General features: G+C 60.7%; 110 protein-coding genes and 3 tRNA genes (1 of these 113 cut by a window edge). 47 read left to right on the forward strand and 66 right to left on the reverse strand.

The genetic code is table 11. The features are described from left to right. Window positions 1–9: 9 nt before the first annotated feature. The 4 genes from AC1D0N_RS21730 to AC1D0N_RS21745 form a co-directional block, all read right to left on the reverse strand. The gene (locus AC1D0N_RS21730) at window positions 10–939 is read right to left on the reverse strand and encodes a glycosyltransferase family 8 protein (protein WP_477247494.1); all 930 of its coding nucleotides are present in this window, start codon (window positions 937–939) and stop codon (window positions 10–12) included. An 82-nt stretch (window positions 940–1,021) separates the two neighbouring features. Beyond that, window positions 1,022–2,002, reverse strand: coding sequence for a glycosyltransferase family 2 protein (locus AC1D0N_RS21735; protein ID WP_477247496.1), 981 nt, complete (start codon window positions 2,000–2,002; stop codon window positions 1,022–1,024). A gap of 3 nt (window positions 2,003–2,005) precedes the next feature. Continuing rightward, window positions 2,006–3,433: a polysaccharide pyruvyl transferase family protein gene (locus AC1D0N_RS21740; RefSeq protein WP_477247497.1), complete on the reverse strand. Its 1,428-nt coding sequence runs from the start codon at window positions 3,431–3,433 to the stop codon at window positions 2,006–2,008. A 287-nt stretch (window positions 3,434–3,720) separates the two neighbouring features. Continuing rightward, window positions 3,721–4,998: a glycosyltransferase family 4 protein gene (locus tag AC1D0N_RS21745; protein WP_477247499.1), complete on the reverse strand. Its 1,278-nt coding sequence runs from the start codon at window positions 4,996–4,998 to the stop codon at window positions 3,721–3,723. A 195-nt stretch (window positions 4,999–5,193) separates the two neighbouring features. Here AC1D0N_RS21745 and AC1D0N_RS21750 point away from each other — a divergent pair, with 195 nt between their 5' ends. Then, window positions 5,194–6,324: a glycosyltransferase family 4 protein gene (locus AC1D0N_RS21750; protein ID WP_477247501.1), complete on the forward strand. Its 1,131-nt coding sequence runs from the start codon at window positions 5,194–5,196 to the stop codon at window positions 6,322–6,324. Here the strand turns inward: AC1D0N_RS21750 and AC1D0N_RS21755 are convergent. Next, complete coding sequence (locus AC1D0N_RS21755) at window positions 6,317–7,549, reverse strand: glycosyltransferase (RefSeq protein WP_477247503.1); 1,233 nt, start codon at window positions 7,547–7,549, stop codon at window positions 6,317–6,319. The two genes, AC1D0N_RS21750 and AC1D0N_RS21755, sit on opposite strands and share 8 nt — an antisense overlap. 245 nt (window positions 7,550–7,794) lie before the next feature. Between AC1D0N_RS21755 and AC1D0N_RS21760 the strand changes: the two genes are divergently transcribed. The 3 genes from AC1D0N_RS21760 to AC1D0N_RS21770 all read left to right on the forward strand — a co-directional run bounded on the left by AC1D0N_RS21760 (window position 7,795) and on the right by AC1D0N_RS21770 (window position 10,461). Next, window positions 7,795–8,667: a glycosyltransferase family 2 protein gene (locus AC1D0N_RS21760; protein ID WP_477247703.1), complete on the forward strand. Its 873-nt coding sequence runs from the start codon at window positions 7,795–7,797 to the stop codon at window positions 8,665–8,667. A gap of 28 nt (window positions 8,668–8,695) precedes the next feature. After that, a complete protein-coding gene (locus tag AC1D0N_RS21765) occupies window positions 8,696–9,988 on the forward strand; it encodes a polysaccharide biosynthesis/export family protein (RefSeq protein ID WP_477247505.1) in 1,293 nt (430 codons plus the stop codon). A 230-nt stretch (window positions 9,989–10,218) separates the two neighbouring features. Further along, window positions 10,219–10,461, forward strand: coding sequence for a hypothetical protein (locus tag AC1D0N_RS21770; RefSeq protein ID WP_477247507.1), 243 nt, complete (start codon window positions 10,219–10,221; stop codon window positions 10,459–10,461). A 116-nt stretch (window positions 10,462–10,577) separates the two neighbouring features. Here the strand turns inward: AC1D0N_RS21770 and AC1D0N_RS21775 are convergent, their stop codons facing one another. From AC1D0N_RS21775 to AC1D0N_RS21785, 3 genes are all read right to left on the reverse strand, one after another. Next, entirely contained in the window at window positions 10,578–11,165 is a 588-nt protein-coding gene (locus AC1D0N_RS21775) for a sugar transferase (RefSeq protein WP_477247509.1), read from the reverse strand. A 386-nt stretch (window positions 11,166–11,551) separates the two neighbouring features. After that, window positions 11,552–13,390 (reverse strand): GumC family protein, encoded by a 1,839-nt coding sequence (locus AC1D0N_RS21780; RefSeq protein WP_477247511.1) that lies wholly within the window; start codon window positions 13,388–13,390, stop codon window positions 11,552–11,554. Between the two features lie 175 nt (window positions 13,391–13,565). Next, complete coding sequence (locus tag AC1D0N_RS21785) at window positions 13,566–13,901, reverse strand: hypothetical protein (protein WP_477247513.1); 336 nt, start codon at window positions 13,899–13,901, stop codon at window positions 13,566–13,568. A 225-nt stretch (window positions 13,902–14,126) separates the two neighbouring features. On the opposite strand from AC1D0N_RS21785, the gene AC1D0N_RS21790 reads away from it, so the two are divergent. From AC1D0N_RS21790 to AC1D0N_RS21835, 10 genes are all read left to right on the forward strand, one after another. After that, window positions 14,127–15,641 carry a phosphomannomutase/phosphoglucomutase gene (locus tag AC1D0N_RS21790; RefSeq protein ID WP_477247705.1) on the forward strand — a complete coding sequence of 505 codons (1,515 nt, stop codon included), beginning with the start codon at window positions 14,127–14,129 and terminating at the stop codon, window positions 15,639–15,641. Between the two features lie 13 nt (window positions 15,642–15,654). Then, complete coding sequence (locus tag AC1D0N_RS21795; protein WP_477247515.1) at window positions 15,655–17,955, forward strand: AGE family epimerase/isomerase; 2,301 nt, start codon at window positions 15,655–15,657, stop codon at window positions 17,953–17,955. 265 nt (window positions 17,956–18,220) lie between these two features. Further along, complete coding sequence (locus tag AC1D0N_RS21800) at window positions 18,221–18,502, forward strand: hypothetical protein (protein WP_477247516.1); 282 nt, start codon at window positions 18,221–18,223, stop codon at window positions 18,500–18,502. A 254-nt stretch (window positions 18,503–18,756) separates the two neighbouring features. Continuing rightward, complete coding sequence (locus tag AC1D0N_RS21805; RefSeq protein WP_477247518.1) at window positions 18,757–19,401, forward strand: Crp/Fnr family transcriptional regulator; 645 nt, start codon at window positions 18,757–18,759, stop codon at window positions 19,399–19,401. A 284-nt stretch (window positions 19,402–19,685) separates the two neighbouring features. Next, entirely contained in the window at window positions 19,686–20,570 is an 885-nt protein-coding gene (locus AC1D0N_RS21810) for a cytochrome c oxidase subunit II (RefSeq protein WP_477247520.1), read from the forward strand. A 21-nt stretch (window positions 20,571–20,591) separates the two neighbouring features. Continuing rightward, on the forward strand, window positions 20,592–22,355 hold the full coding sequence (gene ctaD / locus AC1D0N_RS21815) for a cytochrome c oxidase subunit I (protein WP_477247522.1): 1,764 nt from the start codon (window positions 20,592–20,594) through the stop codon (window positions 22,353–22,355). Continuing rightward, complete coding sequence (locus AC1D0N_RS21820) at window positions 22,352–23,056, forward strand: cytochrome c oxidase subunit 3 (protein ID WP_477247524.1); 705 nt, start codon at window positions 22,352–22,354, stop codon at window positions 23,054–23,056. Before ctaD ends, AC1D0N_RS21820 begins: the two co-directional genes overlap by 4 nt. 13 nt (window positions 23,057–23,069) lie before the next feature. After that, entirely contained in the window at window positions 23,070–23,792 is a 723-nt protein-coding gene (locus tag AC1D0N_RS21825) for a heme-copper oxidase subunit III family protein (RefSeq protein ID WP_477247526.1), read from the forward strand. A gap of 9 nt (window positions 23,793–23,801) precedes the next feature. Next, complete coding sequence (locus tag AC1D0N_RS21830; protein WP_477247528.1) at window positions 23,802–24,200, forward strand: cytochrome C oxidase subunit IV family protein; 399 nt, start codon at window positions 23,802–23,804, stop codon at window positions 24,198–24,200. A 171-nt stretch (window positions 24,201–24,371) separates the two neighbouring features. Continuing rightward, on the forward strand, window positions 24,372–24,845 hold the full coding sequence (locus AC1D0N_RS21835) for an aminoacyl-tRNA deacylase (RefSeq protein WP_477247530.1): 474 nt from the start codon (window positions 24,372–24,374) through the stop codon (window positions 24,843–24,845). A 53-nt stretch (window positions 24,846–24,898) separates the two neighbouring features. Here AC1D0N_RS21835 and AC1D0N_RS21840 read toward each other — a convergent pair whose 3' ends face one another. The 4 genes from AC1D0N_RS21840 to AC1D0N_RS21855 all read right to left on the reverse strand — a co-directional run bounded on the left by AC1D0N_RS21840 (window position 24,899) and on the right by AC1D0N_RS21855 (window position 28,452). Beyond that, window positions 24,899–25,717 carry a DUF2189 domain-containing protein gene (locus tag AC1D0N_RS21840; RefSeq protein ID WP_477247531.1) on the reverse strand — a complete coding sequence of 273 codons (819 nt, stop codon included), beginning with the start codon at window positions 25,715–25,717 and terminating at the stop codon, window positions 24,899–24,901. A gap of 149 nt (window positions 25,718–25,866) precedes the next feature. Beyond that, on the reverse strand, window positions 25,867–26,805 hold the full coding sequence (locus AC1D0N_RS21845; RefSeq protein WP_477247533.1) for a heme o synthase: 939 nt from the start codon (window positions 26,803–26,805) through the stop codon (window positions 25,867–25,869). 52 nt (window positions 26,806–26,857) lie between these two features. After that, a complete protein-coding gene (locus tag AC1D0N_RS21850; protein WP_477247535.1) occupies window positions 26,858–27,238 on the reverse strand; it encodes a c-type cytochrome in 381 nt (126 codons plus the stop codon). A 161-nt stretch (window positions 27,239–27,399) separates the two neighbouring features. Next, complete coding sequence (locus AC1D0N_RS21855) at window positions 27,400–28,452, reverse strand: LysR family transcriptional regulator (protein ID WP_477247536.1); 1,053 nt, start codon at window positions 28,450–28,452, stop codon at window positions 27,400–27,402. A gap of 38 nt (window positions 28,453–28,490) precedes the next feature. Here AC1D0N_RS21855 and AC1D0N_RS21860 point away from each other — a divergent pair, with 38 nt between their 5' ends. After that, complete coding sequence (locus tag AC1D0N_RS21860; RefSeq protein WP_477247538.1) at window positions 28,491–29,417, forward strand: DMT family transporter; 927 nt, start codon at window positions 28,491–28,493, stop codon at window positions 29,415–29,417. Between the two features lie 78 nt (window positions 29,418–29,495). Here AC1D0N_RS21860 and tig read toward each other — a convergent pair whose 3' ends face one another. Beyond that, window positions 29,496–30,968, reverse strand: coding sequence for a trigger factor (tig, locus tag AC1D0N_RS21865; RefSeq protein ID WP_477247540.1), 1,473 nt, complete (start codon window positions 30,966–30,968; stop codon window positions 29,496–29,498). A 340-nt stretch (window positions 30,969–31,308) separates the two neighbouring features. Between tig and AC1D0N_RS21870 the strand changes: the two genes are divergently transcribed. Continuing rightward, window positions 31,309–31,391: transfer RNA gene (locus AC1D0N_RS21870), tRNA-Leu, on the forward strand. A gap of 222 nt (window positions 31,392–31,613) precedes the next feature. Here AC1D0N_RS21870 and AC1D0N_RS21875 read toward each other — a convergent pair. Both AC1D0N_RS21875 and AC1D0N_RS21880 read right to left on the reverse strand, forming a co-directional pair. Beyond that, the gene (locus AC1D0N_RS21875; RefSeq protein WP_477247542.1) at window positions 31,614–32,198 is read right to left on the reverse strand and encodes a GDYXXLXY domain-containing protein; all 585 of its coding nucleotides are present in this window, start codon (window positions 32,196–32,198) and stop codon (window positions 31,614–31,616) included. Next, window positions 32,195–33,307: a DUF2157 domain-containing protein gene (locus AC1D0N_RS21880; RefSeq protein ID WP_477247544.1), complete on the reverse strand. Its 1,113-nt coding sequence runs from the start codon at window positions 33,305–33,307 to the stop codon at window positions 32,195–32,197. Before AC1D0N_RS21880 ends, AC1D0N_RS21875 begins: the two co-directional genes overlap by 4 nt. A gap of 237 nt (window positions 33,308–33,544) precedes the next feature. Here AC1D0N_RS21880 and AC1D0N_RS21885 point away from each other — a divergent pair, with 237 nt between their 5' ends. The 3 genes from AC1D0N_RS21885 to trmFO all read left to right on the forward strand — a co-directional run bounded on the left by AC1D0N_RS21885 (window position 33,545) and on the right by trmFO (window position 35,698). Then, window positions 33,545–33,685, forward strand: coding sequence for a DUF1127 domain-containing protein (locus AC1D0N_RS21885; RefSeq protein ID WP_477247546.1), 141 nt, complete (start codon window positions 33,545–33,547; stop codon window positions 33,683–33,685). 46 nt (window positions 33,686–33,731) lie between these two features. Then, window positions 33,732–33,872, forward strand: coding sequence for a DUF1127 domain-containing protein (locus AC1D0N_RS21890; RefSeq protein ID WP_477247548.1), 141 nt, complete (start codon window positions 33,732–33,734; stop codon window positions 33,870–33,872). 407 nt (window positions 33,873–34,279) lie between these two features. Beyond that, window positions 34,280–35,698 carry a methylenetetrahydrofolate--tRNA-(uracil(54)-C(5))-methyltransferase (FADH(2)-oxidizing) TrmFO gene (trmFO, locus tag AC1D0N_RS21895; protein WP_477247550.1) on the forward strand — a complete coding sequence of 473 codons (1,419 nt, stop codon included), beginning with the start codon at window positions 34,280–34,282 and terminating at the stop codon, window positions 35,696–35,698. 50 nt (window positions 35,699–35,748) lie between these two features. On the opposite strand, the gene AC1D0N_RS21900 is transcribed toward trmFO, so the two are convergent. The 4 genes from AC1D0N_RS21900 to yajC are packed head-to-tail and all read right to left on the reverse strand — an operon-like array spanning window position 35,749 to window position 39,958. Continuing rightward, complete coding sequence (locus AC1D0N_RS21900; protein WP_477247552.1) at window positions 35,749–36,597, reverse strand: phytoene/squalene synthase family protein; 849 nt, start codon at window positions 36,595–36,597, stop codon at window positions 35,749–35,751. Window position 36,598: 1 nt separating this feature from the next. Further along, window positions 36,599–36,988 (reverse strand): Mth938-like domain-containing protein, encoded by a 390-nt coding sequence (locus tag AC1D0N_RS21905; RefSeq protein WP_477247554.1) that lies wholly within the window; start codon window positions 36,986–36,988, stop codon window positions 36,599–36,601. 14 nt (window positions 36,989–37,002) lie between these two features. After that, entirely contained in the window at window positions 37,003–39,555 is a 2,553-nt protein-coding gene (secDF, locus tag AC1D0N_RS21910; RefSeq protein WP_477247555.1) for a protein translocase subunit SecDF, read from the reverse strand. Between the two features lie 52 nt (window positions 39,556–39,607). Further along, window positions 39,608–39,958: a preprotein translocase subunit YajC gene (gene yajC / locus AC1D0N_RS21915; RefSeq protein ID WP_477247557.1), complete on the reverse strand. Its 351-nt coding sequence runs from the start codon at window positions 39,956–39,958 to the stop codon at window positions 39,608–39,610. A 274-nt stretch (window positions 39,959–40,232) separates the two neighbouring features. Between yajC and AC1D0N_RS21920 the strand changes: the two genes are divergently transcribed. Beyond that, entirely contained in the window at window positions 40,233–41,108 is an 876-nt protein-coding gene (locus tag AC1D0N_RS21920; RefSeq protein ID WP_477247558.1) for an ATP-binding protein, read from the forward strand. A 148-nt stretch (window positions 41,109–41,256) separates the two neighbouring features. Here AC1D0N_RS21920 and AC1D0N_RS21925 read toward each other — a convergent pair whose 3' ends face one another. From AC1D0N_RS21925 to AC1D0N_RS21985, 13 genes are all read right to left on the reverse strand, one after another. Then, on the reverse strand, window positions 41,257–42,777 hold the full coding sequence (locus AC1D0N_RS21925) for a peptidoglycan DD-metalloendopeptidase family protein (protein ID WP_477247559.1): 1,521 nt from the start codon (window positions 42,775–42,777) through the stop codon (window positions 41,257–41,259). A 116-nt stretch (window positions 42,778–42,893) separates the two neighbouring features. Continuing rightward, the gene (locus AC1D0N_RS21930) at window positions 42,894–43,547 is read right to left on the reverse strand and encodes a protein-L-isoaspartate(D-aspartate) O-methyltransferase (protein ID WP_477247561.1); all 654 of its coding nucleotides are present in this window, start codon (window positions 43,545–43,547) and stop codon (window positions 42,894–42,896) included. After that, complete coding sequence (surE, locus tag AC1D0N_RS21935) at window positions 43,544–44,302, reverse strand: 5'/3'-nucleotidase SurE (RefSeq protein WP_477247563.1); 759 nt, start codon at window positions 44,300–44,302, stop codon at window positions 43,544–43,546. Before surE ends, AC1D0N_RS21930 begins: the two co-directional genes overlap by 4 nt. Continuing rightward, window positions 44,302–45,606 carry a serine--tRNA ligase gene (gene serS, locus AC1D0N_RS21940; protein ID WP_477247565.1) on the reverse strand — a complete coding sequence of 435 codons (1,305 nt, stop codon included), beginning with the start codon at window positions 45,604–45,606 and terminating at the stop codon, window positions 44,302–44,304. Before serS ends, surE begins: the two co-directional genes overlap by 1 nt. A 196-nt stretch (window positions 45,607–45,802) precedes the next feature. Beyond that, on the reverse strand, window positions 45,803–46,675 hold the full coding sequence (tatC, locus tag AC1D0N_RS21945; protein ID WP_477247567.1) for a twin-arginine translocase subunit TatC: 873 nt from the start codon (window positions 46,673–46,675) through the stop codon (window positions 45,803–45,805). Beyond that, window positions 46,672–47,418 carry a Sec-independent protein translocase protein TatB gene (gene tatB / locus AC1D0N_RS21950; protein WP_477247569.1) on the reverse strand — a complete coding sequence of 249 codons (747 nt, stop codon included), beginning with the start codon at window positions 47,416–47,418 and terminating at the stop codon, window positions 46,672–46,674. Before tatB ends, tatC begins: the two co-directional genes overlap by 4 nt. A gap of 29 nt (window positions 47,419–47,447) precedes the next feature. Beyond that, a complete protein-coding gene (locus tag AC1D0N_RS21955; protein ID WP_013895102.1) occupies window positions 47,448–47,669 on the reverse strand; it encodes a twin-arginine translocase TatA/TatE family subunit in 222 nt (73 codons plus the stop codon). 179 nt (window positions 47,670–47,848) lie between these two features. After that, window positions 47,849–48,616 (reverse strand): SMC-Scp complex subunit ScpB, encoded by a 768-nt coding sequence (gene scpB, locus AC1D0N_RS21960; RefSeq protein WP_477247570.1) that lies wholly within the window; start codon window positions 48,614–48,616, stop codon window positions 47,849–47,851. Beyond that, the gene (locus AC1D0N_RS21965) at window positions 48,613–49,413 is read right to left on the reverse strand and encodes a segregation and condensation protein A (RefSeq protein WP_477247572.1); all 801 of its coding nucleotides are present in this window, start codon (window positions 49,411–49,413) and stop codon (window positions 48,613–48,615) included. The genes scpB and AC1D0N_RS21965 overlap by 4 nt, the downstream gene beginning before the upstream one ends. Window positions 49,414–49,476: 63 nt before the next feature. After that, window positions 49,477–50,496, reverse strand: a complete 1,020-nt coding sequence (gene nagZ, locus AC1D0N_RS21970; protein WP_477247573.1) for a beta-N-acetylhexosaminidase — start codon at window positions 50,494–50,496, stop codon at window positions 49,477–49,479. A 135-nt stretch (window positions 50,497–50,631) separates the two neighbouring features. Then, complete coding sequence (locus AC1D0N_RS21975; protein WP_477247575.1) at window positions 50,632–54,015, reverse strand: SPOR domain-containing protein; 3,384 nt, start codon at window positions 54,013–54,015, stop codon at window positions 50,632–50,634. A 103-nt stretch (window positions 54,016–54,118) separates the two neighbouring features. Next, window positions 54,119–55,876: an arginine--tRNA ligase gene (argS, locus tag AC1D0N_RS21980; protein ID WP_477247577.1), complete on the reverse strand. Its 1,758-nt coding sequence runs from the start codon at window positions 55,874–55,876 to the stop codon at window positions 54,119–54,121. A gap of 73 nt (window positions 55,877–55,949) precedes the next feature. Then, complete coding sequence (locus AC1D0N_RS21985; protein WP_477247578.1) at window positions 55,950–57,164, reverse strand: deoxyguanosinetriphosphate triphosphohydrolase; 1,215 nt, start codon at window positions 57,162–57,164, stop codon at window positions 55,950–55,952. Window positions 57,165–57,240: 76 nt separating this feature from the next. Here AC1D0N_RS21985 and erpA point away from each other — a divergent pair, with 76 nt between their 5' ends. From erpA to AC1D0N_RS22005, 4 genes are all read left to right on the forward strand, one after another. Further along, complete coding sequence (gene erpA / locus AC1D0N_RS21990; RefSeq protein ID WP_477247580.1) at window positions 57,241–57,588, forward strand: iron-sulfur cluster insertion protein ErpA; 348 nt, start codon at window positions 57,241–57,243, stop codon at window positions 57,586–57,588. 2 nt (window positions 57,589–57,590) lie between these two features. Continuing rightward, window positions 57,591–57,983 (forward strand): VOC family protein, encoded by a 393-nt coding sequence (locus tag AC1D0N_RS21995; protein ID WP_477247582.1) that lies wholly within the window; start codon window positions 57,591–57,593, stop codon window positions 57,981–57,983. A 7-nt stretch (window positions 57,984–57,990) separates the two neighbouring features. After that, a complete protein-coding gene (gene xth / locus AC1D0N_RS22000) occupies window positions 57,991–58,785 on the forward strand; it encodes an exodeoxyribonuclease III (RefSeq protein ID WP_477247584.1) in 795 nt (264 codons plus the stop codon). A 66-nt stretch (window positions 58,786–58,851) separates the two neighbouring features. Continuing rightward, entirely contained in the window at window positions 58,852–59,178 is a 327-nt protein-coding gene (locus tag AC1D0N_RS22005) for a hypothetical protein (protein ID WP_477247586.1), read from the forward strand. Window positions 59,179–59,230: 52 nt separating this feature from the next. Here AC1D0N_RS22005 and AC1D0N_RS22010 read toward each other — a convergent pair whose 3' ends face one another. The 3 genes from AC1D0N_RS22010 to AC1D0N_RS22020 all read right to left on the reverse strand — a co-directional run bounded on the left by AC1D0N_RS22010 (window position 59,231) and on the right by AC1D0N_RS22020 (window position 63,295). Further along, a complete protein-coding gene (locus AC1D0N_RS22010; protein ID WP_477247588.1) occupies window positions 59,231–60,055 on the reverse strand; it encodes a tetratricopeptide repeat protein in 825 nt (274 codons plus the stop codon). Further along, complete coding sequence (gene ilvD / locus AC1D0N_RS22015; protein ID WP_477247590.1) at window positions 60,042–61,766, reverse strand: dihydroxy-acid dehydratase; 1,725 nt, start codon at window positions 61,764–61,766, stop codon at window positions 60,042–60,044. The genes AC1D0N_RS22010 and ilvD overlap by 14 nt, the downstream gene beginning before the upstream one ends. 290 nt (window positions 61,767–62,056) lie before the next feature. Next, complete coding sequence (locus tag AC1D0N_RS22020; RefSeq protein ID WP_477247592.1) at window positions 62,057–63,295, reverse strand: OmpP1/FadL family transporter; 1,239 nt, start codon at window positions 63,293–63,295, stop codon at window positions 62,057–62,059. On the opposite strand from AC1D0N_RS22020, the gene AC1D0N_RS22025 reads away from it, so the two are divergent. After that, a complete protein-coding gene (locus tag AC1D0N_RS22025; RefSeq protein WP_477247715.1) occupies window positions 63,212–63,730 on the forward strand; it encodes a hypothetical protein in 519 nt (172 codons plus the stop codon). The two genes, AC1D0N_RS22020 and AC1D0N_RS22025, sit on opposite strands and share 84 nt — an antisense overlap. Here the strand turns inward: AC1D0N_RS22025 and AC1D0N_RS22030 are convergent. From AC1D0N_RS22030 to AC1D0N_RS22060, 7 genes are all read right to left on the reverse strand, one after another. Next, window positions 63,693–64,946 carry an OmpP1/FadL family transporter gene (locus AC1D0N_RS22030; RefSeq protein ID WP_477247594.1) on the reverse strand — a complete coding sequence of 418 codons (1,254 nt, stop codon included), beginning with the start codon at window positions 64,944–64,946 and terminating at the stop codon, window positions 63,693–63,695. The two genes, AC1D0N_RS22025 and AC1D0N_RS22030, sit on opposite strands and share 38 nt — an antisense overlap. Before the next feature lie 358 nt (window positions 64,947–65,304). Next, window positions 65,305–68,088, reverse strand: a complete 2,784-nt coding sequence (locus tag AC1D0N_RS22035) for a valine--tRNA ligase (protein ID WP_477247596.1) — start codon at window positions 68,086–68,088, stop codon at window positions 65,305–65,307. A 119-nt stretch (window positions 68,089–68,207) separates the two neighbouring features. Then, window positions 68,208–68,495, reverse strand: coding sequence for a zinc ribbon domain-containing protein (locus tag AC1D0N_RS22040; protein ID WP_477247598.1), 288 nt, complete (start codon window positions 68,493–68,495; stop codon window positions 68,208–68,210). Between the two features lie 220 nt (window positions 68,496–68,715). After that, a complete protein-coding gene (locus AC1D0N_RS22045; protein WP_477247600.1) occupies window positions 68,716–69,666 on the reverse strand; it encodes a PopZ family protein in 951 nt (316 codons plus the stop codon). A gap of 211 nt (window positions 69,667–69,877) precedes the next feature. After that, on the reverse strand, window positions 69,878–71,266 hold the full coding sequence (locus AC1D0N_RS22050; RefSeq protein ID WP_477247602.1) for a TolC family outer membrane protein: 1,389 nt from the start codon (window positions 71,264–71,266) through the stop codon (window positions 69,878–69,880). A gap of 189 nt (window positions 71,267–71,455) precedes the next feature. Next, window positions 71,456–72,130, reverse strand: a complete 675-nt coding sequence (locus tag AC1D0N_RS22055) for a protein-L-isoaspartate O-methyltransferase family protein (protein WP_477247604.1) — start codon at window positions 72,128–72,130, stop codon at window positions 71,456–71,458. A 92-nt stretch (window positions 72,131–72,222) separates the two neighbouring features. Continuing rightward, window positions 72,223–72,296 (reverse strand) — tRNA-Cys (locus AC1D0N_RS22060). A gap of 205 nt (window positions 72,297–72,501) precedes the next feature. Here AC1D0N_RS22060 and AC1D0N_RS22065 point away from each other — a divergent pair. Continuing rightward, window positions 72,502–72,708 carry a hypothetical protein gene (locus AC1D0N_RS22065; RefSeq protein ID WP_477247606.1) on the forward strand — a complete coding sequence of 69 codons (207 nt, stop codon included), beginning with the start codon at window positions 72,502–72,504 and terminating at the stop codon, window positions 72,706–72,708. Window positions 72,709–72,712: 4 nt separating this feature from the next. On the opposite strand, the gene AC1D0N_RS22070 is transcribed toward AC1D0N_RS22065, so the two are convergent. Continuing rightward, window positions 72,713–72,973: a hypothetical protein gene (locus AC1D0N_RS22070; RefSeq protein ID WP_477247608.1), complete on the reverse strand. Its 261-nt coding sequence runs from the start codon at window positions 72,971–72,973 to the stop codon at window positions 72,713–72,715. A 220-nt stretch (window positions 72,974–73,193) separates the two neighbouring features. Here AC1D0N_RS22070 and AC1D0N_RS22075 point away from each other — a divergent pair. Together AC1D0N_RS22075 and AC1D0N_RS22080 are read left to right on the forward strand one after the other, a co-directional pair. Further along, a tRNA-Asn gene (locus AC1D0N_RS22075) sits at window positions 73,194–73,268 on the forward strand. Window positions 73,269–75,583: 2,315 nt separating this feature from the next. Next, window positions 75,584–75,799 carry a Flp family type IVb pilin gene (locus tag AC1D0N_RS22080; protein WP_477247609.1) on the forward strand — a complete coding sequence of 72 codons (216 nt, stop codon included), beginning with the start codon at window positions 75,584–75,586 and terminating at the stop codon, window positions 75,797–75,799. An 8-nt stretch (window positions 75,800–75,807) separates the two neighbouring features. Here the strand turns inward: AC1D0N_RS22080 and AC1D0N_RS22085 are convergent, their stop codons facing one another. Together AC1D0N_RS22085 and AC1D0N_RS22090 are read right to left on the reverse strand one after the other, a co-directional pair. Continuing rightward, window positions 75,808–76,023, reverse strand: a complete 216-nt coding sequence (locus AC1D0N_RS22085; protein WP_477247611.1) for a hypothetical protein — start codon at window positions 76,021–76,023, stop codon at window positions 75,808–75,810. Window positions 76,024–76,095: 72 nt separating this feature from the next. Then, window positions 76,096–76,446, reverse strand: a complete 351-nt coding sequence (locus tag AC1D0N_RS22090; protein WP_477247613.1) for a hypothetical protein — start codon at window positions 76,444–76,446, stop codon at window positions 76,096–76,098. Between the two features lie 302 nt (window positions 76,447–76,748). On the opposite strand from AC1D0N_RS22090, the gene AC1D0N_RS22095 reads away from it, so the two are divergent. From AC1D0N_RS22095 to AC1D0N_RS22120, 6 genes are all read left to right on the forward strand, one after another. Continuing rightward, window positions 76,749–76,937: a hypothetical protein gene (locus AC1D0N_RS22095; protein WP_477247614.1), complete on the forward strand. Its 189-nt coding sequence runs from the start codon at window positions 76,749–76,751 to the stop codon at window positions 76,935–76,937. A gap of 10 nt (window positions 76,938–76,947) precedes the next feature. Next, complete coding sequence (locus AC1D0N_RS22100; protein WP_477247616.1) at window positions 76,948–77,220, forward strand: hypothetical protein; 273 nt, start codon at window positions 76,948–76,950, stop codon at window positions 77,218–77,220. A gap of 170 nt (window positions 77,221–77,390) precedes the next feature. Continuing rightward, window positions 77,391–77,507, forward strand: coding sequence for a hypothetical protein (locus tag AC1D0N_RS22105; protein ID WP_477247707.1), 117 nt, complete (start codon window positions 77,391–77,393; stop codon window positions 77,505–77,507). Between the two features lie 309 nt (window positions 77,508–77,816). Further along, window positions 77,817–78,032 (forward strand): Flp family type IVb pilin, encoded by a 216-nt coding sequence (locus tag AC1D0N_RS22110; RefSeq protein WP_477247618.1) that lies wholly within the window; start codon window positions 77,817–77,819, stop codon window positions 78,030–78,032. A gap of 348 nt (window positions 78,033–78,380) precedes the next feature. Next, on the forward strand, window positions 78,381–78,575 hold the full coding sequence (locus AC1D0N_RS22115; protein ID WP_477247620.1) for a hypothetical protein: 195 nt from the start codon (window positions 78,381–78,383) through the stop codon (window positions 78,573–78,575). A gap of 800 nt (window positions 78,576–79,375) precedes the next feature. Further along, on the forward strand, window positions 79,376–79,915 hold the full coding sequence (locus AC1D0N_RS22120) for a hypothetical protein (protein ID WP_477247622.1): 540 nt from the start codon (window positions 79,376–79,378) through the stop codon (window positions 79,913–79,915). A 122-nt stretch (window positions 79,916–80,037) separates the two neighbouring features. Here the strand turns inward: AC1D0N_RS22120 and AC1D0N_RS22125 are convergent, their stop codons facing one another. The 10 genes from AC1D0N_RS22125 to AC1D0N_RS22170 all read right to left on the reverse strand — a co-directional run bounded on the left by AC1D0N_RS22125 (window position 80,038) and on the right by AC1D0N_RS22170 (window position 88,260). Next, window positions 80,038–80,631: a hypothetical protein gene (locus AC1D0N_RS22125; protein WP_477247624.1), complete on the reverse strand. Its 594-nt coding sequence runs from the start codon at window positions 80,629–80,631 to the stop codon at window positions 80,038–80,040. Next, a complete protein-coding gene (locus tag AC1D0N_RS22130) occupies window positions 80,628–81,218 on the reverse strand; it encodes a L,D-transpeptidase (protein ID WP_477247626.1) in 591 nt (196 codons plus the stop codon). Before AC1D0N_RS22130 ends, AC1D0N_RS22125 begins: the two co-directional genes overlap by 4 nt. Then, a complete protein-coding gene (locus AC1D0N_RS22135) occupies window positions 81,202–82,365 on the reverse strand; it encodes a CpaE/TadZ family protein (protein ID WP_477247628.1) in 1,164 nt (387 codons plus the stop codon). The genes AC1D0N_RS22130 and AC1D0N_RS22135 overlap by 17 nt, the downstream gene beginning before the upstream one ends. Further along, window positions 82,362–83,003 carry a TadE/TadG family type IV pilus assembly protein gene (locus tag AC1D0N_RS22140; protein WP_477247709.1) on the reverse strand — a complete coding sequence of 214 codons (642 nt, stop codon included), beginning with the start codon at window positions 83,001–83,003 and terminating at the stop codon, window positions 82,362–82,364. Before AC1D0N_RS22140 ends, AC1D0N_RS22135 begins: the two co-directional genes overlap by 4 nt. Beyond that, a complete protein-coding gene (locus AC1D0N_RS22145) occupies window positions 83,003–83,530 on the reverse strand; it encodes a TadE/TadG family type IV pilus assembly protein (RefSeq protein ID WP_477247630.1) in 528 nt (175 codons plus the stop codon). Before AC1D0N_RS22145 ends, AC1D0N_RS22140 begins: the two co-directional genes overlap by 1 nt. Before the next feature lie 5 nt (window positions 83,531–83,535). Continuing rightward, on the reverse strand, window positions 83,536–85,077 hold the full coding sequence (locus AC1D0N_RS22150; RefSeq protein WP_477247632.1) for a TadE/TadG family type IV pilus assembly protein: 1,542 nt from the start codon (window positions 85,075–85,077) through the stop codon (window positions 83,536–83,538). Window positions 85,078–85,149: 72 nt separating this feature from the next. Next, a complete protein-coding gene (locus AC1D0N_RS22155; RefSeq protein ID WP_477247633.1) occupies window positions 85,150–85,431 on the reverse strand; it encodes a hypothetical protein in 282 nt (93 codons plus the stop codon). Beyond that, window positions 85,418–86,863 (reverse strand): type II and III secretion system protein family protein, encoded by a 1,446-nt coding sequence (locus AC1D0N_RS22160; RefSeq protein WP_477247635.1) that lies wholly within the window; start codon window positions 86,861–86,863, stop codon window positions 85,418–85,420. The genes AC1D0N_RS22155 and AC1D0N_RS22160 overlap by 14 nt, the downstream gene beginning before the upstream one ends. 33 nt (window positions 86,864–86,896) lie before the next feature. Continuing rightward, a complete protein-coding gene (gene cpaB, locus AC1D0N_RS22165; RefSeq protein ID WP_477247637.1) occupies window positions 86,897–87,955 on the reverse strand; it encodes a Flp pilus assembly protein CpaB in 1,059 nt (352 codons plus the stop codon). Between the two features lie 89 nt (window positions 87,956–88,044). Beyond that, window positions 88,045–88,260 carry a Flp family type IVb pilin gene (locus tag AC1D0N_RS22170; RefSeq protein WP_477247639.1) on the reverse strand — a complete coding sequence of 72 codons (216 nt, stop codon included), beginning with the start codon at window positions 88,258–88,260 and terminating at the stop codon, window positions 88,045–88,047. 515 nt (window positions 88,261–88,775) lie between these two features. Here AC1D0N_RS22170 and AC1D0N_RS22175 point away from each other — a divergent pair. The 9 genes from AC1D0N_RS22175 to AC1D0N_RS22215 all read left to right on the forward strand — a co-directional run bounded on the left by AC1D0N_RS22175 (window position 88,776) and on the right by AC1D0N_RS22215 (window position 97,895). Continuing rightward, the gene (locus tag AC1D0N_RS22175; protein WP_477247640.1) at window positions 88,776–90,167 is read left to right on the forward strand and encodes a CpaF family protein; all 1,392 of its coding nucleotides are present in this window, start codon (window positions 88,776–88,778) and stop codon (window positions 90,165–90,167) included. Then, window positions 90,167–91,138, forward strand: coding sequence for a type II secretion system F family protein (locus AC1D0N_RS22180; protein WP_477247642.1), 972 nt, complete (start codon window positions 90,167–90,169; stop codon window positions 91,136–91,138). The genes AC1D0N_RS22175 and AC1D0N_RS22180 overlap by 1 nt, the downstream gene beginning before the upstream one ends. A gap of 12 nt (window positions 91,139–91,150) precedes the next feature. After that, window positions 91,151–92,107, forward strand: a complete 957-nt coding sequence (locus tag AC1D0N_RS22185; RefSeq protein WP_477247711.1) for a type II secretion system F family protein — start codon at window positions 91,151–91,153, stop codon at window positions 92,105–92,107. 53 nt (window positions 92,108–92,160) lie between these two features. Beyond that, window positions 92,161–92,709, forward strand: coding sequence for a tetratricopeptide repeat protein (locus AC1D0N_RS22190; protein ID WP_477247644.1), 549 nt, complete (start codon window positions 92,161–92,163; stop codon window positions 92,707–92,709). 9 nt (window positions 92,710–92,718) lie between these two features. Then, a complete protein-coding gene (locus AC1D0N_RS22195) occupies window positions 92,719–93,243 on the forward strand; it encodes an A24 family peptidase (RefSeq protein ID WP_477247646.1) in 525 nt (174 codons plus the stop codon). Window positions 93,244–93,472: 229 nt separating this feature from the next. Beyond that, window positions 93,473–94,504 (forward strand): phosphatase PAP2 family protein, encoded by a 1,032-nt coding sequence (locus AC1D0N_RS22200; protein ID WP_477247647.1) that lies wholly within the window; start codon window positions 93,473–93,475, stop codon window positions 94,502–94,504. A 129-nt stretch (window positions 94,505–94,633) separates the two neighbouring features. Next, window positions 94,634–95,302: a methyltransferase family protein gene (locus AC1D0N_RS22205; RefSeq protein WP_477247649.1), complete on the forward strand. Its 669-nt coding sequence runs from the start codon at window positions 94,634–94,636 to the stop codon at window positions 95,300–95,302. A gap of 327 nt (window positions 95,303–95,629) precedes the next feature. Then, window positions 95,630–96,847: a tyrosine-type recombinase/integrase gene (locus AC1D0N_RS22210; protein ID WP_477247650.1), complete on the forward strand. Its 1,218-nt coding sequence runs from the start codon at window positions 95,630–95,632 to the stop codon at window positions 96,845–96,847. Between the two features lie 844 nt (window positions 96,848–97,691). Next, the gene (locus tag AC1D0N_RS22215) at window positions 97,692–97,895 is read left to right on the forward strand and encodes a DUF6894 family protein (RefSeq protein WP_477247713.1); all 204 of its coding nucleotides are present in this window, start codon (window positions 97,692–97,694) and stop codon (window positions 97,893–97,895) included. Between the two features lie 505 nt (window positions 97,896–98,400). Here AC1D0N_RS22215 and AC1D0N_RS22220 read toward each other — a convergent pair. From AC1D0N_RS22220 to AC1D0N_RS22235, 4 genes are all read right to left on the reverse strand, one after another. Beyond that, entirely contained in the window at window positions 98,401–98,757 is a 357-nt protein-coding gene (locus AC1D0N_RS22220; protein WP_477247652.1) for a hypothetical protein, read from the reverse strand. 261 nt (window positions 98,758–99,018) lie between these two features. After that, window positions 99,019–99,393 (reverse strand): recombinase family protein, encoded by a 375-nt coding sequence (locus tag AC1D0N_RS22225; protein WP_477247654.1) that lies wholly within the window; start codon window positions 99,391–99,393, stop codon window positions 99,019–99,021. A 46-nt stretch (window positions 99,394–99,439) separates the two neighbouring features. Continuing rightward, window positions 99,440–99,724, reverse strand: a complete 285-nt coding sequence (locus AC1D0N_RS22230) for a conjugal transfer protein TraD (RefSeq protein WP_477247656.1) — start codon at window positions 99,722–99,724, stop codon at window positions 99,440–99,442. 1 nt (window position 99,725) lies between these two features. Then, entirely contained in the window at window positions 99,726–100,064 is a 339-nt protein-coding gene (locus tag AC1D0N_RS22235; RefSeq protein WP_477247658.1) for a conjugal transfer protein TraD, read from the reverse strand. 159 nt (window positions 100,065–100,223) lie between these two features. Between AC1D0N_RS22235 and traA the strand changes: the two genes are divergently transcribed. Next, window positions 100,224–103,271, forward strand: a complete 3,048-nt coding sequence (gene traA, locus AC1D0N_RS22240; RefSeq protein ID WP_477247660.1) for a Ti-type conjugative transfer relaxase TraA — start codon at window positions 100,224–100,226, stop codon at window positions 103,269–103,271. 120 nt (window positions 103,272–103,391) lie between these two features. Further along, window positions 103,392–103,604, forward strand: a complete 213-nt coding sequence (locus AC1D0N_RS22245; protein ID WP_477247661.1) for a helix-turn-helix transcriptional regulator — start codon at window positions 103,392–103,394, stop codon at window positions 103,602–103,604. 239 nt (window positions 103,605–103,843) lie between these two features. On the opposite strand, the gene AC1D0N_RS22250 is transcribed toward AC1D0N_RS22245, so the two are convergent. Further along, on the reverse strand, window positions 103,844–104,518 hold the full coding sequence (locus AC1D0N_RS22250; RefSeq protein ID WP_477247663.1) for a hypothetical protein: 675 nt from the start codon (window positions 104,516–104,518) through the stop codon (window positions 103,844–103,846). A gap of 91 nt (window positions 104,519–104,609) precedes the next feature. Between AC1D0N_RS22250 and AC1D0N_RS22255 the strand changes: the two genes are divergently transcribed. Continuing rightward, window positions 104,610–104,924 carry a helix-turn-helix domain-containing protein gene (locus tag AC1D0N_RS22255; protein WP_477247665.1) on the forward strand — a complete coding sequence of 105 codons (315 nt, stop codon included), beginning with the start codon at window positions 104,610–104,612 and terminating at the stop codon, window positions 104,922–104,924. A 171-nt stretch (window positions 104,925–105,095) separates the two neighbouring features. On the opposite strand, the gene AC1D0N_RS22260 is transcribed toward AC1D0N_RS22255, so the two are convergent. The 5 genes from AC1D0N_RS22260 to AC1D0N_RS22280 all read right to left on the reverse strand — a co-directional run bounded on the left by AC1D0N_RS22260 (window position 105,096) and on the right by AC1D0N_RS22280 (window position 110,518). Beyond that, window positions 105,096–106,415: a tyrosine-type recombinase/integrase gene (locus AC1D0N_RS22260; RefSeq protein WP_477247667.1), complete on the reverse strand. Its 1,320-nt coding sequence runs from the start codon at window positions 106,413–106,415 to the stop codon at window positions 105,096–105,098. Between the two features lie 1,179 nt (window positions 106,416–107,594). Beyond that, window positions 107,595–108,227 (reverse strand): class I SAM-dependent methyltransferase, encoded by a 633-nt coding sequence (locus AC1D0N_RS22265; RefSeq protein ID WP_477247669.1) that lies wholly within the window; start codon window positions 108,225–108,227, stop codon window positions 107,595–107,597. Window positions 108,228–108,349: 122 nt separating this feature from the next. After that, window positions 108,350–108,949 (reverse strand): NADPH-dependent F420 reductase, encoded by a 600-nt coding sequence (locus tag AC1D0N_RS22270; protein ID WP_477247671.1) that lies wholly within the window; start codon window positions 108,947–108,949, stop codon window positions 108,350–108,352. Between the two features lie 31 nt (window positions 108,950–108,980). Next, window positions 108,981–109,733, reverse strand: coding sequence for an SDR family NAD(P)-dependent oxidoreductase (locus AC1D0N_RS22275; protein ID WP_477247673.1), 753 nt, complete (start codon window positions 109,731–109,733; stop codon window positions 108,981–108,983). 50 nt (window positions 109,734–109,783) lie between these two features. After that, a complete protein-coding gene (locus tag AC1D0N_RS22280; RefSeq protein WP_477247675.1) occupies window positions 109,784–110,518 on the reverse strand; it encodes an SDR family NAD(P)-dependent oxidoreductase in 735 nt (244 codons plus the stop codon). A gap of 268 nt (window positions 110,519–110,786) precedes the next feature. On the opposite strand from AC1D0N_RS22280, the gene AC1D0N_RS22285 reads away from it, so the two are divergent. Then, complete coding sequence (locus AC1D0N_RS22285) at window positions 110,787–111,683, forward strand: LysR family transcriptional regulator (protein WP_477247677.1); 897 nt, start codon at window positions 110,787–110,789, stop codon at window positions 111,681–111,683. Window positions 111,684–111,822: 139 nt separating this feature from the next. Here the strand turns inward: AC1D0N_RS22285 and AC1D0N_RS22290 are convergent, their stop codons facing one another. Then, window positions 111,823–112,235: the 3' portion of an inorganic diphosphatase gene (locus AC1D0N_RS22290; protein WP_477247679.1), read on the reverse strand. The gene runs 127 nt beyond the window's last position; 413 of the gene's 540 nt are visible here — the last part of the coding sequence; its start codon lies beyond the right edge, outside the window; it ends in the stop codon at window positions 111,823–111,825.

Here is a 112,235-nt window from a genome sequence, read left to right on the forward strand (position 1 = left end):
CGAAGGACCTCAAACCGCAAGGAACTGGCCAATAAGCCGCGAAATTTTGGTCCGCTCGGCTCTCCTGCGCAATCCATTGGCCCAGTAGGTCAACCCCAGATCTGCAGGGGGAATTTCCAGACCGAGGTCCTCGCAATGACGCGATATGCGGGTGAGCACCGACCGCTCGTTCCTGTCGATGCGATACGCTCTCGCCGGCAGGAACTTCTCCGGCCCAGTATAGTGGCGGATCAATGCCCGATCCCAATAGGCTGTCTGGAATGCCGACTTCTGCACATTGAATTCCAAAGGAAGCGTTTCCCATGCCCGATTGGCGGCGATGTTGAAGGCGCATTGGTCGAGATGGATACATGACCCATCCCAATAGGGACAAAAGTCCGCATGTGCCTTGACGGCGGAATCGTATCGTTCGGGAATTCCCGCCCCATTCCATCGAGAGACATTGATGGCCATCAGACCGGAGTTGAAGTAGCGACGTTCGAGGCCGTGTTTGTCGCAGTTTTCGAAGAATGCGGGATTGTCGAAACCGGTGGATATGGAGAGGTCGGGTACAGCGGCGAGAGGTTGTGTCTTCGGGGCGACAGCTGCCAGATCAAGAGGCCGCATGGCAAGCGTATCATTGTCCAGGTAGCAGACGACATCATATTCGCCCGAAACCGCGGCGATCGCCTCGGCCTTCTCATTTGCCGTGGGCGTTATATGGCCGTGGCCGGATAGGCCCCGGTCGACCGTCGACAGGGTATGGGTCGCCAGCCGATGGCCCCTCGCCTGGAGGACCCTGAGCACCGCCGGCGGGGGCTCCGAGCGGAATCCGGATTGAGCGATATGGATGTCTATTTCCCGCGAATGGCTCAGTCCCAACGACACGGCGCTGACATAAGTCAGGTCGTCGCGCCTGCCGTCAGTCAGGTAAACGACACCGATGCGCCTTTTGGTCATGGGTTATCCCTCCGCGGATGAAGGACGGCATCCGATTCGAAACAACGGCCCCGCACCGGTGGCCACCTGCTGAACGTCGTTCTCAATGCTGGCCCCAGGCCTCCGCCAGACGCGAGCGGATGTGGCTGAGAGGGTTGGGAACATGGACCAAGTAGTCGATCGGCGGAATGTAGGCTAGGCTGGGCGAGAGTTCAGCCGCAAACCTGAGGAGGTCAAGGCCAGCTGCTCTCTGGCCGCGCGCGATGTGTGACAAGCCAGACCAATATGCACGTTTTCCGAGGTTTCGATACACATTCCGCCGCAGTTGTTCCACTCCGGGCACGCCGGCTGCATCGTGCGAAAAGAAACTGTCGAAGGCGATCTTCTTTTCGACCATGTCGCGCTTGGGATCTTGCCAGAATACCGCAGATAGATTCGCGCCGTGTTCCCGCCTTATTCCATGGATCGCGTTCGTCACCGCCACTCTGCGATGCAGCGAGAGCCGTAAAAACATTTCCACGTCTTCGTTGTAGGATATCTCCGACCGGAAATGGCCGACCCGTTTGAGGTCGGAGGTTCTGATCAGCGACGCGCCGAACCCAAAAATAACCCTGCTCGGGAGCGACCGCGCCAAAGCGTACGATTCCATGGACAGAAATCGCCAATCCCCTACGGCCGAATTTTCCACCATTGGAAAGGGCTGCTCCTCCTCGTGCCATGCCAGTTCGGCTCCGCATGCGAAAGAAACATCGGGTGCTCGTTCAAGAACCGACAGGGCGCGGTGAAAACAACCATCGACGAGCAAATCGTCGGCGCAAAGAATCACAACGTACTTGGAACTGGCCCAATCTAGACCCTCGTTCCACGAAGCGTGCAACCCGAGATTTTTTTCACGCGCCACAAGCGTTATACGTTTGTCCTGCCTTGCCAGTTTTTTTGCAACATCGACGCTATCGTCTGTTGAAGCGTTATCTATGATCAAGATCCTGATATCTTCTACCTGCTGCCGCACGATGCTTTCGACAGCCTGAGGCAAGTAGCGCCCGTAGCAGTAGTTTGGAATCAGAACGTCGACCAGAGGCATTGATCAGCCCTCCAAAGTTGTTGAAAGTGGGAGAATTTCTGTTTGTCTGTCGATCCTAATTTCGGTGTCGCTTTCACGGATTCTCTCGTCGTCTATGTCTGCCTCCCCCGACTTCGCGTTAACGAGGTCAGCCAGAGACCGCACGCCGAAGACTTGCGTTCGGAAGAGATCTTCTTGGTTCATTAGTTGTCGCCTGTACCGCAGGACGCCTTCGCGAACTTGCTGCGCGCGCGCTTCCCGCTCCGCAAGGAGCAAGTCGAGCCGCGCCTCAAGCCATTCGACGCTGAACGTCTCTACGTTGGCGCAAAAGGCCGATAGGCCCATGTCTGCGGCAAGCACGTCATGCTTTTCGAGGTATCCAAGAGATATGACAGGCAGACCCACCCGCAGGGCGCAAACAACGTTGTGAAATCGGGTCGCGACGACGACGTCAGTGGTCTGCATCTGGGCCATGACGTCGTGGAGCGATGCAGACCGAGTGTAGATGACCCGGGCCAAGTCAGCTTCAGAAACCATGCCGCGGAGCCGCTCGATGATATCGACGACCGCGACCTCGTCATTGTCCTGGCCCAGGATCAGTCGAACGGCGAAGCCTCGCATCACAGTGCGTGCAACAAACTCCGCGAGCTTGGATATGTACGCGTTGTAAATTGCTTGACTTTCACCCGTGCGGCCGCGGTAGTTCATGACACCCAGGCCAACGACGGTGGTCTCTGAAACCTCACGCTCGACCGTTGGAATTGGAAGACCAAAAGCGAGGTCGGGGAAAATCCGGTCGCTGGCAACATCGACTCCGAGGGATCGGATGAAATCGCGCGAAATTCCGTCACGATACGAACGGTATGACGCGCAACGCGCTGCCCAAGCGAAGAACAGACGAGAGAGGGGGTGGTAAGCAGGCCCGGCCCCGACGCTCGCAAATGCCACGACGCAGCCGCGCAACCTCGCCATCGCTAACCATTTGAGAAAGCCGTAGGGCATTCCCAATGGTGTGTCGCTAAAATCATCGAACGCGCCGGTTCCGGCCACTACGACAGCATGAAAGCCACGAAGTTTGAGGAAGGCCCGAATTGGCCCCCATATCTTGTATGGGACACGACCGAGCATGCGGTTCGCAAGGTCGAGCCAATGCGACTGGATACCCGGCCGCGTCATTTTGATAGCCTTCAAGCCGAAGACCCTCTCGACGGTCTCTGGTCGTGTGCAAATCACGGCAAGTTCGGCCTCCGGGCAGATACGCCTCAGCGCGTCGATCATTGCCTCAAGCGAACCGTCATTGCCGAAGTTTCCGACGCCGAACTGCCCTATCAGGGCAATCCGAAGTCGCCTTGTGCTTCGCGCTACACGCGCAGGGTCGCGGCCCTTCGCCCGTCGTTGCTCTTGGACATGACGTTCAAGCACGGTTTCAACTTGCGTATTTTGGGATTGCATAGCGAACCGTTCGCTCTCGATTTCGGTGAACAGAAATCCGCACTCATTCTCGGATGAAGGTGCAGACACACCCGACGTTGAATGAATGCCAATGACCCTAGTATAGAACCCAGTACTCGTTTCCTCGCTTCAACTTATGGGCAGGACAACACACCTTTTCGGCTGAGGCCGTGCATTTGAGAGGCCTCTTATGTGTCCGGTCTATCGAAGCTTTCCGGCGACGCTTAGAAGAGAGCTCGGCAATGTCGGTCCCTTCAGAAGGCGTCCAGCGGCAGGCTGGCAGGCAGTCAATCGCGGAACTCGCCGAAATCGGCGTCGACCTGAACCATGAGTTCGAGGTATTTCCAGGCGATCCACCGCCAGGAATAACTGCTCGCCCTCGCGTGCCCCTTGGTGATCAACTGCTGCCGCAAGTCTTGGGCGAGCATCAGCAGGCGGACAGCCTCGGCCCACGACTGGACGTCGTCGGGATCGGCATAGAGAGCCGAATCCCCACAGATTTCAGGAAGGCATGGCGAGGTCGAGGCCACCACCGGGCAACCGGATGCCATCGCTTCGACGGCGGGTAGCCCAAAACCCTCGATGCGTGACGGGAACAGGAAGCACAGGGCGCCTTCGAGCGCCTTCTTGAAGTCGTCGTCCCCTATGCGGCCAAGCAGGACGATATTGCCGGGCATTTCCGGGACATAGCGCAGGACCGTGGTCTCATCGACATCGCCTGGCATCCAGAGATCGAGACCCATCTCATCGAGAAGCGGGGCCAGCTTGGCGAGAAGCTCCATGTTCTTGTATTCCTGATCCCGCCTTCCAAGGCAGAGGACGTACGGCCTGCCGCGGTCGACGGCCAGCGACGATCTCGCCGCATCCCACCTCTTCGCATGGTCGCTGCCGTTGTAGGTGACGACGATGTTTTCGTCCGGCGCGATGCCAAAATCTATCAGATGGTCGCGCGAGAGTTGCGAGACGGTGGTGATGCGGGCAGCCCGCCTGCCGAGCGCCGGCAGGATCAGGCGATGCGCCCAGCGGAAACCGAGCCCGTAGCTCGACGGCATCAGCCTGGTGTGCATATCGTGGATGCATGCGATCTGGCGCCGCAGCACGACGGGAGCGAGGTTGCAGAAGCTCAGCAATCCTCCCGGCACGTGCCAGGGCAACTGCGCCTGCACCCAGAATTGCGGCAGTCGCGGTCTGCTGAATTCAGGAACGACCCGGACGGGGATGGCATCGAGGCGGAAAGGTTCCGAAAGCGGGCGCGGCACCACGAGATCGATCTCCAGGTCGCGACCGAGCGGATGCCCTTCCGAAAGGAGGGCGTCGAGGGCCATGGTCACTTCGCGGGCGTAGCGGGCAACGCCGGTCGGCCGAAGCGTCGTGAAGTCTCCGTTTATCGTCCAGCGTCGTCTTGGCGCATCCCGGTCCGACCACGCCCAGGCGGGATGCCCGATCGCGGATTGGGCAGCGTCGGCAGGCGATCTCGCCAGTGGTTTCTCGGCGCGGTGGCCATTCAACCGCCCGGCAGGTCTTGGCGACGCCGCCGCCGCCGTGCCGAACTCGAGCTTGCCCATGTCCACCTCCCCGGTCCTTTCGGCGCCCTGGCGAGACTAGCATCCCGTGCGACACTAAGGTCCTCAGACGTTTGAGGTAGGCACACAGTCCGACCTCGCCTATCCGGATGATTCCCGGTTAACCGGATGACCCGATGGCCATGGTGACCAGGCGTCTTCGCAGCCCCACACTGACGGCCGCAAAGGGGGGCCGCCATGGCACGGCGCTGGACAATCAATGGGCGTTTTCTTTCCCAGCCGACAACAGGCGTCCAGCGCTATGCGCGCGAGGTCGTCCGCGCGCTCGACGCCTTGATAGCGGAACAGGCCCCCCTCGCCCGTGGCCTCGAAGTCGGACTGCACTGTCCCCCCGGCTCCGATAAGATCCCCCTGGCCTTCATCGAGCGCCGCGAGATCGGCCGCACGAGCGGCCATATCTGGGAGCAGACGCAACTTCCGTTGTCGCTCGACGGAGGCGGACTGCTCAGCCTCTGCAACACGGGACCGCTGCTTTCCCGAAAGCATATCGTCTGCATTCATGATGCAAACGTCTGGAATGCGCCCGAAAGCTATTCGCGTGCCTTCAGGAGCTTCTACAGAGCGTTGCTGCCATGCCTCGGCAAGACGGCGTGGCGTGTTTCGACGGTTTCGGATTACTCGCTTGGCGAACTGGTCCACCGCGGCGTCATCCCCGCGCAACGGGCTTTCGTAGCCCCGAACGGCCATGAGCACGCCACGCGATGGACGCCTGAACACTCGGTCAGGACACGAATGGCGGCCTCGCGGGAAACCATCGTCATGATCGGCAGTGCCGCACCCCACAAGAATGTGGAGCTTGTCCTGGACATGGCTGACCGCCTTGCCGAAGCCGGGCTCAGGATCGCCATTGTCGGCATGTCGGATTCGCGCGTTTTCAAGTCAGGACCAACCAGCGCAAAAGCCCAAAACATCCAGTGGCTCGGCCGCATTTCCGATGGCGAGTTGGCTGCTCTCCTCGAGGACTCACTATGCCTGGCTTTCCCCTCGCTCACGGAGGGTTTCGGCCTCCCCGCCCTCGAGGCGATGGCGGTCGGCTGCCCGGTGGTGGTTTCCAACCGGGCCAGCCTGCCTGAAGTTTGCGGGAACGCAGCGCTGTTTGCTCCTCCGGACGACCCGGAGGCATGGTTCGACCGTTTCATGCAGTTGCGCAATTCTGAGACCCTGCGGCTCCAGATGATAGGCAAGGGACGGGCGAGAGCCTCGGCATACAGTTGGAGAGCGACGGCCTTGCGCTATCTCAAGGCGATGGCGGCCGCCGACGGCGTCGACACGGAAACGAAGGTCGTCAGGGCTCGAGAGTTCACATGATCTCGTGCAGTGCCTGGACGGCCCCGAGCGACTCCAGGATGGCGCGGTCGAAGTTCTCTTCGGAAAAACGTTCTGCATTCCTGGCGCAGGCGCGGGGCGTGATGGCATGGCGGTTCTCTTCGAACCGCTCGACTGCCTCCTTGAGGTGATCGACGGTTTGAGCCTTGAACAACACCCCTGTCGGCTCGGGCGATGACCCGAGGCGCCGCACAATGTCGACCGCCCCGCCGCGGCCGAAGGCGATCAGCGGTGTTCCGCAAGCCTGCGCCTCGGCCAGCGCTATGCCAAAATCCTCGCATCCCGCAAAGACCATCGCCTTTGCGCGTGCCAAGGTGTTCACATAGTCTTGCCGGGGCAGATAGCCCGAGAAGGTGACATTCGGGCCGGCAAGTGCCCGCAGGGCGGCTGATTGCTGCCCTTCGCCAACGATGACCAGCCGCCGCGACGGCATCTCGTTGAAGGCCCGGATGACGAGGTCGGTGCGCTTGTAGGGCGCGAGGAAAGATGCCGAGACATAGTAGTCATGCTTGTCCTCGACACAGGGCAGTTCTGCAAGCGCAACCGGCGGGAAAACGACGCGCGCCTCGCGCCCGTAAATGTGCTGGATACGGGAGCGGACATAATTCGAGTTCGCCAGCATCATGTCCGGACCGTGCGCGGTTCGCGTGTCCCACGTCCTCAGGCGATGGAGCATGTACCGGTAGAGCATTCCCTTGGGGCCAAAGCCAAGGTGACCCTGCTGCAGATAGGAAAACTGCTCGTCCCAGGCGTAGCGGACCGGGCTGTGCACATAGCAAAGATGCGGTTGGTCCGGCCTGGTGATCACGCCACGCGAAAATGCTGCCGAAGACGAGATCACCGCATCGTAGCCCGTCACGTCGAACTGCTCGATCAGGAAAGGGCAGAAGAAGAAGAGGGACCGATAGAATTTCTGCACCATCGGAATCCGGTTGGCAGCGGAGGTATGGAATTCCACGTCGCGGAAATATTGCTCCTTCACCTCGGCCGGCAGGAAATCGAAAAGCGTGAAGACTTCGGCATTGGGGAACTGCTTGCAGATTTGCGCCAGAACCCGTTCACCGCCCCGGAAATTCGGGCACCAGTCGTGAACGACCGCTATCTTCGCGTATCGGTCGACGCGAAGCTCCGGCACGGCCGGCAACTCCTCGATGGGCACATCGACCTTGGCCGCGACCGTCAGATCGGAAGAACGTTCGTGGAGCATGGGTCCCCTCGCACCAGCAGACCCGGCAGTCTCCATTCCACGTCATGGTCCCGGCAAGTTGTCCGATCGGCTACAGGCTGCTCCGCACACGCGCCGGCCTAGTACTTCCGGCTGTGTATCGTGCGATGGGAATACTCCAAAAGCCGGTGCCAGGAGGTAGGCAAGCTCATTCCGTCTCCTTTTATGCAGGCTGTTTCGGCCCCCTGGTCGGTCTAGTTTCGGCGGAAACCAAAGCTGGATCGAGCATGAGACTTGCAGTGATCATTCCGACCCTTGGCCGCAGCGGACAAGTCGCGCGCTTGCTCCGGCATTTGGGTGGCCAGACGAGGCTTCCCGACGAGGTCATATTGTCGGCCCCCGACGCCACACATGTCGAACTGCCGGAACGCAGTCCTTTTCCCGTGTCACTCGTTTTCGGACCGAAAGGACTGGCTGCCCAACGCAACAAGGCCCTGGTCCCGTCCCTGGGGCGCTTCGACATCATTACGTTCTTCGACGACGATTTCGTTCCGTCCTCCGAATACCTGGAGCAGGTCGAGCAGGCTTTCGCGGGGAATGACGGATGGGCTGTGGTGATGGGCAGGGTCGTCAGGGACGGGGCAACGAATGCAGGCCTCACCTGGCAAGAAGCCGAAGCCGCCCTGCGGGAGGCCAACGACAAAACGCATTCTGGACCGTCGGTGGTCGATCATGTCGGAGCTTACGGTTGCAACATGTCCGTCCGTTCCTCGCTTGTGGGCGATTTGCGTTTCGACGAGCGCCTCGTCCTCTACGGCTGGCAGGAAGACATCGACTTTACCAGCCAACTGCGGTCCAGAGGCCGCGTGGTCTGCGTGACCTCGATCACGGGCGTCCATCTCGGCATCAAGTCGGCGCGCACCAGCGGAACGCGGCTCGGTTACTCCCAGGTTGCCAACCCGATCTACCTGATCCGGAAGGGCTCCGTTCCGGCCTCCTTCGCGCTGCCCCTGATGTTCAGGAATATTGCGGCCAACCTCGCCAAGAGCCTGTGGTCGGAGCCGTATGTCGACCGAAGAGGCAGGCTCAGGGGCAACATGCTCGCGATCCTGCATGTCGCCAAAGGGCGGATCGAACCCGAATACATCCTGAAAATCTGACGCGGTGAAGACAATGCGGAAATGGTTTGTGACGGTGGCGGCTTCATTGGCGGCGGCGACTATGTGCTCCTTGCCGACGGTGGCTGCCGAGTATCTCCTCGGACCTCAGGACAAGGTCAGGCTCAAGGTTTACGAATGGCGCGCGTCACGCGATGTGATCTTCGAATGGACGGCGCTCAACGACAGTTTCGTTGTCGGCGCCGACGGCACGCTCTTCCTTCCATTTGTCGGCCAGATCCGTGCGCAGGGCACCGCCCCCGGCGACCTCGCTCGCGCGATCGGCGACCGCCTGATGCAGCACATGGGCCTCGGCCGCCAGCCGGATGTCGCCGTCGAGGTCGTCCAGTACAGGCCGTTCTACATAGTCGGCTACGTTACGCAGCCCGGCGAGTTTCCCTACAGGCCCGGCCTGACGGTGCTGCAGGCGTTGGGCATCGCTGGCGGCCTGCGGACACACGAGGAAGACATGTCGAGGCTTGAGCGTGAAGTCATCTCGGGCCAGGGCGACGTGGGCTTGTTGGCGCTGAGCAACGTCGGTCTGCTCGCGCGCAAAGCCCGGTTGGAATCCGAACTGGCTGGCAGCGACGACATCGCGTTCCCTGCGGACCTGAAAGACAGGGCCTCCAACGAAACGGTCGCGCAGGCGATGGAGCAGGAGCGTAAGATCTTCGCCGTCCGAAAGGACGCGATGACGACGCAACTCCGTGCTCTCCACGAACTCAGGGATTTCCTGGAAAAGGAACTAGCTTCGCTCGAGGAGCAGCTGACCTTCCACGACAAGCAAATCGAACTCATCCAGAAGGAACTCGCGGGTGTTTCGACCCTTGTACAGAAAGGTCTGGCGGTTGCGCCACGGGAACTCGCTTTGGAGGGGACGGTCGCACAGATGCAGAGCGACAGGCTGGCTGCCGAGACCTCGCTTTTGCGAGTCAGGCAGGAGATTAGCAGGACCGACATCGAGATCCTCAACCTCGGCAACAACCAGGCCAGTGAAGTCGCCGGGGCCTTGCGCGAGACGCAGCTGCAGCTCAATGAGGTTACCAGCAAAGCCGACACTGCGGTGCAGTTGCTGCACGACACCGAGGTCACCGCCCCTGCACTTCTTGCCCTCAGGGAGCGCTCCCAAAGGGCCAAGCCGATCTTCAAGATCGTGAGGACGACGGACAGCGGCTCGGAAGAACTCACGGCTGAGGAAACGACGCCGATCGAGCCAGGAGATACCGTGAAGATCGAGATCCCGCCGCCGCAGTCGGGCCTGGCTGCCCTACCTGTAAGCGGCGGCATTCAGGCGGCGACGATTCCGGTTCAGGGTACCAATTGATCAAGCTTGCATGGTCCAGCAAGGGCGGCAGATCGCTGCGCTCCATTGGTATGGGTACTGGAACCGCGGCTTCTGGAAGCCGCCAAGCGGACCATCTGTGCAATACCCTTGGCAGCACTTGCCTTGCACTTTGAGGCCGCATATCAGTGAGCACACACACTAGGCCCCTTGGACCCCTGACGGAACCTTCCTGCCGCAGTGAGCCATCAGTCCTGCGGGCGCCACTGGAGATGTCGGTGCTCATGAGCATAATTGCCGTATCGGCAGCAGGCGTGCTGATGGGATTGCGGTTCAAGGTTCCCGCCCTGATAGCGGCGACTGCTGTGCTTCTCGTCGGAAGCTTTACCTGGAATGGCCTTGGCATGCCGGGCCATGTGACCGCCACCAAATTGTTGATCCTGGTATTCGTATTGGCTTGCGCCTACGTCATCGGCCTGTCCCTGTCCGTCCGCCGGAAGCGGGACGAAACCTAGAGCAGCATGATCCCGAAAAGTGGGAACCGGTTTTCGGAAAAGATCATGCTCGAACAAGAAGATGGAGCCCCATCCCGATTCCAGCGGGATGGAACAGGCTCTAGCCCTTCGGGACTTCAGGAAGCCCTGTCGAAGCGCATCACTGCGAAGATAGTCCTGAACAAGATCACGATGTCGAGCCAGACCGACCAATTCCGCACATACTGGCTGTCCAGGGCCACGCGGCTGGCATAGTCCATGCTGCTTCTTCCACTCACCTGCCAAAGCCCGGTTAGTCCCGGCCTTGTCCGAAGGTATTCCCCCAGGTGGTCGCCATAGCGGTTGAGTTCGTCCTTCACGATGGGCCTTGGGCCCACGCAACTCATGTCGCCGCGGATGATGTTGAAGAGCTGGGGGAGTTCGTCGAGGCTCGACTTGCGCAGCATCCACCCAAGGAGCGTGACGCGGGGGTCGTTCCTGATCTTGTGGGTCTCCTCCCACTCCATGCTGAGATCAGGATTGGCTTCGAGATATGCTTTCAGAACTTCTTCCGAATTGGCAACCATCGAGCGGAACTTGTAGCAATTGAACGGCTTTCCGCCGAATCCGACGCGGCTGTGCGAGAACACTGCCGGGCCTCCTGCCGTCATCCTGATCAGCAGGGCAACGACGATCATCACAGGCGCAGCCATGACAAGTGCCGTGGACGCTATGACCAGATCCATGATCCGCTTCAGGAGACCTCCCAGAGGTGGGTTCGTCGTTCCTGCCCTGATGCCAGGCGACATCTCCGTCAACACTGCCCCGGCACTGTTGTGGTCGGCCGCGGGAACAACGTGCAGGACTGCCGTTCGGCCTTCAGCCGCCACGGGCAGAGGTGGCTGAATCCAGATCGGGGTTCCCTGGTGCGACTCGAAGGCGTTCGTTGACATTGTTTCGAATGCTGTTTTGCTGTTTCGAATTGTTCTCGACACTGTTCCAAGGTCGGGGCTTGTCGGCAAGAATGGCAAAGGAGGTAGCGTGACGCTCCGGGGCTATCCCCCTAATCCCAAGGAATGATCCCCCTACACGCTTTTGCGACTTCCAAAGGAGGAGTATCCCGCTCTGTGTTTCATGTTTTGCGGTGCTTGGAGGTCATCGCGCGGACCTTGGTCAGGAGGACGCCAAGTACCGGCGTCCTGCCCGCCCGCAGCGTCCTGACAAGTTCTCGCAGGGTTTCGACATGTGTCTTGCCCCACTCGGCAACGATCACGACGCCATCCAGGACCGATCCGACGATCAGTTCGTCGGCTCCCGAGGCAAGTGTCGGCAGGTCGACGATGACGATGTCGTAGGCGGCAAGCTCGTGGGCGGCAAGGTCGCAATCGGCAAGCTCCGAGAGGAACGCCTCCATATTGCCTGGTGCCAACAGGCGCTTGGCGCCCACGACCGAACTTGGAAGCACGTCGAACGGCCGCCCCGGAGCGCGGACGATGTTGAGCCGAACAGGATCCTGGAAGGTTTTTAGGGTGCCCGGCCATCCAAGCAACCGCGTGGTCATGGTCGGTCGCCGGACGTCGGCGTCAATCACCAGCGTCTTCAGGCCGGACATCGAGTAGAGCGTGGCAAGATTGCTGGCGACGGAACTCTTCGAGCTGTCGTTGGATACAGCGGTCAACCCAAGCAGCTTGATCGGGCGGCTGGTTTCCGCAAGGCTGATTTCGGTTCGCGCGTTCCTGAGGCTGTGGCTGTATCGGGAGTGCGGATATCTTACCACTTCGTCGACGTGGCCGGATTCCCTTCTTCGGCTGGTGGGCGGCAGTTCTCCGACGCATTCGATACCCAGATTATCTCGGATGTGTCGTGGCGACCTTATGGTCCAGTCGAACGTATGCCTCGCGAACGAAAGTCCGACGCCGAGAATGAACCCGGCAACCGCCGCGAAGGCCAGCATCAGCTTCGGCCTTGGAGCGCTCGGATAGAGCGGCGCCGTCGCAGCCGTGATCACCCTTGCGTCGGCAACCGGGTAGGATTGCTGGCTTACCGAGTTGGTGTAGGCCTGCAGGAAGCTCTCATACATCTTCTGGTAGGTTTCGGCAGTCACCTCAAGCTCTTCGAGCGTCGGCACAGAGTTCGCCCCACCTTCCCCATTGGCTTCATCGCCGACGCTATAGTCGTGCCGCGACCGGAACTCCTGCGCTTTCGCCATGGCCTCGTTCATCTGGGTACGGAGCTGCGAAAGGCGCATCTCGAGCCACGCGCCGCCTTCCTTTGCGGCGTCGGCCTTGGTTTCTATCTGCTCGCGCACAAAGGCATCGGCCGTGGCGTTCGCAATCGTGGCTGCGCCCTCGGGATCAAAAGAGGTGAAGGATATGTCTATCGCGTAGGAAACGCCGACCCTGCGGATGTCGAGTCCCTCGCGGAAAATCAGCATGCTGCGCCGGGTCTTTTGGTACTCGGTCAGCGGCGCAGGCGTTTCAGGCGCGCTCAGGCCGAAACGCTCCCAAAGCGAGGTGAACCAGGCGCTTTTCCGGAGCCCGAAAGCGTCAAGCAAAACTGCTCCTATCCTCCTGAACCTCTCCAGCAAAATCGGAGCCTGCGGACGGTTGAATTTGGGGTCGTCGACGAGTTTCAGCTGGTCTAGGACCATCGCAGCGATCTTTTCCGACTGCATCACTGCGATCTGGCTTTCCACTTGGGCGGTATCCAAGGACAGATTTACTTCGCCGCCCTCCTGCAGATGTTGTGGCAATTTCGGCTCGATCAGGATCTGCGCGCTGGCGGTGAAGGTAGGGTCGGTGGTCAAATTGTAGAAGCCGGCCACCAGGAGCGCCGCGGCAAGGCAGGCGATGATGGTTCCGAGATAGCGCCGCAGAAATTCGGTTATGTCGGAGAGGCCGATGAACTCCTGGTCGATGGAAGCCTGCTGATCCGTTGTCAATGGCCATTGATTGGGGAACATGCGGTTCATTCAACGTCTCCTGCAGGCGTGCGGGGAGATCCAGCGCGTACGCCGTCCCCATGCAGGCGGTCCATGGCATTCGGCCGATGTTTTCATTGAAAGCTGAGGCCCCGCGATCCCAGACTGCCGCGAAAGACTACGCCTGCGCCGCGGAAGGTAAATGCCGCCAATTGGCGTATGGGCCCTACGCCCCATGGGAAGGAACAATGCGCAGCAGCCCTTCTCTCGTCCTGTCGACAAATGACATCTGCTGTTCCAGCGAGACCTGCCGTCCCCGGTTGAGCGCCAGGTTCCGCGCGAGCGTATCGACCCGCGCGGACATGCGTTCGGGGCCCTCGCCATTTTCCATCGCCTCCGAGGAGAAAGCCGCGCAGTCCGTCATCCTTTCCACGGACGGACGGAGTTCCGCGGATTCCCTCTCGATTTCCACCTGAATGACCGTGAGAAGCCGAGCCAGGCGACCGAACCGCCTTTCGTCGACATCCTCGCGGAACGAGAACCTGAATGCGGTCAGCGGCATCTTGCAGCCCACCCTTGTCGCCAGCGCCCGACAGGGCGCGCACCCTCCCAGAATACAAGCCCGCCATGCCTGGACGAGACATCCTTTCGGCCATCGGCAGGCATGCTCCTATTGGATGAGGGGGCACGAACCAGGGCGTTGGGGTTACTCGAATTCATGAAGGGGCCCGCGTCCGGCAGCGTGCTACGACTGTTCCCCTCAATTGCAGAGCGGAAAACCGCGACCATGAACATAGTCGGCCAAGCCACGCCAAACACATTCACCTTCGAAACCAGTGCTCTCATCAAAGCCACTGGCTTCCGGGAATACGACGCGCGCTGGTGGTTCGGGCATCCAGGCTCGGAGAAAGAACCCGAACTCAACCTGATGGGCGTGCAGGCGATCGGCATGGGGCTCGGCACCTTGATCCGCCGGATGGGCGTCGGCCCGGACATCGTCACTGGCCACGACTTCCGCAGTTATTCCATGGCCATCAAGATGGCACTGGTCTCCGGCCTGATGGCCGCCGGCGCGCGCGTCAAGGACATCGGTTTGGCACTTTCTCCCACAGCCTACTTCGCCCAGTTCGCACTCGACGTTCCGTCGGTAGCCATGGTGACGGCCTCCCACAACGAGAACGGCTGGACCGGAGTGAAGATGGGCGCGCAAAGGCCCCTGACATTCGGCCCGGAGGAGATGACAGCCTTGAAAGCGCTGGTGCTGGACGGTGATTTCGATCTCATAGGCGGGGGAAGCTATGAACTCGTGCCAGGATTTCGCGAGAGATACATCGAGGACCTGACAGCCGGAAAGAACGTCGGCCGAAAGCTGAGGGTGGTGGCTGCCTGCGGCAACGGCACCGCGGGCGCTTTTGCGCCGCAGGTGCTTGAACGCATCGGCTGCGAAGTGATCCCGCTGGACGTAGAGCTCAACCACACCTTTCCGCACTACAACCCCAATCCCGAAGACATGCAGATGTTGCACGCGATCCGGGACAAGGTTCTGGAGACGGGCGCCGATGTCGGACTCGGCTTCGACGGCGACGGCGACCGCTGCGGCGTAGTCGACAACGAGGGTAACGAGATTTTCGCGGACAAGGTCGGCGTCATGCTGGCGCGAGACATTTCCGGGCTGCATCCGAAATCCGTCTTCGTGGTGGACGTCAAGTCGACAGGACTTTTCATGACGGATCCCGTCCTCGCGCAAAACGGTGCAAGGACGGACTACTGGAAGACCGGCCACTCCTACATCAAGAGGCGCGTTGCCGAACTCAATGCCATAGCTGGTTTCGAGAAGTCGGGGCATTTCTTCTTCAACCCGCCGATCGGACGCGGCTACGACGACGGGCTGCTCACCGCAATCGCCGTCTGCCAGATGCTCGACCGCAACCTGGGCAAGACACTCGCCGACCTTTACCGCGATCTGCCGCTGACCTTCGGCACCCCAACGATGTCGCCCCACTGCCCCGACGAGGTGAAATACGGAGTGGTCGCGAAAGTTGTCGGGGAATTCACAAAAATGAAGGGCGATGGGATCGAGTTCGCCGGCCAGCCGCTGGCCAATCTCGTCACGGTGAATGGAGTGCGTGTCGTTGCCCAGGACGGCACGTGGGGTCTGGTCAGGGCCTCGTCGAACAAACCGGAAATTGTCGTCGTGGTGGAAAGCCCTGTCTCGTCGGAGCGACGTCGCGAGATGTTCGAGGCGCTCGATGCCGTGCTGCGCCACAATCCGGAGGTCGGAGTCTACAATCAGACATTCTGAGAGGAACTGGACCATGCCGGGCCGGATCGTAAGTTTTGTCATGAGCGGGGGCGTCGGCTCACGGCTGTGGCCGCTCTCGCGCGAAGACAATCCCAAGCAGTTCCATGACCTTTCGGGCGACGGCTCCATGCTCGCAAAGACGGTCCGACGCCTCAAGGCGCGGCCGGAAGGTGAAACGCCGATCTACCTGATCGCTTCCGAACGACACGCCGACCGCGTTATCGCGGACATCGGTCCGCTCGGCCTGCACGGCGGCAAACCGATTTTCGAGCCCGTCGGCCGCAATACCGCCGCCGCGGTCGCCATAGCCACCTTGCAGACGATCTCCGAGCATGGCGGCGACGCGCTTGTGCTGGTGGTTCCCTCCGACCATGAGATATCGACCGAAACGCAATTCTGGGAAACCGTCGAGGCTGGCAGGCCTGCCGCCGATTCAGGAAGCATTGTCGTGTTCGGCATCAAGCCGACACATCCCGAGACCGGGTACGGTTACATCGAGGTTTCGGCGAATGGTGGTGGAGTTGCCGCCGTTTCGCGTTTTGTCGAAAAACCCGATGCCGAGACAGCCGGCCAATATGTGTATTCCGGACGATTCTACTGGAATGCCGGCATCTTCCTGTTTCGCGCCGACACGATGCGGCAAGCATTCCTCGACCTCCGACCGGACATCTGGGAAAGCGCGGAACGGGCCTACAAGACCGCACGGGTCGACGTCTCGGGTATTTACCTGCCCCAGGGCTTTTACACGGCTGTCCCTTCAACATCGATCGACTACGCAGTCATGGAGCATGCACGCGGTATCGCGATGGTTACGGCTTCCTTCCGCTGGAACGACCTCGGATCGTGGCAATCGCTGCTCGAAGCCAGCCCGACGGACCGCGACGGTAATGTCGTAATGGGCGACGTCGTCGCCATGGATTGCGCCAGCTCCTACCTCAGAAGTCAGGGCAGGCTGCTGACCGTTATCGGAATGAAGGACGTGGCGGTGGTGGCGACACCGGACGCGGTGTTCGTCGCTCCCGTCAGCCACAGCCAGAACGTGAAGAAAGTCGTCGAACAGTTGGAGAAAAGCGGACGCCTCGAGACGAAGTTCACGGCGTCGGAAGACCGGGTCATCATCAGCGGGTCATGGCGCAAGCGCGTCGAGCACTGGCTCTTCGAGGAGACCCTGCCGCTGTGGTCCACTGCAGGTGTCGACGATGTGTATGGTGGCTTCCACGAGGCTCTCGGTTTCGACGCAAGGCCGTTGGGCAAACCCAAGCGCATGCGGACCATGGCTCGCCAGATCTACGCTTTCGCGGTGGCCAAGGAACGCGGCTGGGACGGACCTGCCGACAAGCTTATCGACCACGGCATCGACTTCATCGCGAAATACGGCCGGACCGACCGCGGCGGCTGGGTGCGCACGCTGAATGCAAACGGCAGCGTGGCCGACCCGGCGGAGGACGCTTACGACCATTCCTGCGTGCTCCTGGCGCTTGCCCATGCTCACCGGTGCGGCCATCAGGAAGCCCTGCGGCTTGCACAAGAGACATTCCAATTCATCGACGCCCATCTTGAAGACGACAGCCTGAATGGTTTCCTCGAAACCCCGGGCTGGAAGGGGGTGCGGTTCTCGAACCCGCACATGCATATGCTGGAATCCTTCCTTGCCTGGCATGGCGTCACCGGCGACCGTGCATATCTGCGTCGAGCGGCACGCGTCATCGATCTCTTCCGGTGCCATTTCTTCGACCAGGAAAGCTGGACGCTTGGGGAACATTTCGATGTCGATTGGCTGCCCTTGCCGGGTGACAAGGGACAGTGGACCGAACCGGGGCACCATTTCGAATGGGCCTCGCTCCTCGTCGATTTCGCGCGGGCGAGCGGGCAAAAGGACTTGGTAGCTTACGCAAGGAAGCTCTATTCCTCGGCGGTCGCCAGCGGATTGAACCGGGCCACGGGTCTGGCATATGCGGCCGTGTCGCGGCAAGGATTGCCCCTCGACCGGCTCTCTCGCAGCTGGCCGCAATGCGAGGCAGTCAAGGCGGCCGTCGCCCTGGACGGCATTGGTGGACCGGATCTGAAACCCGAGATTGAAGCTCGTGTCGCCCGCCTCTTCCGATGGCATATCGATCCGGCACCGCTTGGCTTGTGGGTCGACAGGATTGACGAGCGCGGAAGGTCACTGGCGACGGAGGTCCCCGCGAGCATCTTCTACCACCTGGTGACGGCATTGATGCAGTATCTGGACAAGACTGGAGGACAGGTTGAACCTTTCCCACTGCCTGCTTTGGACAAGGGCGAGACGGTTCCGAAGCAGATCTACGGCTGACCGGAACTGGGCTGCTTTTCTCGACGGCGGAACCCTGCGCCGGCTGTGATCGTGGTGATGCTCCAAGGGGGTAGGGAAGTAGTAGCTACGGCGAATTCGGTATCCCCTGCCCCTGTGTCGCGGCTGCAATCCGGGATAGTATGCTTATAAGAAATGCCTAAAAGAGAGCATCGAACGCCCCCAATCCTGGAACTCTGGTCAACTCGTCGAGGCGTCGTAATTTTGAGCCTGTGAACCTTCTTGTCCGAACGGTTGAGACGCAACTATGGCGAAAAAAAAATCGCGTGCCAGACCCAGCGGTGATCTCCTGAAACTGCTTGCTACAAGGCCGAGAGCGGTTGCGCTTGCTGCGCTGCACGTAAGTGAATCCGTGCTGCTGGAACTCGAGGCATCCCAGCTGTTGTCGGCAGCAGAGATCAGAGGATTGCTCAAGGACGCGTCAACGACGCTACGCAATGCCGCCGATCAAGTGGACAACCGCAGCTGTGCCGTTGCCAGCGAAATAGTCGAGTCCATGCGGGAAAATTTCAAGAGAAACAAAACCTGACCAGCGCCCGGAGCGATTTCGAATCGCGGCTTCGGCAAGCAAGCCGAACTTGTAAACTTCAACGAAAAGTGGCGGTCACGATACCATGCACTCGAAAGTTACCATTGACCGTATACTCATCGCATCAAATCTGATGTACATTCCATCGGAGGGGAAAGGAATTTGGGGCGGGGTTGTAAATGACGTATGCTTCACATCCCCCTTTGCGCGGAAGTGAAAATCGTCCACCGTACGTCGGACTCAACGACGACGATATGGCACTTATCAAGGCACTGGGGTTCACGCCGAAGCGATATCCAGCGGAGACGGTCATCGTCAGTCAGGGCGAGGCCAGCGATCGCGTATTCATTGTCGAGTCGGGCTGGGGTTGCATTTCTCATGAGCTCGCGGGCGGGCAGCGGCAAATTCTGGATTTTGCCCTGAGAGGCGATATCGTCCTGCCTCAGTCATACCCAGGCAGCGCTCTTGAAACGTTTGTGGCTCAAACCGACCTTTTGGTGCTGGTGGCTTCGACCAAGACATTTACCCTTGCTGCCATGAAGTCGCCCCACCTCTTCTCCCTTATTCTCGACACCCTCGTGTATCACGGAGCGGTTATCGCTCAACATCTCACCAATGTGGGACGACGCAGCGCTTTGGCGCGGACGGCGCATCTGTTCCTCGAACTGAGGGCGCGTCTGGAGCGAATCGGCTCTGTCACCCGTAACAGCTATGAATGCCCCCTCACCCAGTACGATCTCGCGGACGCTCTCGGCCTCACTCCGATCCATGTCAATCGAATGCTGCGGGAACTGCGCGAGCGCAAGTTGCTCGAATTCCGCCAAGGCCATGTTCGCGTGCTCGATCAACCGGGCCTGACGAAGTTTGCTGGATTCGAGCACGAATATATCGAAAATTGAGGCATATCGGCCTCGGCGCCCGGCGTTTCTCCAGTAGAGGAAACCGTGTGCTTTACGAATAGCGGCCATTTTTACGCACTCTCTCGCATCGCCATGTACCGGCTAACAACCTTGATGCTTGAGACCTGCCCCCATGCTCTGCCAATGTGCGGGCGAGCCGCAAAAAGCGATTTTTCGCGCCTTCCACAGCCGGCTCTAGAATTTCGATCGCAAATCACGCTATGATGCGCGTGGCATTCGCCGGGACGGCTTCGCGCCCCCTCGAATGCCGGGGAGGACGGGACATGGCCATCGTGCTTGTACTCGTTTTGATCGTCGTGGGCTCGGTGTTGTTCCACTTCATGAGCCCATGGTGGTGGACTCCGATTGCCTCCAATTGGGACTACATCGACAACACCATCATCATCACCTTCTGGATCACCGGCATCGTCTTTTCCGCTGTCGTGCTGTTCATGGCCTATTGCGTGTTCCGCTTCCGTCATCGGGAAGGCAGCCGGGCGGCCTACGAACCGGAGAACAAGCGGCTCGAATGGTGGCTGACGATCGTCACCGGAGCAGGCGTCACCGCCATGCTGGTTCCCGGCCTGTTCGTCTGGAGCCAGTTCGTCAACGTTCCCAGCGACGCAACCATGGTCGAAGTCGTCGGCCAGCAATGGCAGTGGAGTTTCCGCTTGCCTGGCAAGGACGGCAAGCTCGGCACATCCGACACGCGCGACGTCACCGCAGAAAATCCGCTGGGCGTGATCGCCAAGGATCCCAACGGCCAGGACGATGTTGTGGTCGAAGCGGCCGACCTGCATCTGCCGGTCGGCAAGCCGGTCAAGATGCTGCTGCGCTCGATCGATGTGCTGCATGATTTCTACGTACCGGAATTCCGCGCCAAGATGGACATGATCCCGGGCTCGGTCACCTATTTCTGGTTCACCCCGACCAAGACCGGAACCTTCCAGGTCCTGTGCGCCGAGCTTTGCGGGCAGGGTCATCCGATGATGCATGGCGTCGTCATGGTCGACACCGAGCAGGACTATATGGCCTGGCTCGGCCAGCAGCAGACGTTCGCGCAATTGTCGGCACCCCTGCAAACCGGCTCGACACAACCGGCGCCGGGCAACGCGACGGTGTCAGCTCTAGAAGTTGCGGCAAAACTCGAAACTGTCGGGTCCCGCTGAAAAGGGCACGGAGGTGCTCCTATGGTCGATATCACGCCTGCAGATGCCGTACCGCCCGCCGAAGTCGCGGAAATGGAACTCTACCATCCGCACAGTTGGTGGACGAAGTATGTCTTCTCGCAGGACGCCAAGGTCATCGCCATCCAGTATTCGGCAACCGCTACGGCCATCGGCCTGGTGGCGCTGGTGCTGTCCTGGCTGATGCGGCTGCAGCTCGGCTTCCCCGGCACCTTCAACTTCATCACCCCTGAAGCCTACTACCAGTTCATCACCATGCACGGCATGATCATGGTGATCTACCTGCTCACAGCACTCTTCCTCGGCGGCTTCGGCAACTACCTGATCCCGCTGATGGTCGGCGCCCGCGACATGGTCTTTCCCTATGTCAACATGCTGAGCTACTGGATCTATTTGCTCGCCGTGCTGGTTTTGGTGTCGAGCTTCTTTGCGCCCGGTGGACCGACGGGGGCCGGTTGGACGCTCTACCCGCCGCAAGCCATCATGACCGGCACACCTGGTGGCCAGGAGTGGGGCATCATCCTGATGCTCGTGTCGCTGATCCTGTTCATCATCGGCTTCACCATGGGCGGCCTGAACTATGTCGTGACCGTGCTGCAGGGCCGCACGCGCGGCATGACGCTGATGCGCCTGCCGCTGACCGTCTGGGGTATCTTCACCGCCACCGTCATGGCGCTGCTCGCCTTCCCGGCGCTGTTCGTCGCCTGCGTGATGATGCTGCTCGACCGCGCGCTCGGCACCTCCTTCTTCATGCCGGCGGTGGTCGAGATGGGCGAACAATTGCAGCACAATGGCGGCAGCCCGATCCTGTTCCAGCACCTGTTCTGGTTCTTCGGCCACCCCGAGGTCTACATCGTGGCGCTGCCGGCCTTCGGCATCGTCTCCGACCTGATCAGCACCCATGCGCGCAAGAACATTTTCGGCTACCGGATGATGGTCTGGGCCATCGTCGGCATCGGCGCGCTGAGTTTCGTGGTCTGGGCGCACCACATGTATGTCAGCGGCATGCACCCCTATTTCGGCTTCTTCTTCGCCACCACGACGTTGATCATCGCCATCCCGACCGCCATCAAGGTCTATAATTGGGTGCTGACGCTGTGGCGCGGCGACATCCATCTCACCATTCCGATGCTGTTCGCCATGGCCTTCATCGTCACCTTCGTCAATGGCGGGTTGACCGGGTTGTTTCTCGGCAATGTCGTGGTCGACGTTCCGCTGTCGGACACGATGTTCGTCGTCGCCCATTTCCACATGGTCATGGGCGTCGCCCCGATCACCGTGATTTTCGGAGCGATCTATCACTGGTACCCGAAGGTCACCGGCCGGATGCTGAACGAGACGCTGGGCCGGTTCCATTTCTGGGTTACGTTCCTCGGCGCCTATCTGATCTTCTTTCCGATGCACTATCTCGGGCTGATGGGCGTGCCGCGGCGCTACAACGAACTGACCGACATGGCGATCATGACGGAGTCGGCCCATCACCTGAACTCCTTCATCAGCATCATGGCGTTCATGGTCGGCTTTGCTCAGATCGTCTTCCTGTTCAACCTGATCTGGAGCATCCGCCACGGCCGCGATGCCGGCGGCAATCCATGGCGGGCGACCACACTCGAATGGCAGACGCCGCAGACACCGCCGGCGCATGGCAATTTCGGCAAGGACCTGCCGATCGTCTATCGCTGGGCCTATGACTACAGCGTGCCGGGCGCCAAGGAGGACTTCATCCCGCAGAACATGCCGGGCGGTCCCTCGAGGGAGCCGGCATGAGCGTCATCCTGGTCTTCCTGGCTGTGATTTTCGGCATTGCCGGGTGGTGGCTCTCCCACCAGCGGCTGATGGCAAAGCCATGGCTCGAGCAAGGCATGGCAGGCGACTATATCGCCCTCGACCGGTCGGCGCTGCCAACCGCCAAGATCGGCCTCGGCGTCTTCCTCGCCGTCGTCGGCTGCCTGTTTGCGCTGTTCACCAGCGCCTACTTCATGCGCATGGCTCTGTCGGACTGGCAGCCAATGCCATTGCCGCGCCTGCTCTGGCTCAACACCGGTGTGCTGGTCTTGAGCAGCATCGCACTGCAATGCGCCTCGGTTGCGGCGCGCAAGGGCCAACTGGACACGGTCCGGCTCGGCCTCGCCACAGCCGGGCTGACCGCCCTCGCCTTCCTGATCGGACAGCTTATGGCATGGCGGGAGCTGACCGCCGACGGCTATTGGCTGGCCTCCAATCCTGCCAACAGTTTCTTCTATCTGATCACCGGAATGCATGGCCTGCATATCGTGGGCGGACTGGTGGGCCTGAGCAGAACAACCGCGAGTGCCTGGAACGGGGCACGGCCGCAACGGCTGCGTCTCAGCGTCGAACTGTGCGCCATGTACTGGCATTTCCTGCTTTTCGTCTGGTTCGCCATCTTCGTTCTTCTGGCCGGCTGGGCCGCGACGTTCATCGACATTTGCCGACAGTTACTGACCTAGGAGGTCTGGGAGCATGGCAGAGACGACACTGACGCATATCGGCCAGACGGAGCCGCGGCCGGCGGGCTGGCAAGGCATTGCCGCCGACTGGTCCTCGGATCAGCGGGCGTTCAAGAACGTGTCCTGGGGCAAGGCCATGATGTGGATCTTCCTGCTCAGCGACACCTTCATCTTCGGCTGCTTCCTGATCTCCTACATGACCGCGCGTATCTCCACCCGCGTGCCGTGGCCAAATCCCAGCGAGGTCTTCGCGCTGCGCATTGGCGGCCAGGAAATCCCCCTGATCCTCATCGCCATCATGACCTTCGTGCTGATCTCGAGTAGTGGAACGATGGCCATGGCGGTCAATTTCGGCTACCGCCGCGACCGCCGCAAGACGGCGATCCTCATGGTTTTGACCGCAGCACTTGGCGCCACCTTTGTCGGCATGCAGGCCTTCGAATGGACCAAGCTGATCACCGAAGGGGTGCGGCCCTGGGGCAATCCATGGGGTGCCGCACAGTTCGGTTCGTGCTTCTTCATGATCACCGGCTTCCACGGCACCCATGTGACGATCGGGGTGATCTTCCTGCTCATCGTGGCGCGCAAGGTCTGGCGCGGAGACTACGACACCGAGCGGCCCGGCTTCTTCACCAGCCGCAAGGGCCGCTACGAGAATGTCGAGATCATGGGGCTCTACTGGCACTTCGTCGACCTGGTCTGGGTGTTCATTTTCGCATTTTTCTATCTTTGGTGAGAGGACGATATGGCTGAAGCAACCGCAAACGGCCTGGGGCAACACGCTCTTCACCCTGTTCATGACGCGGCAGCGACCGGCGGCGCCCATGCAGAGGTTCACCAGGAACACCCGATCAAGCTCTACATGGTGGTCTGGGCATGGCTGTTCATCCTCAGCACCTGCTCCTATCTGGTCGACTATTTCGGCCTGCACGGCTATCTCAGATGGTCGCTGATCCTGATCTTCATGATCCTCAAGGCCGGGCTGATCGTCGCCGTGTTCATGCACATGGCCTGGGAGCGGCTGGCACTAATGTACGCGATCATCCTGCCGCCGGTTTTCGTGCTGGTGTTCGTGGCACTGATGCTGTTCGAAGCGGATCACACGCTTCTCACCCGTGTGACGTTTTTCGGCGCCGGGCCCTGATACGCAAACTGGATTTGGGGCTTGGTCGACCGGGGCTGCCTGCAGTTGGGGTCGGGCCGTGCTGCCTTGAAACAAGGGGCGCCTGATCCATCTTGCTATTGTCGGAAACGATCGGAGGAGAATGATTGCCTCGTTTCCGATGCGCCGCGAACTCCAGCAGGGAGGCCGAAGATGACGATCGCAAACAGACTGAAGGACTACATCGACGGGAGAGGAATCTCCTACGACACCGTCGCCCACCATCGCACATCGACGAGCAGGCAGTCCGCTATTGCCGCGCATGTGCCCGGCAGCATGATGGCCAAATCGGTGGTCGTTCACCACGAACTCGGCTATGCGCTGGCCGTGGTCCCAAGCACGCACAGAATCGAGCTCGGTACACTGCAGGACGTGATGGACAGGCGTCTTGGGCTCGCCTCCGAAGACGAGGTGGTCTCACTCTTCGGCGATTGCGACACCGGCGCCATTCCGCCGATCGGCGCGGCCTACGATGTCCCGGTGATCCTCGACGACAGCCTCGGCGACGCCGCCGACATCTATTTCGAGGGCGGCGACCACAGGACTCTGGTGCATGTCAGCGGCAAGGATTTCCGCAACCTGACCATGGACGCACGTCACGCCCGCTTCAGCCACGCTGCCTACTGAAAAATCAACCGGCTGCACCGGAACTCTCGCCGGTGCAGCCGAGCCGGATATCGTCAACTCGTCGGCCTGACCGGCGCCGGGGATTCCACGACCTTGCGGTAGACATGCCAGGTGGCGTGACCGAGGATAGGCAACACCACCGCCAGACCCGCGAACACCGGTATCGAGCCGATGATCAGGCAGACGGCGACGATCACCCCCCAGACAGCCATCACAATCGGGTTGGCCAGGACCACGCGCACCGAGGTGTGGATGGCCTCATAGGCGCCCACGTCGCGGTCGAGCAACAGCGGGAAAGCGACGACTGTGGTGCACAACACCACGGCGGCGAAGACGAAGCCGATGGCATGACCCAGGATAATCAGCGTCCAGCCCCGGCCGGTGGCGAATATCTCATTGATGAAACCGGATATCGATGTCGGCGGCGCCGGGCCGAAGAGAGACTGGTAGAACAGCTGCGCCGTCAAAAGCCAGGCGATGAAGATCGCAAACAGCATGATCCCGACCGCCGCGATGGATGGCAGCGCCGGAGAATTCCTGATCTCGAAAGCGTGCTTCCAGGAGGCGTCGATCCCGGCTTCCCGTCTGCGGCTGATTTCATACAGGCCGATCGCCGCGAACGGACCGATCAGCGCAAAACCGGACACCAGCGGAAACAACAACGGCAACGCATTGGCGCCCGACGTCCAGGCAGCCAGCACGACCCCGACCAGCGGATAGATCAGGCAGAGAAAAACGATGTGAGACGGTTTGACCATAAAATCGTCGACGCCGCGCTTGAGCGCATCAAAAAGGTCGGAAACGCCGATTTTTCGAATTTTAGTGTGTTCCAGCGTCTCGCTGGCGCCTGCTATCACGTGAAAACTAGTCATGCCCGTTCCTCCAGATCAGGTCCGGTTAGGTCGCGGTTTCACGGTGCCGCCGTTTTGCATGACTGGCCACGCAAACCGCGACCTGCACCGTGATCAACATACTCTTTTGCATGGGGTTTGTCGCCCTTTTGTCGGAAGGGCCGGCAGGGTCATGCACCGGCTGCAACCGGCATGAAGGCGCGCATGGCGATGGTGTCGGCAAGCAGCATGGCAAAGATCGCGAACAGATAGAAAATCGAATAGGCAAACAGCGCCTTTGCCGGTTTCATGTCCTGGTCGGCAATGACCAGAACCTTCCAGGCCTGCCAGATGAAACCCGCGCCCAAGGCAGCCGAAGCAATCCCGTAGAATCCGCTGGCGAACCCAAGCGCCCAGGGCAGCACGCCAATCGGCGCCAGTACCAATGCATAGGCGAAGATCTGCCTTCGCGTCGAAGCCTGGCCGGCCACATTCGGCATCATCGGGATGCCGGCCGCGGCGTAGTCGCCGGCCTTGAACAGCGCCAGCGCCCAGAAATGCGGTGGCGTCCAGAGGAAAATGATCAGAAACAGGATGAGGCTTTCAATGCCGACGGCGCCGGTGGCCGCCGCCCAGCCGATGACAGGAGGAAGCGCGCCCGCGGCGCCACCGATGACGATGTTCTGCGGCGTCGAGCGTTTCAGCCACATCGAATAGATGACGACGTAGAAGAAGATGGTGAAGGCCAGCAGCGAAGCAGCGAGCCAACCCACCAGCAGGCCGAGCGTCATCACCGAGAATGCGGAAAGCACCAGACCGAAGCCGAGCGCCTCGCCCGGCATGACACGGCCCGACGGAATCGGCCGTTTTGAGGTGCGCGACATCAGAGCGTCGATATCGGCATCGTACCACATATTGAGCGCCCCGGCCGCGCCTGCTCCAACCGCAATGGCGCCGATGGCGATCACGGCGATGACCGGGTTCATCCCGCCCGGCGCCACCATCAGACCGACGAAAGCAGTAAAGATGGCCAGCGCCATGACCCGCGGCTTCAACAGCGCAAAGAAATCACCAGCCGTCGCTTCCGAAAGGCGGACGTCGGTATCCTTGAGGCTTTCCTTGACCGACATTTTGAGACGACCAGCAATGGAAACCGGCAGCCGAGCCGGCCGAAGAGCCAGGCTATTTCGAGAATTGCTTCAGATAGGCGATGACGTTGGCGATGTCCTCGTCCTTCTTGAGGCCGGGAAACGCCATCTTCGTGCCTTTGACCATGGCCTTGGGATCATGAAGGTAGGTCGTCAGCGTCGGTTCATCCCATTTGACCCCGGATGCGCCGGCCGCGATCATGGCCTCGGAGTATTTGAAATCCGGATGCGTGCCGGCTGTCCGGCCAATGACGCCGTGCAACGACGGACCGATCTTGTTCGTGTCCTCTTCTGCAATGTGGCAGACCTTGCATTTGGTGAAGACCTTCTCGCCCGCCGCGGCATCCTGTGCCTGCGATGAATTCGAGATAAGGCTTGCAACGGACATGACGGCTAAGAACGCGATTGCGCGCATGACATCTCCTCACTGATCGCCAATATGCCCAAGACGATCTACGCGCGCCGGCATATGGATGCACCGACATGCGCCTTGCACCACAGAACGGAATATCCGCTCCTCCCTTGTGGCCCTATAGCCCCTCACTACCACAGAATCTCGCCGGCAGATAGAAGATGTCAGCCTTGCGCCGCGATGCCCAGCCTGCCTTCCAGAAGATCGCGTCGCTGTTGCAAGGCGTCAGAGACAAATTTGGTGAAAGCATGCACGCGCGCCGTGCGGCGCAGATCATCATGCACAAGCACCCACAAGGCCGAACCAATCTCCTCGATCAATCCGCCGACCCGCACAAGTCCTGAAGCACTATCCCCGAGATAGCAGGGAAGCACGGCCACCCCCGTTCCGGCGCGAGCTGCATGAGACATCGTCACCAGGGAATCGGCGCGGAAGGCAATTTCGGCATCCGGCAGCGACGAACGCATCCACCGGGCGACGCCTGTATTGGCGAGACTGTCGTCAGGGGCGATCCAGCGCAACAGACCGAATCTGGGCTCTGATGGCAGCGTCTCAACATAAGAGGGCGCCGCGTAGGCGGCGAAGGCCACACCCGAAATGCGCCTGCCGACCAGGATTTCCTGCGGCTGCGACACCGGTCTGATCGCCACGTCCGCATCGCGTTGTGTCAGATTGGCTATGGAATTCTGCGTCGTCACCTCGATCCGGATGCCAGGATGGAGATCTCGAAACGCAGCCAGGATCGGCGGCAGCACCGACACCATCAGCGTGTCCGTGGTGGTAACCCGCAATTTTCCTTCGAACCTGAGGTCCTGCCCCGACAATTTGCGCGCCAGTTCATTGACCGTCTCAGCCATATTGCGCGCCGCGCCGAGCAATTCCTCGCCGCCGGCGGTGAGCGCGTAGCCCGTCGGCAATCTGTCGAAAAGGCGGATGCCAAGCCGCTTCTCGAACGCATTGACGCGCCTCAGCACAGTGGTGTGGTTCACACCAAGAATCCGCGCCGCTGCCGCCAGTGAAGCGCCGTCGGCGACGGCCAGCACCATGCGCAAATCTTCCCAGTCGATATGGTCGCGAGAGCTGTGCATTTCCGCAGAAAGATAGGGAAACGATTGGCAGTTGGCGAGCCAAATGCCGAATAGGCCTCTGCAAAAACGCACAACAGATGGGCAAATCGGCAGATCGATATGCGAATTCGCGCACGCCATATAGGCCATCGCAACTGTCGCGCGACCCAAAATCAAGGGCTGATAAATTGGAAATCCTCTTCATACCCCTGGCGCTAGTCGCCGGTGGCCTGCTCGCCGTGCAGGCCGGCGCCAACGCACAACTTTCAAAGGCCGTCGGCTCGCCCTTTGCCGCAACGCTACTTCAGCTCTCGGTCGGCGCCATCGTGCTGCTGCTGATCACGGTCCTCACCGGAACGATGCCCGCGCTGCTGGCCATTCGCAGGGCCGAATGGTGGCACGCGGTCGGTGGCACGGCCTCGGCTTTCTATGTCGTTTCGACCATCCTGCTCTTCCCTCGCCTCGGCGCCGTCGTGTCTGTCGGCCTGTTCATCGCCGGGCAGATGCTTGCATCGTTTGCCCTCGACACATTTGGCTGGCTCGGACTTCCTGAGGCCGGCCTGCAAGCCGGCCCCTCCCTTGGCATGCTCGTCGTGCTCGCCGGTGCGACCCTCATCGTTCTGGGACAGAAGGGGGCGGCGGACAATCTGGCGCCGTCGAAACCGGGCTGGATCGGACTGGCGCTTCTGGCCGGCGCCGTATTGCCGGTGCAAGGGGCCGTGAATGCCTTGCTGCGGCATGACCTTGGCGGCACGCCGTTCGCAGTCGGCACCATCTCATTCCTGGTGGCGACGCTGGCAATGGCCGCGGTGCTTCTGGCCGCACTTGCATGGACAAAGACTGCTCGCCCTCGCCTCGCAGGCGTTTCCTCGATGCCCTGGTGGGGCTGGCTCGGAGGGTTTGCCGGCGCGACCTATGTCACGACCGTGTTCACCGCCATCCCGGTGATCGGCGCGGCGGCAGCCGTCGGCCTCACGGTGGCCGGCCAGCAGGTCGCAAGCATTTTCGTCGACACGTTCGGCTGGTTTCACCTGCCGCAGCGGCTGGTGTCGGGCATGCGGCTCGCCGGCGTCGTTCTACTGCTAGCCGGGTGCATCATCATCAAGGCGCTCTGATCCCGGTCAGCCATCCTGCCGACTACGAGAAAGGCCGCCCCATGGGGGCGGCCTTTTTGTGATCCTGTCGTCAGGCGCTTATTCGGCGTCCTTGGCGGCCTTTTTCTTCGGCGCGGCCTTCTTCTTGGGCTCTTCCGCGTCGTCAGCCGGCTTGGCGTCAGCCTTCTTGGCAGCGGCTTTCTTCGCCGGCTTTGCCTTGGCGGTCTCGGTCTCTTCGTCGTCGGCCATCAGCTCTTCCTTGCTGACCTTGACGTCGGTGACCGAGATCTGGCCGAGCAGATGGTCGACCACCTTCTCTTCGAACATCGGCGCGCGCAGCGTGTTCAGCGCTTCCGGGTTACTGCGGTAGAACTCAAAGGCTTCCTGCTGCTGGGCGGCCGGGTAGCGGCGCACCTGCTCGAACAGGCCGCGCTGCAATTCCTCGTCCGTCACGGTGACGCCGGCCTTCTCACCGATTTCGGCGAGAACCAGGCCGAGGCGCACGCGGCGCTCGGCAAGCCGCAGATATTCGGCACGGGCCTCTTCTTCGGTCGTCTCTTCGTCGGCGAAACTGCGGCCGGCAGCTTCGAGATCGCGATTGACCTGGGTCCAGATGTTGTTGAACTCGGCATCGACGAGCTTCGACGGTGCCTCGAACGAGTAGGAGGCGTCGAGCTGGTCGAGCAGCTGGCGCTTGACCTTCTGGCGCGTCATCGAACCGAACTGGTTCTCGATCTGGGTACGCACGATTTCACGCAGGCGCTCCAGCGACTCGAGGCCGAGATTCTTGGCCGTCTCGTCATTGATCTCCAGCGCGCCGGGCTTGGACACTTCCTTGACGGTGACGTCGAAGGTGGCTTCCTTGCCGGCCAGATGCGCCGCCTGGTAGTTTTCCGGGAAGGTGACCGTCACCTGCTTCTCGTCGCCGGCCTTGGCGCCGATGAGCTGATCTTCGAAGCCGGGGATGAATTCCTTGGAGCCGAGCACCAGCGGCTGATCCGTACCGGCGCCGCCCGAGAAGGCTTCGCCATCGATCTTGCCGACATAGTCGATCGACACGCGGTCGCCTTCGGCGGCCTTGCCGGTCTTCGGCTCGTAGCTGCGCGCCGATTCGGCAACGCGCTGAACCTGCTCGTCGATCTCGGTATCCGGCACGTCGAACACCTGGCGTGTCACCTTGATGTCGGAGAAATCCTTGATCTCGATCGACGGGATGATCTCGTAATTGATGCTGAACTCGAAGTCGGCGCCGCCGGCCAGGATCTTCTCGGCTTCCTTCTCGTCCTCGGTCATGATCACTTCGGGCTGCATGGCGGCCTTTTCGCCGCGCCCGGTGATGATCGAACGTGTCGAGTCGTTGAGGATCTCGTTGACCACTTCGGCCATGAACGACTTGCCATAGACCTTGCGCAGGTGCTGCACCGGCACCTTGCCGGGACGGAAGCCGTTGATGCGGACCTTGTTGCGGGCGTCCGACAGCCGCGCCATCAGCTTGGCTTCCATGTCACCCGCCGGCACGGTGATCTTGATCTCGCGCTTGAGACCGGAGTTGAGCGTTTCGGTGACCTGCATCGTAAAACCTTTTTTTCACCAATGAGGCTGCAAAACGGCTCCTGCCGTTTACAGCCTGCCGGTATAATCTTGCCGGGAATGGCTTTTGGTACGGAACCTGGCGATTTGACCGCAAAAGCGGCTCAAATTCTCCCAAACTGCGCTCCAAAATGTGAATAAGTCTTTGTTTTTCCTACTTCTTATCACATTCAGCAGAAGCGGATCGTCGCGTCCCGTCACATTTGACACGCCTTTTGTCACAGGCGCGGCTAATTTTCAACCATCTTCGCGTTGCAGCGAACGACCGCCATTTTGGCCCTGACATTGACAGAATGATGGCTACATGGGATTGCCGGGCCACGCGGGTATGGCGGAATTGGTAGACGCACCAGATTTAGGTTCTGGCGTGAAAACGTGGGGGTTCGAGTCCCTCTACCCGCACCACCCTTCGCTCTTCGAGCTTGGGGTGGCAGTCCACCAGAAGCTCGTTGGACGAAGGAGTGTCCTTCGAAGCCTTGGCGTCGGAGGACTGGCGGCGACGCCCTACGCTTCAAACACCTGCCCAGTAAACCACTCTGCCAGCCTCGCCAGTTCAGACCCCAGCACGCGGTCAGTGCCGATTGGCGGCACAAGCGTCGAAAGCTCGGCAAACAGACATCCATTCGTCTAGTAGAGCGGTTCCTCGAACAGCGTCTGATCGCCGTCCATCAGCGCCTTGATCTGCGCGGTGCCGTCGGCCGCGATGGCGGCGCGGATGCCGAACGGCCGCACCCGCATGTCGTTCTGGATCGCCATCCCCTCGCCTTCCGGAAGATAGAAGCGCTCGATGCCATAGTCCGGCCGGATCGTCGCGCCGCTCTCGCGCAGGTCCCAGCCCTCGGCGACATGGCCGACAATATCGACCTCGTCGGGTGCGGCCGACGCCGGCGCTTGCCCGAACCAGGCGGTGGTCGGCTGCCAATAGCCCTCAGCGCCCTTTTTCAGCCTGACCACGATCGAGGTGTCGTCGGTTGAGAATTTGCCGGCCGAAATGTTGGCGATCAGCTTCACCGGTATGCCCGAAATCTCATAGCCGAGGAAAATATAGTCGCCGCGCAGGAGGTCGCGCGGGTCGATCGGCTCGACCTTCAAAAGGACTTCCTTGCCATTGCGCAGGATCGCCGCCCGTCCGGCGATGATCCAGCTCAAAAAGCCGATCTGGACGAGCGCCAGCACCAGCGCCGAGATGATGAGTTTTTTTCCTGATATCATGCGTTCGCTCCCTCAACGCGTGGCGCCTTCATGCGCTTCTCGATGCGGATGATGATCAGCGCAAGGATGCCGAGCAGAACCGCCGCCGCCAGGAAGAAGCCTGCCGTGTCGAGCATCGACTGCAGCATCACGACATAGATGATGGCCAGTTCGAAGGCGAAGCCGGCATAGGCCACCCAGCGCAGGCCCCTGCTCTCGCGGCCACCCAGCATGATGGCGGCGACAATGCCGGCGAGCGCAACGACCGAGGCAAGTGCGAAGCCGCTGCTATGGGTATCCGCCACTTCGAACTGGATCATCGCCAGACCGGTGAGAAAGCCGATCAAGGCGTTCAAGGGCAGCCGGCCGCCAAGCTGCACGATCCTGTCGACGGGTTCGGCGAAGAAGGTCGCCGCCGCGAAAAGCAGCGCCGAGGCGACCACCAGCGGAATGGCGACCTGCAGCGTATCGTAGTCCATGACAAACAGCACAAGGTAGAAGAGTACCGACAGGATGATCAAATGCCGCGCTGCCTGGCTGCGCGTCCAGTACGAGATGGCGAACAGCACCAGCGCCATGACGACGAAGAAATGCGGAAATTCCGTCTTGCGGAAATAGTCGAACCCTTTGAGGAACAGCCAGGCATCGGCAATGCCGACGGCAGCGACGGTCAGCGGGTTCGAACGTAGCGCGATTGCGGCCAGCGCCGTACCGGCGCCCCAGGTGATCAGGGCCGACGCCTCGTCGCCGGACAAATGATACATCTGGCCGATCAGCGCGATCGAGCCGCCGAACGCCGCCGCGGCCACGATCCACAGCGCCTCGCCGATCGCTGCATGGTCGCGCGTTTTCATGACAGCACCACCGACATAGCCGGCGAGAATGATGGCAAACAGCGCCAGGACGCGCGCCAGCCGGGGAATGGCTTCCCAATTGGCGGCGACGAAAATCAGGATCGCGGCGCCGAACAACAGCGCCGCCATCATCGCCAGGATCGAACCGAAGCTCAGCGACTTGCGCTCGTTTGCTTCGACGTCGCGCGCCAGCGCATCGGCCGTCGAAGCGTCGATCAGGCCGCCCTCTCGCCACCGCGCGATATCCGCCCTGACCCGTGACGAATAGCTCGCCATACCCATCTCCCCCAAGCCTGGTCTTTTTTCAACCGATCCGGCCAAACCGTTGACGCGACGGCATTTTCCGATTCGGGTTTCTTTGTGTCGAAGCCGTGAACGCGCGTTAATGTTGCATTGCACAATTTGCATTGCTGCCATGCACCAATAGCGCTTTTAAATCGTTTTTAGCCCACCTATCTTCAGGTCGTACTGAAAGACGGAATGATCCGAAAGAAAGACGAAACGAGAAATACCATGAACCTGATCCGCAACTACCGCAACTGGCGCCGCTACCGGGAAACCGTTTCCGAGCTGAGCCGCCTGAGCAACCGTGAACTGAACGACCTCGGCATCGGCCGCAGCGACATCCACTACGTCGCCCGCAAGGCGGTCTAATCCTTCGGACCGTAAATGGTCCGAACCAGTTTAAGAGAGAACGACAATGAACCTGATCCGCAACTATCGTAACTGGCGCGTCTACCGCGACACCGTGAACGAACTGGGTCGCCTTTCGAACCGCCAGCTCCATGATCTCGGCATCGTCCGCGACGAGATCAAGCACGTCGCCCGCAAGGCGATCTGAAGTTAAGGAATTTCGCCAGGGTCGACCTCCTCCCCGACCCTGACGGATACGGTCAGCCTTCACCTCCTCCCGAGGGTTGACCACCAAAACGGCGCCCGCCGCACCTCCTCCCGCGGCGGGCGCTGTTTCCAAAGCGAACGTAGTTCGTCTTTCAAAGCGAACGTAGCTCGTCTTCCAGGGGTTTCGCCCCCTCTAAAAAGGCGAAAGAGATTTCGTCAAGCCGACCTCCTCCCCGGCGATGACGAATACGGTCGATCTTCACCTCCTCCCGAGGATCGACCCCAAAAACGACACCCGCCGGACCTCCTCCCCCGGCGGGTGTTGTTGTTTTCAGGGGCAGGCGTTCCCCTCACCGCTCTGTCGCACGGCAATTGCAATCGCCGCTGCAAGCGATTATTCCGGCGCTCATGAGCAAAAATCCCATTCACATCATCGGCGGCGGCCTCGCCGGATCCGAAGCCGCCTGGCAGGCGGCAGAAGCCGGCGTACCGGTCGTGCTACATGAAATGCGCCCGGTGCGCGGCACCGATGCGCACAAGACGGACGGCCTGGCCGAGCTCGTGTGCTCCAATTCCTTCCGCTCGGACGACGCCGAAAACAACGCCGTCGGCCTGTTGCACGCCGAAATGCGGCTGGCCGGCTCGCTGATCATGAGCGCCGGTGACGCACACCAGGTGCCGGCCGGCGGCGCACTCGCCGTCGACCGCGACGGATTTTCGCAAGCCGTGACCAAAAGGCTCGAGGCGCATCCGCTCATTACCATTGAGCGCGAAGAAGTACCCGGCCTGCCGCCGGCGGACTGGGACCAGGCGATCATCGCCACCGGCCCACTGACCGCGCCTTCGCTCGCCCAGTCGATTGCCGAGACGACCGGCGCCGATGCGCTCGCCTTCTTCGACGCCATCGCGCCGATCATCCATTTCGACACCATCGACATGGACATTTGCTGGTTCCAGTCTCGCTACGACAAGGTCGGCCCCGGCGGCACTGGCAAGGATTACATCAACTGCCCCATGGACAAGGAGCAGTATCTTGCCTTCGTCCAGGCCTTGGTCGACGGCCAGAAAACCGAATTCAAACAATGGGAAGGCACGCCCTATTTCGACGGCTGCCTGCCGATCGAGATCATGGCCGAACGCGGCGTCGAGACGCTGCGCTATGGACCGATGAAGCCGATGGGGCTGACCAATGCCCACAATCCGACGGTCAAGGCCTATGCGGTCGTGCAGCTGCGCCAGGACAATGCTCTGGGCACGCTCTACAACATGGTCGGTTTCCAGACAAAGCTGAAGCATGCCGAGCAGGTGCGCGTGTTCCGCACCATTCCGGGGCTCGAAAATGCCGATTTCGCTCGCCTCGGCGGCCTGCACCGCAACACCTATATCAATTCGCCGACCTTGCTCGACGCCTCGCTGCAGCTGAAATCGCGGCCCGGCCTGCGCTTCGCCGGCCAGATCACCGGCTGCGAGGGCTATGTCGAAAGCGCTGCCATCGGCCTGCTCGCCGGCCGCTTCGCCGCCGCCGAACGGCTCGGCCATGCACCCTCGCTGCCGCCGCTGACCACAGCTTTCGGCGCCTTGCTCAACCACATCACCGGCGGCCACATCGTTTCCGACGACGAGCCGGGAAAGCGCTCTTTTCAGCCGATGAACGTCAATTTCGGCCTGTTCCCACCGGTGGAGGCGCCGAAGACCGAGGGCAAACGCATGCGCGGCAAGGACAAGACGGTTGCCAAAAGGCACGCCATCACATCGCGCGCTCGCGCCGATTGCCGGCAATGGTTGGGGCTGCCGGCGCAAGCGGAAACAGCCGAAGCGGCGGAGTAAGGTTCGCTACTCCGCAGCCTTGATGCTGGCCACAGCTTGAAGAATTCCAGCTACGATTGACGTCTGGCTGACCAGCCTTGCGACGCGCGGCGCAACAACAGCCAATGCCGGCGCAACGCCGAAAGCCGCGCCACGCCGTTGAGCGGTGAATGGCTTTCCATCTTGCCGAGATAGGCGTGCGTCAGCGTCAGCGGCAGGAATGCCGGGCGCAGCGAGACCGGCAAGGCGGATGCTCCCCGCTCGAAGGCGGAAAGATGCTCCCGCGCCAGCGCGATCATTGCAGCCACGGCGCGTTTCGCGCCCTGCCCGCCATCGCCGGCAATAAATTCTTCCGGCGACGATCCCGCTGACGCCAGAATATCGGCCGGAACAAAACACTGCCCACGCTTGCGGTGCAGCGGCAGCAGAAGCAGCAGGCCGGTCATCGCTTGCGCGCAACCCGCCCTGCCCGCAAGCTCGGCAATGCGCGGCGCCTCGACGGGGTCGAGCACCATCGCCGCGAACTGGATGAGGGCGGCTGCCGTCTCGCCGCAATAGCCTTCGAGATCGGTGCGCGACGGCATCGGGTCGTCATAGAGATCGAAGATGCGGGCTTCGAGCATATTGTCGAATGCCGGCTTCGGCAGGCGGTGGGCAGCAATCGCCGCCTTCAAGGCGTCGGCGACAGGATGGCCAACGCCATCATCGTCGGCGGCGATGACATCGCGCCACCATTGCAGCCGCACCTCGCCCGGCAACGCCTCGTGGATGCGGTCGCGAATGCCTGCAATCTCGGCGTTGAAGGCATAGAGTGAAAACAGCGCGTCGCGTCTGGCCGCCGGCGCATAGAGCGCTGTGAGATAGCGGTCGTGGTCGGCGGCGCGCACCGCGTCCATGACGATCTTGCCGGCATCAGCCATTTCAGTCGACGGCGATCAGCGCGGCGGCCACGGCGCGGTCTTCCGCCAAAAGCACGTTATAGGTGCGCACAGCTGCTCCGGTCGACATCGGATCGGATGAAATGCCCGCCGCTTTCAGTGCCGCGCGCAGCGCTGCCGGTAACGGCCTGAGATCCTTGCCGCAGCCGACCAGCAGGATCTCGACCGTGCCGGCCTCGGCCAGCAACTTTTCGAAATCCGCCGCCGTCAGCGCCAAGGGGTCGGCCGGCTCCCAGCCGTAAATGCCTGAGGGCAGGCACAGCAGGGAGCCCCGATGCGACATGTCGGCGAAGCGGAACCCGCCATTGCCGTAGGCCTCGATCGGCGCGCGGCCGGGGAAATGCGCCTCGCGAATGACGATGCCCTTTGCCACGAGCGCAGCGTTCGTCAGGTCGCCACGGCTTTGCCGTTGCCGACCGGCTTCTCGTCGTCAGCCGTCGTGGCCTGTGGCCGCAACTTGAACAGGATCAGCAACGGCGCGGCGATGAAGATCGACGAATAGGTGCCGAAGACAACGCCGAACAGCATCGCCATCGTGAACGAGCGGATCACCTCGCCGCCGAACAACACCAGCGCCAGCAGCGCCAGGATCGTCGTCACCGAGGTCAGCGTCGTTCGCGACAGCGTCTCGTTGATGGCGTTGTTCAACAATTGCGGCAGCGGCATGCGTTTGTATTTTCGCAGATCCTCGCGAACACGGTCATAGACGACGATCGTGTCGTTCAGCGAATAGCCGATGATGGTCAGGATCGCCGCCAGCGATGACTGGTTGAATTCAAGCCCGGTGATGACGAAGAAGCCGAGCGTCATGACCACATCGTGGACCGTCGCGACGATGGCGCCGACCGCAAACTGCCATTCGAAACGGAACCAGACATAGACAAGGATGCCGAGCAGCGCGACCAGCATGGCGATCGTGCCTTGCTTGGCCAGTTCGCCCGAGACAGTCGGCCCGACCACTTCGACGCGGCGGAAGTCGTACTGGTCCTGCAACTCGCCGCGCACCTTGTCGATGACGGTCTGCTCGGCGTTCTCGCCGCCGTCCTGCGTGCCGACGCGGATAAGCACGTCGTTCGGCTCTCCGAACTGCTGCACCTGAACTTCGCCGATGTTGAGTTCCGTCAGCCTGCCGCGGATATCGGCAAGATCGGCATTGCCGGTCTTGGCCTGCACCTCGATCAGCGAGCCGCCCTTGAAGTCGATGCCGTAGTTGATGTCGACGGTCAGGAACAGCACGACCGAGAGAATCGAAAGCGCGCTCGACAGTGCGAATGTCCAGCGTCGAATGCCCATGAACGGAATCTTCGTGCCGGCCGGAATGAACGTGACCGGCGCCCGCGGCAACTCCTTCGGACGCGCCCGGCGCAGCCAGATCGACACCAGCAGACGGGTGAAGGTGAAGGCGGTGAAGACCGTGGTCAGGATGCCGATGGCATAGGTGATGGCAAAGCCCTTCACCGGCCCGGTGCCGAGATAGAACAGCACCACGGTAGCAATCAGCGAGGTGATGTTGGAATCGACGATGGTCGCCAGCGCCTTGGTGAAGCCGGTGTCGATCGCCTGGATTACAGAGCGGCCGTTTCGCCGCTCCTCGCGAATACGCTCATAGATCAGAACGTTGGAATCGACCGCCATGCCGATGGTCAGCACGATACCGGCAATGCCGGGCAAGGTCAGTGTCGCGCCAAGCAGCGACAACAGTCCGACGATCATCGCCACGTGCACCGCCAGCGCGATGTTGGCCAGGAAGCCAAGGAAGCCGTAGGCCACGAACATGAAGGCGACGACGAGGATCGAACCGATGATGCCGGCAACCTTGCCGGCATGGATGGAATCCTGACCAAGGCCCGGACCAACCGTGCGCTCTTCGATCACCGTCAGCTTGGCCGGCAGCGCGCCGGCGCGCAGCAGCACGGCGAGGTTGTTGGCGGTCTCGGCGGTAAAACTGCCTGAAATCTGACCAGTGCCGCCGAGGATCGGTTCGCGGATCTGCGGCGCCGAAATAACCTGGTCGTCGAGCACGATGGCGAACAGCTTGCCGACATTCTGCGACGTCGCCTGGCCGAAGCGCGCCGAGCCTTTGGAGTCGAAGCGGAACGAAACCACCGGCTCGTTGGTCTGGGAATTGTATGTCGCCTGCGCGTCGACGAGGCTTTCGCCCGAAACGATGACGCGGTTCTCGATCAGATAGGGAACCGGCGGATCGTCCTGCGAGTAAAGGATCGAGGAGCCTGCCGGCGGACGACCGTTGAGCGCGTCCTGCACCGACATCGAGGGGTCGACCATCTGGAAGTTCAGCTTGGCGACGGTGCCAAGCATGTCCTTCAGCTTCTGCGGATCCTGCAGGCCTGGCACCTGGACCAGGATACGGTCATCGCCTTGCCGCTGCACGATCGGTTCTGTCGTGCCCAGCGCGTTGACGCGGCGTTCGACGACCTCGATCGACTGCGCCAGCGCCGTCGCCGTGCGGTATTTGATGCCGGCGTCGGTGACGGTGAATTTGAGCAGGCCGGGCTCGCTGTCGTCCAGCGTCATTTCCTGGATGGAGCCGCCGCTGAACAGGCCCGCGGCAACAGGATCGGTCAAGGACTTCAACGCCGTCTTGGCGGCTTCCACCTGCGCGGGATCGGTGATGCGGACCTGCACGGTCCGGCCCGATCCGGCAAGGCCGGTATAGCCGAGCTTGGCATCGCGCAGCAGCGTCCGGATTTCGTCTCGCGTCGTCTCCAGCCGGTCCTTGATCAGATCGTTCGGATCCATCCGGAGCAGGATGTGCGAACCGCCCTGCAGATCGAGACCGAGCGTCATCTGCCGCTTCGGCACCCAGTTGGGCAGTTGGGCCAGCGTGCTGGCGGGGAAGAGATTGGGCGCCGCGAGAAGCACTGTGATGGCCACGGCCACCCAGATCAGGATCATCTTGAAGCGCGAAAAATATAACATTGTCTATCGTCCGTTCAGGCGTACAAGCGGCTGCGTTCCGCCTACAATTCGGTTATTTCTTGGCGTTCTGGTTCGCGACCGGCTCGCCCTTGACCCGCACATCGACGATCGTCGAGCGCAGCGCCGTCACCTTGGTTCCGCCGCCGAGATCGACTTCGAGCTCATGGTCATCGATCACCTTGGTCACCTTGCCGATAAAGCCACCGCCGGTGACGACCGTGTCGCCACGGCGAACCGCCGCCAGCATGTCGGCGCGCTTTTTCAATTGCGCGCGCTGCGGCCGGATGATCAGAAAATACAAGATCGCGAAAATCGGGATAAACGGCACGATGAGGTCGAACATCGGGCCGAGCGGGGTCAGCGAGGGTGCCGCAGCCTGGGCGAATGCCGGTGTGACGAACATCAAGAACTCCTGAATACGGAAAAAAGGCCACAAAGCGGCCCCGCCAAATTTGGCCGGAATATAGTCGGTAAAGTTGCCAATGCAACTGCGCGAGCCGGCAAATCGGCTGCTTTTCCGACCGGTTGACCCGTGTTAGAGCTTTAGCCCGAACAGTGGTGTCAGGTTTCCGGAAAAGAACACGCACAAACAAAAGGTTGGAGCCGGTTTTTACGCCGCCGACATCGACCGGATTTCCGCCTCGCACGCTCCTGAATGCAAAAACAAAGACGCAAAAATGACCGACAGCACCATCGACGCCCTGAACGACAAGCTCGATCGCCTGATCGAGGCGGTCTCTCGCCTCGCCCCGCCGCCGGTGCCGAAAACCGACCTTGCCGAAGCCGATTGCTTCGTCTGGCAGGCCGATCCCGGCTATCTCGAGCCGGTGCTCAAGGTCAATCGCGTCGACATTGGCCTGATCCGCGGCGTCGACCGCGTCCGCGACATCCTTGTCGACAACACAGAGCGCTTCGCCGCCGGCTATGCCGCCAACAACGTCTTGTTGTGGGGCGCGCGCGGCATGGGCAAGTCCTCGCTGGTCAAGGCAGTGCACGCCGCGATCAACGCGTCTTCGAAACTCGATCTGCCGCTCAAGCTCATCGAGATCCATCGCGAGGATATCGACACGCTGCCCAAGCTGATGGGTCTGCTGAAGGCGGCGCCCTTTCGCATCATCCTGTTTTGCGACGATCTGTCATTCGACCATGACGACACCTCCTACAAATCGCTGAAAGCAGCGCTCGAAGGCGGCGTCGAGGGCCGGCCGGCCAATGTCATCTTCTATGCCACTTCGAACCGGCGCCATCTGTTGCCGCGCGACATGATCGACAATGAGCGTTCGACCGCCATCAACCCGTCAGAGGCGGTCGAGGAAAAGGTGTCGCTCTCCGACCGTTTCGGCCTCTGGCTCGGCTTCCACAAATGTTCGCAGGATGAGTATCTCGACATGATCGACGGCTATGTCCGCCATCACGGTCTGGCCATCGACCCCGAAACGTTGCGCGCCGACGCGCTGGAATGGGCAACGACGCGCGGCAGCCGCTCCGGCCGCGTCGCCTGGCAGTTCACCCAGGATCTGGCGGGACGGCTCGGCAAGCCGCTCAACAACTGAGCCAGACCACGATCCAGAAAAGTGGAAGCCGGTTTTCGGATAGGATCATGGTCGAAACAAAACCACTGAAAAAGCCCGCTCCTAGCGGAGCGGGCTGAGCCGGCGGGCCGGACTGGAGGTCAGACGGCCTGCAAATGCTTTTTTTCTTCTATTCGAGATAGCCAGACGGGTCGACCGGGGCCGAGTTCTTGCGCACTTCGAAGTGCAGTTTCGGCGAGTCGGTGGTGCCGCTCATGCCGGACAGCGCGATCTCCTGGCCGCGCTTGACCTTCTGGCCGCGCTGCACCTCGATCGAACTGGTGTGGCCGTAGACGGTGACCAGCCCGTTTTCATGGCGCACCAGCACGGTGTTGCCGAATTCCTTGAGACCGTCGCCGGCATAGATGACGACGCCGTTCTCGGCCGCCTTCACCGGCGTTCCCTCCGGCACGGCGATATCGACGCCGTCCTTGCCGCCGCCAAAATTGGAGATCACGCGGCCGCGCACCGGCCAGCGCATCTTGCCGATGCCAGTGGCGTCAGGTGCCACCGCATCGTCGTCCTCAGCCTGCTGGATAACCTTGGAGTCCTTCTTTGGCGGCGTGTAGGAGGCGAGCGTTTCCGTCGGTTTGGCCGCCGGCTGGGTGGTGGCCGTCGTCACCGGGTCAACTTTGGCCGGCTTGGCGCTGGCAACCGTCGCGGTACCGCCGGCCGGAACCTTCAGCGTCTGGCCGATCTTGAGCAGTCCGTCCTGCATGCCGTTCGCCTGCTTCAGCGCAACGGTGCTGACGCCTGTCTTCCTGGCGATGGCCGAGAGCGTGTCACCCGACTGAACCGTATAGGTACCGGCTCCTGCCTTGGGCGCGGCCGAAGCCATCTGTGCTGCGGGCTTGCCATCCTTCGGCTTTGCCGCGGACGCATCCACCTGTGCGACGGCTTTGCCGTCCTTGACCTTTGGCTGCTGCGGCAGCACGGCCACCTTGTCCGGCGCAGTGGCCGGCTGGTCGTGCTTGCCATTTGCAGGCTTGGCGTCGGCAGTCTTTGGTGCCGAAGCCGGGTCCTTGCTCGAATAGGCATAGGCCGGGATGACCAGCTTCTGGCCGGTCTTCAGCCCCTTGGTGGCGCTTAAGCCGTTGACCTTCATGATGACATCCGACGGCACGTGATAGCGGTGCGCTATGCCGTTAATGGTCTCGCCGTCCTTGACAATGATCTCGGTAGCATGCGGCGTTCCTGCCGTCGTCGCCATTTTCGGCGCATCGGGCTGCGCGTTCTTGAACGGCTTTGCCGCCGGAGCGATGGTGCCGGTCGCGGTCTTGTCGAGATGCCTGGGCGCCAAGGCCGGAGCGGTGGCAGTGCGGACCGGATTGGCGGCAGGCGCCATTGCCGGCTGCGACTGGGCGACAGGCGGCAGTTGCTGAACTGTAACCGGTTCCAGGCTGGAACGGCTGACCGACTGGTTGTGGCTGCCATCGACCGGCGCAGCCGCGACATCGCCCGGATAGGGCTGGGCGGCATCCTGCTTGTCGATGATGGCGCGCTGATTGTTGGTTGAGGAGGTGAAGACGTCGTCGACACCGTTGAACCGCGCGACCTGGGAGCTGCACCCTGCTGCGGCGCCTGCGACCATGAGGACGGCGCAGCCACGCGCCAGATTACGCCCGTTTGCCTTCAAAACACTGAATTGCATCGCACTAACCCGCACATACCTGGTACAAACTAGGCATGATTAAAGCGCGTTAATGTTACTGGTCGGTTAACCCCTTAGAATCAGACGCAATTTTTCTTAAAATATTTCGGGTGGGCTCAAATGACCGCCGCGACGCTGCGCAGGATCGGCTGCAGGCGCACGCTGCCGATGTCCTTGCGCTCGAAACGGCTGCCGACCTTGGTCAGCTTGGCCAGCACCTGCTCATCCTCCTCGGGGCCGATCGGCGCAATGACAATGCCGCCGCTCGATAATTGGTCGAGCAGGAAACGCGGCAGGCTGTCGAACGCCGCCCAGGCGACGATACGGTCGAACGGTCCCTCATTGGCGAGCCCGTTGGAACCGTCCGCTTGGCGAACGATGACATTGCCGATGGCGAGCGCCTCGAAACGTTGCCTCGCCTGCTCGGCCAGCGTCTTGTAGCGGTCGATGGTGACGACCCGCGATGCCAGCCGCGACATCACCGCCGCCGTATAGCCGGACCCGGTGCCGATCTCAAGCACGCGGTTGCCCGGCTCGATGGCAAGGGCTGCGATCACCGCCGCCTGCAGGTCGGCACCTTCGATCGCTTCGCCGCATTCGATCGGCAGCATGCCGTCCGACCAGGCGAGCGAGTGGAACTGTCCGGAGATGAAGCCGCGCCGCGGCGTCGCTTCGAAAGCGGCGATCAGCGCCTTCGGCACAGCACCCTGGCCACGTAAGCGCAGCAGGAAGGCGGCAAAACCTTCGCGGTCATCGACAGCCATAGTCATGACAGTGCCTTGGTCAGTTGGTCGCGGATTTCATGGGCGGTGAGGTCGAGCTGCAGCGGCGTCACCGACACCAGCCTGTTGTGCAACGCATAAAGGTCGGTGCCCTGCTTGCCCTCGACCGGCTCGCGACCGAAGCGCAGCCAGTAGTAAGGCAGGCCGCGGCCGTCGCGGCGCTCGTCGACCCACAGGCTGTGAACCAGCTTGCCTTGCGAGGTCACCACGGTGCCGGCGATCTCGTCCGGCAGGCAATTCGGGAAATTGACATTGAGCAGCACACCATCCGGCAGCGGCATGGCGACAAGCTTTTTGAGCAGCGCCGGCGCCAGCGCCTCCGTGGTCTCATATGGAACGACGCGATCCTCGCCAAGATAGGAGTAGGCCTGGCTGAGCGCGATCGATCGGATACCGAGCAGCGCGCCCTCCATGGCGCCGGCGACGGTGCCCGAATAGGTGACATCGTCGGCGATGTTGGCGCCTGAATTGACGCCGGACAGGATCAGGTCGGGGGCGCCGGGCAGGATCTTCTTCACACCCATGATGACGCAGTCGGTCGGCGTGCCGCGCACGGCAAAATGCTTCTCGCCGATCTTGCGCAGGCGCAGAGGCTCCGAGATCGACAGCGAATGCGCATAGCCGGACTGGTCCTGCTCCGGCGCCACCACCCAGACATTGTCCGACAGCGTGCGGGCAATGCGTTCGAGCGACGCCAGGCCCTCGGCATGGATGCCGTCATCATTGGTCAGCAGAATGCGCATTATTTCGCTTCGATCTTCGTCAGACCGCCCATGTAAGACCGCAGCGCTTCAGGAATGGTTACGCTGCCATCCTCATTCTGGTAGTTTTCGATCACAGCGATAAGCGCGCGGCCAACGGCGGTGCCGGAGCCGTTGAGCGTATGAACGAAGCGGTTGCCCTTGCCGTCTCTGTCCTTGTAGCGGGCATCCATGCGCCGTGCCTGAAAATCGCCGCACACCGAACAGGACGAAATCTCGCGATAGGCGTTCTGGCCCGGCAGCCAGACCTCGATGTCGTAGGTCTTGCGCGCGCCAAAACCCATGTCGCCGGTGCACAGCGTCATGGTGCGGAACGGCAACTCCAGCCGCTTCAGCACTTCCTCGGCGCACTCAGTCATCCGCTCGTGTTCGGCGAGCGAGGAGTCCTGGTCGGTGATCGAAACCAGCTCGACCTTGTAGAACTGGTGCTGGCGCAGCATGCCGCGCGTGTCGCGCCCGGCCGAGCCCGCCTCCGAGCGGAAACACGGCGTCAGCGCCGTGTAGCGCAGCGGCAGTTTTTCGTGAGCGGTGATTTCCTCGCGGACAAGGTTGGTCAGCGGCACTTCGGCGGTGGGGATCAAGCCAAGCCGGCCATCGCCATGCTGGACAAAAAACAGATCCTCCTCGAACTTCGGCAGCTGATTGGTGCCGAACAGCACCTCATCGCGCACCATCAGCGGCGGGATGACTTCTTCATAGCCATGCTCGGTCGTGTGCAGGTCGAGCATGAACTGGCCAAGCGCGCGTTCCATGCGCGCCAGCCCGCTCTTCAACACGGTGAAGCGCGATCCGGACAGCTTTGCCGCCCGCTCGAAATCCATCATGCCGAGCGCTTCGCCGATCTCAAAGTGCTCCTTCACCCAATTCGGCCGCGTCGGCAGCTTGCCGACGATGTGCTTGACGACATTGTCGTGCTCGTCCTTGCCGACCGGCACATCGTCGAACGGTACGTTGGGCAGCACCGCCAGCGCGTCGTTCAGCGCCTTGTCGAGTTCGCGTTCGCGCGCCTCGCCATTCTGGATGAAGGTTTTGATCTCGCCGACTTCGGCCTTGAGCTTTTCCGCAAGCGCTGCATCGCCGGAGCGCATGGCGTTGCCGATCTCTTTCGAGGCGGCATTGCGGCGCTCCTGCCTAGTCTGCAGTTCGGTCACATGCTCGCGCCGCGCTTCGTCGCTTGCGATCAAATCATCGACCGTGGACTGCGCAGCCTCGGCCGACCACGAACGCTTCTGCAGCGCTTCGACAAGGGCCTTCGGGTTGTCGCGAATCCATTTGATGTCAAGCATGGTTTGAACGCTCCTGGGTAGCATGTCGCCCAAAAGTGCGCAGCGGTTTTGGGGCAACGACATGCTTCAAACAAAACTGAAACGCATCGCTCTGATGGCGATGCGTTTCAGCCAGAGGGCGTAAACCGCATCCTTGATCGATGCAAGATCGGGCTTGGCGACCGTCGCTATTTTCCGCTGGCGCGAACGCCGTGGCCTACGAAGGCGCCTGCGTCGGAGGCGTGTCCGCCTTCTCCGCCGCTTCGTCCGCGGCGTCCTTCTTTTCGCGCGCCAGCTTCTGCTTGTCCTGGTCGCGCTCGATCAGCCGGGCCGCCCAGATCGAAACCTCGTAGAGCAGGATGGTCGGAATGGCCAAACCGATCTGGCTCATCGGATCGGGCGGCGTCAGCACCGCCGCCACCACGAAGGCGATGACGATCGCCCATTTGCGCTTTTCGGCCAGCGCCTTCGACGACAGCATGCCGACCCGCGTCATCAGGCTGGTCACCACCGGCAGCTGGAACACCAGGCCGAAAGAGAAGATCAGCGTCATGATCAGGCTGAGATATTCCGACACTTTCGGCAGCAGCGAAATCTGCACCTGATCGTCGGTGCCGGCCTGCTGCATGGCGAGGAAGAACCACATCACCATCGGCGTGAAGAAGAAATAGACCAGCGACGCGCCCATCAGGAACAGGATCGGCGAGGCGATCAGGAACGGCAGGAAGGCGTTGCGCTCATTCTTGTAGAGACCCGGCGCGATGAATTTGTAGATCTGCGTGGCGATCAGCGGAAAGGCAATGACCATGCCGCCGAACATGGCGAGCTTGACCTGGGTGAAAAAGAATTCCTGTGGCGCCGTGTAGATCAGCTCGACCTTGTGCGGATCGAGCCCTGCCCATTTGGTCGCCCATTTGAACGGGATGACCAACAGGTTGAACAGACGCTTGGCGAAGAAGAAGCAGACCAGGAAGGCAACGAAGAAGCCGCCGATCGACCAGATCAGCCGCCGGCGCAACTCGATCAGATGCTCCATCAGCGGCGCTGACGACTTTTCGATCTCGTCCTTTTCCGTATCCGAAACGCTCACTTGGCGGCTCCCGCCGTCTTCTTGGCTGCAGGCTTTTTCGCCGCTGCCGGCGCAGGCTTCAGTTCAGCCTTTTTGACTGCGGCCTTGGTCGCGGCGGGCTTGGTCGCCTTTGCCGGGACTGTCGCCGCCTTGGCTGGCGCCTTCGCGACGGGCGCAGCCTTTGCCGGTGTGACCTTCGTCGAAGCAGCGACCGTGGCTTTGGTTGCCTTGGGTGCAGCTGGCTTGGGTGCAGCTGGTTTGGCGGTTTTCCTGGCCGCCGACACTTTCTGCGGCGCGGCCGGTGACGTAACCGAACTATCGGTCATCGCTGGAAAGATCGGCGTGGTCGGCAACGCGTCCGCTGCGTTGACACCCGGCATATCCGTGGCGCCGTTCTTCAGCGGCTCGGCCGGCTGCGGCGTGTCTGCAGCAGGCGTGGCCGGATCGGCGGCCGGCTTCGGCTTCATCGCCGCGTCGACGCCGGAACGAACGTCAGCTGCGGCCTGCTCGAACGGATTGAGCTGTTTACGGATTTCCGCCGCCGGATTGAGGCTTCTGAGCGAATCGACCGACTTCTTGACGTCGTCGAGTTCGGCTTCTTTCAGCGCCTCGTTGAACTGTTTCTGGAAGTCGGCTGCCATGGCGCGCAGCTTCGCCGTCGTGCGGCCGAAGGTGCGCAGCATATTGGGCAAATCCTTGGGTCCGACGACCACGATCATGACGACCGCGATCACCAGCATTTCGGTCCAGCCGACTTCAAACATGGCACTCTGTTCCGACTAGAACCTTGGGCTCAGCTCTTGCTGGCCTTTTCCTTCACCGCCGAGACGGTCTCGTCGGCGCGGTGCTCGACGGTGCGCTTGTCTTCGGCAACGTCGTCGTCGGCCATACCCTTCTTGAAGCTCTTGATACCCTTGGCCATGTCGCCCATCAGCTCGGGAATCTTGCCACGGCCGAACACCAGAAGCACGATCACCAGCACGATCATCCAGTGCCAAATCGAAAATGAACCCATTGTAACTCTCTCTCGAATGTTTTCCCTGGCGATGATCTATGCGTTTTCGCGTTGGGATTCAAACACAACCGCGACAAAGTTTATGAAGGCGCGGCAGATGTCACGCATTTTCAGCGATGCGGTCCGCTACCAATCGGCGCATCTACAGCCGCAAACAGCTTTTTGACAGTGCCCAGCGGTCAATCTTCCGTGACGCGCGGCGTCAACAGGCCGAGTTCCTCGAGGTCGATGTCGGTCAGCGGATCCTCGTCGTCGGTCAGCGCATCCGGATCGGACGGCGGCATCGGAATGGAGAAATTCGACGGCATGCGGCCGGAAAGCAGCCCGGCGCCCTTCAACTCGTCCATCCCGGGAAGATCGCGGATCTCCTCCAGCGCGAAATGATCGAGGAAGGTGTCGGTGGTGCCGTAGGTGACCGGGCGGCCCGGCGTGCGGCGGCGGCCGCGCATGCGCACCCATTCCGTCTCCATCAGCGTGTCCAGCGTGCCCTTCGAGGTCTCGACGCCGCGGATGTCCTCGATTTCGGCGCGCGTCACTGGCTGGTGATAGGCGATGATCGCCAGCACTTCGAGAGCGGCACGCGATAGCTTCTTTTGTTGAACGGTGTCGCGGCTCATCAGGAAGGCAAGGTCGCCTGCGGTGCGAAACGCCCAGGCATCGCCGACGCGCACCAGATTGACGCCCCGGCGCGCATAAATCTGCTGCAGCTCGGCCATGGCGGCGGCAATGTTGATGCCGTCGGGCAGCCGCGCGGCAAGCTGCTTTTCGCTGACCGGCTCGGCGCTGGCAAAGACGATCGCCTCGGCCATGCGCACGGCTTCCGCCATATGCAGCCGCTCGCCAGGATTCTGGGTCACAGTCTCAGCCAAATCCTGGGCAACGGCGCCCTCCTCGGTTTCTTCGTCGACCTTGAACGGAATGACCGATGCGTTGGCGCGCTCGCTCATGATGCCACCTCGACTGCCCTGATGCCCGGCGCGCGGCCGCGCAGATAGAGCGGCGCGAACACCTCGTCCTGCCGCATTTCGATGCTGCCTTCGCGCACCAGTTCCAGCGACGCCGCAAACGAGCTGGCAATCGCGGTGCGCCGCTCTTCCGGGCTGGTCAGATAGTTGATCAGAAAACTGTCGAGCGCCGTCCAGTCGCGCAGCGAGCCGATCAGCCTGGTCAGAATATCGCGCGCATCCTTGAGCGACCACACACCGCGCCTGGCGATCGTCACATTGGTGATGGCCTGCTTCTGGCGCTGCTGGGCATAGGCGGTCAAAAGGTCATAGAGCGAGGCCGAATAGGCATTACGCTTCTCGACGATGACCATTTCCGGCATGCCGCGCGCAAACACGTCGCGGCCGAGCCGATTGCGGTTGACCAGCCTTGCCGAGGCGTCGCGCATAGCTTCCAGCCGCTTCAGCCGGAACTGCAGCACCGCCGCCAGTTCCTCGCCGCTCTCGCCATCGTCACCGGGTTGCTTGGGGATCAAAAGCTTCGATTTGAGGAAGGCGAGCCACGCCGCCATCACCAGATAGTCGGCGGCAAGCTCGAGCCTCAGCGCCCTCGCCGTCTCGACAAAGGTCAGATATTGCTCGACCAGCGCCAGGATCGAGATACGTGACAGATCGACTTTCTGGTTGCGGGCAAGATGCAGCAGCAGATCGAGCGGGCCTTCGAAGCCGGCCACGTCGACAACCAGCGACGGATCGCCGGTGACGCGTGAATCGTCATTTTCGGCCCACAGACGGTCCATCGGTGCAGCCTTCCCGGCTTTGCTTTCCAATGTCTCCGCCACTTGCCCTTTTTCCCTCTTGGTCTAGGCCACCGCGTCGAAATAGGTGGCAAATTCAGCACGTATCTCTGTTTCGTCAGCCCGATCGCGGTTCTTTATATAGGTCAGCGCCCGCTTTGCACGCTCGAGCGACTTGCCTTCAAGCCCGGTGGTCCGCGATGCGATGCCGGCCATCTCCTCGAAAACACCATTGCAGTGAAGGACCAGATCGCAGCCGGCCGCAAGGATCGAGGCCGCCTTTGTCGGGAAATCCCCAGAAAGTGCCTTCATCGAGGTGTCGTCGCTCATCAACAGCCCGTCAAAGCCGATCTCGCGGCGGATGATCTCGTCAATGACCTTGCCCGAGGTGGTCGCGGGGTTCTTCGGGTCGATGGCGCTGTAGACGACATGCGCCGTCATCGCCATCGGCAGATGGTTGAGCTCCCGGAACGGGGCGAAATCATGCCGCTGCAGCTCGCTCATCGAGGCATCGACGGTCGGCAGCTCGAAATGGGTGTCGGCAAAGGCCCGTCCATGCCCGGGAATGTGCTTCATGACTGGCAGCACGCCGCCCGACATCAGCCCCTCGGCCGCGGCGCGGCCGAGTTCGATGACCGGACGAGGCTCCTTGCCATAGGCGCGCGCGCCGATGACGTCGCTGGCGCCTTCGATCGGTACGTCGAGCACCGGCAGGCAATCCGCCGTGATGCCATAGCGCAGCAGGTCGAAGGCATGCAGCCGCGCCATCAGCCACGCGGCGCGGGTGCCGGCATCGTGGTCGTCGCGCCACAGCGCGCCAAGCGCACCGCCGGCGGGATAGTTCGGCGCCAGCGGCGGCCGCAGACGCTGCACGCGGCCACCTTCCTGGTCGATGAACACCGGCGCGTCCGGGCGTCCGATGCAGTCGCGCATCGAGGCCACCAGATCGCGGATCTGCTCGGTCTCGCCGATGTTGCGCGCAAACAGAATGAAGCCCCACGGGCATTCGTTGCGATAGAAACGGATTTCGTCGCGAGTAAGCGATTTCCCGGCGCAGCCGAGGATCATGGATTTTGATTCGGTCATGGACAGGAGTTTAGAGCTTCACGGCGACAAAGGGAATCGTGTCGAGCCGCAAGCCTTGCAAGGCCAAGTCCCATTCCAAATAAAAAAACCAGCGCGGTCTGGGACCGCGCCGGTTTTGATTGGTTGGACCAGACTTTAGCGCGACACGAAGCAGTTGCCGCCGGCGGCCTTGTAGCTGGTGCACAGATTGATCGCATCGTTGCGCGACTGCGCCGGCACCCGGACACGGTAGAAGGTGCCCTTGCCGGCGATCTCGGCCTTGACGATGTTGGCGGTGCGACCGGCCAGCACGCTGCCATAGCGGCGTTGCAGGTCCGCATAGTTGGCCTGGGCGCTTTCGACCGTCGGCTGCGACGCGATCTGCATCGACCATGAGCCACCGGCAGCGGTGGAAGCCGCCGCAGGAATGGAAGCAACCTGGTCGGGCTTGACCTCGCCAACCACGTCGACCGGCTGGTCGGACGGGCGTTGCGGTGCAAGCGGAACCGACGCCGGCGTGTTGGCGGACTGGGCTTTGGCTTCCGCCTTTGGCGCGACTGCCGGCTTGACCGGCTTGGCGGTCTCGGCCTGATCGGCACTTGCCTGATCATCGCTGGCCGGGTCGGCCGCGGGCGGCACCGTACCGGTCTGCTCTGCGTCGGCCTGGCCGGCTGGGGCCACATGCTGCGGGGCCGGATCGGCCGGCTCAGCGACCGCCACCGGTGCAGGTGCCGGATCCTCGCGTGCAACCAATGAACCGTCGGGCTTGACCACCATGGTTTTCACCTTGCGCGGCGCAATGGCGACAACGTCGGAGTTCGTGCCCTTGTCGGCTTCCTGCAGAACCTGCGCTATGCGGTCCTCGGATTTGGGTGCGGGTGCCGCGGCGGTGTTGCCGGCGGCATCGCTGCCAGCGGCAGCGTCGGTGTCGTCGGGTGAAAGATCGACAACACGGCTCTGCGGCTCCTTGGCGGTCACATCCACCGGCTCTTCGGTGTTGGTGACCAGCTTCTCCTGAACGGGCTCGGCCGGCTTCGTGCCCTTGACCACCGCGTCATAAACCTTGTTGTCCTGGTTCGGCACCACGGCGCCGCCCGGATTTTCCGGCTTGACCTTGATCGGTGCGTTGTCGGCCTTGACGATCACCGGCGCATCGCTGCCGCCCTTGCCGCCAACGGACAAGGCAAAGGCGCCAATGCCGCCGGCAATGGCTACCGCACCGACAACCGCGGCAATCAGCAGGCCGCTTCGGCGCGGCTGCCTTGCAGTATCCTGCCCGGCCAGGCCCGGCACCGCCATCGCTTCGTCCAGCTCAGGATCGTAGTCGAGTTCGTCGACAGCGAAATCGTCGGCCTGTGAAACCGGCTGGCTGCCGGGCAGATCGTCGATGTCGAAGCCGTTTGCGGCGTCGGCATAAGCACCGGCCGCTGCCTTGGCAGGCACTTCCGCCGGCCGCGCCGCATAGGCGCGCTGATCGTTGCGCTCATAGCCCGGCTTGAAACCGGCGCTGTAGGAATCATCGTCATAGGCCGCGTTGCGCTGAGGCGCCGCAGCCACTTCCGTCGCGTTCATATCGGTGAGCAGGCTGGAGAACTCGGCGTCGAGATCGTCATAGGCCGTTGCTGCCGGCTCGTCCTCATCGAAGTTGAGTTCCGGAATATCGAGGTCGTCCGCCAGCGCGACGACGCGCTCGGGGACATCGACCGTCTCGACATCCGGCATCTCGTCGTAGCGCTGAGACTGTTCGGGCGGTGCCGGTGCAGGCTCCGCATAGGCAGGGACGTTTTCGACCGGCTGCTGCCGATAGGACGGCACTGCCGCGACCGGCGGCAGCGAAGCCATCGGCTGGGCTGCAAACGACGGCTGCGACTGGGCGACCGGCGTCATCCGGCTCCACGAACGGGCTGGCTCCGGCGGCGTCGAGCGCGCCGTCATCCAATCGCCGGCCGGCGCTTGCCCGGAAGCGGCCTGCGCAACCGTGCCGGCGGCTACGCCAGCACCCAGATCGATACCCTTGGCAAAAGCAGCATCGAACGCATCGTCATCGAAATGAATGTCGGCGGCAGCCTGGGTCGCGGGTGCTGCTGCATCAGCCTCGAAATCCTGACCTTTGAGCTCGTCGAGCAGAAGATTGTCGAGACCAGCATCGGCTGCCTGGGTCGCTTCGGCGTGAAGCGGCTGCCCAGGCTGGTGCTCGTCGAGGTCCCAATCCAGATCAGCGACAGTATCCGTCGGCTGACCGGCGGTGCTTTGCGCCGGTGCAACTGGCTGCTGAACCATGGCAGGCTCCTTGACCACAGGAGCGGCCCGCGCCTTCATCGTGCCTAGCAGCGCGTTCAGCTCGTCTTCCAATGTCCGTTCATCTGCCGCGGCGACTGGAGCTTCTGCCCGCTCGACCACAACCGCTGGAGCCGCGATCGGCTCGGCCGGATCGGCGGCGGTCTGCGCAACAGGCGCTTCGATTTCATCGGCAAGCGCATCGTCAAAGGTCAGGTCGAAATCGTCAAATGCTTCTTGTGCTTCATGAGGAGCGACGTCGTGGGTTACTTGCGGAGCGACGTCTTGTGCCTCTTGCGAAGCGGTGTCGTAGGCGTGGTCCTCTGCATAGATGGACTCGGCGGCCGGCGTTTCGTCCGTCAACGGTGCATCGACCGCGACCGGCTGATCGGAGCGAACCGCGAAGTCCATGTCGACATCGGCCATCGCATCGTCGAAATGGCCGGCGAAATCCTCGTTGGAAGCCCCTTGATCCGCATCGGCGGCGGCCTCGACCGGTGCGGCCTGATATGCGGCATTCTCGGCGGCGACAGGACCGGCACGGTGGTCGTCGTCAGGTGAATGGCTGTCGAGCGTCAGCTCGTCTTCGAGCGACATCGAGACGGCATTGTCGAAATCGTCATGGTCGAAATCATCGTCGACTGCAGCCCCCGTGACCGGGGCGGAAACCTCAGCGGTAGCGACGCCGTGCTCGTTGTCATCAGTCGCATCGTCATCGAGCAGGAACCCTTGCTCAAGCGACGCGGCGAGTTCGTCGTCCATCGGCAAATCGTCTTCGAACGGCGACACATCTTCCAGCGAACTGGCGACGGCATTGTCGAAATCATCATCGAAAGCAGCTTCAACGGCCGGCGCCGGAACCTCGGGGGCAGCAGCTAGACCGTGAACGGCCTCGTTGGCCGCATCGTCGTCAAGCAGGAAATCCTGTTCGAGCGAAGCGGCAAGTGCATCGTCCATTGCATCAGCGGCTGCATCAGCGGCTTCGAAAGCCGGCGCTTGAACCTCGGCGACAGGTTGCTGAACCTCGGCAACAGCGCTTACGTCGTCGTTGCCGAATTCGCCCATCAATTCCTTCTCGAGGTCGATGTCGAAATCGCCCTCGTCCGCGGCTTGATCGGCGGGTGCGGCCTTCTGCTCAGCTGGCGCCTGCGGCTTGACCGGCTGACGCGGATCGAAACCCATGATCCTGGTCAGTTCCGCGAACGGATCATCGTCGGAGATGTCGCTGTGGTCGGCTGCTTTCAGCTGGGTTCTGTCTGCCATTATTGTTCCCGAACTCGCACTCATTCGGACGCCATGGACGTCGCGTAGGGTTGGCCCTTACCAGCGCAATGTGGGCAAAAGGTGACAGGTTATTTAGTCAAACCTAACGCATTTCGGTGGGCGCATCAGCTCCGATCAACGTCAGGCCGGACGTCAAAACGTCCGAAACAGCCTGCACCAGCCCTAGTCTGGCATGCGTCAATTGTCGGTCGTTAACCTTAACAAAACGTAAGTCGGGGTTATCAGTGCCCCGGTTCCAGTGTCCGTGGAAGCTGGAAGCAAGATCGTAGAGGTAGAATGCCAGCCGATGCGGCTCCAGCGCAAGGGCCGCCGATTCAACCAGCCGCGGATATTCCGCCAGCTTCCGGATCAGCCCGATCTCGCCCTCATCGGTCAAAGCCGCCACCCCGGCCGCAAGCCTGTTGCGGTCGAAATTGGCCTCCCCTAGCTGCTCGCTGGCCTGCCGGAACACCGAATGGCAGCGCGCCGACGCGTACTGCACGTAGAACACCGGATTGTCCTTCGACTGCTCGGTCACCTTGGCGAAGTCGAAATCGAGCGGAGCGTCGCTCTTGCGGTAGAGCATCATGAAGCGGATCGGATCGCGGCCGACCTCCTCCACCACTTCGCGCAGCGTCACGAATTCGCCCGACCGCTTCGACATGCGCACCGGCTCGCCATCACGAAAAAGCTTGACCAGATTGCACAGCAGCACGGTGAGCTTGACCTCGTCGCCGGCAACCGCGCGCGCCAGCGCTTCCAGCCGCTTGACGTAGCCGCCATGGTCAGCACCGAGCACATAGATCAGGTCGACGAAGCCGCGATCGACCTTGTCCTTGAGGTAGGCGACGTCGGCGGCGAAGTAAGTGAAGGTGCCGTCCGATTTGACCAGCGCCCGGTCCATGTCGTCGCCAACCGCGGTCGAACGGAACAGCGTCTGCTCGCGATCTTCCCAATCCTCCGGCTTCTCGCCCTTCGGCGGCGGCAGCTTGCCCTTGTAGATATGGCCTTTCAACGTCAGATCGTTGATCGCCGAGCGGATCTTCTTGGCATTGTCGGCATGCAGCGTGCGTTCCGAGAAGAACACGTCGTGATGCACGTTGAGCAGCGCCAGATCCGCACGGATCATCACCATCATCGCATCGATGGTCCGGTCCTTGACGATGGCCAGTGCCTCGTCGTCCGGCATCTGCAGCAGCTTGCGGCCGAACTCCTTGACCAGCGCCTGGCCGACCGGGACCAGATAGTCGCCCGGATAAAGCCCGGCCGGTATCTCGCCGATGTCCTCGCCCAGCGCCTCACGGTAGCGCAGCAAGGCCGAACGCCCGAGCACATCGATCTGCGAGCCGGCATCGTTGATGACATATTCCTTGGTCACGTCGTAGCCGGCGAAGGCCATCAGGTTGGCGAGCGCATCACCGACCACGGCACCCCGGCAATGGCCGACATGCATCGGGCCGGTCGGGTTGGCCGAGACATATTCGACATTGGCCTTCCTGCCGCCGCCAACCGTCGAGCGGCCGTAGTTGCGGCCCTCGCCGAGCAGCGCGGTCAGATGCGCCTGCCAGAACCCGTCCTTGAGCCTGAGATTGACGAAACCCGGACCGGCCACGTCCACGGCGGCGACATCGGCATCGGTGCGCAGCGCCTGCGCCAGCTTTTCGGCCAACGCGCGCGGATTCTGTCCGGTCGGCTTGGCCAGCACCATCGCCGCATTGGTCGCCAGATCGCCATGGCTGGCGTCGCGCGGCGGCTCTACGGCGATGCGCGACAGATCGGGCGAAACGCCATCACTGTCTTTCAAATCAAGCGCTTCGACGGCTTTTATGATTCGCGCGTTGAAATCGGCGAAGATGTTCATGTCTGACTCTGGGGTCTGGCTCTGGCGGCTTTTAAGGGAATCCGGCTCGTTGGCCGGCAAAATCGAGCCCGCCCTAGCTCAAATCGGGCGTGTGGTCAAACAAACGCCTGTGCTCCTTGAGTGCGTAGGTGTCGGTCATACCGGCGAGGAAATCGGCGACGCTGCGCGCCTTGATGCGGTCTTCGGCCCGGTCGAGCCCCTCCCGCCAGCCATCGGGCATGGCGCGCGGATCGGCGAAATAGGCGTCGAACAGGTCGCGGACGATCTGCTCGGCGTCGGTGCGCACCCGCATGACCTCGCTGTGCCGGTAGAGATGCTTGTAGAGAAAGGCCTTCAATTCCTTCTCGGCCGCGGCCATCTCGGTGGAAAAAGTCACCAGCGTCTCGCCAGCCGCCCGTACCGCATCGGCGCTTTCCGGCTTGATACGCGCCAAATTGGCGGTGGTGGAGATAATGACGTCTTCGACCATCAGGGTGATCTGCCGGCGCAGCAGTTCGTGACCGGTGCGCACGGCATCGAGCGCCGGATAGCGCGCGCGCACGCCTTGGAGGATCGACCCCGGCAGCGCCACCTTTTCCAGCATCTCCAGTGTGAGGAAGCCGGAACGCAGGCCATCGTCGATGTCATGCGTGTTGTAGGCGATATCGTCGGCAATCGCCGCGCACTGCGCCTCGATGCCGGCGAAACGGTAGAGTTCGAGGTCATGCAACTCGGAATAATCGCGGATCGCCTGCGGCACCGGGCCTTTCAGGCCCTTGCCGCTGGCGTCGGTCAGCGGTCCATTGTGCTTGACCAGCCCTTCCAGCGTTTCCCAGGTCAGGTTCAGCCCGTCGAACTCGGCATAGCGGCGTTCCAACCGCGTCACCACGCGCAGCGACTGCGCGTTGTGATCGAAACCACCCCACGCCGCCATCTTCTCGTTCAGCGCCTCCTCGCCTGTATGGCCGAAGGGCGTGTGGCCGAAATCGTGCACCAGCGCGACCGCCTCGGCCAAATCCTCGTCGCCGCGCAGCGCCCGCGCCAAAGCGCGCGCGATCTGCGCCACCTCGATCGAATGCGTCAGCCTTGTGCGGTAGTGGTCGCCCTCATGCGCGACGAACACTTGCGTCTTGTGCTTCAGCCGGCGGAATGCCGTCGAATGGATGATGCGGTCGCGATCGCGCTGGAACGGCGTGCGGGTCGGGCTCTCCATCTCGTCGAACAGCCGTCCGCGCGAGAGCGCCGGATCGCTGGCATAGGCCGCGCGCGGCCGATAGCCGAATCCGATGTCGCCAAGCTCATTTGTCATGGCCGATGCCGCCGCAGTTGACTTGCCCCTTCCCGCTTCATACCTATCATGTGAAACCGAAAGCAAGGTGACGCCCATGGGCGCAGATGCCAAGACTGCCATGAAAGTCGAGATGACCGACTCCGCCGCCAAGCGGATCGCGAAAATCGTTTCGGGGCAAGCCGGCAAGACGGCGCTGCGCGTCTCGGTCGAAGGTGGCGGCTGTTCGGGCTTTTCGTACAAGTTCGACCTGGTTGACACCCGCAACGACGATGACGTCGCCATCGAGAAGGACGGCGCCACCGTGCTGATCGACGATCTCTCCCTGGTCTATATGGGCGGCTCGGTGATCGATTTCGTCGACGACTTGATGGGCCAGTCGTTCCAGATCAGGAACCCGAATGCGGTCGCCTCCTGCGGCTGCGGCACCAGCTTCTCCGTATAGCCATGCCTGCCATCGGCGCGGTCCGTCAGGTCGCGCTCTCGGCCGGGCGCGATCTTGATATGACGCTGGCGTTCTGGCGCGACGTGCTCGGCCTGGGCGTTCACGCCCGCTATGATCCGCCGGGCATCGCCTTCATCATGGCCGGCGACGTGCGTCTGTTCTTCACCGACGGCGTGCCGGCCGGCACCGTCTATCTCGACATATCCGGTCTCAAAACCTTCCACGCCGCGGCGAAAGCCGACGGTGTTCCCTTCACCGCGCCGCCAACGCTGGTGCACAACGATACCGAAGGCCAGTTCGGTCCAGCGGGGGAAAGCGAATGGATGGCCTTCCTAAAGGACCCGGCAGGCAATACGGTCGGCCTCGTCGAACGTCTAGCGCCGGAAGATCATTGAGGCCGTCATGAAAATCGTCACCTGGAACATCAACGGCGTCCGCGCCCGCATCGGCAACCTCACCCATTGGCTGAGCGAAAGCGACCCTGACATCGTCTGCCTGCAGGAGATCAAGACAGTCGACGAGCAGTTCCCGCGCGCCGAGATCGAGGCGTTGGGCTACAACGTCGAAACCCATGGCCAGAAGGGTTTCAACGGCGTCGCCATCCTGTCGAAATTACGCTTCGACGAGGTCAATCGCGGCCTGCCGGGCGACGACACCGACGAGCAGGCGCGTTTCATCGAGGGCGTGTTCTCGACCGACAAAGGCGCGCTGCGCGTCGCCTCGCTCTATCTGCCCAACGGCAACCCGATCGATGACGAGAAGAAGTTTCCCTACAAGCTGTCGTGGATGGCGCGGCTCGAGCGCTGGGCCGAGCAGCGGCTCTTGCTGGAAGAGGCGCTGGTCCTGGCCGGCGACTACAATGTCATCCCCGAGCCGATCGACGCAAAATTTCCGGAGAATTGGCTGGGCGATGCGCTCTTCCAGCCGCAGACCCGGCAAGCCTTCCGCCGGCTGAAGAATCTCGGCTTCACCGAAGCGGTGCGCTCCGTCACCGACGCCGCCGGTGTCTATACCTTCTGGGACTATCAGGCCGGCGCCTGGCAGAAGGACAATGGCATCCGCATCGATCATCTGCTTTTGTCGCCGGAAGCCGCCAACCGCTTTTCCTCGGCGTCGATCGAAAAGCATGTCCGCGCCTGGGAAAAACCCTCCGACCACGTGCCGGTGGCGATAGATCTGGCGCTGCAGCCGGCTTGATCGGGTCAAGCCCGGCGCCTGAATCCTGATATCGCCACAAATCGCGCGTTTAATCGCGCGATTATCATGGCGGCTGGGGTTCCCATGACTATCCGTAATGCTCTCTGCCCGATCGGCTGCGCGCTGGCGATGGCTGCCGCGACGCCGGCTTTTGCCGCGCAAGAATGCCTTGCCAACGGGAAATCGTTTCAGCTCGGCCAGGTCGCCTGCCTGACGATCGCCGGTCAGAGTCACCTCGCCCGCTGCGACATGGTGCTCAACAACACATCATGGACGAAGATCCAGGACGGTTGTCCCGAAAACACCCTGGCGCCACACCTGCAAAGCACGCCGATCTCGACGCCGGCGCCAACCCTGCCCTTGGCCGAACCAAGCGAGCCGACCGCTAACTGATTTCTCGAAAGCTGATCTCCCCCCTTGTTGTGGGGGAGATCGGCGGTTCGACTTACTGGTCGCCGCCGCCCTTGGTGAGGATGTCGTCGGCCAGCGAAATCGCGGTGCGGCGGTCGGCTTCGCCGGCAGCGGCAAACGCCTCTTCCTGCATGCCGCGGATCCACGGCTGGTCGGCCGGCGAGGCGCGTTCGAGCGCCGCGGTCATCATCGCCAGTCCGCGAACGATCTTGCCGCTCTGGAACAGCAGGTTGCCGAGCGTCGCCTGCGCGCCGGCATGGCCCTTTTCGGCGGCGAGCTGGAACCAGCGTCCGGCCTGCTTGACGCTGGCCTTGACGCCGCCCTCGCCCTTCAGGAACATCTGGCCCATTTCGAACTGGGCATTCGGATTGCGGTAGTTGGCGGCGGCGCGCATGTAATATTCCTGCGCCGCGACCTCGTTTTCCTCGACCGGGCTACCGGGAATGCCCGTCCTCAGATAATCGCCCAGCGCCACCAGCGCGTCGGAAACATAGCTTTCCTCCGGCGAGCCGGGTTCGACATCCTGGTCGACGATCTCCGAGAAGAACTTGAAGGCCTCATAGTCGTCGCGCGCCACGCCGTCGCCCTCGGCATACATGCGCGCGAGCTTCCAGGTGGCACCGATCTGGCCGTTCTCGGCGGCATATTTGTAGGCCTCGGCCGCCTGTTCCTTGTGGCCGCTCTTGTAGGCGGAAAAGCCGAACTGGAACACCGCCCAAGGGCTGGACTGCGGCTTCACGCCAGTCTTGTCGTCGAACACCTTGTCGTCGAAGGCCATGGCCTGGCCCACGGCGCCCAAGGTCGCAACCGCGACCAGTGCCGAAAACACAGACGACCTCAACACCTCAGATATCCGCATAACAATGTGTTTCTTTCGCACCACCCGGATGGGTGACCGCGCCATCGCGGGCAGGCCCTACCGTCTGTGCATATTTCCATATCGCGCCCGACTGATAGTCTGTCGTGCGCGCCTTCCATCCCTTCGCCCTCACCGCCAGTTCGGTGTCGGACAGCGCCACCTCGATCGTGCCGTTCACCGCATCGATCGAGATCACGTCGCCGTCTTTCAGCAGCCCGATCGGGCCGCCAACAGCTGCCTCCGGCCCGACATGGCCGATGCAGAAACCGCGCGTCGCACCGGAAAAGCGACCGTCGGTGATGAGGGCCACCTTGCCGCCCATGCCCTGGCCGTAGAGAGCCGCCGTCGTCGACAGCATTTCCCGCATGCCCGGGCCGCCACGCGGACCTTCGTAGCGAATGACGAGAACCTCGCCTTCCCTGTAGTTGCGGTGCGTAACCGCTTCAAAACATTCCTCTTCCGAATCGAAGCAGCGCGCCGGGCCTGAGAATTTCAGCTCCGACATGCCGGCGATCTTCACGATCGCGCCTTCGGGGGCAAGGTTTCCCTTCAAGCCCACAACACCGCCGGTTTGGGTGATAGGTCGGTTGGCGGGACGGACCACATCCTGATATTCATTCCAGACAACGTGTTCCATATTTTCGGCCAAAGTGCGGCCGGTCACCGTCAGGCAATCGCCATGCAGATAGCCGTGGTCGAGCAAGGTTTTCATCAGCAGCGGAATGCCGCCGGCCTCGAACATATCCTTGGCGACATATTTGCCGCCCGGCTTCAAATCGGCAATGTAAGGCGTCTTCTCAAAAATCTTGGCGACGTCGAAGAGATCGAACTTTATCCCGGCCTCGTGCGCGATGGCCGGCAGGTGCAGCGCCGCGTTGGTCGAGCCGCCGGTCGCCGAAACCACGGTCGCGGCATTCTCCAGCGCCTTCAGCGTGACGATGTCGCGCGGCCGGATGTTCTTTGCGATCAATTCCATGATTTTTTCGCCCGAGGCGAAATTGAAACGGTCGCGCATCTCGTAAGGCGCCGGAGCGCCGCAGGAATAGGGCAGCGCCAAGCCGATCGCCTCGGCGACGGTGGCCATGGTGTTGGCGGTGAACTGGGCGCCGCAGGAGCCGGCCGACGGACAGGCGACCTGTTCGATCTCGAGCAGTTCAGCGTCGCTGATCGTGCCGACAGAATGCTGGCCGACCGCCTCGAACACGTCCTGCACGGTGATCTGCCGGCCGCGATAGCTGCCGGGCAGGATCGAACCGCCATAGATGAAGATCGACGGCACGTTGAGCCGCACCATGGCCATCATCATGCCGGGCAGCGACTTGTCGCAGCCGGCGAGGCCGACCAGTGCGTCGTAGCAATGGCCGCGCATCGTGAGCTCGACCGAATCGGCGATGACATCGCGCGACACCAGCGACGACTTCATGCCCTGGTGGCCCATGGCGATGCCGTCGGTGACGGTGATGGTGCAGAATTCGCGCGGCGTGCCGTTGGCGGCCGCCACGCCCTTCTTGACCACCTGCGCCTGGCGCATCAGCGAAATGTTGCAAGGTGCTGCTTCATTCCAGCAGCTGGCGACGCCAACCAGAGGCTGCGCGATCTCGGCCGCCGACAGCCCCATCGCATAGAGATAGGAACGGTGCGGCGCACGCGCCGGACCAACGGTCACATGGCGGCTGGGCAGCTTGGCCTTGGAAACGACTCTGGCGTCCATACTCTTCCTTGCCGCGGGCGGTGCGGCCTGCCTCATCGCCGAGCCTTCTGGCGCGTGTCCCGAGACAGGTTTGAGGTGCGCCGGGTTTATGGCGGGAAATAGGCAATTCCCCTGAGTCACTTTGCGGCGCGAGGGTTGTTCAGAAACTGTTGCCAAAACATCACAATCGTAAGAGGCGACGGTTGTGCTGGGGATTTGCAAAGCAGGCGCCTGGCGGCTTGGCACGACGCTGCCACTGCAAAAGAAAAAGGCCGGGCAATGCCCGGCCTTTTGATCGCATTTTCAGAGGCTTAGAACTTGATCTTGATGCCACCCGAAATCGCCGTGACCATATCGTTGCCGAAGTCGTAGCTGACATCGGTGCCGGCCACATAGCCGTTCTCATCGGTCAGGGTCCCGGAATGGCCGCTGGTCAGCACGCCGATCGCGCCGGCCAGACGAATTTCGACGTTCGGGCTCGGCGAATAGGCAACGCCACCGCCCAAGGTCCAGGTATCGGTCTGGCTTCCATAACCGTGTGAGGTGCCGCGATCCCACGAAATCTGGCCAGCTGCGCTCCACCGATCGTTGAATTTGTGGCCGATGCCGGTAGTGACCGTCCAGCCGTCACGATACATCAAGTCGAGCGAAGTCATCCGGATACCGAAGGGGGAAACCGTGGTGCAAGCCAAAGGTTTGGAAGCCACAGAGCAGATTGGAATGCTCTGCAGCACGCTCCAGTTGACCCATTTGATTGAGCCGAATGCTAGCCAGCCAGGCGCAATACCCGACTGAAGCTTGAATTCCACCGAATCCGGCATCGACGCTTCGCCATAGATCGGGATGACGGTCCCGCCGACATTCGTCAGGTCGAGCGTGCCCGAAATGTTGTCGAGCTTCACTTGCGAATTATAAACGAGGCTGGCGCGCAGGGCGATCTCGGGGATTTCATAAGCAAGGCCGGCCCGCCAGCCCCAGCCGCTGCTGTCCAGATCGACACGGCCCGTGCCGCCGAAATTGGGGACCAGCGGCGATACAAGGCTTTCCTTGAAACCGTAAACTTCCTGATAGAAGACGCCGCCGATGAAGCGAATTTGGCCCTTGCCGGCATCCATCTTGTAGGAGCAGGTAGCGGCGTAGTTGTTGCTCTTGATTTCGGTTTCCATGTTGGACTGGGCGCCATTCCACTGACCGGGTGCGGTATGCGCCCCCCACGGCTGGGAATAATCCACCATGCAGTCTACGCCCTGGACGATCTGGGCCTTGGCGCCGATGCGTGGCACCCAATAGCTCTCGCTATCTTTGGCCGTACTCAGACCCGTCAACGTTCCATCTGACGGGTCGGTATCCACCGCGTTCTTGAGCTTGCGGTCCGGCATCACAAAGGTCGCTTCGGCCTCCGTGGCGAAGGGCGCCGGGTCGAACAGAAGATCGATGTCGTAGCCGCCGCGCTCGATACCGCCGGCATGCGCCGGGTGCATGGCCGAGCCGATCATCGCAAGCGAAAAGCACCCCGCCCCCAGCAGTGCCTTCAGTCGCAAATTGCGCATGGATTCTTTCCCCCGAAATACCAATTCACCAAGCTAGAACCAATTCGGCTGAACGGCGCAACAACGAATTTGTGGGGCGTACACGTACACGTTGGCCGCGCATTTTTCGACAGAGGGCCGGCCAAAGCCCTCGGGCCGAAAAAACACCCGCCTGAGCGCAATCGATCGGCAAAAATCTGCAAGAACTGCTTGAAAGGGCTAAAAAATGATGGTTTTGCAGGGCAATCGGCGTCCTTGTTACATTATGGCAACAATGGGGCAAAAACTTCCGTTTACGTCAAGATCAACACAACGGAAATGGCTGTTTCAATACCGCCGGCCGTTGAGGCACCGGAAAGTCCAGGCAAACAAAAAGGCCGGGCAATGCCCGGCCTTTTTGTCGTTCAATTCGAATTGGTTACCACTTCACCTTCACCGACGCCGAAAGAGCGGTGATCAGGTCGTTGCCGAACGAGTATGAAACGTCGGTTCCGTGTGGAATGCCACTTGAGTCAAGCACCACGCCCGACGAACCGCTGGTCAGGACGCCAACCGCGCCACCGAAACGGACCTCGACGTTTTTGCTGGGCGTGTAGGCTGCACCGGCCGACACCGTCCATGTGTCGCTCTGCGTTCCTAGTCCCGTGCTCGTCCCGCGATCCCAAGTAAGGGTCGCCGCGCCGCTCCATTGGTCATTGAACTTGTGGCCGACACCACCGGACACAGTCCAGCCGTCACGATACAGCAAATCGAGGGATGTTACGAAACCGACGCCGCCGCCAAGGTTTCCGTAGGTACAGGGGCCTGGGGCTCCGACCTGGCAGAAATTGACGATTTGCAGCGTGCTCCAATCGACCCATTTTACCGAACCGAAAGCGAGCCAACCGGGCGCGACGCCGGACTGCACCTTGAATTCAACGGACGCTGGCATCGACGCGGTGCCGACGACAGGAACTATGGCTCCATTGACCTGTGTGAGATTCACGTTGCCGGTGATGTCGCCGAGATTGACAGCACTGTTGTAAACCAAGCTGGCGCGAAGCGCGATTTCCGGAATTTCATAGGCGGCGCCAATACGCCAGCCGACTCCATCGCCCTTTAGGTCGATACGACCGACACCGGTGCCAAGCGCAAATGGCGGGAACTGCACCATGCGTTCCTTGAACCCGTCGACTTCCTGGTAAAAAACACCGCCGATAAAGCGAAGCTGCCCTTTGCCGACATCCATTTTGTAGGAGCAAGTGGCGGCGTAGTTATCGCTGTTGATCTTGGTTTCTATGTTGCTGTTGGCGCCCGCCCAGTTAGCTCCGGGGTTGGTGTGCGCACCCCAAGGCTGTGAGTAGTCCGCCATGCAATCGATCTGTTGGCCAACGGCCGCCTTGAACCCGATCCGCGGAACGAAATAGCTTTCCGTATCGTGAGCCGAATTTGGAAGGCTGTTACCATTGCCGCCCCCCGGACTGCCATTGGCAGGTGATGTGTCGACTGCGTTCTTCAATTTCCGCTCGGGCATCACATAGGTGCCGGAAAATTCCCCAGCGACCGGCGCCGGATCGAACAGAAGATCGATGTTGTAGCCGCCACGCTCCAGACCGCCGGCATGCGCAGTCCCGATCAAAGCCAGCGAAAAGCACCCCGCCCCCAGCAGCGCTTTCATTCGCAAATTGTTCATGATTGTCCTCCCCGAAATACTAGTGGACCAAGCTAGAACCAATTCGGGTTAACGGTGCAATAACGAATTCAATAGGCGTACATGTACGCCTCTGCTGAACGTATTTTCGACAAAGTGCCGACCAGAGCGGTAGCACGCGAAAATGGCCATCTGGCCGACAATCAGCAGAAAAAATCAGGAAATCGCGCCGAAAGGGCCCAAAAAACAGCGTTTTTGGCGGTATTCGGCCCCATTGTTACATTATGGCAACAATGGGGCGGAAACTTTCCGTTTACGTCAATATTAACGCTACGGAATGCCTGTTTTTGAGGCAAAACGACGTCGTCGTCGGCAGGTCCAGCCTCACGAATCCGACCGCTCAGCCGGCCTCCCGCACCCGGGTCAGCGCCACCGAAAGCTTCTCCTGAGCATCGCTGTATTCGGCGAGTTTCTCGCGCTCGGCGTCCACGATCTCGGCCGGCGCGCTGGCGACGAACTTCTCGTTGGACAGCTTCTTGTGCAGGCGCGCGATTTCCTCGGTCACCTTGGCCAGTTCCTTCTGCAGCCGAGCCGCCTCCGTTGCGACGTCGATCAGACTGCCGAGCGGCAGGCAAATCGTCGCTTCGTTGAGCACGATCTGGGCGGAGCCCTTGGGTGCCGCGTCGACCAGCGAAATGTCACCGACCCGCGCCAGCCGCTTGATCGCCGACGCCTGACGTTCGAGCCGCTCGTGCGTCACCTTGTTGGCGCCGATCACCATCAGCGGCGCGATCGCCGCCGGCGGCACGTTCATTTCCGAGCGCACCGAGCGGATGCCGGAGACGAGGTCGACCAGCCAGTTGATGTCGGCCGCCGCTTCCGCGTCCTCGAAATCAGGCGACGGCCACCTGGCGTGGCACAGCAGCGACGGGCGCTCCTTGCCCTCGCCGGTGGTCTGCGCCCACAGCTCTTCGGTCATGAACGGCATCATCGGATGCAGCAGTTTGTAGATCTCGTCGAGCACGAAGGCGACGCAGGCGCGGCTCTCGGCCTTGGCGGCCTCGTCCGTGCCCATGAACACCGGCTTTAATAGTTCCAGGTACCAGTCGCAGAACAGGTTCCAGACAAAGCGGTAGGCAGCCCCCGCCGCCTCGTTGAAGCGATAGCTGGTGATGCCGTCGGTTATTTCCCGCGCGGCCCGCGTCAGCTCGGTCAGGATCCAGCGATTGACCGCCAGCTTGGCATCGTTCAGCCAGAAACCGTCGTTGCGCGCGACTTCGTTCATCTCGGCAAAACGCGTCGCGTTCCACAGCTTGGTGCCAAAGTTGCGATAGCCGGCGATGCGCGCCGGATCGAGCTTCACGTCACGCCCTTGCGCCGCCATCACCGTCAAGGTGAAGCGCAGCGCGTCGGCGCCGTATTCGTCGATGAGATCGAGCGGATCGATGACGTTGCCTTTCGACTTCGACATCTTCTGCCCGTTCTTGTCGCGCACCAGCGCGTGGACATAGACGGTGTGAAACGGCTCCTCATCCATGAAATGCAGGCCCATCATCATCATGCGGGCGACCCAGAAGAAGATGATGTCGAAGCCGGTCACCAGCACGTCGGTCTGGTAATAGGTCTTCAGCTCCGGCGTCTGGTCGGGCCAGCCCAGCGTGGAGAACGGCCACAGCGCCGAAGAAAACCAGGTGTCGAGCACATCCTCGTCGCGGGTCAGGATCTCGCCTGGCTTGAAGTTCTCAAGCTTGTCCTCGACCCAGGCTTTCCACGGCCCTTCCAGGGCCAGATAGTATTCAACCGCGGCGCCCAGCGCCTCTTCCTCGGTCTTCTCGACGAAGACGCGCCCGTCGGGGCCGTACCAGGCCGGTATCTGGTGACCCCACCACAGCTGGCGCGAGATGCACCAGGGCTGGATGTTCTCCATCCAGTCGAAATAGGTCTTTTCCCAGTTCTTCGGCACGAAGTTGGTACGACCCTCGCGCACCGAGGCGATCGCCGGCTTGGCCAGTTCCGCCGCGTTGGCATACCACTGCTCGGTCAGGAACGGCTCGATCGGCACGCCGCCGCGATCGCCATGCGGCACGGCATGCCGATGCGGCTCGACCTTTTCCAGGAAGCCGCCGGCTTCCATCAGCTCGACGACCTTCTTGCGCGCAACGAAACGGTCGAGCCCGTTGAGCTCGTCCCAGATCGCCTGGCGCTCCGGCGTCACCTCGAGGCCGGCGAGAAAATCCTCATTATCCCTGAGGCTTACCGCCGCCTCGATGGTCAGGATGTTGATCGCCGGCAATTTATGGCGCTTGCCGACCTCGAAGTCGTTGAAGTCGTGCGCCGGCGTGATCTTGACCGCGCCCGAGCCTTTTTCCGGATCGGAATACTCATCCGCCACCACTGGGATCTTGCGGCCAACGATCGGCAGCACAATGTTCTTGCCGACCAGACGCCGGAAGCGCTCGTCATCCGGGTGCACGGCGACTGCCGTGTCGCCCAGCATCGTCTCGGGCCGCGTCGTCGCCACGGTGATGAACGTCTTCGGGTTTTCCGGGTCGAAGACCTCGCCCTCGATCGGATAGCGGAAGTGCCAGAGATTGCCGTTGACCTCCTGCTGCTCGACCTCGAGATCGGAGATCGCCGTCAACAGCTTCGGGTCCCAGTTCACAAGGCGCTTGTCCTTGTAGATCAGCCCTTCCTTGTAGAGCGTCACGAAGACTTCGAGCACTGCCTTGGACAGGCCCTCGTCCATGGTGAAGCGTTCTCTGCTCCAGTCGGCCGAGGCGCCGAGCCGCTTCAGCTGGTTGAAGATGGCGCCGCCGGATTCGGCCTTCCACTCCCACACCTTGTCGATGAACTCTTCCCGCGTCAGGTCGCGGCGATGGATCTGCTTTTCCATCAGCTGGCGTTCGACCACCATCTGCGTGGCGATGCCGGCATGGTCCATGCCCGGCTGCCACAGCACGTTCTTGCCGCGCATGCGCTCGAAGCGCACCAATATGTCCTGCAGCGTGTTGTTGAGCGCGTGCCCCATATGCAGCGAGCCGGTGACGTTGGGCGGCGGGATGACGATGGTGAAGGCTTCAGCCCCCTCCTCGGCGCCTGCACCGGCACGAAACGCATCGGCCTCTTCCCAGATTTTGGCGATCTTGGGCTCGACGGTTTTGGCGTCGTAGGTTTTTTCGAGCATGGGAAACGGTCCGCACTGTCGGGAGTTTGTTGGGTCCGGTGTAAATCGGAAGGTTTTGGCCAAGTCAACCACAAGGGCCGTCCTGGTTCATCACAGGCAAATAAGCGTGGTCCTGGTCATTACAACGGAAGGCCGTGTCCACACTCGGCGCAAAACTTCGCCCTCGGCGTCCGGTATGGCTTTCCGCATGCCGGGCAGTCGGGGCCGTAGTCGGAACGGCGGACATAGAAGACGTCGTACACGGTCCATAGTTTGAAGCCGGTGAGTTTTCGATCTGCCGAGGGATTGGGCAGTGCTTTTCGCGCCTCTTCCAAGGATGCCCCGGTTTTGGCGCGATAGGCCATCACTGCGTCTATCGTGTTATGCGCATCACGCACGACATCTGCATGCTCCTTATCGGTGAGCATGGGGACCTCTGCTCTCAGCCTGTAACTGTAGGTCCGCTCGCGATCCATCGATCAACGGTAGCAGTATCCTATTGCTTAGGAAAAGGCGCAGCGCCCGCACCTTCAGCGATATTGAAGGCAACCTGATCGCCTTCGCCACGTCGGCGGAGAGCGGTTGAATCCGGAAGCAAAAAAGCGCCGCCCGCAGGCCGCGCTCTTCATCCCCGATTGATCCGCGAAATTACTGCCCGCCGCGCGCCACGCGCTCGATTTCCTCGCGCACCAGCCGTTCGACCAGCGTCGGCAGATTGTTGTCCAGCCAGTCCTGCAGCATCGGCCTCAGCATCTCTTCGGCCATCTCGTCGAAGGTTTTCTTGCTGCGGCTGGCAAACGCATCGGAAAGCTCGCCGAAGGCCGCAGCAACCTGCCGGCCAGCGCGTTCCGAAAGGATTGCCGCACGTGCGGACGGTGGATCGCCGGCGGCCTGGCGCGCCAACTCACCGCGCGGAAGCGTCGGCTCGCCGCGCGTATGCGTCGGCTCGCCGCGTGCAGGCGTCGGCTCATCGCGCGAAGACGTCGGCTCGAAAGCGGACTCGGCTGCCAGCTCTTCCGAAAAAAACTCGACCTCCGGTTCGACATCGGGCATTGGCGTCTCCACCTTGTCCTGCCTGGCCACGGTCACGGTTTTTTGCTCGCCCACGGCGGCGATCTCGCGCCGCCAATCGGTGACGATGCTGTCACTCGTTTCCGCAACCCTTGCTGTCGCGGGCGCCTCTGCGCTTGCTGCCGGGGCGAACTCGGCGGCGATCCTGGCGCTCACCTCGGCCAAGGTCGTGGGGGCAACGGTCGCAGCAGCAGGAGTGTTGGGGGCAAGCATCTCCGGCGCCTTCGCCGGGGCAAGGTCGAAGCGCACCGGTGTTTCCATGCGCGCGATCACCGGCTCGCCCAGTTGCGCCTGCACCTCCGCCAGCGTAGCCGGCTTCCTGGTAGCGGTTTCGGCATGCAGCTCGCTGCGGAATGTATCCACATCCGATGCCGGCCCGGCCGACGGCGCCGGCTCGAGATCCTGGCGCAATTCCTCTGCTTCACCCGGCTGCTTGCGGCCAGAGTCGCTGTCTTCGATGATCCGCCTGATGGAAGCCAGTATCTCTTCCATGGAAGGTTCGCGCTGTGCGCTGCTTGCCGTCGCCATCGTCACATCCGCCGCCCTTGTGACCCGTTGCAGATTTCCTGTTCGGCAAAGCCGGACACGAATCATGGCGACAGGGTAACCGACGGATCGCCATCGGAGAATCCCCAATCTGGGGAGATGTTGGATTTCAACAGATTAGAGCGCCGGCGTCTTCACGACGCACAGCGCTCTAACACTTTGAATCCGGGGCAGGATTTGAACAGGCTTGGGATCAGCGACCGTCCGGCGTACGCAGGCCGGTCCACTTGTCCTTGACTGCCTTGTAGTGCTCTTCAGGCTTGTACTTCGTCACCTGCAAAGCGAGACGATCGACCGACAGGCGGCCCATGGCCGAAAGGATGGCATAGCTCGCCACCACCACATCGCGCTCGGACGTCGCAAGGTTGATCTTGGCGCTGATGACATCGTTCTGGGCGTTCAACACGTCGAGCGTGGTGCGCTGGCCGACATTGCGCTCTTCGATGACGCCGTTCAGAGCCAGCTGCGCGGCGGCGATGACCTGCCGGTTGGCCGCGACGCTCTCTTGCGCGGCGGTGTATTGCGTCCATGCCGAAGTCACGGCCTGACGCACCTGGTCGCGGCTGACATCGACTTCGATCCGGGCCTGGCCAAGCGATTCCTTCGACTGGCGAACCAATGCCTCGGTGCGGCCGCCCGAATAGATCGGTATGGTCAGCGTCGCCCCGATGCTTGCCGAATTGGTCGTGCCGTCCTGCGTGCTCAGGGCGCCGGGAACGGTGTTGCGATAGGCGCTGGAAACGCCGGCACTGGCGGAAAGCTGCGGCAGCAGGGCACCCTCTTGCGACTTCACTGAAAACGCCGCCGCGTCGACAAGGTGCTGGGTGGAGAGGATGGCCGGATGCTCGGCCGCCGCGATCGAGATCGCCGCGTCGAGGCTCCTCGGCAAAAGCTTCGCCAGTGGCGAAGCGCCTTTGAGCTTGCCCGGCTCATCGCCGACGATCTGGTGGTAGGTCGCCGCACTTGCCAGTGCCTGGGCACGGGCGGCGCTCAACTGCGCCACCGCGGCCGAACGCGAGGCGTCGGCCTGGGCGACGTCGGTGCGCGTGCCTTCGCCGACCTCGAAACGCGAGCGTGCCGCACGCGCCTGCTCGGTCAGGAACTGCAGGTTCTGTTCGGTCAGCACAGCCACCTGCCGGTCACGAATCACGTCCATGTAGGCGCTTGCCGCGTTGAACAGGATGTTCTCTTCAGTGTTGCGCAGGCTCTCGACCGAGGCGCTGACCCGTGCTTCGGCGGCGGCGACGTTGTTCCTGGTCTGAAATCCGTCGAACAGCGTCTGATTGATCTGGACGCCAAAATTGCCGGTGGTCAACCGCGCGCTCGAGTTCGTGCCGTTGACGTGGCTGCTCGAGTAGTCGATTGACGCAGACCCATTGATGGTCGGGCGCCAGCCCGACTTGGCGATGGCCACGCCTTCGTCGGTGACACGCACGCCGGCGCGGGCGGAGTTCAGCTGCGAATTGTACTGGTAGGCCTTTGAAAGCGCGCCGGTGATGGTTTCCGCGGAAGCAGCCAACGGCGAAAGCACGGTCGCGGAAAGGAGAAAGGCGGTAAAAAGGCTCTTTCGAAAGGACGGCACGTTATTTCCCTCATTCGTTTTGCATGGGAACTGCGCCACGCCAGCCTCTCTTACGATCAGCCGGCGCCGCGCATTTATCATCTATCGTTCCCCCGCCGATAGCCCCCGGAATGCCCGGTGATGCAAATCAGCAACGATGGTTCAAATGCAAGCGAACATGACAGCGCTTTTGCTGCAAGGCAAAATCGCTCAGAATTCGAACGCGCGAACACGTTCAAATCCAGGTAGTGGCTTAATTGCCGCATTAAATGCCCGTCTTCCGGTTGCAACCCCCCCGTTTTTGAAAAACAGCCGGGCCACGCCCGCATTGCCCTGCCCCTCTACGGCGACCAGACGGCCGCCTTCGGCGAGTTGGTCGAGCAGCGCCGCCGGCACGTCCTCGACACTGCCGCCAATGAGAATCACATTGTAGGGCGCCTTGGCGGCATGACCTTGCGGCAGCGGCCCGGTGACCACGGTTGCGTTGTCGCAGCCCTGCGCCGAAAGCGTCGCTCCGGCGGCTTCCGCCAGCGCCGGGTCGCTCTCCAGCCCGACCACGGACCTTGCCAGCCGCGACAGCAAAGCGGTGGAATAACCGGTCCCGCAGCCGACATCGAGCGCCGAATCGCTGGCGTCGATTTCGGCCAGCTGCAGCAGCTTGGCAAGCGGCGAAGCCTCCATCAGGTAGCGCGCACCGCCACCATCGGCGCCGTCGGATATGCGGATGTCTTCGTCGATATAGGCGAGATCGCGTTGGCCGGCGCCGACAAAGGCCTCGCGCGGCACCGAAAGCATGGCGTCCAGCAGTGGCGCGTTGGTCACGTCGGTTGTGCGCACCTGGCCGTCGACCATCTTCACCCGGCGTTCGGAGAAATCAGCGCTCATGTCCCAACCAATCCGCTTGCCGCGCCAACACCGCGGTTCATTTCGACCGGAACTTCAAGCTCCCGGCGCTGACGCGCGGGAGCTCGGGCATTTGGAGGCCTCGCCCGGAATCGAACCGGGGTGCAAGGATTTGCAGTCCTCTGCGTAACCACTCCGCCACGAGGCCTCGTTGCTCCCGGCGTTCCACCCGGTTCCAATAGGTTGCGGCGAAAATGCCGTCAAGCGGCCACGGCGCATTCCGTGTCTCGAATTGTCGCCGCGCCGGCCGCGACCGCCACTTTAGGCAATTGTTAAACATGCAAGGCATGGTCTGCGGTTGCTAAGAAACTCGAAACCGCAATCTTGCGTTAGGTAAACAGGAGGGAGTCGCCATGCGTCGGGCCGTGGCAGACCGGGAAACGACCGCATCGCGCAGATTGGCGCTGCTGCGATGCGAGGAGCTTGCGCGTCACGCCATCGACCGCCTCAGCATCGAAGGCGCGAGCCGCCTTTCGCCGCACGATCGCGCGCGCCTGGCTTCAGTCGCGGCTGTTCTCAAGGACATCTGCGAGGGCCTGGAAAAGCGCTCGGGCCACTAAACTCTCAGTTCGGCCGCCGCCGCCGCTCCCACCATACGACGAACCGGCGCCGCTGGCGGCGCACCAGGGCGAACTCGTAGGAAAGCACCAGCAGGCCGAGCGGGATCATCCAGAAGCCCAGGATCGGCAGGAAGCCGAGAATGCCGAAGAAGACCAGCACGACGCCGATCGCGATTCGGAGGCCACGCGAACGCGGCATGGTGAACTCACGGCCGAACACCGTGATTTTCCGCGCCGGTGCCTGGTTGTCGCCTGCTGCAGTCATGTCGAAAGTTGATCCGTTTCCCAAGGAATAAAAGTCATCTGCGGGTAAGGCTGCAATCGCCTTTTCGGTTCCGTGCCCCTGCCAAGACGGCTAATATGAGGGCAGCAGTCGACGATTGCGAGAAACCGCCGGGCGAAAAAGCCGCGAAAAAATGCGAAATGCTGCTTTGCAAAGCCGAAAAGGGCAGCTATAGGCTGCGCCACTCACATGAGAGCTCTGTTCCCCGGTAGCTCAGTGGTAGAGCAACCGGCTGTTAACCGGTTGGTCGCTGGTTCGAATCCGGCCCGGGGAGCCAATCTTTTCAAAGGCTTAGACGATCCTAAAAAACGCCGGAAAACGGCTGATCTACAGCATATCTACAAAATCTGGTTTCGCTACGGACCTGTTCTGATGATTGCCGCGATCAGCGTGACGGAAGGCACCGCCCGGCGCCCTTTCACGGCGGTAACAGGGGTTCGATTCCCCCTTGGGCGTACCAGCAATTTCAAGCACTTAGTGTGCCCTTACCTCGATAGGTCGAATGTGCATCGAATATACGCCCGCGAACACAGGCGGACGCTGGGCGTTGATTCCGTCTGTTTTGCCAAAAATGACCGTGGCTAGAGTGGCTCTCCGATCGGATTTCGTAGTCGCTCCCGGTGCTGCCTGGCACAAGCGCTCGCGCGGAGGCTACCGGTTGCCGGGCAGTCTGCTTCCTACTCTAGTGAACGGATTCATAGGATTGAGGCACCGGTCTTGAAATTCGGTTGCCGATGTCCCTCCCCTTCCTGTTCGATACTATTAAATCCTTGTCTGTCAACGGGTTGCGCCTCTTGCGCGGGCCTACCGTGCTAGGCTGTCCCGTCTCATACCGTAGCGTTGCGTTGCAAAAGCGTAGCAACTCGTTCACCGGCTGTTCTGCTCGCTATTCCGGGGATTTCCTGCGACTATTGGTAAGTCTGTGCGACCTTGGATGTGACAGCAGTGATCGACGGCTGACGACAAATCGAAGCGGGGCAAGCAGGATCGAGCCTTCACTTGCATTTCGAACTGGCGAAGGAGAACATGGCAGCAGGGGCAGGATCTCCAACACAAGGGCGCTCAGATGATACGTCTCCTGGTGACAGCATTGATGTATTTGATGGGGACGCTTTCAGCTTCTGCTGGTGATAATTGTAGCAGTCTGATGGGCCCGACTAATGTTCCGCAGGTGAAGGACTGCGCATCGGCGAAAGAGAATTTGCGATATTGGATAAATGATCGAGAGTCTAATAATCGTTTCAACCAATGCTGGAATTCTCATTACGCCAACAGCAAATATAACCAGCAACCAATGAGGGAGTCTCCTCAGGCCAAGGAACTAATTCGTATCGGTGAGGGCATGGTGAAGACGTATTGCCAGACTGCCGCAGCAAGCCCATCTGGAGAATCAAAACGATCGGCTGCGAAATGCACAGACGCGGCCGCGTCATATGTCTCTTGGAGACGCGGCCGAAAGGGCGATGGTCTAGGGGGCAGCGGTTACGTGCTAGAAAACAGTTGCAAGTCGTCTGCTATCAGGGCGCACTACATCACCCTGACGGCAGGCGCGTGCCGCGAAGAAGCGAATTCTGCCAAGGTGTCCGCCGGAAGTGACCTAGGTGACTATAGTTATTGCAAGGCTCCTCCCCGGATCACGGGAGCGGAGTTTGTAAGGTAGGCGAGAGTGTAGAGCCGGGTTTGCATTTCCCTCCCTTCATCGATCAAGGGGCCCGCCACCGTGAGGCAGCGGGCTTGGCGGTGGGTGCCGGCGGCTAGGAATTCTTATCACCGTTTGGATTTGGTGCCGGCGCCTCTCCGCACGTCTCGCGGGAGCAGCGGCAACGGCCGACGCCATATCAGGGCAAAGTAGCGCCCCGCCTGCGCGCGTTTCCGCCAGCCGCTGTCCCCTACAGCGCCGAAGCGAAAGCTATTGTGATCGACCTCTCTGCGAAAACAGCTCGGCAGTGATTTTGTCTCTGTCCCCACTATGCCTAGCGATCAAAGCGAGCGCTTCCTGGCGGCCAATGTTGCCGAGCTTCATGAGGTACGGAAGCTCAAACGTTCTCTTGTTGAAGCGCCATTCTGGCACGTACCGTGTTGCCACTTTTCGCGCTGTCGTTCCATCTTGACGCATCATTTGGCTCCTCTCCCTGATATGATGATGGAGTCGCAAATTCCGTGCCTCTTGCTGCCGCGCTCGACGATATCTGGACTCTCTCGCGCAACGGAAGCATTCTCCCTGAGGGGAGCGAGGGGCGTGGGCAAGGTCGATCGGGCAAACAATCGCTATAACCGTCGAAAGTACCGGCATTTCGGCGATCATTGGAGTTCTGGCCCTGCAGTTCGGCCCTGCGCTCTTAGACTGTGACGCCCGCTATAGCACGTCACCGCGCGTCGGTGGTCAGTCTCTCATGCGCCGGCTGGTGGATGGAAGACGCTTGTTTTGCTGAGCGATATGTCGCCACGGATGAAATTGAAGCTGGCGGCGATCGTGGCCGTCTTCCTAGCTAGGAAAAAGTGACGACACCGCGCCGCTGCTCTCCTTGCTCTCAACCTCGGCTGGAGTCATATTGTGCCCGCGTCCGAATGAGCGTGAAGGGGAGCAGCCTGATGAACACTCTAATTGGCATCGCCAACCAATTCCGCGACGATGAAACCGGCGCGGCCATGGTCGAGTACTCGATCCTTATCGGCATCATCGCCGCAGCATCGATCCTGGTGATCATTGCTATCGGCGCTTGGGTCGGCGGTCAGTTCACCGGCCTTTGCGCCACGCTCAACGGCCAGGGCTTTGTCGGGCACACAACTTGCGCGGCTGCGACCTGACCAGCCACTTAGACGGACGACCTCGAAAAGGCGACCGACGGAATATTCGCCTTTTCAAAGTGATGCTTCCGCGTGATCGCCCACCGCCTTGATCCGCCGCCGGCGCTTGGCGTTCTCGCGCCCTTGCGCGCGATCTCGACGCGCTTCTGATCCGCCGCCTCTTCCCCGGCCGACATCTTCGGAATGATCCTGTCAGGGTTCGCCAGCAGCCACAGCAGCGCCACCGTCATCGCCTCGGTGGTAGAGCAGAGTTTCGGGTGCGGCGATTCGGCCCTAGTTGAACTGAGACTAAAGGCTCACTGAACCATGTCGAACTTCTCCAGACTGCTATTCTGACACGTTGCCATCGCGACCCCGGTGCCTGGCGTTTGCTGCACCAGGCAGAGCGTCGGATTGTTGGTGGACTTCAACACAACGTGATTCAAGAGACCTGCGTTGGGAAGGCTTCTCACTTTTTCCTGAAGTGCCTTCACCGTATCAGCGTCAATAGTTACTTGTGCCTGGAGATCATCTACCTTTTTTTGCAATGCAGTTAGCTGGCATTGTACGTTGCAAGTTTTTGCCGAGGCCGATACGGAAATAGAGCAGGCCAATGCCAACACTGCTGCCCCACAGAAATTTCGACTTACGATAAATATTACTCTCACGATTCCCTCCCATTAAGATTTGACCAAGGCCGCACGGGCGTTGCCGGAAACATGACCAAGTTGTCGGACTTCGCGGCCAGCGGCGGCGCCGGTTAACCCGACCCTATCAAATATATCAAGAGGCCCACAACGGCAGCGAGTGACGCGCCGCCTATGATAGACCTTCTGCGGCTTCCTAGGTTTCAGCATCCCTATGCCCCATCTCCAGCGAGACATATTAGCAATCCCTTGCTTTTGGAAAAGAGCAGGACCATCCTTAGCGCACGGCGTGAGGAGGCCACCAAGGGTAACGGTGGAACGTCATGGAATCTGTTTGCTTCGATCCTGGAGGGATGATCTGCATTCCGTCTGTCTTCCTGGCCGTCACGTTCGCCTTCCTGGCCATGACGCCGTTTGCCGCCGCGCGGCTGCTCGTGCTGAGGATGCGCGCACATTCCGGCCGATCAAGCGAGGATGCTGTGGCATCGTTTGGGATGCTCCAGCCCGCGTAAGGGGTCGGACGTGAAACTCGATATTGGTGCCGACCAGGCTGATCGTTGGCGAAAAGGCCTTCGACATAAAAAGCTCCGTCGACGGTGGTTCTATCTAGCAAAGGTCGTCGCCGGCATCGCGGTGATTGTCGGCCTCCTGGCCTTTCAGATCTACCCCGCGCTCGTGGACTGCAACGCCAGCTACAACTCCCGACAACGCTTCCTGATCAACCTGTTGAAGGACGGAGAGCGGTGGTTCTGTAGCACGGCCGATGCGGCCGGCTGGCGAAAAGCGGGGCATTGATGGCGTTTTGGCGACGGGTTTCCGAAAATAAGCTATTGCTCCTCCTGGCGGCAGCGGTGGCCGCTTTTGTAACGCAACTCGTGCTGCACCAATTCGAACGCCATCAGCCTGACCCAAAACCCCAAGGCTTTGTGAACCGTTCCTGCGAGCCCGTGCTGGCCTGCTCACAGATGTATTCGTGTGAAGATGCTGCCTGGCACCTCAAGAACTGCCCGTGGGGTCCAGATCATCTGGATGGCGATGGCAACGGGCTGGCCTGCGAGACGATTTGCCGGATCCCGTCCTAAATCCCGTTCTGGGATTGATACTTGTTTCGAGTATCAACGGCCAGTTGATATAAGAGGATATGTCAGCGCTTGACCTGTCACAAGCATTTGCATGGAATGGTTAAGCTGGCCAAGAAAGCCAGCATTATCAATCCCTTATATTAGGAAACGATACGACAAAGAGACGTCGTCGGAAGGTCAAATGTTAACAATGACTTAACGGATTATTGACTCACTGCACCATCCCGGCACAGGATATTCATCGGGACCGGGTGGTTGAGCTTGCGAGCACCCCCTGTCCGGATAAAATCGGTAACAGGGGGAAGTCAAATGAAGAAGCTCATGACGATGGCCCGGCAGTTCCGCGACGATGAAAACGGGGCTGCCATGGTCGAGTACTCTATCCTTATCGGCATTATCGCCGCGGCGTCGATCCTTGTGATCATCGCCATCGGTGTTTGGGTGGGCGGTCAGTTCACCGGCCTTTGCGCCACGCTCAATGGTCATGGTGCGGTCGGCCATACCGTTTGCGCTGCCGCGACCTGATTCGTCGCCTAGAGTGCGTTCGGGCCTCTGAACTTTGGAAGTTTGGGCCGATCCAAGTACGGCAACGTGGGGCTGGTGCTACGTCGCGCCAGCCCCAGTCGGCGAACAGGACCGATCAGACCTTTGCGTCATAATCTAAGACCTTGGCCCTACCAGCTAAGGTAGGGCGCCTCGCCAGCGCGCGTTTCTGCCGGCCGCGCTCGCGTGCTCGCCTGCAGACCTCGGGTAGCAGTTGCCAGTCGGCGCTGCCCGCGAACTAATCGCCGCCAGCGAACTCCCTCTCAAACGGCTAAGCTTACAGCTTGTGGCGATCGTGCTACCGCTACGCGGTCAGTGACGGGGTGCGACATGGACGGCACGCATGCGATTGCAGACGCTGCTCAGGAGATCATGGATCAGCTTGATGCCACGCTGCGGGCACTTCTTGCCACAGGCATACCGGACGACACGAAGTTGGCGGTCGGCCAGCATATCAGCTATGCGACGCTGTCCCTTGAGGACCTGCACGACCCTCTCGATCCCAAACCGGACGAGATTCTCTGATCCTTGATCCCTGGCCCGGGCACGGCTGCGGCGGTGGCGGTGGCGGTGGCGAGGTCGGCCTCGACGCTAGCTTCGCACAAGGTGGCGCCCGGGTTGCAGCGTGTTCCCGAGCATGAATGTCGGCTCTCTGTCAAATGCAGGCCGATAAAATTGGGACCTCGATAGCCGCGGCGCCAACCTCGCCGATCCAAATCCCGTCGGATTGAAAAAAGCCGCATCCGCTGCGAACGGGCAGCTGCGCCCGAAACAAAAAGGCAACCTTCCAACCGCGGGCCAATTGTTCACTCCCCACGAAATGCGGCCTCGACGTGGGACGGCTGCCCCTCTGAACCGTTAAACGCGCCGATTGGTCTCGCAATGAGTTAACACTGGCGCGGCGCGACGTTGGAACCACTTCGCGAATTGAGCGTTGCGAGCGGATGATCAGACGATTTGCTTACGCCCTCATCCTCGTCCAGGTATCCATGGCGACTGCGCTGGCTACGCAGGTGTTCCTATCGACGGCCGACGAAGCCCGTAACTCAGAACTCTCGCTTGCTCCGGCGCCAGTCGCGAACGAGGGATGCGCCAAAGCGACGTGGCCCAATATTCCGGAACGATGTCTGCAACGAGTCGAGCCGAAGGTGGTGACGCTCGTGCTCAGCCAAAACAACTAAGGGCTGCGCTATCCACAAATGGCTCTTGCGTGATTTGCAGGCAGCCATGAGCAGTCGGCTGCACTGCCGCAGCAGCACCCACGCTCCGTTAATCCTCGCGCAACCTCTGCAATCTATCTTGAATGCCAGATCGTCGAGGGTGACATGAAGCGCAAGTCGACAATGCTCTTTGCCTTCCCAGCTCTGATCCTGCTGATTCTGGCAGGGGAGCGCATGGCGACTTTCTTGTTGGGAGCCTATCCGGCCAGTCCGACAATGTGGCGGATTTGGCTTGAACTAAGGCCCCTGTCGACGATGTTCTGGCAACAGATCGATCTCTATCTGGGGGCGTCGATGGTCCTTGATGCCTCGATGCTGGCCGCCGCATCGATCGTCTGCTGGATGGCGTGCCGCACAAAAAGGTCGGCTGCCTTCTTCTTCCTTGCCAATCACGTCGCCCTGCTTTTCGCCGGGTTGATGATCGCTGTCACCAGCCATTCCGAAACAGCGAGCACGATCGCTTCATTCACGGTACCCGGTGGTCTTCCATTCTCACTAATGGTCGATTTCACCTTGAAGAACAGCCTTGTGCTGTTTCTGGGTGTGACAGCATGCGCCTACTGTCATGTCGCCTTCCTCAGCGAAACCCGACAGCGGTCCGAAGCGCTGGCCGCGCGGCTTGTTGCCCTGCAGCGAGATCTCTAGAGCCTGTTCCATCCCGATGGAATCGGAATGGGGCTCTATGTCTTTGTTTAAGCATGATCTTTTCCGAAAGCCGGTTCCCACTTTTCGGGATCATGCTCTGGGCAGCCCCACGGTTTCCAGCGCTAGTTGATCTTTCGGTAGTAAACCTTGCCGTCGGCCTGCTGTATGCGCTGGTAGTCGGGGCTTGGGGCAGGCGCTGCGGCTGCGATCCTCCTTTTGGGCTGACGCGGCGCATCGACACCGCTGGGGTCGGTTGCGTCTTCACCATCGATAACGGTGGGTGCCTCCGCCACGGCGCTGGTCGCGACCATCGAAGGTTCCGCTGCGCTCGACATGACTTCGTCGCCGGCAACTGGCTGGTTCTGTTCCAGCCTGGCTATGCTCCGGTTGATTTCACCGAAGCTGCTCTGCAGTTGACTGTCCAGTTTTTCAAATCGGCTCTGAAAACCGTTGTTGACCGTATCCAGCCGGCCCCCGATTCGTTGTTCGAACGTCCCGAGTTGCTCCAGGCGCCCTTCCAAAAAGCGCATATCGCTGATGCCGCGGTAGAGATAAACCGCGGCTATTATGTTCACCAAGGTGATCAGGGACGTGCCGATGACGACAGCGCCGATCAGGCTTCTGTCACTCGGTTTCCCAACGGCAGCCTGCTCTTCAATGTGGGTTGCCGCCCCAATCTCGATTGCCGGCATGTCCGGCTCGCTGATCATCGTCATTGGACCACCACCTTTGCGCCGACCGCGACGCGCTTGAAGAGATCGATCACATCGGTGTTGGTAAGGCGAAAACACCCCGATGTTCCGTCGAAGCCGACACCTTTGGGATCGTTGGTGCCATGGATGCGGTAGAGCGTGTCACGCCCGTCCCGAAGCAGATAGAGGGCTCTCGCGCCGAGTGGATTGTAGGGACCGGCAGGCACCATTTCCGGCAGCTCCGGCTGGCGGGCGCGCATTTCCCGGGGCGGTCGCCATTCCGGCCATTCGGTCTTCGCGCCCACCTTGACGACTCCGGTCCAGCCAAATCCGTCGCGTCCGACGCTGATCTGATAGCGAAGCGCCTGGCCTTGCCGGGTCACCAGATAGAGCGCTTTCTCGCCCTTGCGGATAACGATCGTTCCGGGTTGTTCCGTGGTTTCGAAGGCGACAGTCTTGCGCAGGCTGGGGCCCATTGCCGGCAGTGGCGGCCGATCCGAAAGTGCCGATCGCGCGCAGGCGAAGTCCTGGACGGACATCGCCAGCGCCACGCCCATGACGCAGGCGCCGGCCAATCCTTGGACGATCCGATACTTACTTGGCAGCGTCATCGAGCCGCTCTTTGAACATCCGCTTCAGATCCTTGTTGAAGCGTGCACGCCCATCCACCTCCGCGGGCAGGATAGCACGGTTCAAGGCATCAGCCAGAAGTGCATTGTCCAGCGCGACCGACTTGATGTGCGGCGCCTTGAAAATCTTTTCGAGTTCGCTGCGCGAAAAGTGATTCCCGAACCATTTGCGCTTGTGCTTGTTGGCGACCAGCGTGATGCTGACCGCATTGCCACGCAACTCACGGATCTTCTTATAGAGCCGCTTGCCTTGCCGCAGCGAGGCGACGTTGAGCTCAAAGACTATGAAGATCTCATCGCTCGTCGACAGCACCGAATTGTGCCAGGGCGTCTCGATGTTCGGCAGATCGATGACGATGTCGTCGAACCGGTAGGCGACGAGGTCCAGCAGCCGAAACACGAAATCGGCGCCCTGCGGCTCGAAAGGCAGTTGCGGCCTTTCGAAGGAATAGAGCGTCAGCCCGGACGGGCGCGACAGCTTGATGACATCCATCAGCTCGACGTCGAGTCGTTCCGGCTGGCCGATGATGCCGCCAAGGTCGAATTGGTTGAACTGGTTGAGATAGGCGCCGCAATTGGCGCTCTGGAAATCGAGGTCGACCAGGCAGGTGGAAGCCCCCCGCTCTGTCGATTTCGATGCCAGGAATTCGGCTGCGGAAAGAGCGAGCGTTGTCGCGCCGGCGCCGCCGCTGGCGCCGATGAAGGTGATGATCCGGCTCTTGGTGCCCTGGTTGCCGGTGTCGTGGAAGGTGACTGCGTTGAGCAGTTCCTTGCCATCGAGCGGCTTGTGCAGCCAATCCGAGGCGTTCATGCGCACCAGCACCCGCGTCTGCTCCGGCGTCAACTCGTCGGAGACCGCGATCAGCGGCACGGTAGCCCATTTGGAGCGCGCCTCGACGATGCCGGGCTGGCCGAGCAATTCGCCATGACCAAGGTCGAGGATGACGATGCCAGGCCGCGTGTCGGCCGGCGGCCCCTTGAGGAAGTCGCCCGTCTCGGAAACCCTGACGTCGTAGATTGCCAGAGCATCGAGCCGCGTCGCCACATCGCGCTTGAAATTCGGATCCGACGAGAACAGCGCCACCTGCTTTCGTTTGGTCGGCAGAACCTTGGTGTTGATGGCATTCATGGTGAGCTACTCTTCATGTCTTCGCCCGTAACCGTGCTCAGCATGGAGGGCATGGTCATATTGTCGAACCCGAGCAGTCCGCCCAGGAAGAAGAAGTGGTAGGTCACGTTCTGCAGGCTGACGGTGATTGTCGGCACGGGGCCACCCAGCCGGGTCTGATAGCCAAGGCCGGTGGCCGTGTAGTGAATGACGACGTTCGCAGGTTGCAGAAACGGGAAGAAATGACACATCCCTGGCCGCTGTCCCGCCGCAAGTCCGGGGCAGGTGCCTGCGCCAGTTGCATCACCTTGAAAGATTCGATTGAAGTTGGCTGCTGACCATACGCCCGCCACACAATTGGCTCCGGTGCAGCTGCAGGTCGAGCTTGCGCCGTCGCAAAGATAGTCAAAAGAGCCGGCGACCACGGGGGCTCCTGGCGTCGTGGTTGCACCGGCTGTCGAAATCTGTGGTGCGACGGGGTCGGAAATTGAGGCCAATCGTGCGCCGGCCTGTACGGCCTTGGTCGCTGAGTTCCACTGATAGAGCGCATAGCCGAAGTCAACGAAGCCGAGCGTAAGTGTGAGCAGCAGCGTCATTGCGATGGCCATTTCGACCATCGTCGTGCCGTCCTCCAATGTCACGAACCGCTTTAGCATCATCAAAACCGGATCAACCGCTCCTGATGAGTGCCGCCGAGGGTGATGGAGCCAACGCCAACGAGCGACAGCATGCCCAAGTCCTGATAGTGGAAGCTGGTGGACGCCGTTACGATGCAGACCTGCGATGTCGTGGAAAGGTATAGAACGGTGCCGTCGTTGGCGATCGCGTTTTGGCAGGTGCTGGCGTTTACAGTTACATCCGACGCCAGCCAGCCATCGACACGCGGCGTATCAGCTATCGTTCCTCCCACTTTTCCATAGACGGCTATGCTTGCAGCAATGGCGGAGCAGTTGATAGCAGAAAGCCCGGCATCCGTGTAGAGCTGGCTGTTGCAGCGCGCGGCGAAGCGAGCGGCATCGCTAAGGCCGGCTTCCATCAGAAATTTGTCGTGGATGAACCTGCCAAACTCGAACACGCCAGCAGACAGCAGCACCATCAGCGGTGCGACCAGCGCCATCTCGATAAGAACCGTGCCGCGCTGGTCCAGGCGAAAGCGTCTTAGACATAGGGAAAGGATTTTTGTCATGGCCGTCACCGGTAGAGCTGCGCTTCGTCGCGCAGGAAATTGTCCAGCGTTCCCTGTCCGCCACGGCCTGTAATATCGCCGAGTTCGACAAAAACCGACCCTCCGGCCGAGGCACCTGGAACGGGTTCCGTCATAAAGAAACTTGCGAAGGCTTCTACGGGAAGGTTGGTGCTGTTGCCGCTCAAATTGTTGCCGGCGGCCTGAAGGGCGTTGCAGTTAAGGAGCGCGCCGTAGAGCAAGCGACGATCGACGGAAGTCACCGGAGGCTGGCAGGAGCTCGGCGGAGTTCCCACCTCGCCGCCTGTAGACGCGGTCCCAACCAGGCCGTTTGCAATCTCGTATTTATAGACCTGGTATCGAGTCGGCTTGGTCGTGTTCCAGGCAGAGGGGTAGCTGGTGGAGCCGAAATTGGTGCTCCAGTAACCGGACAGATTCCAGTCTCCGTCGCCCATGCGCCCGCCTATGTAGGGCGTGGTGGCATCCCGGGGCAGGCCCATGTTGCCGGTCCCGTTGAACGTCAACTGATTGTAGGAAGGGCATTGGTTTCCGTTGCCGTTGCCGTTGCCATTGCCATTACCGCCCGTTGATGCGCCCTTGCGGACATTCGCAGCCGGACCATATTCCGGGCTGTTGAAGGCATTGCCGCTGGCGTTGATCCCGAAGCGAACGTTGAACGCATCCTGGACCGGGCCGTTGTTCTGGCCGGTCTTTGTGCTGACGCCTTGTGCTGAATAACAGCCAAGTGGTGTCGACGTGGCAATCGTCTGGGCAAGCGCCTGCGCACCATTGCCGACACCGTCCGGCGGCTGCAGGAAGCCGAAATTGCCGGGCCCATAGGCGGCATTGTTCCCTACCATCCGAAGTTCGATGAGCCGGCGATGAACTGCCGGATCCGTCACGGCTTGTTCGAGCGTCGCTCCACCCGCCGAATTGGTGCCGTTCACCATTTCATACGGGTTGCACATGAAGACCGGTGTGTAATTGCACACGCCTGATGTGAAGCCCGCTACCGAAACCGCTCCAAAGCTGAAGCCGCTGGCAGCTGAGTTCCCGGAAAGAAAAGAGATCGGGAAGATCGTTGTCATAGTTTCCGGCTGGGCTTCCACCATGATGAACCGGGTAACGGCTGCCGAGGCCGCATAGTTTGCTGACGTAATCAGAGTGGCATCGCTTGCCGGTATGCTTGACAGGAAACACCAGGAGATCTGTCCCCTCGAGCGGCAAGCCGAGTAGGTCGTATCGACGGTGGTTGCACCGCTGCCGGGCAGAGTGACAATACCGCCGTCCGAGAATGTGGTGTCATTTGAGATCAGATTCCCAAGGGCGTTCTGGGCGCGAGTCCATGCATCGGACCTGCCGTTTAGCTCGGCTGCGGCGGCAAGCGCCAGGGCGTCAGTGCCCTTCTGGATATCGTTGTGCAGGTTGTTGACCCGGCTCATGTCGATCGCCAGCAGGGAAAAGCCGACGATTGCCGGCAGCATGATGCTGAACAGTATCAGCGCTATTCCCCTTTGATCGTGCCAGAACGCGCGAATGGTTCGCAACATGGCCTTACTCTTAGCTCCCCTGACGCCAGGACCCCTCGTTTGGCCTGCCGCGCTGAAATCGCATCCTTCTGTTCAATTCGTGTTGCCGACATTGACCGTAATCGCCGGCGGCGGTGGTGGTGGCGGTGGAAATTTGTAGTTGTGGGCAACAAGCGCAGCCCGCGTGCCGTCGCCTTCGATATGTGTGTTCTTCGAGTTCGGATTGAGCGGATCGACCGTCTGCAGCAGCGAATTGAATTTCTGCGTGTCGCCGGCGGCGAGCGTCACCGTGTCGTAGTGATTGAGATAGTCGGCGGCACAGCCCGTAAGCGCGCCAGCGCACAAGAGGAGAATCAGGACGCTATTTCTTGACATAAAGCATCTTGTCCTTCGATTTGAAGTCCAGCATGTGGCCATAGGGGCCTGTGACGCCGTCGCCCGTTTCATATTTTCGGATCATGTCCTTGTTCACTTCGAGCTGACCGAGGATGAAGAATTCCGGGTCGTTGGCGGGTCGCGTCTTGTCGAACGGCGTCGCCAGCTGCTCGCCGGGCTTGACCGGCCGCACGATATGCGGCGTGACGATGACGACGAGTTCAGTCTCTTCCTTCTGGTTGCTCGAATTCCGGAACAGCGAGCCGATGACCGGCACCTGTCCGAGCCACGGCACCTGGTTCTGCAGCTTGGTGGTCTTGCTGGACAACAACCCGCCGACCGCGAAACTCTGGCCGTCGCGCAGTTCGACGACGGTCTCCAACTTACGGTTGGTGAAGATCGGGTCGCCGGCGGTGGTGAAACCGGTGAGGTCGCTCACTTCCGGCGCCAGCTTCATATGGATCTTGCCGTCGTCGAGTACGACCGGCGTGAACAGCAGATTGACGCCGAATTGCTTGTACGTGATGGTTATCTGGCCATCATTGCCGACGACACGGATAGGCACTTCGCCGCCGGCGTTGAAGCTGGCTGGCTCGCCCGAAAGCGTGGTGAGATTGGGTTCAGCCAGCGTGCGCACGACGCCCTTGGCCTCGAGCGCTTCAATGATCAGGTCTACCTTGATGTTGCTGTCAATGACGCGCGTAATCAGCGCCGCGAAGGGATTGCTGGTCGACAGTAGGCCGCTGAGCAGATCGCCCGGGCCGAGCACTACATTATCTTTGTCGGCGGCCGCGATGCCCGTCCCTGTACGGGTTGTGCCGCTGCCATTCGTGCTCCTGATCGACACGCCAAGATCGCGGCCGGCGTTGCGCTTGGCCTCAAGCACACGCACTTCCAGATTCACCTGCTGGCTATCGTCGACAATGACGGAGTTGATGATGGCGTCGGGGCCATACTGCTGCGCCACCTCAAGGATCGACGCCAGCGTAGCGCCATCCTTGACGTGACCGCCAAGCCGGACCTTGCCGTTGATCGAACCGATCTCGATGCGCGCCCTGGGCGCCACCTGGCGGATCGCCTGCGCCATGTCGCTGACGTCGACGCCGACTTCGATCTGGATGACGCCGAGCGAGCGCTTTTCCGGGGAGAAGAGATTGACCGTGGTGGTGCCGGCGCTCTTGCCGATGACATAAAGCGTCCGGTCGGTCATCGGCTGGGCATCGGCGATCTTCTCGTCGCCGACGACGATATCGCCGAGATTGGCGCTCACCTGGAGGGTCACCGACTGTGACATGGGCAGGAAGATTCGATGGACGCTGGGGTTGGAGACATCAATGAAGCGGTCGGCAGCGTCGGCGGCAAGACCCCACGTCAGCAGCACCGCCATACAGGACAGCGCGGCCGCCGCCATCCTCACCCAAAACCCCCGCATACTCGTCTCCCTAAAATGCTGCCTTGGCAGCCCTCAATTTACCGCAGCCTGTTGTTTTTGTCGCGGCACTTCATAGGATTCGAGCTTCACGCCCCGAAACACGCCGACTGTAACATTCTTCGGCGGTTCCGGCTCCACATACTTGATAACTTCCTTGACGATTTCCTGCGGTGCGGGTGCCGCAACAACGACCGGAGCCGGCTTGACCTTGCCCAACTGGTCTAGTTTGCTTCCAACCTGTTCGACAGCCTGGGCCAACCCAGCGATCTTGTCGTCGGCACGCTTGCGCTCCGCGGCGGCCTCGGCTTCTGCCGCTGCCTTCCTGTCGAGTTCGGCCTGCCTGGCGGCTACGTCGGCCGGTGTTTCTCCGGACAAGTCTGAAAGCGTGACGCGTTCGGTCGTCTCGCCCTTGCTGGCGGCGGCCTGGCGAAGTGCCAGCGACAGCTGGCCCGCGCCGGCGGCCAGGGTAAGCTTCTGAGCGTCCTTGGTGCTGACTTCGAGCGTCACCGCTTTCACCACGGTCGGGCTGTCCTTGCTCTCATCGGCGACCTGGTCGACGGCGAGTACCTTCATGCTTTGCAGCAGCACGTCGACAAAACTTTGATCCGCACCATCGGCATTGTGCACCGTGCGCGTCAGCAGCACATCGACACGATCACCAGGGAAGACGAAGCCCGCAACGCCGAGCACGTCGTTGACCCTGATGGAAACGGCTTTCATACCGTCGCCGAGGACAGCAGAAAGCGTAGCGCGCTGGCCGGGGCCGGTGATCTTGGTTGCGATAATTGGCTCGTTGGCGCCGATCGCCTGCAGCGCCTGCTTTGTGCCTTCGCCTGCCAGCAAGTCTTTCGTCGTCTTGAAGGCGCCGGTTGGAACCGCGCCCGCGGGCCAGGCGATTTCGCGCAGCTTGTCGGACGTCAGCGTGTCGCCGAACTTCAGCGCCACTGCCGCTACCACCACCGTGTCGCGCTGGACGTCATCAGTCCGCGCCATGGCGCCGCGCTGGCTGGCCAGCCATATATTGGCGAGCACGACCGCCAGCACACCAAATACGCCGGCGAGAACAATCATGATAAGTGTGTTGGCGCGCATGGATCCAAACCCCAAAACCCAAATGCGGGAGCTTACCCGCCGATAACGGGCTCAGGCCCGGATCCACGACCCGGGCCTGAGTTCAAAAATCAAGTGGCGGCGGCGCAAACAGTGTGGCCGACCGCGCCATGACCATTGAGCGTGGCGCAAAGGCCGGTGAACTGGCCACCAACCCACGCGCCGATCGCGATGATCACAAGGATCGATGCCGCAGCGATAATGCCGATAAGGATAGAGTACTCGACCATGGCAGCCCCGTTTTCATCGTCGCGGAACTGCCGGGCCATCGTCATGAGCTTCTTCATGCCAATTTCTCCCTTTGGAGGTTGAACCCGACGAGACAGAGCACGGGATGAAATCCATACCCAAGCATCCCCCGTCATCTCAATCCTAAGTCTCGCGAAAAAGCAGAGTCAAACGGATTAACAGTTCCTTAACCCTCCAATACCAGGTCAGACGACATTTCAATTCTACCAAGAGCTTGATTCGATTAATTTTTCAAGCGCCCTTAACCATTCGTTCACAATTCTGCCGCACCTACGTCCAACGGATGACCATATTAGCCATACTGCATAATCGTTTATATCTAAGGGTTTATGGCCAATTGCCGGCTGTCTACCATTTTGTTGCGACGCGAAACGTTCCGTGAAGACTCGAAATGCGAGAGACGGACGAATCCTCGGTCAAAATAAAACGATTTTTTTCGAACGCCCTTTAACTATGTTGCAAGTATTGTCCGCGCGTCGCCCCTCTGGGCGCTTGTGCCACCCGTGGTTAACGCTTAGTTTCACGCTCGGGATCGCAACGGGGACGCAACATCATGTTAGGCCGATTCATCAAGGGGCCAAACGAGCCGCGGGGCGAGCCAGCGCTCCAGTCGAGGGCGGCCGTGGTGCCAATGGCTCCGGTGCTTTCTCCTGCGGCCGACACGGAATCTCATGGCGACGATTTCCTGACGCTCAAGGTCGAGCTCCATCGTCACCTCATCGACCGGTTCAATCTCGCCACGCTTGAAACGGCATCGAAGGATGAGATCCTGAACGAGATCCGACCGATCGTGCGCGAGTTCGTACGCGCTCGCAACGTGCCGCTGAATGCGCGCGAGCTCGATCAGTTGACCGGCGACACCGCCGACGAGATGCTCGGTCTCGGGCCGATCGAGCCACTGCTCAAGGATGAGTCGATTTCCGACATCCTGATCAACACCCACAAGCGCGTCTTCGTCGAACGGCGGGGTGTCATTGAGGAAACCTCGATCCGCTTCCGCGACGAGGCGCATTTGCTGCGAATCGTCAACAAGATCGTTTCGGCCATCGGCAGGCGCGTCGACGAATCGGCGCCAATGGTCGATGCGCGACTGGAAGACGGCTCGCGCGTCAACATAGCGGTGCGGCCGATATCGGTGGATGGCCCGCTGGTTTCGATCCGCAAATTCTCGAAGAACCCCTATTCGCTCGAACGCCTGATGGCGTTCAATTCGATTCGCCAGCCAATGGTCGATCTGCTGCGAATCGCGGTGCAGGCGCGCAAGTCGATCCTGGTTTCAGGCGGCACCGGCAGTGGCAAGACGACCTTGCTCAACGCCTTGTCGAGCTACATTCCGGCCACCGAGCGCCTGATCACCATAGAAGATGCGGCGGAACTGCAATTGCAGCAGCCGCATGTTGGCCGTTTGGAAACACGCCCGCCCAATGTCGAGGGCAAGGGCGAGGTTCGACAACGCGAACTGCTGAAGAACGCGCTTCGCATGCGGCCGGATCGCATCATCGTCGGCGAGGTTCGCGGCGAGGAAGCCTTCGACATGCTGCAGGCGATGAACACCGGCCATGAAGGCTCGATGACCACCATCCATGCCAACACACCGCGCGATGCGTTGTCTCGCCTGGAACAGATGGTCGGCATGGCCGGCATGCCGATGACAAATGATTCGATACGGGCGCAGATCGCGTCCGCTGTGGACATCGTCGTTCAGACGCAGCGCCTGTCCGACGGTGGAAGGCGGGTTATCTCCATATCGGAACTGACCGGCATGGAAGGTAATGTCGTCCAGCTCCAGGAACTTTATCATTTCGTTCGCCGCGAGGTGGCGGCGGACGGCAAGATCATCGGTGATTTTCGTGCCACCGGCATTCGTCCGCGTTTTGCCCAGGAGGCGGCGACGCTCGGCCTTCACTTCGGGAAGGATGCCTTCAATCCGCAGGTTTCACTTTGATGCCTACCGGTCAGACGCTACTCTATTTCATCTATGTGCTGGCGGCAGCATCTGTGATCCTTGCCGCCGAGTCCCTTTACGTGTCGTATGCTGGGCGGCGTGTCAGAATTGGCACGATCAATCGGCGGCTCAAACGCTTGGCAGAGGAGGCCCCGGCCGAGAAGACGCTGCAAGGCCTCTTGCGCGAACGTGGATTGACGGACAAGGGCGACTTCATTTTCGGCGCGATTACGCTGAACCGGCTGTATACACAATCTGGCGTCACCGGCAATCCGCTCGCTTTCGCAGCCATGTTCCTCCTTGCCGGACTGGTATTGGCGTTGGTCCTTTCATTACTTCTCGGCTTATCCAGTGTCATAGCGGTGATTGCTTTTCTGCTGGTAGGTTTTGCCCTGCCGATTCTTGTCCTTCGGCGTGCCCGCAACAAACGTATCCAAAAATTTGCCAAGCAGCTGCCCGACGCGCTCGACATGATCGTCCGTTCCCTGCGCGCCGGCCATCCGGCTTCCGTCGCAATTAATCTCGTCGCCCGTGAAATGCCCGATCCGCTCGGAACCGAATTCGGCATCGTTTCCGACGAAATCACTTTCGGCCTCAGCCTTGAAAACGCGGTGCGCAAACTTTCGCAACGCGTTGGGTTCGAAGGCCTGCATCTGCTTTCGGTATCACTCTCCATCCAAGCCAAGACAGGCGGCAATCTGACCGAAATTCTCCACAATCTGTCGCAGGTGTTGCGCGAGAGGCAAAAGCTTCGGATGAAGATCAGGGCGCTTTCGGCCGAGGGCCGCGTATCCGCGTGGGTTATCTCGCTGTTCCCGGTTGTAATGTTCTTGATCCTTCAGATCACCGCCCCGAGCTATTATGGCGGCATCTGGCACAACCCGCTCGTCTATCCTGTGTTTGTGATTTTCGGGACATGGGCACTCTTGGGCGACTTCATCATGTATCGAATGGTCAATTTCGACTTTTGACAGGAGCAAGCCATCAACCTTTTTTCGAACCCACCGGATCTGAGCCTTCTCGTCTCGATTGCTGTCTTCCTGGCGGCAGTGGCGCTTTTCCTGTTCGGCGCTCTTCTCATCCTGCCAGTGCTGCAGACGCGAAGGCTGGTCGTACAAAGCCTTATGGCGGAGGGGATTGCCGATCGTCGTTCGCTTGCCGGTCAGGAGCAACTCGCCAGAATCTCGGCGCAGCGACCGATTGATGCCTATTTTCGCACGGTCGAGAAAGAGCGAGGGGAGCCAAACGCGCTTGAGGCCAAGCTGTTTCGCTCAGGGTTCTATCATTCCAGCGCGCCCCTAATCTATACCTTGTCGCGCATCTGTGCAGTCGCCGTCGGCTTTTTAGCCACCTATGCGGTCCTGTCACGGGTATTGCCGCCGCAGTTGCCCGGCCTTTTCGCATTGGCCGGCGCTGCCTTACTCGGGCTCGCATGTCTGGTTATTCCGAGCATCATGCTCGATCGGTTTGAGAATACCCAGAAGCAGGTCTATCGCCGCGGCTTTCCCGATTTCATGGACATGATGATCACTTGCGCCGACGCTGGCATGAGCCTGGAAGCGGCGGTCGAGCGCGTCAGCAACGAACTGGCCGGCACACACAAATGGCTCGGTATCCAGCTTACGATCATGAATCTGCAATTGCGCGCCGGCAAGCCGTTGCGCGAAGCTCTGCGCGAGCTTGCGGACCGCATCGGCCTTGACGAGGCGCGGGCCCTGGCGGTGTTGTTCCGGCAATCGGAAGAGCTCGGCACCAGCCTGACCGACGCATTGCGTGTCTACAGCGACGAAATGCGCAGCCAGAGAATTCTTCATGCAGAGGAACGCGCCAACGCATTGCCGGTCAAGATGATGGTTCCATTGGGGCTATGCATATTCCCGGTTGTGTTGATGGTCATCATGTTGCCGGTGATCATCCGCATGAAAGGCGTTTTCTTCTAGTTGCGCTTATGCTTAGGTCTTAATATGGGTCGAGGACCCTCGGGGAAAACTGTATGAAAAGGCCAATTGCAGTCGTAGCCAGCCTGTTGATGATGGCACTTGTCGGCTGTCAGACGAATGGAGCTGACACTGCGGACGGCGTCGTTCGCACCAACGAACCCTCCAAAGGCGACGTGACGGCCTTTGGCGATGCGTTCGACGGGCTGAAAACGGTTGGCGACGTCGAATATTATGCCTCGGACCAGGCCGTTGCCGAGGCCAAGAACCAGTTCCGCGCGGAAAATTACGGCAATGCCGGCGCCTTGTTCTTCAAGGCTACGCAACTGGCGCCCAATGATGGCAACGCCTGGATGGGACTGGCCGCCTCCTGCGACCGGATCCATCGCTTCGACCTGGCTGACCGGGCCTATGGCCGAGCCTTCAAGCTGGTTGGTGCGACGCCCGAATATTACAACAATGTCGGCTATTCCTATCTGCTACGGGGCAAGCTGCAGGACGCTCGCAGCAATTTCCTCAAGGCATACGAACTGGCGCCCAACGATCCGACCGTGGCCAACAATCTGAAGCTGCTGTCGTCCAGCGTGCAGAATATCGAGCGGTAAGGCGCCAGCATGTTGCTTGCCGCATCGCTGCTTCTGAAAGCACTCGCCATCCCCCTCCTGGCAAGGATCGCATGGCTCGACTTTACTACCCAGAAAATATCCAACCGCGCCGTGCTGCTTCTTCTTTGCCTGGGCGCCGGATCGCTGCAGCTTTTATCGCTTCAGTCCGGGTCGTGGTGGAACATGGGTATGAGCGCGCTCGCTGGGCTGTTGTTGTTTGTTGTACTCTTCCCGTTCTGGGCGTTGCGCAAGATTGGTGCCGGTGACGTCAAGCTGATGGCAGTCATACCCTTTCTGATCGGGAGCAGCGATCTTATCGTGTTTTCCGGACTTTTGCTGCTTTTTGCCGTCGCGTTGGCGGTGATCGTGAAAAACCCTTTGATGCTGCCCGAAGGCGCCTTTCGCCTCTACGTTCGACATCTGGATCGCAAGGGCGTAGTGCCGTTTGGCGTGGCGATTTCGATGGCCGCGATTTGTACGATAGCGTTTCTGATCTACGCCAATTTGACACCCCACCCTGGCCCCGCGATCTGAAAATCAGAGTCTGGCGACGTACGCTCATGGATCTGGGCTCTTGCAATCTTTTCTTTAGGGCTAACTGGCATACTCACCGGGTGTCGAGCGGGTATGAACCAGTGTGCAACTGCTACGCCGGATCGCGCCGCTCTCAATCAATCAGGCCGGGAGTTCGCCCGCATATCAGAGCGGCGCCTTGCCGGTCGGCCGGCGCAGAGCCTGTCTTCAAAGTCCTAGGTCGATGCTGATGTCCATAGTTGGGATAATGGTTCGCAACAGTTCGGCAGCATGGCGCAGCAATCAGCCGTTCTTTGTGGCGGTGATCATTTATGCACTGGCAGCGCTTGCGGCCGCAAGGCATTGGCGCATTCCGATCGACTTCGAACTCTACGGTCTGCTGTTCCTACTATTTGGGGCCGGCGTTACGATTAGCCTGTTTGCTGTGATTTCGGCGCAGGTCATGTTGCAGCGGCCAAAACGGCTGCTTCCTGCTCTCAGAGATCGCTTGCTGGCGAATGATCTCCCCAACCGCCTCACCATAGGCGTGCCGGTCGCGCTGGTGCTGCCTGTCTTTTTTTCGCTGTTTACCAGCATCAAGGACGGCCTTAGCAGAATGGTGCCATTCTATGCCGACCCTACGATCATAGCGATCGACAGGACAATCCATGGCGGTGTCGATGCCTGGCGCGTATTGCACCCCCTGATCGGGAACGGTCCAGTGATTTTCGCTCTGAATTTTTTCTACAATATTTGGTTTGCTGTAATGTTCATTATATTGTTTTGTATAACTTTCTCGACAAAGAATGTTCGTGTGCGCGCTCAATATTTGGTGGCGTTCGTTCTCACTTGGGCGGTTCTTGGTAATTTTGTGGCTACTGCATTCGCTTCGGTCGGACCGGCCTTCCTCGGTCCGTTTTACGGCGACACTACATTCTCTCCACTCATGAATTATCTTCAGACAACCGACGCCACCTATCCAATATGGGCTCTGAGGACACAGAGGATGCTGCTTGCCAACGCGGCGTTGGACGGCCCACGGGTGGGCAGTGGCATATCAGCCTTTCCTTCGCTCCACGTCGCCATAGCAACTCTGAACGCCATATATCTCTGGCGCTTTGGCGGCCTCGCGCGCTGGGCCGGTTTCGCCTTCTTGATTATGATTCAGTTAGGGTCTGTGCATCTCGCTTGGCATTATGGGATTGACGGATATGCGTCGATGCTGGCCACGCCGATCATATGGATGGTCGCTGGGCGATTTTCGCGAGTCCAGTTGTGGTAACCAGTCGCCCGACCTACGGGATCGCCCGCTCCTAGCCAAAGGTCAATGCAGGCGTTAACTCTTTGGCAACCATCTTCTTGCAGAAGCGTAGAACTGGTGTTTCAATGCCTCTTCGGGAGGCTTGGCAAAATGTTAACTGAGGATTTTTTCGGCCGCATCGCCATCGTCCTTATAATGACGGCTTTGGTGATATTGAGCGCGGCTCCTCTGTTTATCTATTTCCGTCAGGACATCTCGGCAAATAGTCTGGCTGTTGTCACTCAAGTCGCCGCCACAATTTTCTTGGCGCTGCAGCTTTTCATGACAGTCGGCCGCATCCCGCCGAAGGGAACGGCCCGGGGAATTGAACCGAGGGTTATTTCGGTAACCGGATCTTTCATGATGTTGGTGGCAATGTTTCTGACGCCGGCGCTGGAAAGTGAAGCAGCACAGCTGGTGGCTCTTTGCTTGATCTTCGTCGGCACGGCAAGTTCGATATTTTGTCTCTACTGGCTCGGCCGCTCTTTCTCGATTATGGCAACGGCCCGGCGTCTGGTCACCACAGGCCCATATTCAATTGTCCGCCATCCGCTGTACGTATGTGAGGCTGCCTTCGTTGTCGGGATGGTCATTTCGCATCTTTCTGTGCTGATGGTGGCGCTAGGTGTCCTCCAATTTCTTTTGCAGTACCGGCGCGCGAGAAATGAAGAAGCCATCCTGCGGCACACCTTTCCCGAGTATGATGAATATGCTCGGCGCGTCCCTATGCTTTTGCCGAGAATTTTTTGGACGGCTACACCGGTGGTTGACAAGCGATAGCGGACAGCCATTTTGCAGGCCACGGTCGAGGCTCGGCTATTCCACGCTGGAGCCGAACCTTCTTTGAGCGAATGATACGCGCGAGGCTACCTTGTTACAAATAGTCGCTGTGCCGGCCGACGGTAGAATCGAGCTGACAACTGTCGTTGCCCCGGTGACGAGCAAATCCGCCACTTGAGCCTGCCAAGACCGTCCCAAATTTCGCCGTTTCTGGGCTAAGTGCTGGAGCGGGTAGAGGGAAGTGCGCGCACTCGAGAGGGCGCTTGACGGCCTGAGCGGGATATCCGAGTCTCAAACTCCGTCAACGATTTGGATCGGCTCCGTCCGATGAAGCATAAGCTGCCGAAGCACGTCAAAGCCTTTGTTGATCGAACCGGCCAGCCGCGGCACTATTTCAGACAGTCGAATACTACCCTCCCAGGTCTTCCATACTCGACGGAGTTCATGGATGCCTATGGGGCGGCACTCAAAGCGTGGGAAGCCGGCAGGGCGGCGCCCACAACCAAGATAGGAGCTAATCGAACCCAGCCCGGCTCAATCGGGGCGCTGATCCTCTCCTATTACGGCAGCGCAGATTTCAGAAATCTAGCCAAGGCGAGTCAAAAGACGTATCGGAGCGCACTCGAGCGCATTCGTATTGAAAACGGCATTGACTCGGTCGCGAGGATCGAGCGCAAGCACGTCCTCAAGATGATGGAGAAGAAGGCTGAACATCCCGGAGCGGCCAACGAACTTCTGAAGATGATGAAGCTGCTGATGGGGCGCGCAATCGATATGGGGATGCGCAAGGACGATCCAACGATCCGGATACGGCGCATGAAAATCAGGTCGAGCGGGTTCATTACCTGGGAGGAGGAGGACATTGTCGCGTTCTATGCCGCGCATACAGAGGGTACTCGCGCCCGCCTCGCTCTCGACCTTCTGCTGTTCACCGGTCAGCGTCGCTCAGACGTGATTGGTATGGGTCGGCAGCACGTCAAGAACGACGTCCTGTCCATTCGGCAGCAAAAGACAGGCACGGCCGTCTCGATTCCGCTTCATCCATACCTCAAAGCCACGCTAGAGACCCTACCTCCGGACAACCTCACATTTCTTCTGACGCAATACGGAAAGCCATTCCAGCCTGAGTCTTTCACCAATTGGTTCCGGGTCTGTGTCCGCGAAGCGGGTTTGCGCGAGGATCTGGCAATCGGTGCCATAGGGCTTTCACCACACGGTCTGCGCAAAGCCTGCAGCCGACGGCTTGCCCAAGCCGGCTGCACGCCCCACCAGATCAAGGCAATCACGGGCCACAAAAAGCTTGACGAGATCGTTCGCTACACCGAGGCCGTCGATCAGATGCGCCTGGCGCGCGAAGCGATGAATGCCATCGCCGGGCACGGAGCTGGAACAAAAATTGTCAAACCGAAAAATAACGATAATGGCGGGCGCGAAGGGACGCCGTCTTTGCAACAAGATCAATCAGTTAGAGGGTGGTTCGCCCAGCCATATTCTTCGTATGTTCTCGTATTCGGTGGCGAACCCAGTAATGAGGACTCCAGTTGAGGCTCTGCTCCGTTTGCCTCGTCAGATTATAGAAAGCAACGAGCCAGGGGCGTGCGATTTGAAGGTAAGTTGGTTGCCAACCACCGATACCCGACATTCGCTGATGGTGGCCTCTGAATGGAAACACCGTCTCGAATCAAAGCAGCACGATGATCCGGTGCACAACAATCCCGCTCGACACCCGATGGGCATGCTGGATCATAATGCTCGACGCATCGTTTCCCCTGCCATGCGACGGGTGATAGAGCGCAGACGGTGGAAAGCGAATGAAGCCAGTTCTACGACGCCGTTGCTGTAGCCGTACAGGAAAAGCACGCCTATTGCTCGCTAGCAACAAGCCGGCGCTTGGTCTGATTATGCCTACTCTTAAGGTCTGACTTTCGCTCTTCGGCCATAAGCGACCGTCTTGTGCGGAAAACGACCGTTTTCTAGTCGTATCGCTTCTGCGAGATTTCAAGGCTAAACAGATAGCCATTGTTGTTCGGAAAATATGTCCGCATTTCTATTGTATGGAAAACGGTATTTCGCCATCATGCCCCAGCCAGTAATGGTATCGGCTTTCGACTGCGACGTCATTCGCCGCTCCTTCGTTAAATCCGTCATCGAAAAGAGCATTCCAGAGGACCGATGGCGGGATGAGGCTGCGCTTTTGATCCGTGACTATACGGATAGCGATGACATCGATTCCGACTTGCTGGAATGGATCATTCGGACTGGCACTATCCAGCCGTAAGCGAGCGCATCCTTGCCTAAGCCGGATCATCGGACGCTAGCCTCTATGGGTCGCCTCTGGCTGTGGTTAATTCGTACCCCAACCAGTTGGGCAGTGGCTGCGTTTCGCCAAATGGCGATTTACCACTTCGACTATCGCGACAACGACAAGCTGATCCCTGACATAGAGGGAACAGAGGTAGATGACCTCGAAACCGCTGGGCTCGACGCCATCAGAACATTGGCCGAACTGGCGAAGATATTGAGCGGCCAGAACACCGCGTTCTTTCGACAGAGGTCCGTGACGACCACAAGCCGGTGTTGCGGCTCAGCCTAACACTAGACGTCAAGACGCCCGCTTAGACGGCGCTACCAACCGTAGGGGGGTTTGATCGGCCCTGTACCGTCCACCGAATGAACGACGCATCCATGCCCGGTGATATCCTTGGGCGGCTTGTCGGTCATTGGCTTGCCTTGCGATAGGCATTCGGCGTGCTGTCCGGCGTGTAGATCAGCCCAACCGCCTTCCCACCGCACTTTGCGGGTTCTGCGATCCCTTACCTTGTGTGTTGATACCCCCCGGCCCACTCCACATCAAATCAGTCGGCAGCTTTCGGAGGCTCTCTGTCCCCATGCTCCAAGATAGAGGCAATCCTCCTCAATTTGGACATTGCGGTATCGATAGTTCGCCAGGATGGCTCTCTCTGATGTAATGCATCCCTGGCACTCGCCAGATCAGTTCTGACGATCTGCATTATTTCACGGGCGACTTCTTTCTTGTCCATGATGCCATTCCTGCGAGATTACGAAGGGTGATGTCCCGGTTCGATGGGTGCAAGCGATTAACTCACCGGCGGCGCTTGGCTGTCGAGTATGCGGGCAATCTGCTCACAGGTCTCATCGACACTGTAGCCATCGGTGTAGAACGTTGCCGTCGCCAGTGACGCGTTTGACGGGTGGTCCAAGAACGGCCGGTTTAATGCGACAAAATCCGCCCTTTCGTCTTCCGGTACCTCAGCCCTAGCGCATAAGATGTCCAGCGAGCGCTCGATATCTGGCGAGGGCAGCAGATAAACGACATGTGAAGCGCGCTTGACCGCGGTCTGGACGCGCGCCAGAAGCAGGTCGTCCTCATAGACCGAGTGACCTGCGCCGAAGTCGATGATCGTATCCGGATAGTCGAGAAGCACCTGCTCCACGACGCCTCGAACGGTTTCCAGTAGTCGAAACGTGCACGCCAGCCCGTTGCCTTGACACGCTGCCACTCTTCCCGCCGGTCATAGCCGATCTGGTAATAGTATCCCCAACGTACGAGATCGAGCGGGATGTTGCGCAGTGACAAACGGTCGGAGAGGCACTCCGCAATCGTGGACTTGCCGGAGCAGATCGACCCTATCAGCACCAAACGTGTCATTCTAAACCGGCATCCACCCGATGATCGGCTTGTTGCGGTGAAATTGTTACCATGTGCGTGCATTGGCAAGCCCAGACCGTCGCCACCTCGTCGCCACCGGAGCCGCCTTACGACGACGTGGGTGGCTACGGTGCTTTCCATGCCAGGGATGTCGAGTCGACGCGTTCTCAACCAAAATGGTGCGCACGCCATTTGGCAGAAGGCGCTCGAGCATCGCGGAAAAACCGGCGCGCGCTGTGACTGCATCGGCACCGCTCACCGAAGCGTCGTAGTATCTCTCGATGATCTCGTAGCCGTTTGACCGGGCAAACGCCTCAACGGCCTCGCCCTGGCGCCGTTCGCTGTCTTTGTCGGCACCGACGTTGGCTGCAGACGAGGTTCGAAGATAAGCCACAGCCTGGCTCAAAGCTTTGCTATTCATAGCTTACCGCCCAGTGTCGATATCGTTTGCTTCAGCATTCTAGCGTTCACGAGCGGAACGCAGTGTGTTCAGCCTCCAATGGTTCAGACTCCGTTTTCCCTTTGTGTGTTGCCGCGTACGCCTCGAACGCCTGCCTCCCCTTTGCGGCCCATAGCTCGCGGGAGTGTTCACCCTGATCGCTTTTGAGCTTGCCGGCCATCCAGAGCAGAGCGCCGAGGATGGTGGCGCGATCATCGCCGGTGAGGTCCACAATCCCGGCCTTGATCACGAGGCCGCCCAGTTCGATCAGATGCCGCGTGCGCTTACGGCGTTCGACCTGCCATGTGCGCATATCATGCCGCGCCCGTCCCGCCTGATGCCGGTTGCGGTCTGTCCGATCGCGCCGGAGTGCCGTCAGCGTCGCGGTCAGTCGCCTGTGCAGTCCGCCCCGACCGGCGTTGAAAGAAGGCAGCCCCGCGCTTCGCCCATGCCTCCCGCTTTCCGGCTTCTTTGGTCTCCGCCAGCACGATCAGCGCACCTGCTAATTCCTCGGCGCTGAGCGCATCGGCGCCGGTGGCGATCACCAGTTCGCCGAGTTGCTGCACTTTGCGGGTCTTCAGTTCGCGCGCCCTGTCCTCCAGCGCCTTCAGTTCCGCATCAAAGTCCCGTGGTTTGCGCATCGTCGTCTCCATGAGTTGTCGATGCATGATGATAGGTGAGCATTTTGCCGAATGCTCCAGGGTTGCCAGGATGGCTCGGGACGGGCTAGTCGCTCCCGAGATTTTTTCGAGGGAGGGCGCGCTTATACGTCGTGCCGACGTGCGCTTTGACGTGCAAATGATCTGGTCGCGATGGCGATCTATCATCTTCACGTCAAGGTCATTGGCCGCAAGGCTGGGAGCAGCGCCGTGGCGTCTGCCGCTTACCGCTCGGCCTCGCGGCTGCGCGATGAGCGGATCGACCGCAGCCATGACTTCTCGGCCAAGCGCGGCGTTGTCCATTCCGAGGTCATGCTGCCGGAGAACGCGCCAGAGGCCTGGAGCGAGCGCGAACGGCTGTGGAATGACGTCGAGGGTTTCGAGGTGCGCAAGGATGCGCAGCTTGCCCGCGAGGTAGAGTTTTCCCTGCCACGTGAACTGAGCCAGGCCCAGGGCGTCGAACTGGCGCGCGATTTCGTTCAAGCCGAGTTTGTCAGCCGAGGCATGGTCGCCGATCTCAATGTACATTGGGACCGGGCAGAGGATGGTAGTCCAAAACCGCATGCGCACGTCATGCTCACCATGCGGTCGGTTAATGAGAACGGTTTTGGCGCAAAGGTGCGCGACTGGAACAGCACCGAGTTGGTTGAGCGCTGGCGCGAACGCTGGGCCGAGCTTGCCAATGAGCGCCTTGCCGAACTCGACATCGACGCCCGCATCGATCATCGCAGTCTGGAAGCACAAGGCATTGCCTTGGAGCCGCAGACCCAGATTGGAGCACCGGCTCAGCGCATTGAAGGCAGCGGCCTCGACGCTGCCGGCATTGATGCAGATCGCGCCGAATTGCATCGCGAGATCGCCCGCATCAACGGCGCGCGGATCGTCGCCGATCCATCCGTGGCGCTCGATGCCATCACGCATCAGCAATCGACCTTCACCCGGAAGGATATTGCGAAGTTCGCGCATCGCCACAGCGATGGGATCGCGCAGTTCAGCCAGGTGATGGGCGCGATTGGCAACGCACCGGATCTCATCGAATTAGGCAAGGACGGACGCGGCGAAGACCGGTTCACCACCCGGCAGATGATCGAGACCGAACAGCGGCTTCACCGCGCTGCGGAACGCATGGCTGGACAAGAGCGTCATGTGGTAAGTGATGCACATCGCGACGCCGCTCTGGCGCGTGCAGCTCAACGCGGGCTTGTTCTGTCAGGCGAGCAGACCGCTGCACTGGATCACATCATCGACGGCCGTGGTCTTGGTGTCGTGGTCGGTTTTGCCGGAACGGGCAAGAGCGCCATGCTGGGCGTTGCGCGACAGGCATGGGCAGCAGCGGGCTATGAGGTCCGAGGCGCGGCACTCTCCGGCATTGCCGCCGAGAATCTCGAAAGCGGATCAGGGATCTCGTCGCGCACGATCGCCAGTATGGAACATGGTTGGGGTCAGGGCCGTGACCTGCTCACCGCGCGTGATGTCCTGGTGATCGACGAGGCCGGCATGGTCGGCACGCGCCAGTTGGAGCGCGTGCTCTCCCATGCGGCGGACGTTGGTGCAAAAATCGTGCTCGTTGGCGATCCGCAGCAGTTGCAGGCGATCGAGGCCGGCGCTGCATTCCGCTCGATCCATGAACGCCATGGCGGCGTCGAGATCGGCCAGGTACGCCGGCAACGAGAGGAATGGCAGCGCGACGCGACGCGTGATCTGGCGACCGGCGGGATCGGCGCCGCGATCAGCGCCTATGACGGGCAAGGCATGGTGCATCAGGCCACGACGCGCGAGGAGGCGCGCAGCGATCTGGTCGAGCGCTGGGATCGCGACAGGCAGGCGCAGCCCGACGCGAGCCGGATCATCCTCACCCACACAAACGACGAGGTGCGCGCGCTCAACCATGCAGCGCGCGAGCGCATGCGCGCCGCCGGCGATCTCGGCGACGATGTTCAGGTGATTGTGGAACGCGGTGCAAGAGACTTCGCCAGCGGCGACCGTGTCATGTTACTGCGCAACGAGCGTGGGCTCGGCGTCAAGAACGGAACGCTCGGCATCGTGGAGGAAGTCAGCACACAAAGCATGGCCGTGCGCATCGACGACGGGAGGTCGGTGCGTTTCGACCTGAAAGACTATGCCCACATTGACCACGGCTATGCCGCGACCATTCACAAGGCGCAGGGCATGACGGTTGACCGGACCCATGTGCTCGCTACGCCGGGCATGGATGCACATGGCAGCTATGTCGCCCTGTCCCGGCATCGAGACGGCATGGACTTGCATTACGGTGGCGACGATTTTGCCACACGGGACCGGCTCGTCCGTACTCTTTCGCGCGACCGTGCCAAGGACATGGCATCGGACTACGAGCAGATCGATCCAGCACAGAGCTATGCCGAACGGCGCGGCATCGCCTTCCGCGAGCGTGTGGTCGAGATCGTGCGCCGGATTATTCCGGAGAAGCTGCGTGACAAGATCGGCGGGCTGCTGGACGGGTTGCGGTCGGCCGGAGACGACGAGCCCAGTCCAGACCATCGGGGCAGGCCGGGAAGGGAAAATGTTGGAGCGCGGGTCGGAGATGTTGACCATACGCCTGCAAGGGATGCTTCCGCCAGGGGCGTGCCGCGCGAAACCGATGTCCCGGCCGACCCGGCAGCAGCATTGCGCAGCGCTCGCACGAAGGCGCTTGTACGTCATGCGGGCGCCCTCGACGCGATACGCGCAGCTGGAAACACGGACGGCCAAGGCAGCTCGGAGCAGATCCGCGAATTGAGGGATGCGCGCAACGCTTTCGAGAAGGTTCGGCCGCATGGCTGGCGCGATGCCGAAGCAGCTTACGCCAAAAATCCCGAGCTTGTCCGCGAGGCGGTGGGCGGCCGGGTCAATCGCACCGTCCTTGCTCTCCAGCTTGAATCGGAAATCCGCACCGGGATGGACATCGATCCGAACCGCCAGGCGAACAGTTTCGTGGAACGCTGGCAAAAGCTCGACCGGACAAGCCAGGGCCAATACCAGGCCGGTGATATGTCCGGCTATAAATCAACGCGGTCGGCCATGTCCGACATGGCCAAGAGCGTCGAACGCGATCCTCAGCTTGAATCCCTGCTTGCCAACCGCAAGAGTGATCTCGGCATTCACACCGATTCCGGCCGCCGCCTCGGCGCGGAGCTCGCATTCAGCATTGGCATAGGCAGGGGGCGCGGCATCGGGATTTGACGCCTCCGATTTGCCGCCGTTTCCACGCCGGGGCAAGACAACCCGGAAAACGCTCTTGCGCACCCGTAAGTGTCTGTCCTCTCTGGATCAGGAGGAATCAGAACCAGCCAGCAAGAGACCATGCCTGAACCAGACCGCATCATCCGCCTGAAAACCGTTCTTGCCCGGACCGGCCTGTCCCGCTCTACCATCTATCGCAAGATCGCCGAAGGCACGTTTCCAGCCCAAATCAAGATCAGCATCAATGGGGCGGGCTGGCATGAATCCGATATCAATCGGTGGGTCAACAGTCCCGTATCGTGGCGTCCCCAAGACCAGGGCGACAAGTTGTGATGAGGTTGAGCATCGAGACGCAGCGGTCACGGCGAGGCCATTGCTTGATCCCATGTGGGCCATGTCCATTCGGAGCGCCGCCGAGGCGAGCGAACACGGCAAAGTCGGCCTCGCGCCAATCAAGATGGGTTGCCCAGGCAGGGCAACTTTGGAGCGAACCGCACACAACTGGCCGTTTATATGCTTTCCGATCCGGCTTCTTTCGAAGCAGACTGCTTCCTCACCGCCTTTAAAGGCCGTCAACTAATGGTTGCCCGATCGATCTGGCGATCGTCGCCGGATCGATATTGATGGTGGTGGCCGAGGTCATCCAGGACCGAGCGGATATGCGGCCAGGGGAAATCGGCAGGACGTTCCCAATGCTCACCGTCATGCAGGATAACGAGCAGCTTAGCTAAAATGCCCTCCGTGGAGGTAGCGGCTGTCTGCGGTAGACTATCCAAAAGTTCGCGTTCGGCTATTTCGGATTGCCGTATCAGTTCGTCTGCTCTCGAATAACCGATCTCAGCATCGGCGGCATCCCAACGCGCCTGGTGTGCGGCGAAGTCGGCAACCGCCCTGCTCCATTCGACTTCAATTTCGGCAGAGTACGCATCGTTCAGGCCTTCCATGGAATGGAGCGTTAATTCCGTACCATCGGCAAGCCGTACCTTGGCGCAGGGAAAGCCGACCGTCCTAGCGAGGTATGTCTCCAACCTTCGCTGTTCGCGGCACAGCGCCAGTGTCTCGTTGTGGATCTTTTGCCAGTTCCCACACAGTCGAAGAGCAGGATCACCTGCGCTGCTGCCGTCCGTCAGTTCAGCGGCCAGCGACTTTGCCTGGAAGAGCCATGCCGCCGCGCCCGTGGCCGTGCCCGCCAGCAAGCGCCGCCGGGTGATGAAAAACAAACTCATGCTATTGTCGGAATCATCCATGATCCGAGCTCCATAACAGCTAGGGTTGTGGTCAGGCCGCATCGAGTGTTCGCGCACTGAGTGCGGCCGCTTTCTAAAAACGAAAGGATTATTGGTTTTTAGAAAGCAACAGTCAACGTTTTCCGAAAAAACTTGCGATTTTCGAGAGTTATCACCAGTTTGCGGCATGGATTCTTCTCAGTGTCGCGCCGCACGAGCGCTATTGAAATGGACGCAAGAGGATCTCGCCGCCCGCTCCGGCGCGAGTGCTGTTACCATTCGCAATTTCGAAAACGACCGTTCTGTTCCTCAAACTGGAACGCGATACCTCCTCCAAAAAACGCTTGAGAATGCCGGCATCGAGTTCATCCCTGAAAATGGCGGTGGTGTCGGTGTGCGCTTGTCACGGCGTTCCGAAAACACGTAGGCTCGGTGGCATTGCGTCCTTTGACCAAGGCACAGCGCGTTCATTCGCCGACATTCTTTTCGACGCGGAGGCAGTTAGGTAATCAAGATCAACCGCGAGGGTCTCGACAATTGCCCTCTTTTGCTCGTCCGAGTAATTCAATTCGGGGGCTGATTAAGAGAATCGTTGCTGTCACGCGGCGTCGATCGAGCCGAGCGGAACGACCTCCGCGCCACCTCTGACAATTCCGGCCAATCGATCGGCCCACAGGTAAAGTGCTTCTCGCTTTTCTCTCATGTAATCGTAGCGCGCATAAACGCGGCTGGTGATGCTGGCCTTCGTCGCGCTTACGTGATTCAAAACGTGGCCAATAATGAAGGGCGAGATGCCGAGTTCTTCCATGTGCGTTGCCGCCGACCTGCGAAGGTCGTGTGACGTCCAAGGCTCAACGCCCAAGATCGTCGCTGTTCCGCGCTTCATGACCTCTTCACGCTTAATCGCCTTAGCGATCGCTGCGCCGGTCACAGGCGCACGGGCCCCAGGTCCAGGCAAGACAAACGCCGGCATCTCCCGGCCCTTACGTTCGGCAAGCGCCTTCACGTCGGCAAGTTGGTCGCGAATGATCTTGACGGCCATTGGCGATAGAGGGACTGTATGCTCGCGCTTGTTCTTTGAACGCGTCGGCGGAATGGTCCACAAGGCGGCATCGAGGTCTAGCTCGTCGACCGTTATTCCGCAGACCTCGCCTACGCGCTGCGCGGTGACAAGACACAGGCGGATGACGCGCCGCGTCGATTCCCGCATATCCGCGTCCGCCAAGGCTCCCCACATGGTTCTGATCTCGTCGACAGATAGCACGCGATCGCGTTCAACTGTCTCGGTGGGCTTGCGCATACCCTCAACGAGATTCTGATCAAGATCGCCCCGGCCTCTAGCCCATCGGATCATGGCTCGAATGTCTTCGAAGAGTCTGTTCGCTTCGACGTGGGCGCCGCGATCCTTCACGGCGTCGATCGCCATCGTGATATCGCGGCGATGCAACTCGGAAAGCTTGACCTCCCCAATGCAACCCGCCGAACAATCCTCTAACTTCTTACCGTCGGCGTCGCGGCCAGAAACATTCTTGCGAAGGCGGCGAGCGATCTCGGCGCCCGAGCGCTTCGTCGAGGCGTGACGCTTGACGTAGTTCTCGACTAGGTCAGCAACAGCTTGGGAAACCGCCAGCGACTTCTTGTCGGCGACCGGATCACCTCCATCTCCCACCTTCGCACGTGCATCCCGTGCGCGCTGACGGGCTCCCCTGTCACCACCGAGCGGTATTTCCGGATAGGAGCCGAGTTTCAGCCATTGGCGCTTGGCCGGCGGCCCATACACTAGATACCAGGACTTGGTCCCACCTGCCGACACACGCAATACAAGCCCTTTTACCAACGTGTCGAAGTAGTCGACCTTTCGGCCAAAGGTCGCCTTCGCAGACTGGCAGAATTTGTCCGTAAGCTCGTTCTGCGGCACCCGTCCCTCGACCAACCGGTTCGTGTGATCTACACAATGATCTACAGGACTCCATGCGCTTTGTCGAGATGCGGTGCGACGAGGTGAGATGCGGAAGAGCGAAATAATCCTTGCTTTGCGTGGGCTTATGATGTTTCAGGCCGTCGCAAGACGGTCCAGAGAAAGTCAGCGGAAAACCTCTGTTAACCGGTTGGTCGCTGGTTCGAATCCGGCCCGGGGAGCCAAATTACACGCCTAGTGTATTGTTTCCATTAGATTTTAAGATTCACAATCGCCTCTTTCCCCACTATTTCTCCCCGCTTTTGAAGCGCGGCCATTACACACCCCACTCGATACTCTTCGCGACATACGACGGCGGAGCAACGATAACCCCGCGAGTTGGCGGGGCCACTTAGTTTCGAGGGCACGCCTGTGAAGTGACACTTCAGGCACCATGGGTGTCCGTCTTTTATTGGCTCATAATCGTCCGTCTGCCACCCGTCGGAGTTCATGGCGATTTGGCCGGCGAAACTGACCGGCGCGGCGTGTATCGGCAATGTCGATGTCATCATTAAATTAACCCCTCCATACGAAAGAGGCGACGCCCTTATGTTCGCCGCTCCGAATCGCATCATATGGAATGCTCACCGAAGATTCCGTGCCGGGCATTGAAAAGCCCTCCGAAGCGGCGGAACCTTCCCCAGTCAGACAGGTTGAGTCTCGTGGCGGCGAAGCATTTGTTTGTCCCTCAACAGCGGTGCCGGGTCTCGCAACCCTAATTCGCCGCCACACCCACCCCTAGCCGGTCATCGACCCTTTCAGCCTCCCGACGCTAATACCGATGGGTCCCTTGCTTTGGCTAAACCTGTATAAAAAAACATTCGTGGACCCCATACCACGTAACAAAAAGCCCGCGCGAGGCGGGCTTCGCGGGCGAACGATGCGCCGGCAATAAGAGGATGTCAAAGAAGCAATGACGAGCGCATCATTATCGCTTCGGCCCCCGCGGTTGGTACGCGGACCATTGTCAGATTCGCCGGACGACCGCATCGAGGCGCGAACCGGCCATGACTTCTTTGGGGCCGACAGCGGACGATCCGGTTTCAACCAACTTCTTGCGGTAAGCTGTCGTTCCGAAACCGCCCACAATCGGTCATCGCGCTTGTCAAAACCGCCTCCTCGTTGGGAAGTGGCTCAGTGTTAGATCTTTACAAACCGATAGGCGAAGCGATCGGTCTCGCCCTTGATCGAGGGATCGAACACCTTCATCGAGTGCGCATCATCCTTGTTCGCGAGTATGGTGTTTTCCGCGTCCAGTACGAAGCCGGCCGCCTCCACCTCCTCGCGGACGGATGCAGGCTCAATCCGATGCAGCGACTGGGCGTGGCTCATGCCCGACCCACCGGCGGCGGCGTGGTCTACGATGACGTACGACCCACCGGGCTTCAGCCGCTCGTAGACGGCTCGATTGAAGTCGGCCGCCGTCGCACCCTTCTTCTGGATTAGGGCGGTGTGGAGATCGTGGTAGAACAGGTGCAGCCACAGCACATCCGCTGGCTGCGTGGCCTGCGGCATCGCGACGAGGTCCGCTGAGACGGCTTCGACGTTCTCTCGGCCCGGCTCCTTCGCGAGCGTCCGAATGCGCCCAACCGGATCGTTCTTGAAGTCGGCGACTTCGGCCGGCACGAAGCTGTAGACCCGACCTTCGGGGCCCACGACGTCGGAGAACAGGCGCGTCCAATCGCCGTCGCCTGGGTAGACGTCAATGACAGTGGAGCCCGCATCTATACGTGCGAACCGGATCAATTCGGATAGCTTGGATTGGTCGTACATCGGAATCTCCTTTACGGTTGGGCATTAGACGAGCGCGCGGCATACAATGGAGCGATTTTCGGCTGATCTACCGTCTACCCGATCCGTGCATCGTGGCCCTGCCGGTTGGCACGTCGTGTGCATCAGTCGAACTTGACCAGGTCCTTAAAGATCAAATGACCCCAGCTATTTCCGCGCGCCTGGACCAGCAATCCGCCTTCCGAAAGCCCGCCAAGTTTGATCGGCGCGAAACCGAGCTTTTCCGCAAGCACAGCAATCTCCGCTGCGGCGTTTTCATCGTCGCTCGCCAGGAACACGACCCTCCTGCCACCATGCACGGCCGGATCCTGATCAAGGACGGCAGCCACCAGATGGTTGAAGCCCTTGACTAGTTTTGCACCAGAGAATGCCTGCGCGATGAACTTGGAAGAAGGCTGTCCCCTCAGTTTTTCAGGAGGCACGCCGTAGGCATTGGTCACATCGATGATGGTCTTCCCCTGCCAGGTGGCAAGCGCCTTCGCGACCTCCGGGTGCGACTCGAAACGGACAGCCAAAAAGATGATGTCCGCCTTGAGGGCGTCCGCCAGCTTCTTAGGGATGATCGTAGGCCCGATCGCGGCCGCATCGGCTGCAAAGCTTTGCGGGTCGCGCGTGGTTGCAACGGACACGTCGATGCCCTTGCGGGCAAACGCCTTGGCCAGTGCTCGGCCGATATTGCCGAAGCCGATGATTGCGTAGCTCATGATGCTTCTCCGATCTTGTGTTAACGCCGGGTCAGACCTGCGCCCAACCACCATCGACGGCGAGATCCATACCGGTGATGTAGGAGCTTTCATCGGAGGCGAGGAACGTGACAGCAGCCGCGATTTCCTCCGGTTTGCCCCTGCGACCCATTGGGATCTGTGAAGCAAACTGCGCGACCGCTTGCTCGGCTTGCTCAGCGGTAAGGCCGGTCGTTGTCGCCAAGGCGGGAGTCTCGATCGCGCCAGGGCTCATCGTATTGACGCGGATATTGCGGTCCTTCAGCTCCTGGGTCCAAGACCGCGAGAAGCTGCGAACAGCCGCCTTGCTTGCCGCGTAGGTGCTGAACGCTGGCAGCCCCATCACATTCGAGACCGAAGAGTTCAGAATGATCGATCCGCCGTCTTTCAAGATGGGAAGGGCCTTCTGAACCGTAAAGAACAACCCCTTCACGTTCACATCGAAGGTCTGGTCAAAATGGACCTCAGTAGCGACCGCGAGCGGTGCGATTGTCCCTGCGCCCGCGTTCGCGAAGAGAATGTCGATGTGACCATATTTCTCTTTCACGACGGCATAGAGGTGGTCCAGATCTTCCAAGCGTGACACGTCGCCGACGACCGTCGTAACGTTTCTCGTAATGAAGGCTGCGGCCTCCTTCAGCTCTTTCTCTCTTCGCCCGGTGATCACGACGTGCGCACCTTCTTCCACGAAGCGCTTGGCTGTCGCTAACCCGATCCCGCTGCTTCCGCCCGTGATGACTGCGATTTTACCTTCGAGTGCTTTCATAATCTTTTGTCTTTCGCTGTGTGTGAGCTAGGTACGAAACGGCGCCGAGGTCAGAGTTGGGCCAAGCCGCCGTCGACGGCGACTTCGCTGGCGGTCATAAAGCTGCTGTCCGGCGACGCGAGGAAGGCGGCAACGGCTCCGATCTCCGCCGGGTCGGCCATGCGCTGGAGCGGGGTCATCGCGCCGTAGGCCTTCTGGCCCTCCTCGCCCAACGCCTCCTTCGCGAGCTCGGTCGCCGTCGCTCCGGGCGACAGCACGTTTACGCGGATGCCAGTGCCCTTCAGGTCCTCGGCCCAGGTCCGCGCGAGATTGCGCACTGCCGCCTTGCTCGCGCTGTAGGCAGTGAATCCCGGGGCGCCCGTGGTGCCGGCGCTCGATCCGGTCAGGATGATCGAACCGCCCTGGCCCATCAGCGGCAACGCCTTCTGGACCGTGAAAATCGTGCCCTTCACATTGGTGGCGAAGGTTTCGTCAATATGCGCGGCGGTGATCTGGCCGAGCGGAAGCGGGCCTCCGGCCCCGGCATTGGCGAAGACGATGTCGAGGCTTCCGCGCTCGGCCTTCACCGCCGAGTAGAGCCGGTCGAGATCGGCCTCATCTGAGACCGAGCCTTTCACCGCGCGGGCATTGGGCCCGAGGTCCGCCACGGCCGCGTCGAGCGCTTCCTGTCGGCGGCCGTAGATAAAGACGAAGGCGCCCTCCTCGATGAAGCGCTTTGCGGCCGCGCGGCCGATGCCGGTAGCGCCGCCGGTGATGACGGCGGTCTTTCCATTCAATCTGGTCATGACGTGCATCCTTCCAGGCTTCCGCCTTGGTCATTCGGGAACGCCCCGAAGACCTTCAAGATGGGGCTGCCGGGCTCAGGCGTTGAGTGAGGAAGAACGCACACCGGTGGTGCGAAATCGATCCGGTATGGCTATCAACGGCAGCCGCGACGATAAGGTTCGCTGTTCGGAATTCGGCCCGCTCGTTGACAAGTGTTATGGGCCGCCCTGTACTGTTGTACGATAGGGTAGGGCTTGGAAGGCGCACCGCACGGTGCGGTATTGCACCATGATCGACTGGGATGACGTTCGCTACTTTCTTGCCGTCGCACGCGGAGGCTCGGTGCGGGCCGCCGCCAAGCGCCTCGGCGTCAACCACGCGACCGTGCTGCGACGCATCGCCCAGCTCGAGGAGCGCCTTGCGGCGCAGATGTTCGAAAAGCTGCCTTCGGGCTATCGCCTGACGGCTGCGGGGGAGGAAGTTCTCGAGCTCGCGGAACAGATGGAAGCGTCGTCGCATCAGCTGGAGACGCGCGTCTTCGGTCGCGACCAGAGCGTGCGCGGGCTTCTGCGGGTAACATTGGCTCCGACCCTCGCGACATACCTGCTCATGCCGGACTTCGCCGATTTCGCGGGTCTGCATCCGGACATCGAGATGGAAATCTTGTCGTCCGGCGAGCTGGCAAATCTGACCAACCGAGAGGCCGACGTCGCGATCCGCGTCGTCTACGACCGCAAAACCCTACCGCTCAATCTTCACGGCCTGAAGGGACCGGAACTGTTCGGCGGCGTCTACATGTCCCGCGATCGACTAGCCGGATGGCGTGCGGGCGCGCCTGATCCCATCAGGTGGATCGTCATAAGCCTTCATGGAATTCCGGAATGGGCCAGCGAGGGTGAGGTTCGCACCACGGGGGTTCCATTCAGGACCACGGACGGCGAGGCGCAGATCGTTGCTGTACGGCAAGGGCTTGGGATGACGACGCTGCCGTGCTTCATCGGAGATGCCGACCCACTGCTGGTGAGGGTGCCGGGCACCTCCCTGCACATGTACGGAACGGTTTGGCTTCTCACACAGGGGGAGACACGCAAGACGAAGCGTGTGCGGCTCTTCACCGAGTTCGTATCCCGCAGGCTCGCCGCGTACGCGCCGCTTCTCGCGGGGCTGTCCATATCGCGCGACTGACGCCCGCTAGGTCGCCGGCGACGCTAGCCGGGGATATAACTGCACCCTGCCCCGATGGGAGCACCACACCAATGATTGAGCCTCCCCGCCGCGCAGCGAGAACCGCCAAGGACGGCGGCGCGATCGCGATCGACCTTCGTCACCTGCTGGCGGCAAAGGCCTTCGCCCCCTTTTGGATGGACCTGAGCGCCTCTTTGGCATCCTGCCAGCCCTTGAATTTGATGGTCTTGCCCGTGCCCAGCACGGACGAGCGAAAGAACTGTTCGATTTCACGCCTTAAGTTTTCGGGAACATAGTCTGCGACAACGGGTTCGTCCTCCGCATCTTCCTTGCAAGGGCAGAAGATATAGCGGTCGTTGCGCACCGCCGCGCCTCCCTTGTCCTTCTGCTTAACCCGCAACGCACCCAAGAGGTCGCATTTGATGACGATGCCCGGAGCCGTGGCGGCTTGATGGATCACAAGCCCATCGAGGGGATCGCCATCCGCGCCCAGCGTGGAGGGGATAAAACCCCAGTCATAGGGATAGGTCATTCCGACCGGCAGGGGACGGA

This window comes from Mesorhizobium sp. P2_E10 (genome assembly GCF_056404235.1).

Excerpts from the sequence above, each read along its gene's own strand:
- AC1D0N_RS22160 (WP_477247635.1), bottom strand. The coding sequence starts at position 86,863 with ATGCGGGGGTTTTGGGTGAGGATGGCGGCGGCCGCGCTGTCCTGTATG.
- AC1D0N_RS21785 (WP_477247513.1), bottom strand. The coding sequence starts at position 13,901 with ATGCCGCTGACCGCATTCAGGTTCTCGTTCCGCGAGGATGTCGACGAA.
- nagZ (WP_477247573.1), bottom strand. The coding sequence starts at position 50,496 with ATGACCGAATCAAAATCCATGATCCTCGGCTGCGCCGGGAAATCGCTT.
- AC1D0N_RS22130 (WP_477247626.1), bottom strand. The coding sequence starts at position 81,218 with ATGACGCTGCCAAGTAAGTATCGGATCGTCCAAGGATTGGCCGGCGCC.
- AC1D0N_RS21735 (WP_477247496.1), bottom strand. The coding sequence starts at position 2,002 with ATGCCTCTGGTCGACGTTCTGATTCCAAACTACTGCTACGGGCGCTAC.
- AC1D0N_RS21925 (WP_477247559.1), bottom strand. The coding sequence starts at position 42,777 with ATGCAATTCAGTGTTTTGAAGGCAAACGGGCGTAATCTGGCGCGTGGC.
- scpB (WP_477247570.1), bottom strand. The coding sequence starts at position 48,616 with ATGAGCGAGCGCGCCAACGCATCGGTCATTCCGTTCAAGGTCGACGAA.
- AC1D0N_RS21875 (WP_477247542.1), bottom strand. The coding sequence starts at position 32,198 with ATGATATCAGGAAAAAAACTCATCATCTCGGCGCTGGTGCTGGCGCTC.
- AC1D0N_RS22275 (WP_477247673.1), bottom strand. The coding sequence starts at position 109,733 with ATGAAAGCACTCGAAGGTAAAATCGCAGTCATCACGGGCGGAAGCAGC.
- AC1D0N_RS21850 (WP_477247535.1), bottom strand. The coding sequence starts at position 27,238 with ATGCGCGCAATCGCGTTCTTAGCCGTCATGTCCGTTGCAAGCCTTATC.
- AC1D0N_RS21880 (WP_477247544.1), bottom strand. The coding sequence starts at position 33,307 with ATGGCGAGCTATTCGTCACGGGTCAGGGCGGATATCGCGCGGTGGCGA.
- erpA (WP_477247580.1), top strand. The coding sequence starts at position 57,241 with ATGGGCGCAGATGCCAAGACTGCCATGAAAGTCGAGATGACCGACTCC.
- AC1D0N_RS21830 (WP_477247528.1), top strand. The coding sequence starts at position 23,802 with ATGGCTGAAGCAACCGCAAACGGCCTGGGGCAACACGCTCTTCACCCT.
- AC1D0N_RS21890 (WP_477247548.1), top strand. The coding sequence starts at position 33,732 with ATGAACCTGATCCGCAACTATCGTAACTGGCGCGTCTACCGCGACACC.
- AC1D0N_RS21835 (WP_477247530.1), top strand. The coding sequence starts at position 24,372 with ATGACGATCGCAAACAGACTGAAGGACTACATCGACGGGAGAGGAATC.
- AC1D0N_RS22180 (WP_477247642.1), top strand. The coding sequence starts at position 90,167 with ATGCCTACCGGTCAGACGCTACTCTATTTCATCTATGTGCTGGCGGCA.
- surE (WP_477247563.1), bottom strand. The coding sequence starts at position 44,302 with ATGCGCATTCTGCTGACCAATGATGACGGCATCCATGCCGAGGGCCTG.
- AC1D0N_RS21995 (WP_477247582.1), top strand. The coding sequence starts at position 57,591 with ATGCCTGCCATCGGCGCGGTCCGTCAGGTCGCGCTCTCGGCCGGGCGC.
- AC1D0N_RS22025 (WP_477247715.1), top strand. The coding sequence starts at position 63,212 with ATGCGCCGGGTGCATGGCCGAGCCGATCATCGCAAGCGAAAAGCACCC.
- AC1D0N_RS21730 (WP_477247494.1), bottom strand. The coding sequence starts at position 939 with ATGACCAAAAGGCGCATCGGTGTCGTTTACCTGACTGACGGCAGGCGC.
- AC1D0N_RS21955 (WP_013895102.1), bottom strand. The coding sequence starts at position 47,669 with ATGGGTTCATTTTCGATTTGGCACTGGATGATCGTGCTGGTGATCGTG.
- AC1D0N_RS22215 (WP_477247713.1), top strand. The coding sequence starts at position 97,692 with ATGGCGATTTACCACTTCGACTATCGCGACAACGACAAGCTGATCCCT.
- AC1D0N_RS22040 (WP_477247598.1), bottom strand. The coding sequence starts at position 68,495 with ATGCTCACCGATAAGGAGCATGCAGATGTCGTGCGTGATGCGCATAAC.
- AC1D0N_RS22110 (WP_477247618.1), top strand. The coding sequence starts at position 77,817 with ATGAAGAAGCTCATGACGATGGCCCGGCAGTTCCGCGACGATGAAAAC.
- AC1D0N_RS21790 (WP_477247705.1), top strand. The coding sequence starts at position 14,127 with ATGAACATAGTCGGCCAAGCCACGCCAAACACATTCACCTTCGAAACC.
- AC1D0N_RS22285 (WP_477247677.1), top strand. The coding sequence starts at position 110,787 with ATGATCGACTGGGATGACGTTCGCTACTTTCTTGCCGTCGCACGCGGA.
- AC1D0N_RS21755 (WP_477247503.1), bottom strand. The coding sequence starts at position 7,549 with ATGCTCCACGAACGTTCTTCCGATCTGACGGTCGCGGCCAAGGTCGAT.
- AC1D0N_RS21930 (WP_477247561.1), bottom strand. The coding sequence starts at position 43,547 with ATGACTATGGCTGTCGATGACCGCGAAGGTTTTGCCGCCTTCCTGCTG.
- trmFO (WP_477247550.1), top strand. The coding sequence starts at position 34,280 with ATGAGCAAAAATCCCATTCACATCATCGGCGGCGGCCTCGCCGGATCC.
- traA (WP_477247660.1), top strand. The coding sequence starts at position 100,224 with ATGGCGATCTATCATCTTCACGTCAAGGTCATTGGCCGCAAGGCTGGG.
- AC1D0N_RS22200 (WP_477247647.1), top strand. The coding sequence starts at position 93,473 with ATGTCCATAGTTGGGATAATGGTTCGCAACAGTTCGGCAGCATGGCGC.
- secDF (WP_477247555.1), bottom strand. The coding sequence starts at position 39,555 with ATGTTATATTTTTCGCGCTTCAAGATGATCCTGATCTGGGTGGCCGTG.
- AC1D0N_RS22205 (WP_477247649.1), top strand. The coding sequence starts at position 94,634 with ATGTTAACTGAGGATTTTTTCGGCCGCATCGCCATCGTCCTTATAATG.
- AC1D0N_RS22225 (WP_477247654.1), bottom strand. The coding sequence starts at position 99,393 with ATGAATAGCAAAGCTTTGAGCCAGGCTGTGGCTTATCTTCGAACCTCG.
- AC1D0N_RS22175 (WP_477247640.1), top strand. The coding sequence starts at position 88,776 with ATGTTAGGCCGATTCATCAAGGGGCCAAACGAGCCGCGGGGCGAGCCA.
- AC1D0N_RS21800 (WP_477247516.1), top strand. The coding sequence starts at position 18,221 with ATGGCGAAAAAAAAATCGCGTGCCAGACCCAGCGGTGATCTCCTGAAA.
- AC1D0N_RS22210 (WP_477247650.1), top strand. The coding sequence starts at position 95,630 with ATGAAGCATAAGCTGCCGAAGCACGTCAAAGCCTTTGTTGATCGAACC.
- ctaD (WP_477247522.1), top strand. The coding sequence starts at position 20,592 with ATGGTCGATATCACGCCTGCAGATGCCGTACCGCCCGCCGAAGTCGCG.
- AC1D0N_RS22145 (WP_477247630.1), bottom strand. The coding sequence starts at position 83,530 with ATGACAAAAATCCTTTCCCTATGTCTAAGACGCTTTCGCCTGGACCAG.
- AC1D0N_RS22140 (WP_477247709.1), bottom strand. The coding sequence starts at position 83,003 with ATGATGCTAAAGCGGTTCGTGACATTGGAGGACGGCACGACGATGGTC.
- tig (WP_477247540.1), bottom strand. The coding sequence starts at position 30,968 with ATGCAGGTCACCGAAACGCTCAACTCCGGTCTCAAGCGCGAGATCAAG.
- AC1D0N_RS22270 (WP_477247671.1), bottom strand. The coding sequence starts at position 108,949 with ATGAGCTACGCAATCATCGGCTTCGGCAATATCGGCCGAGCACTGGCC.
- AC1D0N_RS21810 (WP_477247520.1), top strand. The coding sequence starts at position 19,686 with ATGGCCATCGTGCTTGTACTCGTTTTGATCGTCGTGGGCTCGGTGTTG.
- AC1D0N_RS22105 (WP_477247707.1), top strand. The coding sequence starts at position 77,391 with ATGTATTCGTGTGAAGATGCTGCCTGGCACCTCAAGAACTGCCCGTGG.
- AC1D0N_RS21900 (WP_477247552.1), bottom strand. The coding sequence starts at position 36,597 with ATGGCTGATGCCGGCAAGATCGTCATGGACGCGGTGCGCGCCGCCGAC.
- AC1D0N_RS22150 (WP_477247632.1), bottom strand. The coding sequence starts at position 85,077 with ATGTTGCGAACCATTCGCGCGTTCTGGCACGATCAAAGGGGAATAGCG.
- AC1D0N_RS21985 (WP_477247578.1), bottom strand. The coding sequence starts at position 57,164 with ATGACAAATGAGCTTGGCGACATCGGATTCGGCTATCGGCCGCGCGCG.
- AC1D0N_RS22115 (WP_477247620.1), top strand. The coding sequence starts at position 78,381 with ATGGACGGCACGCATGCGATTGCAGACGCTGCTCAGGAGATCATGGAT.
- AC1D0N_RS22005 (WP_477247586.1), top strand. The coding sequence starts at position 58,852 with ATGGCGGCTGGGGTTCCCATGACTATCCGTAATGCTCTCTGCCCGATC.
- yajC (WP_477247557.1), bottom strand. The coding sequence starts at position 39,958 with ATGTTCGTCACACCGGCATTCGCCCAGGCTGCGGCACCCTCGCTGACC.
- AC1D0N_RS22020 (WP_477247592.1), bottom strand. The coding sequence starts at position 63,295 with ATGCGCAATTTGCGACTGAAGGCACTGCTGGGGGCGGGGTGCTTTTCG.
- AC1D0N_RS22170 (WP_477247639.1), bottom strand. The coding sequence starts at position 88,260 with ATGAAGAAGCTCATGACGATGGCCCGGCAGTTCCGCGACGATGAAAAC.
- cpaB (WP_477247637.1), bottom strand. The coding sequence starts at position 87,955 with ATGCGCGCCAACACACTTATCATGATTGTTCTCGCCGGCGTATTTGGT.
- AC1D0N_RS22125 (WP_477247624.1), bottom strand. The coding sequence starts at position 80,631 with ATGACGATGATCAGCGAGCCGGACATGCCGGCAATCGAGATTGGGGCG.
- AC1D0N_RS22235 (WP_477247658.1), bottom strand. The coding sequence starts at position 100,064 with ATGGAGACGACGATGCGCAAACCACGGGACTTTGATGCGGAACTGAAG.
- AC1D0N_RS22080 (WP_477247609.1), top strand. The coding sequence starts at position 75,584 with ATGAACACTCTAATTGGCATCGCCAACCAATTCCGCGACGATGAAACC.
- AC1D0N_RS21795 (WP_477247515.1), top strand. The coding sequence starts at position 15,655 with ATGCCGGGCCGGATCGTAAGTTTTGTCATGAGCGGGGGCGTCGGCTCA.
- AC1D0N_RS22190 (WP_477247644.1), top strand. The coding sequence starts at position 92,161 with ATGAAAAGGCCAATTGCAGTCGTAGCCAGCCTGTTGATGATGGCACTT.
- AC1D0N_RS22095 (WP_477247614.1), top strand. The coding sequence starts at position 76,749 with ATGGAATCTGTTTGCTTCGATCCTGGAGGGATGATCTGCATTCCGTCT.
- AC1D0N_RS21770 (WP_477247507.1), top strand. The coding sequence starts at position 10,219 with ATGTCGGTGCTCATGAGCATAATTGCCGTATCGGCAGCAGGCGTGCTG.
- AC1D0N_RS22155 (WP_477247633.1), bottom strand. The coding sequence starts at position 85,431 with ATGTCAAGAAATAGCGTCCTGATTCTCCTCTTGTGCGCTGGCGCGCTT.
- AC1D0N_RS22245 (WP_477247661.1), top strand. The coding sequence starts at position 103,392 with ATGCCTGAACCAGACCGCATCATCCGCCTGAAAACCGTTCTTGCCCGG.
- AC1D0N_RS21845 (WP_477247533.1), bottom strand. The coding sequence starts at position 26,805 with ATGTCGGTCAAGGAAAGCCTCAAGGATACCGACGTCCGCCTTTCGGAA.
- AC1D0N_RS21975 (WP_477247575.1), bottom strand. The coding sequence starts at position 54,015 with ATGGCAGACAGAACCCAGCTGAAAGCAGCCGACCACAGCGACATCTCC.
- AC1D0N_RS22280 (WP_477247675.1), bottom strand. The coding sequence starts at position 110,518 with ATGACCAGATTGAATGGAAAGACCGCCGTCATCACCGGCGGCGCTACC.
- AC1D0N_RS21780 (WP_477247511.1), bottom strand. The coding sequence starts at position 13,390 with ATGAACCGCATGTTCCCCAATCAATGGCCATTGACAACGGATCAGCAG.
- AC1D0N_RS22230 (WP_477247656.1), bottom strand. The coding sequence starts at position 99,724 with ATGCGCACATGGCAGGTCGAACGCCGTAAGCGCACGCGGCATCTGATC.
- ilvD (WP_477247590.1), bottom strand. The coding sequence starts at position 61,766 with ATGGACGCCAGAGTCGTTTCCAAGGCCAAGCTGCCCAGCCGCCATGTG.
- AC1D0N_RS22010 (WP_477247588.1), bottom strand. The coding sequence starts at position 60,055 with ATGCGGATATCTGAGGTGTTGAGGTCGTCTGTGTTTTCGGCACTGGTC.
- AC1D0N_RS21820 (WP_477247524.1), top strand. The coding sequence starts at position 22,352 with ATGAGCGTCATCCTGGTCTTCCTGGCTGTGATTTTCGGCATTGCCGGG.
- AC1D0N_RS22070 (WP_477247608.1), bottom strand. The coding sequence starts at position 72,973 with ATGACTGCAGCAGGCGACAACCAGGCACCGGCGCGGAAAATCACGGTG.
- AC1D0N_RS21740 (WP_477247497.1), bottom strand. The coding sequence starts at position 3,433 with ATGCAATCCCAAAATACGCAAGTTGAAACCGTGCTTGAACGTCATGTC.
- tatB (WP_477247569.1), bottom strand. The coding sequence starts at position 47,418 with ATGTTTGAAGTCGGCTGGACCGAAATGCTGGTGATCGCGGTCGTCATG.
- AC1D0N_RS22195 (WP_477247646.1), top strand. The coding sequence starts at position 92,719 with ATGTTGCTTGCCGCATCGCTGCTTCTGAAAGCACTCGCCATCCCCCTC.
- AC1D0N_RS21805 (WP_477247518.1), top strand. The coding sequence starts at position 18,757 with ATGGCACTTATCAAGGCACTGGGGTTCACGCCGAAGCGATATCCAGCG.
- AC1D0N_RS21775 (WP_477247509.1), bottom strand. The coding sequence starts at position 11,165 with ATGGATCTGGTCATAGCGTCCACGGCACTTGTCATGGCTGCGCCTGTG.
- serS (WP_477247565.1), bottom strand. The coding sequence starts at position 45,606 with ATGCTTGACATCAAATGGATTCGCGACAACCCGAAGGCCCTTGTCGAA.
- AC1D0N_RS21840 (WP_477247531.1), bottom strand. The coding sequence starts at position 25,717 with ATGACTAGTTTTCACGTGATAGCAGGCGCCAGCGAGACGCTGGAACAC.
- AC1D0N_RS22035 (WP_477247596.1), bottom strand. The coding sequence starts at position 68,088 with ATGCTCGAAAAAACCTACGACGCCAAAACCGTCGAGCCCAAGATCGCC.
- AC1D0N_RS22265 (WP_477247669.1), bottom strand. The coding sequence starts at position 108,227 with ATGTACGACCAATCCAAGCTATCCGAATTGATCCGGTTCGCACGTATA.
- xth (WP_477247584.1), top strand. The coding sequence starts at position 57,991 with ATGAAAATCGTCACCTGGAACATCAACGGCGTCCGCGCCCGCATCGGC.
- AC1D0N_RS21825 (WP_477247526.1), top strand. The coding sequence starts at position 23,070 with ATGGCAGAGACGACACTGACGCATATCGGCCAGACGGAGCCGCGGCCG.
- argS (WP_477247577.1), bottom strand. The coding sequence starts at position 55,876 with ATGAACATCTTCGCCGATTTCAACGCGCGAATCATAAAAGCCGTCGAA.
- AC1D0N_RS21965 (WP_477247572.1), bottom strand. The coding sequence starts at position 49,413 with ATGGACCGTCTGTGGGCCGAAAATGACGATTCACGCGTCACCGGCGAT.
- AC1D0N_RS21855 (WP_477247536.1), bottom strand. The coding sequence starts at position 28,452 with ATGGCCTATATGGCGTGCGCGAATTCGCATATCGATCTGCCGATTTGC.
- AC1D0N_RS22055 (WP_477247604.1), bottom strand. The coding sequence starts at position 72,130 with ATGAGCGCTGATTTCTCCGAACGCCGGGTGAAGATGGTCGACGGCCAG.
- AC1D0N_RS21750 (WP_477247501.1), top strand. The coding sequence starts at position 5,194 with ATGGCACGGCGCTGGACAATCAATGGGCGTTTTCTTTCCCAGCCGACA.
- AC1D0N_RS22120 (WP_477247622.1), top strand. The coding sequence starts at position 79,376 with ATGAAGCGCAAGTCGACAATGCTCTTTGCCTTCCCAGCTCTGATCCTG.
- AC1D0N_RS21745 (WP_477247499.1), bottom strand. The coding sequence starts at position 4,998 with ATGGGCAAGCTCGAGTTCGGCACGGCGGCGGCGGCGTCGCCAAGACCT.
- AC1D0N_RS22250 (WP_477247663.1), bottom strand. The coding sequence starts at position 104,518 with ATGGATGATTCCGACAATAGCATGAGTTTGTTTTTCATCACCCGGCGG.
- AC1D0N_RS21760 (WP_477247703.1), top strand. The coding sequence starts at position 7,795 with ATGAGACTTGCAGTGATCATTCCGACCCTTGGCCGCAGCGGACAAGTC.
- AC1D0N_RS22135 (WP_477247628.1), bottom strand. The coding sequence starts at position 82,365 with ATGAATGCCATCAACACCAAGGTTCTGCCGACCAAACGAAAGCAGGTG.
- AC1D0N_RS21885 (WP_477247546.1), top strand. The coding sequence starts at position 33,545 with ATGAACCTGATCCGCAACTACCGCAACTGGCGCCGCTACCGGGAAACC.
- AC1D0N_RS21920 (WP_477247558.1), top strand. The coding sequence starts at position 40,233 with ATGACCGACAGCACCATCGACGCCCTGAACGACAAGCTCGATCGCCTG.
- AC1D0N_RS22065 (WP_477247606.1), top strand. The coding sequence starts at position 72,502 with ATGCGTCGGGCCGTGGCAGACCGGGAAACGACCGCATCGCGCAGATTG.
- AC1D0N_RS22030 (WP_477247594.1), bottom strand. The coding sequence starts at position 64,946 with ATGAACAATTTGCGAATGAAAGCGCTGCTGGGGGCGGGGTGCTTTTCG.
- AC1D0N_RS22045 (WP_477247600.1), bottom strand. The coding sequence starts at position 69,666 with ATGGCGACGGCAAGCAGCGCACAGCGCGAACCTTCCATGGAAGAGATA.